The sequence below is a fragment of the Ureibacillus sp. FSL K6-0165 genome, from assembly GCF_038004285.1.
GTDB lineage: Bacteria > Bacillota > Bacilli > Bacillales_A > Planococcaceae > Ureibacillus > Ureibacillus thermosphaericus.
The window spans coordinates 1,499,462-1,587,500 of sequence record NZ_JBBOQS010000001.1 but is presented as its reverse complement, the minus strand read 5'-3'; the positions used below and the strand labels follow the sequence as shown (position 1 = coordinate 1,587,500).

Annotated in this window: 83 protein-coding genes, 2 rRNA genes, 1 pseudogene and 1 riboswitch (1 of these 87 only partly in view); of the genes and pseudogenes, 29 read left to right on the top strand and 57 right to left on the bottom strand. The window is 36.1% G+C overall.

All coding sequences use genetic code 11. The features are described 5' to 3' along the window. The 3 genes from NST00_RS07840 to NST00_RS07830 form a co-directional block, all read right to left on the bottom strand. Positions 1-345: ribosomal RNA gene (locus NST00_RS07840) — 23S ribosomal RNA — on the bottom strand (it extends 2,582 nt beyond the left edge of the window). Positions 346-649: 304 nt separating this feature from the next. Beyond that, positions 650-2,202, bottom strand: a 16S ribosomal RNA gene (locus NST00_RS07835). Together the 16S and 23S rRNA genes form the textbook arrangement of a ribosomal RNA operon. Before the next feature lie 260 nt (positions 2,203-2,462). Beyond that, positions 2,463-3,368, bottom strand: coding sequence for a DMT family transporter (locus tag NST00_RS07830; RefSeq protein ID WP_016839473.1), 906 nt, complete (start codon positions 3,366-3,368; stop codon positions 2,463-2,465). Between the two features lie 84 nt (positions 3,369-3,452). Here NST00_RS07830 and NST00_RS07825 point away from each other — a divergent pair, with 84 nt between their 5' ends. Both NST00_RS07825 and NST00_RS07820 read left to right on the top strand, forming a co-directional pair. Further along, complete coding sequence (locus NST00_RS07825) at positions 3,453-4,166, top strand: MgtC/SapB family protein (RefSeq protein ID WP_016839474.1); 714 nt, start codon at positions 3,453-3,455, stop codon at positions 4,164-4,166. Between the two features lie 14 nt (positions 4,167-4,180). After that, positions 4,181-5,155, top strand: coding sequence for a cation diffusion facilitator family transporter (locus tag NST00_RS07820; protein ID WP_016839475.1), 975 nt, complete (start codon positions 4,181-4,183; stop codon positions 5,153-5,155). Positions 5,156-5,254: 99 nt separating this feature from the next. On the opposite strand, the gene NST00_RS07815 is transcribed toward NST00_RS07820, so the two are convergent. The 4 genes from NST00_RS07815 to pruA form a co-directional block, all read right to left on the bottom strand. Continuing rightward, a complete protein-coding gene (locus NST00_RS07815; RefSeq protein WP_340709836.1) occupies positions 5,255-6,418 on the bottom strand; it encodes an iron-containing alcohol dehydrogenase in 1,164 nt (387 codons plus the stop codon). A 144-nt stretch (positions 6,419-6,562) separates the two neighbouring features. After that, the gene (locus NST00_RS07810) at positions 6,563-7,807 is read right to left on the bottom strand and encodes a Glu/Leu/Phe/Val family dehydrogenase (protein WP_016839477.1); all 1,245 of its coding nucleotides are present in this window, start codon (positions 7,805-7,807) and stop codon (positions 6,563-6,565) included. Between the two features lie 269 nt (positions 7,808-8,076). Next, positions 8,077-8,220, bottom strand: a complete 144-nt coding sequence (locus tag NST00_RS07805) for a hypothetical protein (RefSeq protein ID WP_172597779.1) — start codon at positions 8,218-8,220, stop codon at positions 8,077-8,079. Positions 8,221-8,679: 459 nt separating this feature from the next. Then, positions 8,680-10,236, bottom strand: coding sequence for an L-glutamate gamma-semialdehyde dehydrogenase (gene pruA, locus NST00_RS07800; RefSeq protein ID WP_026019155.1), 1,557 nt, complete (start codon positions 10,234-10,236; stop codon positions 8,680-8,682). A gap of 149 nt (positions 10,237-10,385) precedes the next feature. Here pruA and NST00_RS07795 point away from each other — a divergent pair, with 149 nt between their 5' ends. Further along, complete coding sequence (locus NST00_RS07795) at positions 10,386-11,687, top strand: PAS domain S-box protein (protein WP_016839479.1); 1,302 nt, start codon at positions 10,386-10,388, stop codon at positions 11,685-11,687. A gap of 35 nt (positions 11,688-11,722) precedes the next feature. On the opposite strand, the gene yugI is transcribed toward NST00_RS07795, so the two are convergent. Both yugI and NST00_RS07785 read right to left on the bottom strand, forming a co-directional pair. After that, positions 11,723-12,094: a S1 domain-containing post-transcriptional regulator GSP13 gene (yugI, locus tag NST00_RS07790; protein WP_016839480.1), complete on the bottom strand. Its 372-nt coding sequence runs from the start codon at positions 12,092-12,094 to the stop codon at positions 11,723-11,725. A gap of 204 nt (positions 12,095-12,298) precedes the next feature. Further along, complete coding sequence (locus NST00_RS07785; protein WP_016839481.1) at positions 12,299-12,559, bottom strand: DUF1871 family protein; 261 nt, start codon at positions 12,557-12,559, stop codon at positions 12,299-12,301. Between the two features lie 99 nt (positions 12,560-12,658). Between NST00_RS07785 and NST00_RS07780 the strand changes: the two genes are divergently transcribed. The 8 genes from NST00_RS07780 (at position 12,659) to NST00_RS07745 (ending at position 21,675) form a co-directional block, all read left to right on the top strand. Next, complete coding sequence (locus NST00_RS07780; protein ID WP_096551662.1) at positions 12,659-13,846, top strand: MalY/PatB family protein; 1,188 nt, start codon at positions 12,659-12,661, stop codon at positions 13,844-13,846. Positions 13,847-14,072: 226 nt separating this feature from the next. Next, complete coding sequence (locus tag NST00_RS07775; RefSeq protein WP_016839483.1) at positions 14,073-15,557, top strand: ATP-binding protein; 1,485 nt, start codon at positions 14,073-14,075, stop codon at positions 15,555-15,557. Continuing rightward, on the top strand, positions 15,554-16,222 hold the full coding sequence (locus NST00_RS07770; protein WP_168412848.1) for a response regulator: 669 nt from the start codon (positions 15,554-15,556) through the stop codon (positions 16,220-16,222). Before NST00_RS07775 ends, NST00_RS07770 begins: the two co-directional genes overlap by 4 nt. Before the next feature lie 182 nt (positions 16,223-16,404). Then, entirely contained in the window at positions 16,405-17,448 is a 1,044-nt protein-coding gene (locus NST00_RS07765) for a DctP family TRAP transporter solute-binding subunit (RefSeq protein ID WP_168412847.1), read from the top strand. A 65-nt stretch (positions 17,449-17,513) separates the two neighbouring features. Beyond that, positions 17,514-18,551, top strand: a complete 1,038-nt coding sequence (locus NST00_RS07760; protein ID WP_340709835.1) for a TRAP transporter substrate-binding protein — start codon at positions 17,514-17,516, stop codon at positions 18,549-18,551. Between the two features lie 108 nt (positions 18,552-18,659). Continuing rightward, positions 18,660-19,157 carry a TRAP transporter small permease gene (locus NST00_RS07755; protein WP_016839487.1) on the top strand — a complete coding sequence of 166 codons (498 nt, stop codon included), beginning with the start codon at positions 18,660-18,662 and terminating at the stop codon, positions 19,155-19,157. Then, the gene (locus tag NST00_RS07750) at positions 19,138-20,409 is read left to right on the top strand and encodes a TRAP transporter large permease (RefSeq protein ID WP_016839488.1); all 1,272 of its coding nucleotides are present in this window, start codon (positions 19,138-19,140) and stop codon (positions 20,407-20,409) included. The genes NST00_RS07755 and NST00_RS07750 overlap by 20 nt, the downstream gene beginning before the upstream one ends. A 63-nt stretch (positions 20,410-20,472) precedes the next feature. Next, positions 20,473-21,675, top strand: a complete 1,203-nt coding sequence (locus NST00_RS07745; protein WP_340709834.1) for an MFS transporter — start codon at positions 20,473-20,475, stop codon at positions 21,673-21,675. Positions 21,676-21,755: 80 nt separating this feature from the next. Here NST00_RS07745 and NST00_RS07740 read toward each other — a convergent pair whose 3' ends face one another. Together NST00_RS07740 and NST00_RS07735 are read right to left on the bottom strand one after the other, a co-directional pair. Next, the gene (locus tag NST00_RS07740) at positions 21,756-21,983 is read right to left on the bottom strand and encodes a hypothetical protein (protein ID WP_040764878.1); all 228 of its coding nucleotides are present in this window, start codon (positions 21,981-21,983) and stop codon (positions 21,756-21,758) included. A 17-nt stretch (positions 21,984-22,000) separates the two neighbouring features. Then, entirely contained in the window at positions 22,001-22,588 is a 588-nt protein-coding gene (locus NST00_RS07735) for a peptidylprolyl isomerase (RefSeq protein WP_016839493.1), read from the bottom strand. A 264-nt stretch (positions 22,589-22,852) separates the two neighbouring features. On the opposite strand from NST00_RS07735, the gene NST00_RS07730 reads away from it, so the two are divergent. Beyond that, complete coding sequence (locus tag NST00_RS07730) at positions 22,853-24,703, top strand: transglycosylase domain-containing protein (RefSeq protein WP_340709833.1); 1,851 nt, start codon at positions 22,853-22,855, stop codon at positions 24,701-24,703. A gap of 210 nt (positions 24,704-24,913) precedes the next feature. Here the strand turns inward: NST00_RS07730 and NST00_RS07725 are convergent, their stop codons facing one another. The 4 genes from NST00_RS07725 to NST00_RS07710 form a co-directional block, all read right to left on the bottom strand. After that, on the bottom strand, positions 24,914-25,477 hold the full coding sequence (locus tag NST00_RS07725; RefSeq protein ID WP_016839495.1) for a DUF5366 family protein: 564 nt from the start codon (positions 25,475-25,477) through the stop codon (positions 24,914-24,916). Between the two features lie 132 nt (positions 25,478-25,609). Continuing rightward, the gene (gene ltrA / locus NST00_RS07720; protein ID WP_340710165.1) at positions 25,610-26,872 is read right to left on the bottom strand and encodes a group II intron reverse transcriptase/maturase; all 1,263 of its coding nucleotides are present in this window, start codon (positions 26,870-26,872) and stop codon (positions 25,610-25,612) included. A 583-nt stretch (positions 26,873-27,455) separates the two neighbouring features. Then, positions 27,456-27,662 (bottom strand): hypothetical protein, encoded by a 207-nt coding sequence (locus NST00_RS07715; protein WP_016839303.1) that lies wholly within the window; start codon positions 27,660-27,662, stop codon positions 27,456-27,458. 77 nt (positions 27,663-27,739) lie between these two features. After that, positions 27,740-29,245, bottom strand: a complete 1,506-nt coding sequence (locus tag NST00_RS07710; protein ID WP_340709832.1) for a leucyl aminopeptidase — start codon at positions 29,243-29,245, stop codon at positions 27,740-27,742. 262 nt (positions 29,246-29,507) lie between these two features. Here NST00_RS07710 and NST00_RS07705 point away from each other — a divergent pair, with 262 nt between their 5' ends. After that, positions 29,508-29,984 carry a divergent PAP2 family protein gene (locus tag NST00_RS07705; RefSeq protein WP_340709831.1) on the top strand — a complete coding sequence of 159 codons (477 nt, stop codon included), beginning with the start codon at positions 29,508-29,510 and terminating at the stop codon, positions 29,982-29,984. A 46-nt stretch (positions 29,985-30,030) separates the two neighbouring features. Here the strand turns inward: NST00_RS07705 and NST00_RS07700 are convergent, their stop codons facing one another. From NST00_RS07700 to NST00_RS07685, 4 genes are all read right to left on the bottom strand, one after another. Beyond that, the gene (locus NST00_RS07700; RefSeq protein WP_016839300.1) at positions 30,031-30,360 is read right to left on the bottom strand and encodes a YuiB family protein; all 330 of its coding nucleotides are present in this window, start codon (positions 30,358-30,360) and stop codon (positions 30,031-30,033) included. A gap of 130 nt (positions 30,361-30,490) precedes the next feature. Beyond that, on the bottom strand, positions 30,491-32,293 hold the full coding sequence (locus tag NST00_RS07695; protein WP_340709830.1) for a carbon starvation CstA family protein: 1,803 nt from the start codon (positions 32,291-32,293) through the stop codon (positions 30,491-30,493). 275 nt (positions 32,294-32,568) lie between these two features. Beyond that, positions 32,569-33,066, bottom strand: coding sequence for an NUDIX domain-containing protein (locus NST00_RS07690; protein WP_016839298.1), 498 nt, complete (start codon positions 33,064-33,066; stop codon positions 32,569-32,571). Between the two features lie 181 nt (positions 33,067-33,247). Next, a complete protein-coding gene (locus tag NST00_RS07685) occupies positions 33,248-33,619 on the bottom strand; it encodes a HesB/IscA family protein (RefSeq protein WP_016839297.1) in 372 nt (123 codons plus the stop codon). Between the two features lie 145 nt (positions 33,620-33,764). Between NST00_RS07685 and NST00_RS07680 the strand changes: the two genes are divergently transcribed. Further along, on the top strand, positions 33,765-34,478 hold the full coding sequence (locus NST00_RS07680) for a DUF2225 domain-containing protein (RefSeq protein ID WP_340709829.1): 714 nt from the start codon (positions 33,765-33,767) through the stop codon (positions 34,476-34,478). Between the two features lie 72 nt (positions 34,479-34,550). On the opposite strand, the gene NST00_RS07675 is transcribed toward NST00_RS07680, so the two are convergent. After that, the gene (locus NST00_RS07675) at positions 34,551-34,787 is read right to left on the bottom strand and encodes a NifU family protein (RefSeq protein WP_016839295.1); all 237 of its coding nucleotides are present in this window, start codon (positions 34,785-34,787) and stop codon (positions 34,551-34,553) included. A gap of 83 nt (positions 34,788-34,870) precedes the next feature. Between NST00_RS07675 and NST00_RS07670 the strand changes: the two genes are divergently transcribed. Beyond that, positions 34,871-35,200 carry a YuzD family protein gene (locus NST00_RS07670; protein ID WP_016839294.1) on the top strand — a complete coding sequence of 110 codons (330 nt, stop codon included), beginning with the start codon at positions 34,871-34,873 and terminating at the stop codon, positions 35,198-35,200. A gap of 70 nt (positions 35,201-35,270) precedes the next feature. Here NST00_RS07670 and NST00_RS07665 read toward each other — a convergent pair whose 3' ends face one another. Further along, positions 35,271-36,341, bottom strand: a complete 1,071-nt coding sequence (locus NST00_RS07665; RefSeq protein ID WP_016839293.1) for an NAD(P)/FAD-dependent oxidoreductase — start codon at positions 36,339-36,341, stop codon at positions 35,271-35,273. A 174-nt stretch (positions 36,342-36,515) separates the two neighbouring features. Here NST00_RS07665 and NST00_RS07660 point away from each other — a divergent pair, with 174 nt between their 5' ends. Further along, complete coding sequence (locus tag NST00_RS07660) at positions 36,516-36,752, top strand: YuzB family protein (RefSeq protein ID WP_016839292.1); 237 nt, start codon at positions 36,516-36,518, stop codon at positions 36,750-36,752. Between the two features lie 246 nt (positions 36,753-36,998). Here the strand turns inward: NST00_RS07660 and NST00_RS07655 are convergent, their stop codons facing one another. Together NST00_RS07655 and NST00_RS07650 are read right to left on the bottom strand one after the other, a co-directional pair. Beyond that, the gene (locus NST00_RS07655; RefSeq protein ID WP_096551680.1) at positions 36,999-37,763 is read right to left on the bottom strand and encodes a TIGR01457 family HAD-type hydrolase; all 765 of its coding nucleotides are present in this window, start codon (positions 37,761-37,763) and stop codon (positions 36,999-37,001) included. After that, positions 37,763-38,212: a DUF86 domain-containing protein gene (locus tag NST00_RS07650; RefSeq protein WP_168411993.1), complete on the bottom strand. Its 450-nt coding sequence runs from the start codon at positions 38,210-38,212 to the stop codon at positions 37,763-37,765. The genes NST00_RS07655 and NST00_RS07650 overlap by 1 nt, the downstream gene beginning before the upstream one ends. Before the next feature lie 87 nt (positions 38,213-38,299). Here NST00_RS07650 and NST00_RS07645 point away from each other — a divergent pair, with 87 nt between their 5' ends. Further along, entirely contained in the window at positions 38,300-38,566 is a 267-nt protein-coding gene (locus NST00_RS07645) for a DUF3055 domain-containing protein (RefSeq protein ID WP_016839289.1), read from the top strand. Between the two features lie 41 nt (positions 38,567-38,607). Here NST00_RS07645 and NST00_RS07640 read toward each other — a convergent pair whose 3' ends face one another. From NST00_RS07640 to NST00_RS07590, 11 genes are all read right to left on the bottom strand, one after another. Beyond that, a complete protein-coding gene (locus NST00_RS07640; protein ID WP_016839288.1) occupies positions 38,608-38,940 on the bottom strand; it encodes a YutD family protein in 333 nt (110 codons plus the stop codon). A gap of 42 nt (positions 38,941-38,982) precedes the next feature. Next, complete coding sequence (lipA, locus tag NST00_RS07635) at positions 38,983-39,882, bottom strand: lipoyl synthase (RefSeq protein ID WP_016839287.1); 900 nt, start codon at positions 39,880-39,882, stop codon at positions 38,983-38,985. A 119-nt stretch (positions 39,883-40,001) separates the two neighbouring features. Continuing rightward, the gene (gene yunB, locus NST00_RS07630) at positions 40,002-40,757 is read right to left on the bottom strand and encodes a sporulation protein YunB (RefSeq protein WP_026019140.1); all 756 of its coding nucleotides are present in this window, start codon (positions 40,755-40,757) and stop codon (positions 40,002-40,004) included. Between the two features lie 69 nt (positions 40,758-40,826). Beyond that, on the bottom strand, positions 40,827-41,924 hold the full coding sequence (locus NST00_RS07625; RefSeq protein WP_016839285.1) for an HD-GYP domain-containing protein: 1,098 nt from the start codon (positions 41,922-41,924) through the stop codon (positions 40,827-40,829). A gap of 90 nt (positions 41,925-42,014) precedes the next feature. Next, entirely contained in the window at positions 42,015-43,379 is a 1,365-nt protein-coding gene (locus NST00_RS07620) for a bifunctional metallophosphatase/5'-nucleotidase (RefSeq protein ID WP_016839284.1), read from the bottom strand. Positions 43,380-43,401: 22 nt separating this feature from the next. Then, entirely contained in the window at positions 43,402-44,223 is an 822-nt protein-coding gene (locus NST00_RS07615; protein WP_016839283.1) for a sulfite exporter TauE/SafE family protein, read from the bottom strand. Beyond that, a complete protein-coding gene (locus NST00_RS07610; RefSeq protein ID WP_340709828.1) occupies positions 44,223-45,077 on the bottom strand; it encodes a DUF72 domain-containing protein in 855 nt (284 codons plus the stop codon). Before NST00_RS07610 ends, NST00_RS07615 begins: the two co-directional genes overlap by 1 nt. A gap of 333 nt (positions 45,078-45,410) precedes the next feature. Continuing rightward, positions 45,411-46,481, bottom strand: coding sequence for a sulfate/molybdate ABC transporter ATP-binding protein (locus tag NST00_RS07605; protein ID WP_016839281.1), 1,071 nt, complete (start codon positions 46,479-46,481; stop codon positions 45,411-45,413). Between the two features lie 14 nt (positions 46,482-46,495). Next, the gene (cysW, locus tag NST00_RS07600) at positions 46,496-47,371 is read right to left on the bottom strand and encodes a sulfate ABC transporter permease subunit CysW (protein ID WP_247595817.1); all 876 of its coding nucleotides are present in this window, start codon (positions 47,369-47,371) and stop codon (positions 46,496-46,498) included. A gap of 15 nt (positions 47,372-47,386) precedes the next feature. Next, positions 47,387-48,229 (bottom strand): sulfate ABC transporter permease subunit CysT, encoded by an 843-nt coding sequence (gene cysT, locus NST00_RS07595; protein ID WP_096552552.1) that lies wholly within the window; start codon positions 48,227-48,229, stop codon positions 47,387-47,389. Between the two features lie 180 nt (positions 48,230-48,409). Next, positions 48,410-49,462 (bottom strand): sulfate ABC transporter substrate-binding protein, encoded by a 1,053-nt coding sequence (locus tag NST00_RS07590; protein WP_339288157.1) that lies wholly within the window; start codon positions 49,460-49,462, stop codon positions 48,410-48,412. A 361-nt stretch (positions 49,463-49,823) separates the two neighbouring features. Between NST00_RS07590 and NST00_RS07585 the strand changes: the two genes are divergently transcribed. The 6 genes and pseudogenes from NST00_RS07585 (at position 49,824) to catA (ending at position 55,928) form a co-directional block, all read left to right on the top strand. Then, positions 49,824-50,528, top strand: coding sequence for a phosphoadenylyl-sulfate reductase (locus NST00_RS07585; RefSeq protein ID WP_016839276.1), 705 nt, complete (start codon positions 49,824-49,826; stop codon positions 50,526-50,528). 12 nt (positions 50,529-50,540) lie between these two features. Further along, the gene (sat, locus tag NST00_RS07580) at positions 50,541-51,680 is read left to right on the top strand and encodes a sulfate adenylyltransferase (RefSeq protein ID WP_096551686.1); all 1,140 of its coding nucleotides are present in this window, start codon (positions 50,541-50,543) and stop codon (positions 51,678-51,680) included. A 12-nt stretch (positions 51,681-51,692) separates the two neighbouring features. Next, entirely contained in the window at positions 51,693-52,289 is a 597-nt protein-coding gene (gene cysC / locus NST00_RS07575; protein ID WP_096551688.1) for an adenylyl-sulfate kinase, read from the top strand. A gap of 686 nt (positions 52,290-52,975) precedes the next feature. Next, positions 52,976-53,560 carry a helix-turn-helix domain-containing protein gene (locus NST00_RS07570; RefSeq protein ID WP_096551690.1) on the top strand — a complete coding sequence of 195 codons (585 nt, stop codon included), beginning with the start codon at positions 52,976-52,978 and terminating at the stop codon, positions 53,558-53,560. A gap of 103 nt (positions 53,561-53,663) precedes the next feature. Next, positions 53,664-55,034, top strand: coding sequence for an MATE family efflux transporter (locus NST00_RS07565; protein WP_340709827.1), 1,371 nt, complete (start codon positions 53,664-53,666; stop codon positions 55,032-55,034). Between the two features lie 139 nt (positions 55,035-55,173). After that, positions 55,174-55,928, top strand: a pseudogene (catA, locus tag NST00_RS07560) (type A chloramphenicol O-acetyltransferase). Between the two features lie 162 nt (positions 55,929-56,090). Here catA and sufB read toward each other — a convergent pair. From sufB to sufC, 5 genes are read right to left on the bottom strand one after another with little or no spacing between them, the layout of a single operon-like run. Continuing rightward, positions 56,091-57,488, bottom strand: coding sequence for a Fe-S cluster assembly protein SufB (gene sufB, locus NST00_RS07555; protein ID WP_016838671.1), 1,398 nt, complete (start codon positions 57,486-57,488; stop codon positions 56,091-56,093). Positions 57,489-57,508: 20 nt separating this feature from the next. Beyond that, a complete protein-coding gene (gene sufU, locus NST00_RS07550) occupies positions 57,509-57,952 on the bottom strand; it encodes a Fe-S cluster assembly sulfur transfer protein SufU (protein ID WP_016838670.1) in 444 nt (147 codons plus the stop codon). Then, complete coding sequence (locus NST00_RS07545) at positions 57,939-59,165, bottom strand: cysteine desulfurase (protein ID WP_016838669.1); 1,227 nt, start codon at positions 59,163-59,165, stop codon at positions 57,939-57,941. The genes sufU and NST00_RS07545 overlap by 14 nt, the downstream gene beginning before the upstream one ends. Next, positions 59,165-60,469: a Fe-S cluster assembly protein SufD gene (sufD, locus tag NST00_RS07540; RefSeq protein WP_168411988.1), complete on the bottom strand. Its 1,305-nt coding sequence runs from the start codon at positions 60,467-60,469 to the stop codon at positions 59,165-59,167. Before sufD ends, NST00_RS07545 begins: the two co-directional genes overlap by 1 nt. 19 nt (positions 60,470-60,488) lie before the next feature. Continuing rightward, positions 60,489-61,274, bottom strand: coding sequence for a Fe-S cluster assembly ATPase SufC (gene sufC / locus NST00_RS07535; RefSeq protein ID WP_016838667.1), 786 nt, complete (start codon positions 61,272-61,274; stop codon positions 60,489-60,491). 553 nt (positions 61,275-61,827) lie between these two features. Between sufC and NST00_RS07530 the strand changes: the two genes are divergently transcribed. Then, the gene (locus NST00_RS07530) at positions 61,828-62,730 is read left to right on the top strand and encodes a LysR family transcriptional regulator (protein WP_026019096.1); all 903 of its coding nucleotides are present in this window, start codon (positions 61,828-61,830) and stop codon (positions 62,728-62,730) included. A 145-nt stretch (positions 62,731-62,875) separates the two neighbouring features. On the opposite strand, the gene NST00_RS07525 is transcribed toward NST00_RS07530, so the two are convergent. The 7 genes from NST00_RS07525 to NST00_RS07495 all read right to left on the bottom strand — a co-directional run bounded on the left by NST00_RS07525 (position 62,876) and on the right by NST00_RS07495 (position 67,420). Continuing rightward, positions 62,876-63,730: a MetQ/NlpA family ABC transporter substrate-binding protein gene (locus NST00_RS07525; protein ID WP_016838665.1), complete on the bottom strand. Its 855-nt coding sequence runs from the start codon at positions 63,728-63,730 to the stop codon at positions 62,876-62,878. 62 nt (positions 63,731-63,792) lie between these two features. Then, positions 63,793-64,461, bottom strand: coding sequence for a methionine ABC transporter permease (locus tag NST00_RS07520; RefSeq protein WP_016838664.1), 669 nt, complete (start codon positions 64,459-64,461; stop codon positions 63,793-63,795). Next, a complete protein-coding gene (locus tag NST00_RS07515) occupies positions 64,454-65,479 on the bottom strand; it encodes a methionine ABC transporter ATP-binding protein (RefSeq protein WP_096551694.1) in 1,026 nt (341 codons plus the stop codon). The genes NST00_RS07520 and NST00_RS07515 overlap by 8 nt, the downstream gene beginning before the upstream one ends. A gap of 178 nt (positions 65,480-65,657) precedes the next feature. Next, a riboswitch (SAM riboswitch) is annotated at positions 65,658-65,770 on the bottom strand. Between the two features lie 62 nt (positions 65,771-65,832). Then, positions 65,833-66,135 carry a thioredoxin family protein gene (locus tag NST00_RS07510; RefSeq protein ID WP_016838662.1) on the bottom strand — a complete coding sequence of 101 codons (303 nt, stop codon included), beginning with the start codon at positions 66,133-66,135 and terminating at the stop codon, positions 65,833-65,835. Between the two features lie 12 nt (positions 66,136-66,147). Next, on the bottom strand, positions 66,148-66,489 hold the full coding sequence (locus NST00_RS07505) for a toprim domain-containing protein (protein WP_016838661.1): 342 nt from the start codon (positions 66,487-66,489) through the stop codon (positions 66,148-66,150). Between the two features lie 114 nt (positions 66,490-66,603). Next, positions 66,604-66,984, bottom strand: a complete 381-nt coding sequence (gene gcvH / locus NST00_RS07500; RefSeq protein WP_016838660.1) for a glycine cleavage system protein GcvH — start codon at positions 66,982-66,984, stop codon at positions 66,604-66,606. Between the two features lie 79 nt (positions 66,985-67,063). Next, positions 67,064-67,420: an arsenate reductase family protein gene (locus NST00_RS07495; RefSeq protein ID WP_016838659.1), complete on the bottom strand. Its 357-nt coding sequence runs from the start codon at positions 67,418-67,420 to the stop codon at positions 67,064-67,066. Positions 67,421-67,611: 191 nt separating this feature from the next. On the opposite strand from NST00_RS07495, the gene NST00_RS07490 reads away from it, so the two are divergent. Further along, positions 67,612-68,913: an SPFH domain-containing protein gene (locus NST00_RS07490; protein WP_016838658.1), complete on the top strand. Its 1,302-nt coding sequence runs from the start codon at positions 67,612-67,614 to the stop codon at positions 68,911-68,913. A gap of 11 nt (positions 68,914-68,924) precedes the next feature. Further along, a complete protein-coding gene (locus NST00_RS07485) occupies positions 68,925-70,031 on the top strand; it encodes a hypothetical protein (protein WP_016838657.1) in 1,107 nt (368 codons plus the stop codon). Here NST00_RS07485 and NST00_RS07480 read toward each other — a convergent pair. From NST00_RS07480 to NST00_RS07465, 4 genes are all read right to left on the bottom strand, one after another. After that, positions 70,012-70,539 carry a hypothetical protein gene (locus NST00_RS07480; protein ID WP_340709826.1) on the bottom strand — a complete coding sequence of 176 codons (528 nt, stop codon included), beginning with the start codon at positions 70,537-70,539 and terminating at the stop codon, positions 70,012-70,014. The two genes, NST00_RS07485 and NST00_RS07480, sit on opposite strands and share 20 nt — an antisense overlap. A gap of 83 nt (positions 70,540-70,622) precedes the next feature. Beyond that, positions 70,623-72,404, bottom strand: coding sequence for an acyl-CoA dehydrogenase family protein (locus NST00_RS07475; protein WP_016838656.1), 1,782 nt, complete (start codon positions 72,402-72,404; stop codon positions 70,623-70,625). A 38-nt stretch (positions 72,405-72,442) separates the two neighbouring features. Then, a complete protein-coding gene (locus NST00_RS07470; RefSeq protein WP_016838655.1) occupies positions 72,443-73,618 on the bottom strand; it encodes an acetyl-CoA C-acetyltransferase in 1,176 nt (391 codons plus the stop codon). A 30-nt stretch (positions 73,619-73,648) separates the two neighbouring features. Next, on the bottom strand, positions 73,649-76,033 hold the full coding sequence (locus NST00_RS07465) for a 3-hydroxyacyl-CoA dehydrogenase/enoyl-CoA hydratase family protein (protein ID WP_096551698.1): 2,385 nt from the start codon (positions 76,031-76,033) through the stop codon (positions 73,649-73,651). Positions 76,034-76,360: 327 nt separating this feature from the next. Here NST00_RS07465 and NST00_RS07460 point away from each other — a divergent pair, with 327 nt between their 5' ends. Further along, positions 76,361-76,681, top strand: coding sequence for a thioredoxin family protein (locus NST00_RS07460; protein WP_016838653.1), 321 nt, complete (start codon positions 76,361-76,363; stop codon positions 76,679-76,681). Between the two features lie 54 nt (positions 76,682-76,735). Here the strand turns inward: NST00_RS07460 and NST00_RS07455 are convergent, their stop codons facing one another. The 4 genes from NST00_RS07455 to NST00_RS07440 all read right to left on the bottom strand — a co-directional run bounded on the left by NST00_RS07455 (position 76,736) and on the right by NST00_RS07440 (position 82,326). Further along, on the bottom strand, positions 76,736-77,152 hold the full coding sequence (locus NST00_RS07455; RefSeq protein WP_016838652.1) for a hypothetical protein: 417 nt from the start codon (positions 77,150-77,152) through the stop codon (positions 76,736-76,738). A gap of 70 nt (positions 77,153-77,222) precedes the next feature. Next, complete coding sequence (locus NST00_RS07450) at positions 77,223-78,245, bottom strand: NAD(P)H-dependent flavin oxidoreductase (protein ID WP_016838651.1); 1,023 nt, start codon at positions 78,243-78,245, stop codon at positions 77,223-77,225. 328 nt (positions 78,246-78,573) lie between these two features. Continuing rightward, the gene (locus NST00_RS07445) at positions 78,574-80,673 is read right to left on the bottom strand and encodes an MMPL family transporter (protein ID WP_340709825.1); all 2,100 of its coding nucleotides are present in this window, start codon (positions 80,671-80,673) and stop codon (positions 78,574-78,576) included. Positions 80,674-80,847: 174 nt separating this feature from the next. Beyond that, positions 80,848-82,326 carry a methyl-accepting chemotaxis protein gene (locus NST00_RS07440; protein WP_016838650.1) on the bottom strand — a complete coding sequence of 493 codons (1,479 nt, stop codon included), beginning with the start codon at positions 82,324-82,326 and terminating at the stop codon, positions 80,848-80,850. A gap of 323 nt (positions 82,327-82,649) precedes the next feature. Here NST00_RS07440 and NST00_RS07435 point away from each other — a divergent pair, with 323 nt between their 5' ends. After that, on the top strand, positions 82,650-83,168 hold the full coding sequence (locus NST00_RS07435) for a C39 family peptidase (RefSeq protein ID WP_016838649.1): 519 nt from the start codon (positions 82,650-82,652) through the stop codon (positions 83,166-83,168). Positions 83,169-83,212: 44 nt separating this feature from the next. Here the strand turns inward: NST00_RS07435 and NST00_RS07430 are convergent, their stop codons facing one another. From NST00_RS07430 to NST00_RS07420, 3 genes are all read right to left on the bottom strand, one after another. After that, positions 83,213-84,100, bottom strand: a complete 888-nt coding sequence (locus NST00_RS07430; protein WP_016838648.1) for a 5'-3' exonuclease — start codon at positions 84,098-84,100, stop codon at positions 83,213-83,215. Positions 84,101-84,300: 200 nt separating this feature from the next. Then, on the bottom strand, positions 84,301-86,292 hold the full coding sequence (locus NST00_RS07425) for an ABC1 kinase family protein (RefSeq protein ID WP_016838647.1): 1,992 nt from the start codon (positions 86,290-86,292) through the stop codon (positions 84,301-84,303). 150 nt (positions 86,293-86,442) lie between these two features. Next, on the bottom strand, positions 86,443-87,213 hold the full coding sequence (locus NST00_RS07420) for a metallophosphoesterase family protein (RefSeq protein WP_016838646.1): 771 nt from the start codon (positions 87,211-87,213) through the stop codon (positions 86,443-86,445). A 265-nt stretch (positions 87,214-87,478) separates the two neighbouring features. On the opposite strand from NST00_RS07420, the gene NST00_RS07415 reads away from it, so the two are divergent. Next, a complete protein-coding gene (locus NST00_RS07415; protein ID WP_016838645.1) occupies positions 87,479-87,970 on the top strand; it encodes a hypothetical protein in 492 nt (163 codons plus the stop codon). The last annotated feature ends 69 nt before the right edge of the window (positions 87,971-88,039 follow it).

The following is an 88,039-nucleotide window of genomic DNA, read 5'->3' as shown; positions in this document are numbered from 1 at the left end:
CGGTTCGTCTAACCCATCCTTTTGTAACTCCGTATAGAGTGTCCTACAACCCCAAGAGGCAAGCCTCTTGGTTTGGGCTGTTCCCGTTTCGCTCGCCGCTACTCAGGGAATCGATTTTTCTTTCTTCTCCTCCAGGTACTTAGATGTTTCAGTTCCCTGGGTGTGCCTTCTTAACGCTATGGATTCACGTTAAGATACTGTTCCATTACGAACAGTGGGTTCCCCCATTCGGAAATCTCCGGATCAAAGCTTACTTACAGCTCCCCGAAGCATATCGGTGTTAGTCCCGTCCTTCATCGGCTCCTAGTGCCAAGGCATCCACCGTGCGCCCTTAACAACTTAACCTTTTCGGTTTTCGATACGCTGCGCAATACTTCGTCAATTTCGCTCGTTCGAATCCTCATGTACGCATATAGTACACTCCGGTTCTCACTCGCTCATTTCCTTGTCTTGCTTGCGTCTCGCAACCCTTACGGCTTTTAATCCACGTCGCATTTACGTCGTGTTAGCCTAGTTGTTTACGCTTTACAGTAAATATCTTGCTTTCAATGTCGTTTATCCAGTTTTCAAAGAACAACACTATAACTTTGAAGGTCATAAACCTTCAAAACTGAACACAAAACGCTAACGCTTCCGTAAATATCCTTAGAAAGGAGGTGATCCAGCCGCACCTTCCGATACGGCTACCTTGTTACGACTTCACCCCAATCATCTGTCCCACCTTCGGCGGCTGGCTCCCGAAAGGGTTACCTCACCGACTTCGGGTGTTACAGACTCTCGTGGTGTGACGGGCGGTGTGTACAAGGCCCGGGAACGTATTCACCGCGGCATGCTGATCCGCGATTACTAGCGATTCCGGCTTCATGCAGGCGAGTTGCAGCCTGCAATCCGAACTGAGAACGGTTTTTTCGGATTGGCTCCGTCTCGCGACTTCGCGACCGTTTGTACCGTCCATTGTAGCACGTGTGTAGCCCAGGTCATAAGGGGCATGATGATTTGACGTCATCCCCACCTTCCTCCGTATTTGTACGGCAGTCTCCTTAGAGTGCCCAACTGAATGATGGCAACTAAGGACAAGGGTTGCGCTCGTTGCGGGACTTAACCCAACATCTCACGACACGAGCTGACGACAACCATGCACCACCTGTCACCGCTGTCCCCGAAGGGAAGGCTATGTCTCCATAGCGGTCAGCGGGATGTCAAGACCTGGTAAGGTTCTTCGCGTTGCTTCGAATTAAACCACATGCTCCACCGCTTGTGCGGGCCCCCGTCAATTCCTTTGAGTTTCAGTCTTGCGACCGTACTCCCCAGGCGGAGTGCTTAATGCGTTAGCTGCAGCACTAAGGGGTGGAAACCCCCTAACACTTAGCACTCATCGTTTACGGCGTGGACTACCAGGGTATCTAATCCTGTTTGCTCCCCACGCTTTCGCGCCTCAGCGTCAGTTACAGGCCAGGAAGCCGCCTTCGCCACTGGTGTTCCTCCATATCTCTACGCATTTCACCGCTACACATGGAATTCCGCTTCCCTCTCCTGCACTCAAGTCTCCCAGTTTCCAATGACCCTCCCCGGTTAAGCCGGGGGCTTTCACATCAGACTTAAGAGACCGCCTGCGCGCGCTTTACGCCCAATAATTCCGGACAACGCTTGCCACCTACGTATTACCGCGGCTGCTGGCACGTAGTTAGCCGTGGCTTTCTAGTAAGGTACCGTCAAGGTGCAGCCAGTTACTACTGCACTTGTTCTTCCCTTACAACAGAGCTTTACGATCCGAAGACCTTCTTCGCTCACGCGGCGTTGCTCCATCAGGCTTTCGCCCATTGTGGAAGATTCCCTACTGCTGCCTCCCGTAGGAGTCTGGGCCGTGTCTCAGTCCCAGTGTGGCCGATCACCCTCTCAGGTCGGCTACGCATCGTCGCCTTGGTAGGCCGTTACCCCACCAACAAGCTAATGCGCCGCGGGCCCATCCTATAGTGATAGCAGAACCATCTTTCAACATCAAAGCATGCACTTTGATGTGTTATCCGGTATTAGCACGCGTTTCCGCGAGTTATCCCAGTCTATAGGGCAGGTTACCCACGTGTTACTCACCCGTCCGCCGCTAACCTCATGAAAGCTAGGCTTTCAATTGGTTCGCTCGACTTGCATGTATTAGGCACGCCGCCAGCGTTCGTCCTGAGCCAGGATCAAACTCTCCATAAAAGAAAATTTGATTTGCTCAAAAATTTAATGTCCGAATCTAGTTTGTCAACGAGGGTTAACAACTAGACAATTTATTGCATTAACGTTTTGTTGTTCAGTTTTCAAGGTTCATTTTTGTTTCATTATTTATCGGTCGAAACAACTTTTTCATTTTAACATCTTGTTTTGTTATTGTCAAGATGTTTTTTGTTATTTTTTGTTTTTTATTACAAAACTTATCTCGTCCGCTAAGGACATGATATATATTAAAACACATTTCATTAGGAGTCAATAGTTTTTTTGAAAAAAATTTTTAGCATTTTCAAATCTAGTACAAACAACAAAATTCCTGCAATTACTATAATTCCACCAACAATTTGTGTAACTATCAATTTTTCTCCAAAAATAAACAATGCTAAAATTGATGCACCAACTGGTTCAAATAATATTGCAATTGAAATAACTGTAGTGCTTATCCATTTAATAGCCCAGTTAAAAAGTGAATGGCCAAGTAAATTCGGAAGGATTGCAAGCAACAAAAACCATATCCATGTCATCATTGGATAAGGACCAAATGACTCTTCTCTTATTATGACATAACATAATAAACAAACTGTACTAATAGAATATACGACCATCGTATATGTAATTAAGGATAATCTCTTTCTTACATCTTGTCCAAATAAAAAATATGCTGTTACTAAGCCACAAGCAATAAGCGCTAGTATATCTCCAAATAAAGCATTGCCACTTACTTTAAAATCTCCCCAACTAATTAAAACACTACCGGATATAGCAATAATTCCAGACAATATTGTTTGCATTGTAATGCGTTCTTTAAAAAATAAATATGTTCCTACAAAAGCAAATAAGGGCTGCATTGTAACAAGAACCGTAGAACTTGCAACCGAAGTGTAGTTTAGTGATTCAAACCAAAGTATAAAATGAAATGCCAAAAAGATTCCGGCAATTGTAGAGAACAACCAATCTCTTTTATTTAACATTTTTAATTCGTGTACATGTTTTTTTAAAAATATCGGTGACAAGATTAACACCGTAAATAGCATACGGTAAAAAGCGATAACACCCGATTCAGCATCTGCTAGTTTTACCAAAATAGCAGAAAAAGAAATCGAAATGACACCAATAATGATTGCTATAGATGGATGAATCGGTGGTTTTTCCATTTTATTTACCCCTAACTTTACTTTATTCAATATCCATTTTTACATGATTAATGTTTTTGCACAATAAAAAAAGGGGGAAATGTCTTGGGGTACTTTCACATTTTTCATGAAACGATTCGCAGCGTCGTTTTATTTAAATTGGCCTTTGCTGCAATGTTAAGTTTAATTATCGGAATCGAAAGAGAATTAAAGAAAAAACCTGTGGGATTAAAAACTAGCTTAGTAATTTCTACATTTAGTTGTTTATTAACCATTATTTCGATTGATACTGCATATAGTACCCCTCCTAGAGGTGATATCAACATCACAATGGATCCACTAAGACTTGCAGCCCAAATTGTGAGCGGAGTCGGCTTCTTAGGTGCAGGTGTCATTTTAAGAAAAGGAAACGATAGTATTACAGGTTTAACCACAGCTGCTATCGTTTGGGGAGCGGCTGGAATTGGAATTGCTGTCGGTGCCGAGTTTTATATAGAAGCATTATTAACAGTTATCATTGTCGTTTTCGGTATTGAAATCGTAGCACCTTTTTTAACAAAAATTGGGCCAAAACGAATAAGGATGCGAGAACTTTCTCTTAAAGCAAAGATTGCACATAAAGAAAATATAGAGGAATTGCTAAAGTTCATGAAAAAAAACGGGATGGTTATCGATAATATTCGCATTACTGGCGAAAATCTGACTTATGAAGTTGATATTCGTTTTTCCACATTATTAAAAAATAACACTTATACAGTTTTTAACACCTTTCATGCACTTCCTTATATTCAAAAAATTGAAATTGAAATTTTATCTTAATTTGGAGGAAATCGATGTTAGAAATAATAAAATTACTAAAAGACGGAAATAAACCATCATTATCTGCAGCAATTGTGAATTTAACTTTAGGTATTATTAAAGGAGCAGCTTATTTTTTTACAGGGAATGTAGCCATGTTTGCCGAAATGATGCACTCATTAGGAGATGCAGCCAATCAATTTTTCGTCTATATTGGTTCTGCTTTATCAAAAAAGGCGCCTACAAAACGGTTTCCAAATGGATTTGGGCGGGTAGTGAATCTTGTTTGTTTAGGAGCAGTCATCATCGTTGCAATACTTTCTTACGAAACAGTAAAAGAAGGTCTCCATCATTTTTTACATCCTAAAGAACAATCAGATGGAATCCTATTCGCCCTTGGTGTTTTGTTATTAGGAACGATACTGGAAGCCATTGTTCTACAAAAAGCTGCAAAAGAAACTTTACATGAAGTAGGAATCGAAACTTCCGGTATAGGAGCAATTCCAAAATCAATTATTTATTTAAACCGAGCTAAACCAGCGACAAAATTAGTATGGATGGAAGATGCAGTTGCTACCGCGGGAAATGTACTAGCATTTTTAGCTATCATTATCGCTTATTTTACGAACTTTTACGCATTAGAAGGTTTAGTATCCATGATTATAGGTGTAATGATGTTTTATGTAGTGGGTCGAGTATTCCTTGACAACGCTCGTGGTGCAATCGGCGAAACAGATGAAGAAATGTTAATACACATTGGTAATTTAGTAATGGAAGATCCCCATGTAAAAGATATTGAACGGTTAGAAGTTGTAAAGGAAGGAGAGTTTCTCCATGTTGAAATCGTTGTAGAAACCAATCCTCATCAATCTCTTGATTATTTGGATAGTGTTCGAGATCACTTAGTTGAATTAATTTTGGCTCAAAAAGGCGTTACAAAAGTAACTCTTGCTTTTGACAAAGACGACGGAATAACAGAGTGGAAATATCATAAAAAGAATAATGGATAACTTAATTGTGAAATCGCTAAAATGATTTATCATGTTAATACAATGATATATTACACTGTTAAAGATAATAGGCTGTCTAATACTAGACAGCCTCCCCATTTATAAAGACATCCTCAAAATTTCTCTTACATCGTTCTTCTCAAGAACTTTAAAACGTCCAATTGGACCATTCGCCATTGCTTTTTCAACTAATAATTCCAACTTTGAATCATCAATAGAATAATCTTTAAGTGAACTTGGAGCTCCTAGAGATGTCCAAAACTCTCTTAAACGTTCAATTCCTTCAAATGCAACATCTTCTACAGTCTTATGAGACGGATTTACTCCAAACACTTTCGTAGCCAGCCGAGCAAAACGATGCGGATTTACATGAACAACATGTTTCATCCAGTTTGGAAATAGAATCGCAAGCCCCCCACCATGTGGAATATCATATACTGCTGATATGGCATGCTCGATTTCATGAGTTGCCCAATCACCCTCTGATCCCATTGATAACATTCCATTTAAAGCAATCGTTCCAGATAATAAAATTGTTTCCCGCAATTCATAGTTTTCCAGATTATCTACTAATTTTGGTGCTGTTTCGATAACTGTTCTCAGTAACCCTTCACACAATTCATCCATTACCAATGTATTTTCCGCATCATGGAAATATTGTTCAAATACATGGGACATCATATCGACAATACCGTATACCGTTTGATCCTTTGGTACTGTTATTGTGTATGTCGGATCAAGAATAGAAAACTTTGGAAACACCCTTCCGCTTGCCCAACCATATTTTTCTTTCGTTTTTTCGTTGGAAATAACAGAATTCGCATTCATTTCTGATCCAGTTGCAGCTAACGTTAAAACTGTTCCTAGAGGCAATGCATCTTTTACCTTCACTTTTTCCGTTACAATATCCCATGGATCTTCTTCCGTTTTTGCTCCAGCAACTATTAATTTAGAACAATCGATAACCGAACCGCCGCCAACCGCAAGTACAAAATCAATAGATTCTTTCTTACAAATATCAATTCCTTTTCTAGCCGTTTCAACTCTTGGATTTGGTTCTACACCACTTAATTCGAAAACATTCAAATCAAGATCTTTCAATATAGAAGTCACTTCATCATATAGCCCGTTTCTCTTAATGCTGCCTCCTCCAAAAACAAGCAGAATATTTCTCCCGTATTTCGGCAGCTCCTTTTTTAATTTACGTATTTCACCCTTCCCAAAATATAATCGAACAGGATTAGTAAAAACAAAATTATTCACTCAAACACTCTCCTTTATGAGCAAATTTACAATTCACACTATAAGTTAAAAATACGAATAAACAAATAACACCATTTTTCAATGCAGAAAAATGGTGTTATTCTTCTTCAAGAAGCAAACTCTAAATCAAGATTCAGTTGTATATTACACCCATCCGCGGAAGCGGGAAGCTTCAGCTGTACGGCGAACACCAACCATATACGCAGCAAGGCGCATATCGATATTTCGACTTTGCGCAGTTTGGTAAACATTTTCAAATGCATTGACCATTCTCTCGCGCAATTTTTCTTTCACTTCTTCAGCAGACCAATAGTAGCCTTGATTATTTTGAACCCATTCAAAATAAGAAACAGTTACCCCACCAGCAGAAGCAAGTACATCAGGTACTAATAAAATTCCACGTTCAGTAAGGATTTTTGTTGCTTCAGCAGTTGTTGGACCGTTCGCAGCTTCGACAACAATTTTAGCTTTAATATTAGGTGCGTTTTCAGCTGTAATTTGGTTTGAAATTGCTGCTGGAACTAAAATATCGCAGTCTAATTCTAACAATTCTTTATTTGTAATTGTATCTTCAAACAATGTTGTTACTGTTCCAAAACTATCTCGACGATCTAGTAAGTAATCGATATCTAAACCGTCTGGATCATATAAAGCACCATAAGCATCGGAAATACCAATCACTTTTGCACCTAAATCGCTCATAAATTTCGCCAAGAATCCACCAGCATTTCCAAAACCTTGAATAACTACTCGTGCACCTTTAATATCAATACCGCGTTTTTTCGCTGCTTCCTGGATAACAATTGTCACGCCTTCTGCAGTTGCACGGTCACGTCCTTGCGAACCGCCTAAAACAATTGGTTTTCCTGTAATAAATCCAGGTGAATTGAACTCGTCAATTCGACTATACTCATCCATCATCCATGCCATAATTTGGGCATTCGTAAATACGTCTGGAGCAGGAATGTCTTTTGTAGGTCCTACGATTTGGCTCACAGCACGAACATACCCACGGCTTAATCGCTCCAATTCTCCCATTGACATTTGACGAGGGTCACAAACAATACCACCCTTACCTCCGCCATATGGTAAATCAACAATACCGCATTTTAAAGTCATCCACATAGAAAGCGCTTTCACTTCATCCTCGGTCACATCTGGATGGAAGCGGATTCCTCCTTTAGTTGGACCAACCGCATCTGAGTGTTGAGCACGATAACCAGTAAATACTTTCGTTGTACCGTCATCCATTTTTACGGGGATGCGCACTTTTAACACACGAAGCGGTTCTTTTAATAATTCATACATCGCTTCATCATATCCAAGCCTATTTAATGCTTCTTTAATCACATCTTGTGTTGAAGTAAGAAGATTTACATTTTCAGACATATATTCTCGCCTCTTTTAACTCAATGATTTAATATTTTGTAGAAAGTTCCTCAACATCATATTAACATACTTTGTAAATAAATCGAGTTGATTGTATTGGTAATTTCCATTTTAATGATGTCCTACCATATGTACAACCATTTTTTCTCCCAATTTATATTATTAGCTCAACAAATTATTTATCATTCATTTTGAATCGAGTAGGAGGGAGCGATTAACTCCCGTCCTCTCACACCACCGTACGTACGGTTCCGTATACGGCGGTTCAATTAAGATGATTGACGCAAGTCTTTATAACTTCCGTGAATAGCTGTTCTCTTTATGCCAGTGGTCACTCCACCCTCCAAGAGGTCTCCCACGGGATTCACCGCTTCCTTCCTCAAGTGAGGTACTACGTTTTCTGTGTTCATCATGACTCACTGAATGCCAAGGGCTATTCTCTCTTAATTGTTCGGTCCTTCTTAGTAGTTCTAAACCAACTAATACTATGACCTCTGCTGACTTCTGACGGTTCAGCTACTTATCACTAAGTAGGTTATGAAGCGTACTTCACATATCCGCCAGACCTCCCCGGGTAAGAATGTAATCTTTCCTTCCATCTATCTGCTTCATTTACTCTGTACCACCTTTGGCAGAAAGGACTTTGTTTTGTTTAGCAAACTCATCCAATGATACCTAGCCTTATATGAAGTTCGTGTTCCTCAGACCGGAAGTTTGCCGCTCGCTTCCTTCAGATTCCGCGTCACCACGGACACCCTTGCGTTAAGCTAACTGTTACTTCTGCCTTCACAGTTCGGGACTTACACCCTATAGATTACACCCATGCCAGGCGCACTAAAAAAGCAGACGTATAAAAACGTCTGCTTTTTAAATTATAACGTTTCAGAAATAGTTTTTGCTTGCATATGAAGAATCAAGTAGTCAGGTCCACCTGCTTTTGAATCTGTACCAGACATGTTGAATCCACCAAATGGTTGATATCCAACAATTGCAGCAGTACATCCGCGGTTGAAGTATAAGTTACCTACATGGAAATCTTCTGCAGCTTTTTGTAAATGGAAGCGATTATTTGAAATGACAGCACCTGTTAAACCATACACTGTATTATTCGCAATTTCAAGTGCTTCATCAAAATCTTTTGCTTTTGTTATTGCAAGAACTGGACCAAAGATTTCTTCTTGCATAATTCGAGCATTAGGATCTACATCTGCAAATACTGTTGGATGGATGAAGTAACCTTTTGAATCATCATATTGTCCACCAGCAACTAAGCGGCCTTCTTTCTTCCCAATCTCGATATATTCAGCAATTTTCTTAAATGCACCTTCATCAATTACTGGGTTTACATATGTTTCCTCATTTGCAGGATCTCCTACAACAAGTTCATTTGTTAATTCAGCAACTCGTTCTACAACTTTATTGTAAGCTTCATCTCCTACAATGATTGCACGTGAACATGCTGAACATTTTTGACCACTGAATCCGAAAGCACTAGTTACAATAGATTGAGCTGCTAATTCTAAATCAGCATTTTCAGCATCGTCTACGATAATCGCATCTTTACCACCCATTTCAGCGATTACTCGTTTAAGCCAAATTTGTCCTTCATTAACAACGGCAGCACGCTCATTGATGCGAATACCAACATCACGAGAACCAGTGAAGCTGATAAAGCGTGTACGTGGATGATCTACTAAATAATCTCCTACTTCTGAACCTGGTCCTGGAATGTAGTTAACAACTCCTGGTGGCATTCCTGCTTCTTCTAAGATTTCCATGAATTTATAAGCAATAACTGGTGTTGTAGAAGCTGGTTTTAAAAGTACAGTATTACCTGTAACAGCAGCTGCTACAGTTGTCCCAACCATGATAGCAAATGGGAAGTTCCATGGTGAAATAACAACACCAACACCTAACGGAATATAAACATATTTGTTGATTGTTCCAGGATTTTCTTCAAGCGGTTTTCCTTTTGCAATTTCTAACATTTGACGACCGTAGTATTCTAAGAAATCGATCCCTTCAGCAATATCTCCATCCGCTTGTACCCATGGTTTACCTGCTTCTTTTGTTAACCATGCCGCTAATTCAAATTTACGGCGACGAACAATCGCTGCAGCTTTAAATAAAACTTCTGCACGGATAACTGGATCTACTTTTTTCCATGTATTGAACGTTTTATCTGCAATTTGCATTGCCTTTTCTGCAATTTCTTTATTTGCTTTTGAAACTCGACCTACAACTTCCGTTTTATTTGCAGGGTTATAAGAAGTAATTTTATCTTCCGTTGTAATTCTTTCTCCACCAACAATTAATGGATAATCCTTGCCTAATTCACTTTCAACTTTTTTTAATGCTTCAAGATACTTTTGACGATTTTCTTCAATTGAAAAATCAGTTAGGGGTTCATGTTTGTAGGGAATCATTATTACTCCTCCTTAAAATAAATTACATAAATAGTATGCAAAAAATATTTGCACCTATAGAATATTTATATATATAATAATGCAAAATATTATTGCATTTTTCAATACATATTATATAACATAATCAAAAAAATTTTTTGAGGGTGTTGACGATGTCTCTAAATAGTAAACAACTTCTAAAACTGTATGAATTTGCTGTAGAACATGTTTCAGTTGGCATTCATGCTGTTGATACGGAAGGAAGAACGATCTTATATAATAAAAAAATGAAAGAAATAGAAGGTTTTGATGTGGAAGACATTACCGATCGTTCTATTTTAGAACTTTTTGCATTTCGCTCCCATGACAGTACGTTGTTGCGCGTATTAAAAACTGGAATCAAAGAGATCAACGTAAAACAAACATATTTTAATAAATATGGTCATGAAATTACCACGATTAATGATACGTACCCCATTTACGAAGGGGAAAAACTTATCGGTGCCATAGAATTTGCCCGTGATATCACTTCTTTGGAAAAACTTATTTATCAACCTTTACGTCGATATGGGGAACCATTAACATTTGATGTCATTACTGCGATCTCTGAACCGATGCAAATCGTTAAAGAAAACGCAAAAAAAGCAGCTCGTGCCCGTATTCCTGTATTATTAATTGGAGAATCTGGAACAGGAAAAGATTTAATAGCAGAAGGAATCCATCACGAGCTTCAGCCGAAAAACGATGAATTTGTTACTCTTTTCAGCAGAAGGCCAAATCAATTAGAAAGATTAAAAACGTATTTAAAACAAGATAAATCATATACATTTTTCTTTGAACGAATTGAATTTTATTCCCTCTCCACTCAAAAAGAACTACATAAACTGTTAACAAGCCTACCGCCAGAAAAGCATATGGTTATTGGCAGTGTCGGTGGAGACCCAATTGATTTAATTGGCAATCATCAATTGCTGAAAGACCTATATTATTATTTTGCTTCAATGAGCATTTCTATACCCGCTTTGCGCACTAGAAAAGAAGACATTAAACCTTTCGTAAATGATTACTTTTCAAGACATCGCGAACGTTTTAATTCGAATATTCAAGGTTTGTCAAATGATGTAATGGAATTGTTTCTTGAATATGATTGGCCTGGAAATTTAAAGGAATTGGAACTATTGTTAGATGAAATCGCTTCGATGATTACAAATGAAAAATACGTTACATACGAAATGTTGCCATTACATTTCCGGTTTAAGTTACAACAACAAAACGAAAAAATGAGAAAACCGGATTTTTTCCTTCTTCAACAAAATCGGGAATTATTGCCATTAAACGAGTATTTAAAAGAAGTGGAAAAATATTATTTACAACATGCATTAGAAATGAACGAAGGAAATATTACAAAAACTGCCCAAGCATTAGGTATGACACGACAAAATTTACAATACAGACTAAGAAAATTAAACATATAAAAAATCCCAAAAGCATACTCGCTTTTGGGATTTTTTTAATGCCCTCTCTCAATCCAATCTTGAAGTTTTTCCTTTAGCGTCTGAAAACCGTTTGCATCCTGTTCATTTACACGTTCTTGTAATGTTTTTTTCGGATTCTTATCCATTTTCTTTTGTGGTGGTGGGTCTTGAAGAGCACGGGTAGATAAACTAATTTTTTCGTTACGTTCATCAATATCAAGTATTTTTACTTGTATTATGTCACCAACTTTAAAAAAATCTTCTACATTTCGAACGTAACCATAAGTAATTTCAGAAATATGAACAAGACCTTGTGTTGATTCATCTAATGCCACAAAAGCTCCATATGGTTGAATCCCGGTTACCTTCCCTGTTACAACTTCACCTACTTCATATTTTTTTTTCATAATTTTTTCCTACTTTCTTTCACTACGTAAATGTCATGTTAAATTATAACATAACGAGTAACGGCGAAACAAAAAATCACCTTTTTTTGAAAAAAGCTTCCAATTTTTTTTGATGAATTTATAAAAGTTTATCATAACATTAATTTTGAAAGTAAAATAAAAAGTGTCGACTTTTTTTAAAGGAGCGACACTTTTTATCACTTTTTATATAATACATTTAGCTTCAAATTTAATCGCAATTAATTGATAAGCCATTTCCACACAATTTTCGAAAGGAATCCAAATTTCAAAGGAGTGTTCGTATACTCTCTGAATTACTTTTGCTAATTCTGTGGGATCATCTATCGCTTGCAACGCTGCAACTACATCGCTGGCTTCAATTTCATAAGCACCTTCTCCCATTTGAAAGGGATCCCATTTCATTAAAGCTTGCTTCGCTTTTTTATTCATTAATACGTCTTCCACGAATTTCACCTAACACAAATTATTCTTTATTTTCCTTCTTATGATATCATATTATCATTAGATTTAAAGATAAAAAATAAATAGAAAAGAGTGATAATTGTGACAATCCAGTTCGATGAAATATATGAAAGAAGAAACACCAATAGTTTTAAATGGGACAAATTTAAAGAACGCTTCCGTGCAAAATACCGTGTCGAAGATGACTCTGATATTTTGCCAATGTGGGTTGCTGATATGGATTTTGCTGTTCCCCAAATTGTTATTGACGCAATAAAAGAACGATTAAATCATCCGATTTTCGGCTACTCCTACATCAGCGACGAATGCAAAGAGGCCATCCAACAATGGTACAAACGTCGCCACAATTGGCATATAAATAAAGATGCCCTGATCTTCCATAGCGGTGTTGTTCCTGCTATAGCTACGATTATTGAAACCTTCACAGAACCAGGAGACAAAATATGTATTTCAACACCGGTATATGCACCATTCTTCAGCATACCAAAAGCCCTTAATCGCCAAATAATCGAATGCGATTTAGTAGAAAGTAAAGAGCATATTTATGAATATGATTTTGAACAGTTGGAGGAAGCATTTAAAAAAGGTGTAAAAGCTTATATTTTATGTAGCCCACATAATCCAGCTGGAGTTGTTTGGTCAAAAGACACGCTGAAAAAACTCATCCAATTATGTATAAAATATGATGTTTTACTTATATCAGATGAAATTCATTCAGATATTGTCTTTGAAGGTCATAAACATATCCCGACTATGACTGTAGAAGGTGCCGAACAAGCAAAAATTGTCGCATGTATTGCCCCTACGAAAACATTTAATCTAGCTGGACTTCATGCAGCGATTATCGTAGCAGAAAATAAACAATTACGAAATGCATTAATTCAAAATAAAATGGCTCATGGTCTAGACGATTGGAACGTACTTGCAGCTAGCGGTGTACAAGCGGTATATGAAAAAGGTGACGAATGGCTCGATCGCATGATTCAATACGTCTCCAAAAACATTGACTATTTAGAGCAAGAATTAAATAAGTTGGATGGCATTCGAATCATTCGTCCTCATGCCACCTATCTCGTTTGGATTGATTATCGTGGAACTGGTCTTTCTGAAAACGAAATGATGGATCGTCTGATAAATAAAGGAAAAATCGCATTAGAACCAGGTACAAAATATAGTGAAGCTGGCCGAGGATTCCTTCGTATCAATTTAGCATGTCCATTTGAAACAGTAAAAGACGGTGTTGAACGATTCAAAAAAGCTTTATTATAAAAACATTTATTAAAGACTCTCAACCTATTAAAGGTTAGAGTCTTTTTATTTGTTACCTTTTTTCAATCTTCTATTTATTATATAATAAGAAAAAATAAATTCTTAATTATTTGAAAATGGGGTTGTTACAATCAATAAAGTGATGAAAAGATTTCCTCTTCGATTAACAATGTTTATTTTTTCCTTTGTTATCGTGTTATTTTCTATCTTAACCAGTGGAATTATTATGATTCATAATATTTCTGGCGCCTTTGAAAAAGAATTTGGATCTAGAGCAATCGCTATCGCCCGTACAGTTGCCCAACTAGAAGATGTACAAAAAACCGTTGGAAAAGAGGAAGGTTTTGAAGTTATTCAACCGATTGCAGAACGAATTCGATTGGCAACGGACGTCGATTATATTGTGATCTTCGATATGAAAGGTGTACGATATTCTCATCCGTCCGAAAGTAAAATTGGAACCATCAATGAAGAAATAAAAAACAATGAAGCTTTGTCACAACACGAATACATTTCAAAAGCAATCGGAGTTCAAGGATTCTCGATTCGTGCGTTTGTACCTATTATGAATCCAGATGCTACAAAACAAGTAGGTGTCATCACGGTCGGAATCATTACGCCAAAATGGTACCAATTAGTAGGAGAATATCAATTAGATATTTTTATCGCATTATTTTGGGGGTTACTGATTGGGTTGATAGGATCGATCTTGATTGCCAATCTAATTAAACGGCAAACGTTAAACTTAGAACCATATGAAATTGCTCGTATCGTGGAAGAACGTTCAGCAATTATGCAAGCAATGGATGTTGGAATTCTCGCCACAGATGGCCGAGGGAAAATTACATATATGAATCATTTAGCTAGAAAATATACTCATTTTTTTGCGAAGGAAGGAACATTAAAAGAGGTATTTAAAAATACTTGGTTAGCCGAAGAACGCCTTGAAAAACAAGAAAGTTATAAACCGCTATCTTTGTTAAATCAAATGTACTTAGTCCGAATTTTTCCACTAAAAATACATGATAAAAATGCTGGTTCCCTCATCGTCATTACTGACCATAAAGAAGCACACACCTTAGCTGAAGAATTAACTGGTGTAAAAACTTTAGTGGATACACTTAGGGCTCAGCACCATGAATTTTTAAACCGATTACATAGTATTGCGGGGCTTATTCAACTCAATCGAAATGAGGAAGCCATCAGTCTAATCTTAGATGAAATTACTGATGAAGAAAGTGTTTTTCAAAAAATTAAAGATAAAATACACGATTATTCCATTCAAGGACTATTAATTGGAAAATTCTCAAGAGCGAAAGAATTAGGTGTTGAGTTAACATTAAGCGACGATTCCTATTTGCTTGATTATGTCACAGGTTTTTCTAGTGGCGACTTAATCACTATTATTGGGAATTTGCTAGATAATGCAATGGAAGCATGTCTTTCTAAAGAAGAAAGATATGTAGATATTCTCATTCAAGGGGATCAAGATTATTTATATATTGAAGTACAAGATAATGGCGTTGGAATTCAAGAACCAGTGGAACAAATTTTTAATTATGGTTATACAACGAAAAATAAACAAGGCCATGGGATTGGATTAGCATTAGTGAAGCAAATTATCGAGTCCAATCATGGAACAATTCAAATTTTTTCAGAGGTTGGTGTTGGCACAACAATAATCGTACAAGTTGGGAGGAATGTACTGTGACCAATATAAATGTCTTAATTGTGGAAGACGATCCAATGGTATTGGAAGTAAATAAGAGTTTTTTAAAGAAAATTAATGGATTTAACTTAGTTGGGGAAGCCCAATCAGGTGAACAAGCCTATCGAGAAATTAAGAACAAAACGCCTGATTTAATCCTTTTAGATATGTATTTACCAGATATTTCTGGGTTAGAGTTGTTTTACAAAATTCGTCAAGAACGCCTCCCAGTTGATATTATTATGATTACTGCAGCTAGAGATGCAAAAACAGTTCAAGAATTGACACGCTTAGGAGCTTTCGACTATTTAGTGAAACCTTTCCGCTTAGAAAGATTCCAACAAGCGTTAGAAGATTATGCCCGCTCAAGAAAAAAATTAACAACGAAAACCGAACTTAAGCAAGATGACATCGATGATTATTATGGCATGTATTATGAGTCTCAAAAAGAATTACCAAAAGGACTCAATGAAATTACAATGAAACAAATCACCGACAAATTAAAAGAAATCAACGGTCCCGTCACAGCTGAACAACTAGCACAAAATACAGGCATGGCGAGAGTCACTGTAAGAAAATATTTAGACTATCTTGCGAGTATTAGTGAAGTCAAAATCGATTTAAAATACGGTACAGTGGGTCGTCCAACAAAATATTATTCCATTTAATAAGAGCTATCAAGGCTCTTATTTTTTTGCCTTCATCTATGTAATACAACAGTTATTATTTCAAAATAACTGTTGTATACCAAAAAGAACAAAACGTCCATTAATACCATAATATTGAGAATTTTCGTTTTTCATATAACATGAAACTATCTACATCAAACAGCAAGTTCAAGGGGAAAACGATGAGAGATTCAATAAAAGTAATTCTATTTTGTTTTCTATTAGTCATACCATTTTTAACTCTTGCGTGCTCTCAAATAAAAGATTATCCCACTGATTTAGAACAGTTAAGTGAAGATGAGCGACTTGTCATCCGATTTTCCCATGTCGTAGGTGAAGATACACCAAAAGGGATGGCAGCTAGAAAATTTGCTGAACTCATTAAAGAACGATCAAACGGTCGAATTGAAATACAAGTGTTTTCAAACGGAACTCTTTATAAAGATGTGGAAGAATTGGATGCCCTTTTAAGAGGAGATATCCAATTAATTGCTCCTGCTATTTCGAAGTTGACAGATTTGGTTCCTGAACTTTCTGTATACGATCTTCCCTATGCTTTTAATTCATTAGAAGAAGTTCATGAATTTACAGAAAGTGAAGCCGGGAATCGATTAAAAGATTTATTAAAAATGCATAATCTTATCGCTCTTAGTTTGTGGGATAGCGGTTTTAAACAAATTAGCAACGACATTAGACCGATCGAGCATTATCAAGATTTAAAAGGAATACGGATGCGCATTATGCAGAGCGATATTTTAGCACAACAATATTACATTGTTGACGCCTTTCCTAGAAAAATTGACTTTAATACCGTCTTTCAATCGCTGAAAAAAGGTGATATAGAAGGACAAGAAAATACGTTAACAAATATCACAAGTAAAAACTTTTATTCATTGCAAAAATACTTAACTATTTCAAATCATGGATATTTAGGTTATTTTCTACTATTTAATTTAGATTTTTGGGAAAGTTTATCTGATGAAGATCGGGAACTTATTACCGAGACGCTTCATGAAGTTCAAGAATGGCAATGGCAGCTTGCAGAAGATTTAAATGACAGAAGACTGCAAGAAATTGAAGAATGCCAATGCATACAAATCTATTATTTATCTGAGGAAGAGAAAAAAGAATGGGAAGAACATTTTACGCCCGTATATCACTACTACACCCAACATTACGGGGATTACTACATTCAAAATCTTCCGAAATATAAATATGTCAAATAGGTAAAAAAGAGACTTTGCGCTCTTTTTACAATAAAAACATTACTACATTTAAGGGGGATAATTACATGAAGAAATGGCTATTAGCCACTATTTTAGGGGTGCTAGCTCTTGCCCTTGCTGCATGTGGCGGCAGTTCAAGCAGTGAACCAAAATCCAGTGAAGATTACACTGCTGACAAACCACTTATTATCAAATTCTCACACGTAACTGCAGTTGATAGTGTAAAAGGTAAATCTGCTAACTACTTTGCTGAATTAGTAGATGAAAAAACAGAAGGTCGTGTAAAAGTTGAAGTTTATCCATCTTCACAATTATACGGCGATGCGGATGAGCTTGATGCATTAGTATCAGGGAACGTACATATGATCGCTCCATCCGTTACAAAAATGGTGAAAATCGACCCACGTTGGCAATATGTTGATATGCCATATTTATTCAAAGATGAAGAACATGTTCAAAAATTCTTTGATTCAGAAGTAGCGCAAGAATTATTCAACTCTCAGCAATTAGCACAAAACGATATTAAAGGTATGGCATTCTGGCCAAACGGTTTCAAACATTTCTCTAACAACAAACATCCATTAGTAAAACCTGAAGACTTCAAAGGTTTGAAATTCCGTACACAAGCTGGACAAGTATTAGAAAAACAATTTGAATCATTAGGTGCAGGTTCTGCAACAATTTCATTCGGTGAAACTTACGCAGCTCTTCAACAAGGAACTGTTGATGGTGCAGAAAACCCATTCAACAACTTTGATACAATGAAATTCTATGAAGTTCAAAAATATTTATCTACAACTCAACATGGTCGCCTTGACTATGCAATTTTCGTAAACAAATCGTTCTGGGAATCAATGCCTGAAGATTTACGTGTATTAGTGGAAGAAGCGCTTAGTGAAGCTACTGAATACGCTCAAAAATTAGCAGCTGAAGAAAACCAAAAATCCTTCGAAAAAATCAAAAGCTTAGGCACTGTTGAAGTTTATGAAATGACTGATGAAGAGCGCCAAGCTTTACGAGAAGCTTTACAACCTGTTTATGATGAATTTACTGATGTCATCACACAAGAATTAATCGATGGCATTACAGCATTAGCTGAATAATTCATCCTTATAACACAGTCTTTTCCCTATTTTTTTCGAGTGTCGAATTTATTTCGACACTCCATCTTTTTTCATATATGTATTCCATTATAAGGGAGTTGATAACAAGTGAAGGCATTATCGAAGCTTTGGACTTGGTTAGAAGAAATATTAGCCAGCATCTTTTTTGGCGTCGGTGTATTATTGATCTTCTACGGAGTTGTTATGCGTTACTTTTTAAATCATCCTCAAGCATGGGTAGAAGAAGTCGCAAGGTATTCAATAATTTGGGGAACATTTTTAGGATTTGGTATGGCGCTAAAACATAATCAACATATTCAAGTAGATATTTTATATGATCGTTTAGGAAATAAGGGAAAGTATTTCATCAATATACTAGCGACAGTGCTATCGATTGTTTTCTGCCTAATCTATACATATTACGGATGGAATTTAGTCACTGCTCGCATTAGTTCCGGAATGGTATCTCTAGATGTAGGAATCCCTATGTGGATTGTTTACCTAATACTACCAATCTCAGGAGTGCTTTTCCTGCTTCGTTTCATTGAAAGGTTGGTAAACATTCTGCGTAGAAAGGATGAAGACTATGCTAACCCTCTTAATTAGTTTCTTTGTATTGATTTTTTTACGTGTTCCAATTGCTATTAGCTTGGCTCTAGCTACCATATTAATGTTATTCATGGCTGATTTTAATATGAACATGATGCCGCAACGCATGTTTACGGCACTTGATTCCTTTCCTATGATGGCCATTCCTGGATTCGTATTAGCAGGTGCCATTATGGCTCGTGGGGGAATTTCAAAATATTTAATTGAGGCATTACGTGCCTGGGTTGGACACTTACCTGGTGGATTATCGGTCGTAACACTACTTGCATGCGGGATTTTCGCAGCAATTTCTGGTTCCTCTCCAGCAACAGCAGCTGCAATTGGTTCTATCATGATTCCTGCATTAGTTGCTGCTGGATATGAGAAAAAATACGCTCTCGGATTAGTGGCTGCTGGAGGAACTCTTGGTATTTTAATTCCTCCGAGTGTACCTCTCATTATTTACGGTATTACATCGGAAGAATCGATTGGAAAACTATTCATGGCCGGGGTTATCCCTGGATTAGGGTTACTTGCTGTATTAATTGTAGCAGCGATTGTATATGCAAAAATGCAGGGATATCAAGGCGATGAAAAAGCAAGTTGGGAAGAACGCGGTCGAAAATCGTTGAAAGCCATTTGGGGTGCATTTTTGCCGGTATTAATTTTAGGTACGATTTACTCAGGGGTTGTAACTCCGACTGAATCTGCTATTATTGCTGTTGTTTATGGCCTCATCGTTTCAATTTTTATTTACCGCGAACTAAGTTGGAAAGATTTCCGTCAAATCTTAGTTGAATCCATCAACGTAACAGCCATGATTTTCTTAATTATCGGGGCTGCTTCATTATTCGGATTATATCTCACAAACGAACAAGTTCCGCAAAAAGTTGGAGCGTGGATTGCGGAAAGCGGCATGAACAAATGGATTTTCATGCTCATTGTTAACTTGCTCTTCTTTATTTTAGGTATGTTCTTAGAAGCTGTATCCATCATATTAATTACATTACCAATTCTATTACCTATTTTAAAACATTTTGGCATCGACTTATATCACTTCGCTATTATCATGGTTATCAACTTAGAACTTGGAATGATTACACCACCAGTTGGATTAAACTTGTTCGTCGTTGCAGGTATAGCGAAGGAAAAACTTGGGATGGTTGTTCGAGGAGTTATTCCATTTATCGTATTAATGATTGCATACTTAGTTGTCGTCATTCTCTTCCCACAATTGTCACTTTGGTTACCATTTGGAATTGGAAAATAATTGACGTTATAACGGATCCTTCCTACTGTGTCCGTTATACTTCCATTAAGTAGGTGTTCACGTATGGAAACAAAGGGGTATCATATTAATGAAATTGGTTATTGGCGAGTTGTCGCGAGTCTCGGTTTAGCTTCAACTTTTATATTTGCAACTTTCTACGCCTTTCAACCACTCATTCCTGTATTTGAAAAAGAATTTGCAATATCCGTAACATATTCTAGTTTAACCATGTCGCTTGCAACCTTATCTTTGATTCTAGGGTTGATTGTTTTAGGTTTTTTATCGGATCGGAATGGAAGAGTATTATTTATTAAACTTTCTATTCTTTTATCTATCATTCCTTTTCTGGTTATGCTTTTTGTGGAAAAGTATTGGATGATTTCAATATTGCGATTAATTCAAGGCTTCACCCTTGCTGGAGTTCCGGCAGCATCTCTTGCGTATATCGGAGAGGAAATCGATTCGAAAGTAAGAAATTTAGCAACATCCATTTACATTTCTACCAATGCGCTTGGTGGAATGATTGGACGTTTTCTTGCAGGGTATCTTTCAGAAAACTACAGTTGGCAATTAGCAATTACGATTATTACCATTTTTGGGTTTGGTGTATTTCTTTTTGTTCTGATTGCATTACCAAGATCAAAACATTTCGTTCCCAGTTCTGTAAGTTTTTGGGAAGATATTAGAGGTTTTGGATTTCATTTAAAAAATCCAAATTTACTTGTTTTATTCGGATTAGGTATTGTATTACAAGTCACATTTACTGGAACGTGGACATACCTCCCTTTCCAATTGGCAGAACCGCCTTTTTCAATGTCGCTTGAATCCATTTCCTTTTTGTATTTTGCCTATGCCTTTGGAATATTAGGAGCTCCTATTGCGAGTTGGCTATCAAATAAATTTACTTTAGATAAAGTACGAACTACTGCAATCTGCTTATTATCATTCGGAGTATTATGCACATTGCACTCTTCACTCTTTATCGTATTGCTCGGTTTGTGTGTAATTTGTTTCGGTTTTTTCACCGCCCATTCGTTAACTGCAGCAAGTGTTGGCAAAACTGCAACCCATTTAAAAGGAAGTGCATCAAGTCTTTATTTAGTTTCCTATTATATTGGTGTTGCATCAGGAAGCACCTTGGTTGCCCCCATTTATAATTATTTAGGATGGAAAGGGTTCATACTGATTACTGTCACTACAACAATTTCTTATCTTATCTTTTTAAATTTTTCGTTAAAAAGATTCCACCAAAAACATAGTGTATAAGGTGAATAGTAAGTTGTTTAAAACAATCAAGGCTGTCTAAAAGCTTATGCTTATTAGACAGCCTTTTCATGTAGCTAATCCTACTCTTTTATTATTGTGTCTTTATTTTGTTTACGCTCACGCAACATTCGCTTTTCCAACTCTTTTGTCTTCATTTCTTGTATTTTTGATATTTTTTTTACAAGGAAAAAGACAGCAAAACAAAGTACAAATAGCAATATCAATTCAACTGCAGCTGGAATATATGCTTTTTTGTCTTCAGGAAAATATAAAAAATCGCCATATAATAATAGCAAGTGCACAATCATCACTTCTTTCTGTCGTCTTATTCAAGCACTGTAATTGATTCTATTTTAATATCTTCTAACGGCTTATCTCGGAAATCTGTTTCGACATTGGCAATTTTATCTACAACTTCCATACCCTCAACAACATGACCAAATACAGTATGCTTATAGTCTAACCAAGGTGTTCCTCCAATACGAGCATACTCCTCAATGATTTCTTTTGGAAAACCTGCTTGTTCCATTTGTCCAATCATATCACTTGGTACTTGCGGCATTTGTACAATAAAGAATTGAGAACCATTCGTATTTGGACCAGCATTCGCCATGGATAACGCTCCACGTAAATTAAACAGTTCAGGATGGAATTCATCTTCGAAAGGTTCTCCCCAAATGGATTCCCCTCCCATACCTGTACCAGTTGGATCTCCGCCTTGAATCATAAAATCAGCAATAACACGGTGGAAAATAATACCCTCATAATAACCTGACTTTGCATGACCTAAAAAGTTTTCAACCGCTTTAGGTGCATGTTCTGGGAACAACTTTATTTTCATTGACCCCATTGTCGTTTTCATTTCAACTAAGATTTCTCCAGGGTTTAATTCTTTCGTTAATTGTGGGTACATTTCTTCTTCTCCTTTATAAATAAAATCATAGTGATGACTACATTTTCTTATTTTCCTCGTTTCAGTTTACCATAAAACATGAATTTTTTCCGCTAATTAAGTTATTTCACTTCTATTTCTACTTATTTTAAGTTGTTATACTCCTCTTTCTTTCATTCATCTTTTTCGGAAATTTCTTTATAAACATGTTGTAATGATATGAAAAGTGAACTGTTCTAATGAAAAATATGGTATTCTTTCTTGTAGGCAATAGGAGGAATAAATGTGAGGCAATTGTTAGGGTATCTTATGATTCTTTGCCTCTTCCCTCTTCTTTTTGTTGTTGGAGACAAAATTTGGGAAGAAGCAGCCAAAGCACAAAATCATAAAGAACAAATTCAGGAACAAATCAAACTCCCAGAAATAAAAAAACAGCTTCCTGTTAAAATGTTAGATCGAAACGGAGATTTATTTAACGAAGATTACGTGGAATGGAGAAATCCTATTCCCATAGAAGAAATACCCGAAATCGTTAAACAAATTTTTATTTTAAGTGAAGATCGAGATTTTTATCAACATATCGGTTTTGACATAAGTGCTATAATGAGGGCTGTCATAACCAATGCGGAACAAAATTCTATTCAACAAGGGGGCAGTACAATTTCCCAGCAGCTTGTTCGAATGCTTTATTTATCGGAAGAGAAAACATATGAACGCAAACTAATGGAAGTGTTGTATGCTTACGAACTAGAAAAACTATATGATAAAGACACCATTTTTGAAATGTATTTAAATGAAATGTACTTCGGTCATCAAGTATATGGTATTAATTCAGCTGCAACCTATTATTTTCAAAAACCAATACAACATTTATCCGTTGCGGAAATCGCCTTTATTGCAGCTATACCAAATAACCCTTCTATTTATGATCCGTTAAAGCATTTTGACAATACGAAAGCACGTCAAGAACGTTTAATTGATCTTCTAGCAAAAGAAAATGTCATCTCCCTTGATGAAGCAAAACAATATAAAGAAGAACCCATTCGGTTGAACATAAAAGAAAAAACGCAAAACTTCCCTGCTTACAGCACGTATGTATTACATGAACTGAATCAATTAATTGCAGAAACTGAGGGATACAACGAAGCGCTGCAACAAGCTTCACCAGAGGAAAAATTGCTGCTTCAAAAAGAATTAGATAACAAAATCAATGAACTTCTTTATTCTGGCATCATCATACATACAGCATTAGATCCTGAAAAACAATCAAAAGATGATGTATCAATTAATTCTCTTTTAACCATTCAAAATTTGCAATCTAGCGCGGTTGTCATTGAAAATGAGACGCGGGAAATCGTGAGTATGTATGCTGGAAAAAACTACAATAAATTCGATTTTCATAGAGCTTATCAGGCTCCGAGACAGCCAGGTTCATCCTTTAAACCGTTAATTGTATATGCACCGCTATTTGAAAGAACAAATTATTCACCTTCCTCCATCGTGAATGGAGGAAAATATTGCATTGGGGCGTTTTGTCCACAAAACTACGGCGGAGCAATCTATGGCGATGTAACGATTTCAACTGCCTTTAAACATAGCTTGAATACGTCAGCTGTTCGTCTGCTTTCAAAAGTTGGTATAGAGACAGCCTTTCAATATTTACAACAATTCAATTTTAAATCGATTGTAGAACAAGATAAAAACTACGCAGCTGCATTAGGTGGACTAACATACGGTGTAACTACATTAGAATTGGCCGATGCATATACAAGCTTTATCGATGGAAGTTACGTTAAATCCCATGCAATTCGAAAAGTTACCGATCAACAAGGAAACATATTGTATCAGTGGCCATCGGAACGGAAACAAATATGGTCTAAACAAACTGTACAATACATGCGTTCATTATTAAACGAAGTAGTGCGAAGTGGAACAGGAAGAGGGATTCATGCAAATTCATCCTATATTGGGGTAAAAACAGGCACTACGAACGAATATCGAGATTTTTGGATCGCTGGATTATCCAATGAATATACCGCAGCCGTTTGGATTGGCTATGATCAACCAACATCTATGCTTCAATTAGAAGACGATCGAATTCATTTCAACATATTTAACCGTATTATTAACCAATAAAATGACTATTTGGATGATATTTTTCTATCATAGATTTTCGCTTCAGCTGGAAGCTTTCCGCGGGCATGGGCTTTCCTCTCTTATTCATGTCCATTCCCGCGGGAAAGCTTTACTTTAATATTGCTTTCATCGCAGATAAATTGCGACGAAGCGAACACGGCAGGAACTTTCCTTTCGCTTAAATCAGATTAGAATAAGAGTGTCTATCCCTTATTTAGCAAAAGGCAAGCTCGCCAAAATCCCGTTGTAAAGTTTCATACAAACAAAAATGACGACTGTTATAAAAAAAGACCAAAAGAGTATTTCAAAGGCGATTAATCCAATCATCCCAGATAAAGACATATATTGGCTCATTTTATAGATTGAATAGACGAAAAAACAAAATAGTGATAATGCAAAAATGATTATTAGTGCAGTAAAGGATTGGATAGCAAAGGCGCTAATAAGACTTCCGATAAAGAAAAGTACATATCCTCCGCGTGCTGCTTTAACAGCACCACCTTCTGAATCCTTTGAAAAAAACAACATCCCTATTTCGTGAATCGTTTCTCCAATCAATTTTAAAGCTGAAAACAGCATGAAAAAGCAAAGGAAGAATACAAACAATAATAGCATCCGAATTTCTACTTCTGTTAGAAATTCTCGCATGCCATTATAGATTCCAATAGATTGAAAAAGTTGAATAGACTTACTTACTGTAAAAATTCCAAAAGTTAGACTATACAGAATAATTGAAAATAATGGTAAATAACCATATAAGTATGGATTTTTCATTGTACTTTGCCTCGTTTATTGTATTTTCCTACCATATCATAACAAAAAATCTCAATCTATCAAGAAGGAGGGAGCGATTAACTCCCGTCCTCTCACACCACCGTACGTACGGTTCCGTATACGGCGGTTCAATTAAGATAATTGACGCAAGTTTTCATAACGAGCTTCAAGACTTTCCAACCCTTGGTTTCTCCAATAGGAGTTACCAAGGGTTCTGTGTAATATTGGACTATTTGAAATACGCCAATAACTCTTCCGAGTATTTCCCCATTCATACGCTTGCCATTGTGGTACGCCAAGCTGAATAAGGTTGCGTATCTTTGTTTTCGGTTTCTTCCAGTTCTTCCATAGACACATTCGAAGTCTTCTACGAATCCATTTATCTAATTCAAGGAATATAGATTTGGTGTCTGCTAACGCAAAATATCCACACCATCCCACTAGATATTGATTCAGTTTCTGAATGCGGTATTCCATCGGGTAGGGCATCTTGCGTGATGTGATTTCACGAACTTTATTCTTCATTCGTTTAAGGCTTTCTTTTGCGATACGAACCTTTGGCTCTTTATGATAGGTAAAGCTAAATCCTAGAAACTTACGTTTCCATGGACGGTCGACCGCTGATTTCTTTTCATTTACTTTCAGTCGTAGTTTTCCTTCAATGAATCGTTGAATGCTTGCCATTGTGCGAAGTCCTGCTCGTTTACTTTTCACGTAAATGTTACAGTCATCCGCATATCGAACGAATTTGTGTCCTCTTCTTTCCAATTCTTTATCTAGTTCATCTAGTACAATGTTAGATAGTAGCGGACTTAATGGTCCTCCTTGTGGAGTTCCTTCTAATGTGCTTGACACCACACCATTAATCATGACTCCCGATTGTAAATACTTACGAATCAATTTCAGTAATGGTTTATCTTGGATTCTCTTCGCGAGTGTACCCATTAATCTGTCATGGTTGACCTTATCAAAGAATTTCTCCAAGTCCATATCTACAACCCATCGATGTCCATCTCTTATATATTCTTTCGCTTTCCTCACCGCATCATGGGCACTTCGGTTTGGTCTAAATCCGTAGCTGTTTTCAGAGAATGTAGGGTCATACACTTTTGAAAGTACTTGGGCGATTGCTTGTTGAATCAAACGGTCTGTTACGGTAGGGATTCCTAGTAAACGAACACCGCCGTCAGGTTTCGGGATTTCGACTCTGCGGACTGGCATTGGTTCATAAGTTCCCTTGAGAATTGCCTCCTTAATAGATAGCCAGTTTTCGACTATGTGCTGTCGTAGGTTTTGTACGGGCATCATATCTACTCCGTGGCTTCCTTTATTCTGTTCTACACGTTTTAGTGCTTGAAGCATGTTCTCCCGTGACAGGATTTGATTCAAAAGCATCGTTATTCTCCTTCCGTGAATAGCTGTTCTCTTTATGCCAGTGGTCACTCCACCCTCCAAGAGGTCCCCCACGGGATTCACCGCTTCCTTCCTCAAGTGAGGTACTACGTTTTCTGTGTTCATCATGACTCACTGAATGCCAAGGGCTATTCTCTCTTAATTGTTCGGTCCTTCTTAGTAGTTCTAAACCAACTAATACTATGACCTCTGCTGACTTCTGACGGTTCAGCTACTTATCACTAAGTAGGTTATGAAGCGTACTTCACATATCCGCCAGACCTCCCCGGGTAAGTACATGCACTTTCACACCATCTATCCGCCTCATTTACTCGATATGACCTTCGACAGAAAGAGCTTTGTTTTGTTTTGCAAACTCACTCAATCATACCTAGCCTTATATGAGGTTCGTGTTCCTCGGACCGGTGTTTTGCCTCCAGCTTCCTTCAGATTCCGCGTCACCACGGACACCCTTGCTCTTGGCTAACCTCTACTTCTGTCTTCGGGGTTCGGGACTTACACCCTATAGTTCATGTACATGCCGGGCGCACAAACAAAAAGGAGTGCGATTAAACGCACCCCTTTTTTAATAACGGCGGAATGGCGGGTAAAACGGAGGGTAGTATGGATAGTAAGGATAATATGGATAGTTAGGTGGATAATAAAATTGCTGTGGATAAAAGACATTTCCTAATAATCCACCTAAAAATCCACCAATAAACGGATAGCCAAAGTTACTAAATCCATCACGATGATGGTATCCAGGACGTTGATAATGGCGATAACCAGTCATAGTAAACCTCCTTTTCTTTGATAACATATGTAAGAAAAAGAGGCGAAGCTATGTGAATTGCCTAATGTGAACATTTATCATATATGAAATGTAAAATCTTTGATAAATGTCGCAAGTGTTCTAACCATCACACCTGTTGCACCTTTTGGCCCCAACTCATGGGGTTTTGTAGTATCAGATGTCCCGGCAATATCTAAATGAATCCAAGGTGTATTTTCTACAAATTCTCCAACAAATCCACCTGCAAATATCATATGTCCATCGCTTCCAGGAGAGTTATTTAAATCTGCAATTTGTGAATCACGGATGCGTTTTTTATCCCTTTCAGTAAGCGGCATGCCCCAAACAAATTCTCCAGTTTTCACACTTGTTTCAATAAAAGCATCGAAAAACGCTTCGTTATTCGATAATGCGCCCGTTTTATCATATCCTAAAGCTGTGATGACCCCGCCTGTTAACGTAGCCACATCAATTAAATAATCGGCTCCTTGTTGTTTTGCATAAGTGACTGCATCGGCTAAAACGAGGCGGCCCTCTGCATCGGCATTTTTAATTTCCACCGTTTTTCCACTGTAAGTCGTGATGACATCATCAGGTTTAAAGGCATCTCCTGAAATCATGTTGTCAGTTGCTCCAATAACTGCGACAACATTCTTTTTTGGCTTCATTTCTCCAATAATTTTCATGGCTCCAAGTACCGATGCAGCTCCCCCCATATCTCCTTTCATGCCTACCATTCCAGTTTTCGATTTGATGGAGTAGCCTCCTGTATCATAAGTTACTCCTTTTCCAACTAATCCAATTACGTCTTTCCATTCTTCTGTTCCCTTATATTTTAATGTAATAACTCTCGGTTCATTCGTTGAGCCTCTATTTACCGCTAAAATGCCTCCCATTCCTAATTCTTCGAGTTGTTCCTTATTTAATATTTCTACTTCAAAGCCATAGTTGTTTGCCAAATTCACAGCATATTCCGCTAAATCAGTTGCTTTCAATATATTCGGTGGCAAATTCACCAACGTTCTTGCTTCATTCACTGCATCTGCATAAATCTTTCCGAGTTTGTAGCTTTCAACAATTTCATCAATATCTGCATTCGTAACGAATTGAACTTCATCCAAATAAACTTCCGGTTCATTAGAAGTTGTTTTATAATGGGGAACTTGATAAAAACCCATGCCACTCCCTTCAGCAAATAAAAACGCAATATCTTTTTCTTGAATAGGATCTGCTGTAAAAGATTCTAACCAAATCGTAAATCGATTCGCTTTCATCTCCCGAAGTTTTTTGCCCACTAATCCAAATGTGTCTCGCAATTCATTACGCGTTAATGTTTTCGTATCACCTAATCCTACAAATAATATTCGTTGTAAATGTTCATTAGCTCCCAAATAAGGAATCTTTGTTAATTTTTTGCGCTCCGTTTCGATATCTCCCGTACGAATCCATTTTTCAACATGTTCTCCGTAAAATGATACGAATTCTTTCCATCCTTTAATATGGTCGCAGTTTTTTTGAACTCCCACAATTAACAATTCAGTTGATATTTGTTCAAAGGATTTTCTCTCTTTTTGAATAATCATCTTTAACCTCCAAATAGAATTCATCGTATACGAGCTTCAATATATCTATCCACTATAAGTATAACCCAATTTTTATTAAGAAGTGGACTAGTATCATGAAGCCAAAATTGCTTTGAAGTTCCTTTTATTTGTCTCATATCCTAAACAATTTCGCTAACAAAAAAATTAAATAATTAAGAAATTTTTTACTTCAAAACGTTAATTGTTGTATATTAGTTATGCTATACTTATGGAAAGACGTGAAAGGAAGGGTTTTTACGGTTTGGCAATATTTCAAAACGCACCATTACTTCTAGCGATAATCTCAATTTTTTTTGCACAATTTATTAAAGTACCCATACATTTTTTGTTTACAAAAGAAATTAACTGGTCTCTTTTAACGTCTACAGGCGGCATGCCTAGTTCTCATTCAGCTGCAGTGACAAGTCTTGCTACTGCAATCGGATACGAGACCGGTTTTGACTCACCTGTATTTGCCATTGCTGCATTGTTTGCTGGAATCGTAATGTATGATGCTAGCGGCGTACGATATCAGGCAGGTCAACATGCAGCTATGTTAAACAAGATACGCCAAGAGTTAACCATATTCTTTAGGGATATGAAACATTGGACTGATAAACATGAACATGAAAAACACGAAGAATTAAAAACATTGTTAGGTCATAAGCCGAATGAAGTATTATCTGGTGCCATAACTGGTATTCTAATTTCCTTCATATTTTATTCTTTCATCATATAAAAAGGATATATCCAAAAGCGTCTTTCACTTTTGGATATATCCTTTTTTAAAACATTCGATAACCGTTCTTTCTTAATATAATCATAACAATACCCGCAACAATTGTACCTACAAATCCACCAGACAAAATGGCGATATCCACCACTTGAAGAGATAAAACTTTATCCCACAAAGCAGGCCATGCGACAGTAGGTTTGAATATATAATCTAAAAAACTCACTTCATCAATAATAAAAATAACGACAATCGGATATAAGATCGTCATTAACCATGTCATACGAAGAAGCATATTTAATAAGAAACCGATTCCAAAAAACATAACAAAAAATAGTACAATCGAGATCACTAATTGAACAATTGATACAGAACCACCCATGTATGTATAACCTCCATTTTCCTTTACCTAGTTTAACCTAATTAAGTTGTCCTTTCAAATGGAAAAACAAATCATTATTAAAATTAAAAGTCTAGCATTCCAACTATAGAATGCTAGACTTAAATTTATGTTATACCGCTTCTCCTACCGCTTTACCATTTACAAATCTTGGACTATTCCATAGATTAATCCATGATTTAATAGCCGTAATCACAACAACAACACCTAAAATCAACATTATGACGGATAATATGCCATTTAATACAGAATAACCAGATGCTGCTGGATTCCAGTACACGTTTTTGATCATCCAAATTCCTGCAACATTTACTGATATATATAAATATACTAATGGAATAATACAAGTTAAAACATAAATCCGTTTTGTTGCAATTTTTAATACAACCGTTGCACCAATAACTAATCCAATGGAAGCCATTAGCTGGTTAGATACACCGAATAACGCCCAAATTGGTCCAATTTCACCTGTGTACAGTAAATACCCCCACATGAAACACGCTAAAGCACTAGCAATGATTGTACCAGGCAACCAATCTGTCCGTTTTAACGGTTTGATGACATCTCCTAAGAAATCTTGAATTAAGTAGCGGGCTACACGAGTACCTGCGTCGATTGCAGTTAAGATGAACACCGCTTCAAACATGATGACAAATTGGTAGAAGTAACCGCTCATTTCTGTGAACCATGGCACTCCAGTAAAAATTTGTGTCATCCCTACTGCAAGGGATACGGCACCGCCCGTTCTTCCCTCTAAATCAATACCTATCGCTTGTGATAATTGAGGTAAGTTGACAACTTCCATTCCTAATGTGGTAAATACTGCTGGAGCTGCATTGATTGCGAAATAATCAGCAGGATGCAAAGAAGTAGCTGCAACAAGCGCCATTACCCCTACTAAACTTTCGACTAGCATAGCTCCAAATCCTACAACGCGAATATCTTCCCATTTATCTAACATCTTAGGCGTTGTTCCAGATCCAATGAATGCATGGAAACCAGAAATGGCACCACAAGCAATGGTAATTGAAACAAATGGCCATACAGGACCTGCAATGATTGGCCCTCCACCATGAATAAATTCTGTTACTGCTGGGAATTGAATAACAGGGTTAACGAAAAATACCCCAATAATTAAAGCTATAAATACCCCAATTTTCATAAAGCTTGATAAATAATCCCTTGGTGCAAGCAAAAACCATACCGGCAATGCCGCAGCAAAAAATGCATAAATCGGTAAGATCAACGCCAAAGTTTGGCGATCTAACGTCAACCAATCACCAAGCACTGTTCCTTGAATATACGGTCCAACAAAGACGCCGATCATTAATAAAATGAATCCAACCGTAGATGTTACAACTAAGTTACCAGTCTTTTTATAGGCAATCCCAACAAGCATAGCAATTGGGATTGTAATTCCTACTGCAAAAGTTCCCCACGGATTTCTTTCTAATGCACCAAGCACTACCATGGAAAGACCAGCCATTGTTATCGTAATGATGAATAACATAGCAAGACCTGTACAGAATCCTGCAACCGGCCCCAGCTCCTCTTTCATCACTTCAGAAAGGGATTTCCCTTTTTTGCGCATGGATGCAAATAATACAACGGCATCATGTACTGCTCCACCAATCACCGCACCAATTAACAACCATAGTAAACCTGGTAAATATCCAAATTGTGCAGCAAGTACAGGTCCAACAAGCGGCCCAGCTGCAGCGATTGCGGCGAAGTGATGTCCGAATGCTACCCATTTGTTCGTCGGCACATAGTCTTGCCCATCGTTTAATTCATGGGCAGGTGTTGGTGTTTTTTCATTGATTAACAAAACTTTTTTTGTAAAAAAATAACCATATAATCGGTATCCAATCACGAGTATACAGATGGCACCGATTACAATAGAAAGTCCATTCATAAAATTCCCCCATCCCTTAGTATTTATTTCTTGGAATAACTACTAACAGAATCGATTTCTATTTTAAAATAACCCCCTTGTCCAATCCCCCTTTAGAAATTGTTGAAAATGTAATAAACAATATGAAATTTCTTTTGTAATAGTATAAAAATTACAACTTTTACAAAAAAATATTTTTTTATCATTATTTTATATTTTTTCAAAAAAATCAATCTCTTTTTTTTTTTACTATACTATTATCCTATTCTTTGATTTATTCAATAAAGTTTCAAAGATTACTTGTTAAAAAACACACGATAGGATGTATATTGAAACCAATCTCCTGGATTAATCCCCTCATTTTTTGATAGCTGATGCTGAATTAAAGTATCACTTGCCATGTTTTGTAGCATGATGGAAGCTTCTCCGCCAGTTAATAATTCCTCGACAGAAAGCCATTTGGCGTCAATTAGTTCGCGTTCTTGAATACAAATCGGTTGCTCTTCATTAATTGGTTTACAAGCAAAAATGGCCATATTATCACTTACTTCTCCTCTTATAACCCCCGTTCTAAATCCAACCATGCCGGTTACGATACAATCAATCCCAGTCTCTTCTTTTACTTCCCGGAGTGCTGCTTCATCAGCAGTTTCACCTAGTTGCACAAATCCTGCTGGAATTGACCATACTCCTTTTAATCCACTATATCTCTTTTTTACAACGAGCCATTTTCCATCTGAATTGACAACAACAGCTCCTGCACCTAACCATACTTTTCCTCGTTCTTTTTTCATATATACTCACCCTTTGTTTAAACTTACCACTATTTTACAACGCTTATAGCTATTTGAATATATCTATAAAACTTTCAGCTATCTCCTTATTTGGTAGTAGCACCTAGTTCACTTAAAAAAATTCATAAAAATAGGCCGCCAGAAATTTCTCTTCTAGACAGCCCAATTAATATAAATCGTTTTAACATTCTTCCGGTGTGCCAGTAACTTTCGCTGTTCTGAAAGATGAACCGCAACCACAAGATGCAATGGCATTCGGATTGTCGATCGTAAATCCACCGCCCATTAACGACTGTTTATAATCAATTTTTGTCCCCATTAAAATAGGGGCATCTTGTTGTGATACTAAAATTTTAATTCCGTGCTGTTCATCGATATAATCATCTTCATTTACATTTTGATCAAAATTCATGCCATAAGTAAGACCACTACAACCACCACCATGAACAGCTAAACGTAAATAAGAACTTTCTTCCTCATTATGTTTTGCCATCTCTTTTACGCGAAATGCAGCTGCTTCTGTTAATTCAATAACTCTTTTTTCTGCACTCATCCGAATCACCTTCCTTAAACAATATAATAACAGTGCAATCATGAATATGACAATGAAACTGCTTTATACACATTATTGTTAAACTCATTTATTGAATCTGCCAGTATAATAGTCTTATAACCTACTGCTCAGGAGGTAGTATATTATGGAAAACCATACAGAAATCTCCCCTTTTTATGTAAAAAAAGTAGTTTGTATTTTTTGTGAAAAAAAATTTCCTACCCTAAAAGTTCGTTCCAAGTTCGTAAAAGTTGAAAATACTGAAACTGATTTTCGTCCCATTTATTCTGATTCGAATGTCAATCCTTTATACTACAATGTATTTGTTTGTCAACACTGCGGCTTTTCCTTCACCGAAGATTTTTCTAAATATTTTGCACCAGGTACACGGGAAAAAATTCAAGAGCAAATTACGAAAAAATGGGTTCCACACAGCTTTAGCGGTGAACGTACAATAGCCCAAGCAATACAATCATATAAACTCGCACTCGTTTGCGGTAATTTAAAAAATGAAAAATTCATTGCAAGAGCAGGTCTTGCTCTTCGAATTGGCTGGCTATATCGTACTCTTCAAAATAAAGAACAAGAAATACGTTTTTTAAAAATTGCCAGAGATTTATATATGGATTCTTACTCAACAGAAGACTATTTAAGCACTGGAATGAGCGGAATCCGTGTTATGTACTTGATTGCTGAACTTTCACGAAGAATCGGGGACATATCAAATGCAACGAGATTCTTCTCAAGAGTAATAGAAAATCAACGACATGGTGGAGAACCTAAAATAATAGAAATGGCTAAGGAACAATGGAAAATCATTCGCGAAGAGCGAAATCAAGGAAATGTAATTACTGAATAAAAAAACGGTGTACTCACTATTCATATTAAATAGAAGAGTACACCGTTTTCAATTAGTTTAGTCGTTTTTCAATTAGAAAACTTGCTCTACTTCAACAATACCAGGTACTTCTTCTAATAATGCGCGTTCGATGCCGGCTTTTAATGTAATTGTAGAGCTTGGGCATGAACCACATGCACCTAGTAAACGTAATTTTACAACGCCGTCTTCCACATCAATTAATTCGCAGTCTCCACCATCGCGTAGTAAGAACGGGCGTAATTTATCTAAAACTTCTTTTACTTGTTCAAATTGTTCAGTATTTGTCATATTCCTCGACTCCTTTCATTAAAATTATTATAATGTGAACAAGAGAAAAAATCCATTATTATCGTAACGAAAGGTGTAATAATATGAATAAAAATATGCCAATTATTGAAGTTTTTGGTGCCGACGTTCTTTGTGCAAGTTGCGTTAATGCACCTTCATCCAAAGACACTTACGAATGGTTAGAAGCAGCGATTAAACGGAAATATCCGAATCAACCATTTACAATTCGCTACATTGATATCAACGAACCGCTAACAGATAAACGGGATCAAGAATATGCTGAACGCATTCATAATGATGAATATTTTTATCCTCTAGTACTTATTAACAATGAAGTTGTCGGAGAAGGATATATCCAAATACAGCCGGTTTTTAAAGCTTTAGAAAAATTAGGTTTTGAGCCTAGCGAGTAATATTAACATACGTTTTCTTCACGTTAAAAATTCGCAAGTATTACAAGGAAAATACTTGCGAATTTTTCATTTAGTTATCGTTTTGACGTTTGTACATCCAAAGCAATCCTGACTTAAGTAAACGTGCAATTCTACCTGTTACCGTTGTATCCGCAATATAAACAAATCCTTGTTTCTTCCCTAAAGATCCCATAAATCCTTTTAATTTGATATCTGGCATTTTTTCTGGTAACGCTTCACCTTTCCAGCGATGTTTTAACACACGAACAATTCGTTCAGCTTGTTCTTCAGCAAGTTGTGCACTGGCTGGCAAATCAGATGAAGCACAGTCTCCTACAACGAAAACATGCTCATCATCAACGAGATGGAAATATTGGTTGACAAGTGGTCGACCTTTATTATCTTTTTCAGCATCCATTTCTCGAACAATTTTCACCGGACGCACACCAGCTGTCCAAACAATGGCATCTGCTTCAATTACTTCATCATGATTATAGATTTTTCCAGGTTCCACTTTTGTAATGTTAGATTCTGCAACGATTTCTACATTATTTTTTTCAAACCACTCTTTTACATACTTACTTAGTTTTTCAGGGAATGAACGTAAAATACGAGAAGATCGGTCAAACAATTTAATTTGTAAATCTGAGCGACTTTCTCTTAATTCACTAGCAATCTCAATACCACTCAATCCTGCTCCTACGATTGCAACGATAGAACCTGGAGGTAAGCCGCATAACATTTCAAACGTTTTGCGAGAGTTTGCTATCGTTTGAATGCTCAATGTATACTCCTCTGCTCCAGGTACACCATGATAATCATCTTCACAGCCTAGACCGATTACTAAATCATCATATGGGATAACCGTTCCATCTTGTAAATGAACCGTTTTTTCCTTACGATCAATTTTTGTAATTTCTCCGTACACCTTTTCTAATCTTGGATGTTCAGGAAAATCAACTCGTACTTTTTTGTCAGTTGTTGTCCCCGCTGCAAGTGCGTAAAACTCTGTTTTTAAACTATGGAACGGATTGCGATCAATTAATGTAATCATCGTATCTTCTGGAATTTGGTTAGGTAGCAATCGAAGCAAAATACGCATGTTGCCATAACCGCCGCCTAGTAATACAAGTTTTTTCATAGAAAACTCCCCTATTTTTTTATTGCTTGCAGTTCACTAAATTTACACAAACATTAGTATATTACATTGTGAGAGATTTCACAATAGTTTTTTGTGAAAGGATTCACATAAAGTTTATTTCATTGACGAATGTAAAATTTAAGAGTAGGATTTTTTTGAGTGAGGTGAACCTTTGTGAATCCGTTAGTAGAATTTTGTATTTCGAATTTAGCAATGGGCTCTCAAGAAACATATGATGTATTGGAAAATGATCCAAATATAGATGTTCTTGAATACGGTTGTTTAAGTTATTGTACAATGTGTTCAGAGAAGTTATATGCTCTCGTCAATGGAGACATGGTTGAAGCTGATACTCCTGAAGAATTGACGAAAAAGATTTATGAATATATTAAAGACAACCCTCTTTTTTAATCATGTCATCATTTCGTTTAGATACAGATTGAAAAATGGCCTGACCAAAAGTACAAACTTTTTGGTCAGGCTCAAATATTTACTATGAATATTTTTAAGCTGTCTCTACGGTAGTCAGGTGGCCACATCAAATGCCCCCTCTCGTCGCATTTTATATGTGATAAATGCAAGTTATAAAGGAGTACCGCAGAAGACAACTAGCTATAACGTATATCTATCATTTATTATGACAAATTTTTGTTACGCTTATAATTCAAATTCACTTAAATCATTAATGCAGTAAGTTGGTTGTACCCCTTTTTCTTTAACTTTCTCCGTATTCACGACACCCGTATTGACATGAACAGTATCGCAGCCAAAGCGAATACCACATAAAATATCCGTATCGTAATTATCTCCAATCATTAGCATCTCATTTTTGTTATAGCCATATTCTTGCTGTATCATTTCTAGCATAACTGGCGACGGTTTCCCCATAAACATTGGTTCCACATTAGAAACTTGACTAACGAGTTTAACAAAAGAACCGTTCCCTGGATGGAACCCTTTTTCTGTTGGGAATTTAATATCTTCGTTCGTTCCAATTAAGGTTGCTCCATTTTGAACAGCAATACAAGCTTTCGTTAATTTTTCATAATCAATTTTTCGATCAATTCCCATTACAACTACATCAGGATTTTCTTCCACTATGTCAATTCCTTCTTGTTGAAGTGCATAACGGATTCCATCCTGGCCAATAACAAATACTTTAGCTTGTCCAAAATGCTTTTTCACATATTTTGCAGTCACTAATGAACTTGAGTAAATTTGTTTTTCAGAAACGTTCAATCCGAACTGCTGAAGTGTTTGTTTAATTTGGGAAGGAGGTTTCGACGAATTATTTGTTACAAAAAAGTAATCTAACTGTTTATCTTCTAATTGATGGATGAATTGGATGGCAGTAGGAATAACTTCTTTTCCACGATATACTGTGCCATCTAAATCAAAACAGTACGCTCGATAGTGCTTCATCAACGATCCTCCGGTAAAAATGCGGACACTGGTCCTAATTCATTTTCCAAATATTGCGTTACTTCTTTTGAAAATGTTTTTAACGCTGGTAATGTATTTTTTAACACTTCATAAACCTTTTCAATTTCTACTTGTGTAAATTCACGGACGATATTTTTGCGTAAACTGATTAATTCTTTGAATGGCTTTTCTTTTTCACTTGCGATAACTTTTTCATCAATCAAAATGTCAATAATATCGTCATAGCTGCCAGGATCTCTCATAATAAAACCGTCAATCATCAAGTTTCCAACGTCGATGACTGATTCAATTGCATTATGTGTAATGCGTTCCAATGCTAATTTTGTTATATCATCTTTTAACCAATCTTCTTTCTGTTCAAAAATGGAGATGATTTCATCTAAATATGATAAAGTTCTCGTAATTTTATTTCTGTCAACAAAATACATGACAAATGCCTCCAATTCAAAAAGTTGATAGTTTTCCCGCTTCTATAGTAACATATTCTGTAGTATTGGAAGGAGACCAAAACAGCGATGGAACGATTTTTCTTATATGATGATATAGAAGATACAAAGACAAGATTTGTCAGCTTTACTGGAAAAAAACTTCGCTATGATTTAGCGATTATGCAATCGACACGTTTTTATGGAAAAGTTCTTGTTTTAGATATGCAATTTGGCCGATTTGCGATTATCGGACCAGATGATTTAGAAGAACCTGGCTATTTAGAACATGTTTTTAATAAAACAGAAGAAGAGGCTGAAGATTTAAGAGAATATTTAATGGAATTATTGTCATAATCAATAAGCCATCTCCAACAAGGGAGATGGCCTTCATTTTCTTATTTTATTTTGTCGTGAGAATACCCCTGCGGAGCTGATACAAGCTTTTCTTGTGGGACTCGGCCAATTTTTCTTAAAATAAAATATGCACACCCAAAATTACAATACTCAAATAAATAATCTTGAACGGTGCTAATTTTATTATCAAAGGTAGATTTTTGATTACGATCATCAAAAAATCCTTTTAATCTAAGTTGACCATATCCCCAATCTCCGACGATATAATCATACTTCGCTAATACGTCCGTATATCGATTTATAAATGCCTCGTCTTGAAAACCGTCACGATAATTTTCAATTAACTCATAGCCAATTCCTTCGACTACAATCACCCAAACCCCTCCAATTCTACGACTAGATCACTTTTTATTTCATTACATCTCTGCTTGGAGTTGTCTAGTTTTCGTTGCTTCATTCACTTGTTCATCCGCATGATAACTACTACGAACTAAAGGACCTGCTTCACAATGTTTGAAACCTTTTTCCATCGCAATTTTTCGAAGTTTTCCAAATTCTAGAGGTGAATAATACTTTTTAACTGGTAAGTGTTTTTTCGTTGGTTGTAAATATTGTCCGATTGTCATGATATCAACATTGTTAGCAAGGAGATCATCCATTACTTCTAAAATTTCATCCCATGTTTCACCGAGTCCGATCATTAAAGAAGATTTTGTCGGAATATCCGGTTGCATTTCTTTTGCTCGGCGCAAAAACTCTAGTGAACGGTCATACGTTGCTTTAGCACGGACTCTCGGAGTAAGTCTTCGAACAGTTTCGATATTATGATTCAAAATATCTGGTCTTGCATCCATGACAATGCGTAAATTGTCCTCTACCCCGCCTAAATCAGAAGGTAGGACTTCAATAGAAGTTTGCGGTGATTTACGTCGAATGGCGCGAATTGTTTCAGCTAATATGCTTGCTCCGCCATCTTTTAAATCATCACGCGCAACCATTGTGATTACGACATGTTTTAAATTCATAATTTTTACTGAATCAGCAACACGTTCTGGTTCTTGTAAGTCCAGCTCATTTGGAAGTCCCGTTTTAACCGCACAGAATCTGCATGCTCGGGTACAAACAGCCCCCAAAATCATCATCGTTGCCGTTCTTCTCTCTCCCCAACATTCATGAATGTTTGGACAACGTGCTTCTTCACAAACAGTATGCAAGTTATTTTCTCGCATTAATTTTTTTAAATCTCGATATTCTTCGTTCGTATTTAACTTTATTTTTAACCATTCGGGTTTCCTTAAAATTTCTTTATTGCTCATTTCGTATCAGCCCCTATCAATTAAGAAAAAATAGTATAACCTACTTGTCAATATATCATGTTAATGCTTTTGCAACAACTAACAATATCGATAAAGTTCATTAATATTATTTTCTATTATTATTCATATGGAACAGGGACTTCAATAGAAGGTTGTGCACCATCTCCACCGTTTGTATAAATATTTGGAACTTGGCTTCTAGTTAGTCCAATTGCGACTGGAATCGTTTGTTCTACAGTAGCAGTTTTACTAGCAAATGGCACGATGATTTGGACATTTACTTTTAAGCGAATGTTCACTTCTACAAGTGCATTATTGATTCCAAACTCTGTTATGGTTGTCGCAACATCACTCGAAACATTTCCAATGATGTGAAAACGTATTGGCACTTTAGGTCCTAAGTTACCTAATAGGGGCAGATTTAACGCTTGAGCAAGTGGAACAAAAAAGACAATGCCGTCCCCTCTTTGAATTTCCGAAACATCATATTCTACATTTTCTAATTCAGGAAGCTGGGACAAGTCTCCCCTTTCCGCCATTTCTAGATGTTCTTTTACGAGGGCTGTCGTTTCCGCGCGGACTTGGTTAATAATTTCAGTATTAAATTTCGTTGTCAACATGTAGTCTGATTCCGTAGGCAAGTCCTCAATTATTTCATTCACATCTAGCACGCTTGAAGTTCTTGCATTGATTGCCTTACTTACTACATGCGAGGCGATTTTATATGTTTGTACTTCAGCATAATCTAAATAGGTTGGCATCAATCGAGAGTTTAAAAAATATAAAAATAATATCACAGTGAATACAAAGCTCATAAGAAATAATGCAAAACGATTTGCTCTTTTTTTTCGTCTATTCGGTGACCGAATCATCATTCTACGAGGTTTTCGTGAAAACAAAAAATCTCCTCCTAGCTAATTTTATGAACAGGAGGAGATGACTATTCAAGGCTGTAAATATTCAGTATCTACTCTTAATATCTCAACTTGCGGAAATTCTTCTAAATTTAAAAGATACGTAGACTTTAATAACATACCGTTTTCCTCAAAAATGCGAACATAGGGACGGGAGGATTGTTTAGTATTTTGTTTTGCAACGATTCCCCTTCTTCCATCCGATAAACAAAGAACCGTTCCATTTGGATAGTGTACAACACTTTTAATCAAAGCATCTACCACTCGTTTTTCAAAAAGTGTGCCACTATCAGATTCAATTAGGTCAATTCCTTCCGAAGGCAACATTTTATCGCGATAAACCCGATTAGATGTCACCGCGTCAAAAACATCGGCCACGGCAATAATCTTTGCATATGGATGAATTTCATTGTCTACTAATCCTCTTGGATATCCACTGCCATCCAAACGTTCATGATGTTGCAGGGCACAATGAGCAACTAATAAAGAAACCGTATGTAAATTTCGTAAAATATTGAACCCGTAACGGGTATGTAGTTTCATAATGGCAAATTCTTCATCAGTTAATTGTCCAGGTTTATGTAAAATTTCGAGTGGCAGCACCATTTTACCTACATCGTGTAATAATGCGCCAATTCCAATTGTACGTAAATCTTCATACGGGTATCCGAGTTCTTTCGCTATTGCAAGAGAATAAAGGGTTACATTAAAGGAATGTTGGAACAACGCTTCATCATAAAGATAAGTATCCGTTATTATCGTTAACATTTCATTATTGCTAAATATCGTTTTTAACAAATCATCTACTAAAAAATTCAACTTTTTTGATTGCTTATCTAAAACAAAAGCCGCATCACGACTATTTAATCCTTTCATTTGACGGAAAGAACGCTCAATATTCGATACAGCTTTTGCTCTGAGTTCTAGGGGTACCGTCTCTTCCACTACAATGTCCTTGGAAATTTCATCTTCAATATATATATATTGAATGTTCATTTGCTTTAATCTTCGTATAATGCCCTCGGTCATTTTTACATGTCGCTGCACTAATGGGTGTCCTGATTCGTTAAAAATTGCTCTCCCCATTATCATTCCTGGTTTTGCTGCATTAATAGAAATGAGTCGCATAATAATGTTTACCCCATTCTGCCGATTTCAGTATTCCAAATTATATTATATAGCCAGTAATATCATTTAGGAACATTTTAGTAAAAATTTTCAATTTAAATACCGTTTACAATAATCTATTAAAACGTCCCTCAAAAAATATGGTAAAAAATATTTCTTTTTCGCATATTTAAAATTAGGGAAAAAATATCCAAAAGTAAACATATCAAGCGTCGCTAATTGATATGTTCGATTTAAGTCACTGACTTCTCCTTTTACAATTAATTCCCGATTTTTGTTTACCGAAAAATCATACGTTAATATTTTTCCAAAAATTAATCCTCTAAAACCTAATCCTTTTAACTCAAGTTGTGACCACTCATCATTCTTCGCTTGAAGAAACACTTCCTTCAATTGTCTACCAGTTATTTCTACAACACATAAGTTAATGGGATGGGGTAAAATTCGATGAATATCATATTTACTAATATTACCTTTTTTCAAGCCATCTAAAAATATTCCTGCATTAAACATCGCACAATCGGCACCCGTATGTTCCAATACTGCTTTTGCAAAAAGCCTAGAAATTTGGGAATGATGAAACCATTCTTTATTATAACTTTTCGTTGTTTGGAAAATCGTTTCGCTCATTAACTCCTTGCCAGTGCTCGATAACTGTTCTAGAAACTCCACTTCCCCGTCAATTTCAGGTAACAATGCATTATCAATAATCTTTTCTTCTTTCCGAATAATTTTTCGCTCGCGGTGATCAAATTGAATCGTTAAGTGTCCAGTATATGCCCCGAATTTACCACAACCAGTGAGCAAAACACCATTTACCATTTTACCTGTTTCAAGAAAGTGGTGAGTGTGAGAACCAAAAATTACATCTAAATCTGGACAATCTTGAGCCAATAATTCATCTTCCGTAATTCCTAAATGAGATAAACATAGTAAGATATCGACTTGCTCCCTAAGCTGTTTAACAATAGAAATTATCTTTTTTCTCGGCTCTACAATATCCCATTGAAGTTCTTTATAAAACAATTCATAAAAAGCTGTAGCACCAATTACACCTATTTTTGTTCCGTATTTAGTCTCTAAGATTGTATATGGTTTTAGCCATTTCGGATTTTCTCTATTTGCTGCCTTTAAATTAGCGACAACTACTTCAAAATTTGCTTCATCATACAAATGATAAAGTTCGTCAAAATCTAACGTAATTCCTTCATTATTTCCGATTGTAACGACATCATATTGAGCTTCATTTAATAGTTTGACGTTCCCTAAACCGAGCGTTGCTTCGGTATATATATTCGAACGATCTAAATGGTCGCCAATGTCAAATAAAAAACTAGGTTCTCCACGTTCTGCGTAGGCAAGGCGTTCTTTTCGAATGAAAAATTGAGAACGCAACCAATATTCGAAATGGCTATGTAAATCATTTGTATGATAAAAATGAATCGTTTCTAGCAAACTATTCACCATCTCTCAATATTTAAAATAGCCCCTCTAAAATCGATTGGATACCGATTAATACCATAACGATTTGCAATACAAGAACAACCGTTTTTGATTTCAATCGTTTGTTTAAAGCTGAACCTAATTTCGCACCTACATAAGCCCCAACAATTACGGGAATTGTATAGTGCCAAGGGATATTTCCTAAATATATATGACTCATCGAGTTGACTAATGATGTTAAAAACACCATAAACATCGAAGTAGCAACTGCAACATGTGGTGGAAAACGGAACAATAACACCATTGCAGGAACAAGTAATGAACCTCCACCTATGCCAAATAATCCTGAAATCATGCCGACAAAGAAGGAAAAGAGAACAGCAAACCATATAGGATAGCCATATTCGAAACTTTGGCCTTGGCGATCTGTAAAACTTCTTTTTAATCCGTGATCAATAAACCAGTTAATGGGCTTTAACTTATCTCGTACAAACAATATTGTTGACAAAACGATTAGTAAAAAACCGAAATATAAATTAAATGAATCAATATCCAACCCTTTGTTTAACCAAGCGCCCAATATTGTACCTGGTGCACTACCTATAAAAAAAATTAATCCGCTTATGAAATCCACTTGTTTTGATCTCATATATGAAATCGTTGAAGACAAGCCTATGAAAATCATCATGATTACAGATAAACCAACGACTCGCTGCGGAGTAATGTCAGGAAAAAAGCCTAAATTAATACCGAAAAAAAGCGTTGCTGGTATTAAAATAACCCCTCCCCCTAATCCAACTAACGAACCTAATATTCCAGCACAAAGTGCGATGATGGAAAGAAGTAAATATCCCATTAAAATTCCCCTTCAAAAAGATTTAATTGCTTCGGTGCAAGACCTTCAAAATTGATATTTAAAATTTCTTGAAACATTTTTGCGTTACTTGCTGCATGATGCCCTGAATTGTTGTTAAAAAGTACAAAAACTTCTTCCGCATTGGATTCCAAATCTTTTATTTTGTTTGCTAAATCTTCTAGCTCCTCTTTTGCATAGTCGTATAAAAAACGAACCTCTCTCCAATTAGGAGCACCCGAATTACGCCATCCAAAAACATTTCTTCCATGCAAACGGACAAGTACTTTCTTATTTGTTACTTTCGGAACGAAGGGCACTGAACCAATACCGGCTTGTGGTTCATCGCAAACGGTATGAATTAGTCCATTTTCTCTTAAAAATTGAATCGTTGCTTCCTCTCTATCACTTTGAAACCAAGTTTGGTTACGAAATTCAATAGCAATTGGAAACTCTTCTAATTGTTGTTTAACATATAAAATATACTTTACATTTTGAGAGGTACAATCAAACCATGGTGGGAATTGGACTAGTACCATAGCTAATTTATTGGACTTGTGAAAGGCATTGGCACATTGGCGAAATGCTTCAAACATTTCTTGTCGGTTTTGATACGGAATATTATCTCTACCATGACCGGTCATTCCTTGATATGCCTTCACGATAAATTGGAAATTTTCTGGCGTTTCCTCTATCCACTTTTCAACATTTTTCACTGATGGAATTGCATAAAAGGATGTATCTACTTCCACTATTGGGAAATGACCACTGTAATCAAAAAGCCTATCTCTTTTTGTGGAGTTTTCACGATATATTGAAGGATGGTCACCCCATCCAGTAAGACCAATTTTTATCATTTCTTTCTCTCCATTTTACCTCATTATGTTGTATATAAAAAAGTATAAACGATTATACAAAAAAAGTTCGATTAAGCAATACGCAAATCGAACTCTTTCCAACTTGATTACTTTGGTCATGTCTCAAGAAATTTGGGAACGAATGATTACACTCATTAAATAGGATGATTTAATAAGCGTATTTTTTACTCTTAACTATAATTTAATTTGACGCATTCCAACTAAAGCGTATTTAGCAAAAATAAAAGACCATAAAATAGCAATTGCTACTTAGATGGCCTCTAGTTTTCTCGTCGGATAGAAATTATTAATTGCTCTATAAAAATATAACTATTATATTGAGAAATCTTCCGGTATGAACACTTTTAATTGTTTTGGGCGAACATACACGATATCCCCTTTTTGAATTTCTAGATTTTTATAATGTTCCTTTGTTAATTCAGCCTCTAAAAATTCACCATTATCTTCCCTTTTTAATTCTATTTGTACAGTTGGGCCAACGATATGAATAAACGTGATTTTTGCGGCAACTGTTTCGTTGTCAACTTTTTCTTTTTCAATTTGAATGTCATGAGGACGAACATATCCAACTGCCTCATCATGGGAATCAAGATAATTTGGAGCACTGATTTCAAATTGCCCCTGTCTTAGCTTTCCATTTTGTAAACGTCCACGAAAAATATTTACGTTTCCTAAGAAGTCATAAACAAAAGGACTTTTTGGGTTCTCATATACTTCATCTGGTGTACCAATTTGCTCGATTTTTCCATTATTCATGACAATAATGCGATCTGCCACATCAAGTGCTTCTTCCTGATCATGGGTAACAAAAATGCTTGTCACGTGAAACTCATTATGCAGTTGGCGCAGCCACCTTCGCAACTCTTTTCTCACTTTTGCGTCTAAAGCGCCAAACGGTTCGTCGAGCAATAATACTTTCGGTTCGACTGCAAGTGCTCTCGCTAATGCAACTCGTTGACGCTGACCACCAGAAAGTTGTGAAGGATATCGATCTTGAAAGTTTTGAAGTTTAACAAGCTCCAATAATTCATTAACTTTTTTTGCAATTTCTTGCTTGGAAGGTCTCGTTTTTCTCGGACGCACTTTTAATCCGTATGCAACATTTTCAAACACAGTCATATGACGGAATAACGCATAATGTTGGAAAACAAAACCGACTTTTCTCTCCTTTGGACTTACATTTGTAATATTTTCGCCATCAAAATAGATTGCTCCTTCATCAAGCCCTTCTAACCCTGCAAGAATACGTAATAGCGTGGTTTTCCCAGATCCAGAGGGGCCTAGTAGTGCAATTAATTCACCAGATTCGATATCAACTGAAATATCTTTCAGCGCTTGAAATGAGCCGAAAGATTTTGATACATTTTTTACTTGAATGCTCATAAGCTCTCCCTACTTTACACATCTTTAGCTTTCCATGAAACAATATTTTTAATAATGATTGTAATAATCGCTAACACTGACATGATGGAAGCGACAGCAAAAGCCGCTGTAAATTGATATTCGTTATATAAAATTTCAATATGCAACGGCATTGTATTAGTTAATCCTCGAATATGTCCCGATACAACAGAAACAGCGCCAAACTCACCAATTGCACGGGCATTACATAATATTAAGCCGTACAATAATCCCCATTTAATATTTGGCAACGTGACATAGAGAAATGTTTTCAACCCGCTTGCTCCCAGCGAAATAGAAGCTTCTTCCTCAGTTACTCCTTGTGTTTGCATTAAAGGAATCAGCTCCCTTGCAATGAAGGGAAATGTCACGAACAATGTAGCAAGGATGATGCCCGGTAATGCAAATACAATTTTTATATCATGTTCAAAGAGCCATTCACCAAACAATCCTTGAGCACCGAAAAGTAAAATAAAAATTAAACCTGCAATTACTGGGGAGACGGCAAATGGCAAGTCAATAAGTGTTATTAATAAATTTTTTCCCTTAAAAGAAAACTTCGTAATCAACCAAGCAGCTACAATTCCGAAAATCGCATTCAATGGTACGACAATCAGTGCAACGGTAATAGTTAGTTTAATTGCTGCTAGTGCATCTGGATGAACAATCGATGCAACATACGTTTCCCAACCTTTTTCGAAGGCAGTGACAAATATCGAAATCAACGGAAGTATTAAAAATAGGCTAATATAAAGGAATGAAATCGTAATCAATGACCACTTTACAGTTGCTGATTCTTTCAAAGAATAAGAGTTACTGGTTGTTCTTGTAACAACGGGCACTTCTTGTTTTACCTCCAATGGTTTGGTCATTACTTGCCCTCCTCATTAATGATAAAATTTCCTATTCATTCGCCATTGAATGAAATTAATAAATAGCAGGATGATAAACGAACCCGATAACATGACAATTGCGATTGCTGTTGCACCAACATAATCGTATTGTTCAAGCTTTGTCATAATAATAAGCGGAGTAATTTCCGTTTTCATCGGCATATTCCCAGCAATAAATACGACGGATCCGTACTCACCAAGAGCTCGAGAAAATGCTAACGAAAAACCTGTAATCATTGCTGGATATAGTTCAGGTAAAATTATTTTCACAAATGTTTGGAATCTAGTTGCCCCTAAACTGGCTGAAGCTTCTTCTACTTCTTTACTTAAATTTTGCAAGACTGGCTGCACCGTTCGAACGACAAATGGCAACCCAATAAATGTGAGGGCAATAATAATCCCAAGCGGCGTATAAGAAATTTTAAAATCAAAAAATTGCCCAATCCAACCATTCGGTGCATACAGTGTTGTAAGCGCAATCCCTGCAACCGCCGTTGGTAATGCAAAAGGCAAATCAACAAGACCGTCAATGATTTTCCTTCCTGGAAACTCATATCGAATAAGCACCCATGCAATCATCGTTCCAAAGAAAACATTGATTAATCCAGCAACGAAAGCCGTTCCAAAACTTAATTTATAAGAGGCTACTGCCCGAGGATGGGTAATCGTTTCGTAAAATTCACTCCAACTCATTGATAGCGTATTTACAATAATCATCGATAAAGGCAATAGGACAATCATGCTTAAATAAAGCATCGTATATCCAAAGGTCAAAGAAAAACCAGGAATAATAGTAGTTTTTTTCCTTCTTTTTAATGATAATTCCACTCTCACCATCTCCATAATGAAGATTCAGCATAAAGGAGGAGTCATACTTCTCCTTTATGCTTTTATTTCGAAAAATTCAGTTTTCTCAAATGATGCTTCCCGTTCAGATGTTGATGGTGGTTTATTCAAAGTTAATTTATTTCATTCCATCCCAAAATTAACACTTTACGTAGAAGCATATATTTTGTATTATTGATAAATTTCATCAAATGTTCCGCCATCTGCGAAATGGGTTTTCTGGGCTTCTTGCCACCCGCCAAATTCATCAATAGTAATTAACTCTAAAGTTTGGAATTGATTTTTAAATTTTTCCAACACTTTTTCATCACGAGGGCGATAGAAGTTTTTCGCTGCAATTTCTTGCCCTTTTTCGCTGTATAAATAGTTCAAGTAAGCTTCTGCTACTTCGCGAGTTCCTTTTTTATCAACGATTTTGTCGACAATTGCCACTGGTGGTTCAGCTAAAATACTTAAAGAAGGTGTCACAATTTCAAATTCATCTTCCCCGAATTCTGCAAGAGAAAGATATGCTTCATTTTCCCATGCGATTAACACATCACCAATACCACGTTCTACGAAAGTCGTTGTAGATCCACGTGCACCCGAGTCTAATACTTCAACATTGCTATATAAATCTTTCATGAATTGTTTTATTTTTGTTTCGTCACCATTAAACTTTTTATTTGCAAACGCCCATGCTGCTAAGTAGTTCCATCGTGCACCACCGCTTGTTTTTGGATTAGGTGTAATGACCGAAATGCCTTCTTTCGTTAAGTCATCCCAATCTTGAATGTTTTTCGGATTTCCTTTTCTAACTAAAAAAACGATTGTTGATGTATATGGTGAAGAATTGTTTTCAAATTCTGTTTGCCAATCTTCATTTAATAATTGTCGAGTTTGTGCTATTTCATCAATATCATAAGCTAATGCAAGCGTCACAACATCCGCTTCAATTCCATCAATTACTGATCTTGCTTGTTTTCCTGAACCTCCATGAGATTGCTGAATTGTTACTTCCTGACCTGTTTGTTCTTTCCAATAAGCCGCAAATTCTTTATTAAATTCTTCATATAATTCACGTGTTGGGTCATAAGAAACATTTAGCAACTCAACTGGTTTAGAAGTATTGTTTTCGCTCGCATTGTTGTTTGTAGATGCATTATCATTTGACTGTTCTTGTTTGCCACATGCTGCTAACAATAAAATAAGTAAGGCAATTCCTAATAAAAGTTTTTTTCTCATCTCATTCTCCCCTTTTCTTTTCATAAAATAATAGAAGGTTGCTTACATTCCCCTTTTAATCCAAGGAATAAATAAGCAACCTTCAGTTTGTCTGATCGGTTTTCGAATGAAACCATTATTCTTTTTCTTTGAAACATACAATAATCCAATTTTTCCGATTAGTCAACATGGTTTTATAAATTTTTAAAAAATCATTTTTAATATTGATAAATTCAATAAAAATAGTATACTTTAAATAAAATTACATTTCTAAAATTTTTTATAACTTGATACGCTGACTAGAACACTAGAGGCGTTTTAATGTAAATTCTCTTTTTTGTTTACATTAAAACGCCTCTTTTTTATTGAAAGGAGGAATCGCATGCTAACGTATCACACATGGCAAGATTCATTGATAGATTTTGAAGTGGATGAAACTTATAAAGGGGCATTGAATGTTTTACATTGGACCTATGACCATTACGGAGATGATGTGATTTATGCATGTAGCTTTGGCATCGAAGGCATTGTGTTAATTGATCTAATCTCAAAAGTAAAGCCTGATGCGAACATTGTGTTTTTAGACACGGATGTTCATTTTAAAGAAACATATGAAACAATTGAAAAAGTTAAAGAAAAATATCCCCAATTAAATATTGAGTTAAAGAGGCCTTCTATTTCCTTAGAAGAACAAGCGAAATTATATGGGGATGAACTTTGGAAAACTAACCCGAATAAATGTTGTGAAATACGAAAAATAATCCCTCTCCATGAAACGTTAACAGGAGCAAAAGCATGGATATCTGGTTTACGCCGTGAACAATCTGAAACGAGAAGACATGTGGAGTTTATTAACAAAGATAATAAATTTCAATCGATAAAAATATGCCCACTCATTCATTGGACATGGAAAGATGTATGGCGTTACGTAAGCAAACATCAACTAACATACAACCCTCTTCACGACCAGGGGTATCCGAGTATTGGTTGCGCTCATTGCACAAAACCAGCTTATACAATGGATGACTTGCGTTCAGGAAGATGGGCAGGTCTCAATAAAACAGAATGCGGATTACATGTTGATTAGGAGGATGGAACAATGACAATTCAACCCCACGGTGGAGAATTAATTAATCGATTTAACCCAAATGAAAAATACGAGCATCTGCAATTAGAAATTCCTCTAGATGGAATTGCATTAAGTGATTTGGAGTTAATCGGAGTAGGCGCTTACAGTCCATTAGATGGATTTTTATCACAAGAAGATTATAAAAGTGTTGTCGAAAACATGCGATTGGCTAGCGGCATTGTTTGGAGCATTCCGATCACATTACCTGTCACAGAAGAAGTTGCTGCTACATTAAAAGTTGGTGAAAAAGCGAAATTAGTATTTAATGGAGAAGTATACGGTACGATTGAAGTTCATGAAATTTACACACCCGATAAATCAATTGAAGCAAAAAATGTATATGGAACAGATGATTTAAACCACCCTGGCGTGAAAAAACTATTTGAACGTCCAAATGTATATGTTGGCGGAAAAGTAACGCTTGTGAAGAAAACAAAAAAATTATTCCCTGACTACACGTTCGACCCGAAAGAAACACGCGCTTTATTTGAAGAAAAAGGATGGAAATCGGTTGTTGGCTTCCAAACAAGAAATCCAGTGCATCGCGCGCATGAGTATATTCAAAAAGTAGCTCTTGAAATCGTGGATGGCCTTTTCTTAAATCCTTTAGTAGGAGAAACAAAGTCAGACGATATTCCAGCAAAAATTCGTATGGAAAGTTATGAAGTATTGCTCGATAAATATTATCCAAAAGACCGTGTGCAGTTAGGCGTATTCCTTGCAGCAATGCGCTATGCAGGACCAAGAGAAGCCATTTTCCATGCGCTTGTTCGAAAAAATTATGGCTGCACTCACTTTATTGTTGGTCGAGATCATGCAGGTGTCGGAAATTATTACGGAACATATGACGCACAAAAAATGTTTGACAACTTCACTCCAGAAGAAATCGGCATCACACCATTAAAATTTGAACATAGTTTCTATTGTACAGAATGCGACGGCATGGCAACAACTAAAACATGTCCACATGATGCTTCTTCTCGTATCATTTTATCCGGAACTAAAGTACGAGAAATGTTGCGTAATGGAGAGATCCCTCCAAGCACATTCAGCCGCAAAGAAGTAGTAGAAGTATTAATTCGCGGGCTTCGTGAAGAAGTTCATTCATAAGGAGTTGTTACAATGAGTTCAAACATCGTATGGCATAATACATCGATTACGAAAGCTGATTACCGAAAGAAAAATGGCCACCACAGCTTCATTCTTTGGTTTACCGGTTTATCTGCATCCGGAAAATCTTCCATTGCCAACGCATTGGCAAAAGAATTGTTTGACCGTGGAAATCAAGCCTTTGTACTGGATGGCGATAATATTCGCCACGGTTTAAATAAGGATTTAGGATTCGATGAACAATCAAGAAAAGAAAACATCCGTCGAATCGGTGAAGTTTCAAAACTATTTGTGGAAAGCGGACAAATCGTGTTGACGGCTTTTATTTCACCATATAAAGAAGACCGTGCTTTAGTGAGATCCCTTGTTGATGAGGGTGAATTCATCGAAGTATATGTGAAATGTTCTATTGAAGAATGTGAACGAAGAGATCCAAAAGGGTTGTATAAAAAAGCGCGAAATCATGAAATTCCGAACTTTACGGGCATTTCTGCTCCTTATGAAGCACCAGATCATCCTGAAATTGTTGTAGATAGCGAAAAATATTCTATTGAGGAATGCACAGCTCAATTGATTGATTTTTTAATTGAAAAAGGATATATCAAATAATAAAAATTGTATAGAAAACTCCCCCTCAATATAGAGTAAAGAAGCAGGGCTTATTTTCCCCTGCTTCTTTTTATGTTAAATTTTCTTAAAATATAAATTTTGAGATTCCAGCCTGCGGATATTAGTCATTCTCGGAAACTTATTAGCCATTCGAAGCAGGATATTAGTCAACTTCTTCCATATATTAGTCAACGAGAAAATTTTGTGCTTCCAGGCTGCAGATATTAGTCATTCTCAGGAACTTATTAGCCATTCGTAATACGATATTAGTCAACTTCTTCCCTTTATTTGCCAATGGAAAAAATTTGAGCTTTCAGTCTGCAGATATTAGTCATTCTCGGAAACTTATTAGCCATTCGTAATACGATATTAGTCAACTTCATCCCTTTATTTGCCAATGGAAAAAATTTGAGCTTTCAGGCTGCAGATATTAGTCATTCTCGGGAACTTATTAGCCATTCGTAGCACGATATTAGTCAACTTCTTCCTAATATTAGCCAATGAAATAAATTTGAGCTTTCAGTCTGCGGATATTAGTCATTCTCGGGAACTTATTAGTCAATCGGAGCACGATATTAGTCAACTTCTTCCTAATATTAGCCAACGAAAAATTTTAACTCTACGGAGCGTTTGTTGATACTAAACATATAACCCCCTAAGATGGAAATAGGTCAGGAGGAGAAAAGATGGATAATCGTAAAGTTGGAGAATTAATTTATAACTTGCGGAAAGAAAAAGGGTTGACGCAGAAACAATTAGCTGAACAAATGAACATTTCCGATCGAACAGTTTCAAAATGGGAACGTGGACATGGTTGTCCAGATATCTCACTATTACCAAGTTTATCTACCTTATTGGGAGTCAATATAGAAAATATCTTAGAAGGTGAATTAACTTCTAATCAATTTGTAGGAGGAAATATGAAAAATTCGAATTTTTTTGTCTGTCCAACATGCAATAATATTGTATTAGCAACTGGAGATATAACCCTGTCTTGCTGTGGGAGAAAATTAGAACAATTAGTAGCAAAGGAAGCAACAGACGAAGAAAAGCTATCAATTACAGAAATTGAAAATGAATGGTTTATTTCAAGCAATCATTCTATGAAAAAAGATCATTATATATCCTTTATTGCTATTGCTACTGATGATCAAATTCAAATTATTAAACAGTACCCTGAATGGGGTATACAAATACGTATCCCGAAACATAAACATAGCAAACTATTATGGTATGATACTCAATTTGGTTTATATTACCAAATTTTATAATTACTTGCTAAACTTCATACTGGTTATTTTTCTCCCTCACTTTGTTCATATATTTCAAAAGTGAGGTCTTCTTTTGAATGAAACCTAATAGGAGTTGCATGAAATGAATGAACCTTTAAATAAATCGATTGACTTAGCAAAACCAATGATTTCCTTCCTCATACCTGTCATTTTTGCAAGTGCTTTTCAATCATTAGGTCAAGTATTTGGAATGATGTTCATTGGGCAAATACTTGGAGTAAATTCTTTGGCAGCTTTTTCTGCATTCTTCCCTCTATTCTTTTTTTTAATGTCCTTTGCAATAGGAATTGGATCTGGTAGTTCCATTCTAATTGGGCAAACGTACGGTGGAGGAAATATCTTAAAAATGAAGGAAGTTGTTGGAGTCACTTTGGCATTTACGATGATTATATCCTTTGCAGTCGCCGTAATCGGAGGGCTCTTTACAGAAGAAATTTTAAAATGGATGGGAACACCTGCGAATATTTTGATTGCAAGTGCAGAATATGCACGTATTTTATTTGTAACATTACCTATTACTTTCTTATATATGTGCTATACAACTTTTATGAGAGGTGTTGGCGATTCAAAAACACCTTTTTATTTCTTATTAATTAGTATCTTTTTAAATATGGCCTTGATTCCAACTCTTGTTCTAGGGTGGTTAAGTTTACCGGAATTCGGATTAAACGGTGCTGCTTATGCTTCTGTATTATCCAATTTCATTACATTCGTGATTCTATTAGTGTATTTACACAAAAAAAATCATGTACTCAAATTAGATTCTTATACTTTGAAACATCTTCACTTGAAAGGCCCGATATTGAAAACTTTACTGAAATTAGCCATTCCTACAAGCATAAGTATGGTTACAATCGCATTGTCAGAAATTGCAGTCATCACTTTTGTCAATGATTATGGATCCAATGCAACGGCTGCATATGGAATCGTGAATCAAATTGCAAGTTACGTTCAAATACCAGCAATGAGTATATCCATTGCCATTTCAGTATTTGTTGCACAAGCCTTAGGTTCAGGTAACATTTCAAATATAAAACACATTACAAAAATATCAATAACTCTTAATTATGTTCTTGGCAGTATTCCAATTATTATTCTTTACCTGTTACCAATACCTATTTTAAGAATCTTTGTAGACAATTCTGATACGATTAATATAGCAAAAGGTCTGATTATCATCTCATTTTGGAGTTATTTAATTTTGGGTCACACACAGGCAATCTCAGCAACAATGAGGGCAACAGGTACTGTTCTTTGGCCAACAATTTTTACGATTACAAGTATTTTATTGATTGGAGTCCCAGTAGCATACTCCCTATCACATTTTACAGGACTTGGGATAGCAGGAATATGGCTCGCATATCCTGTTGCGTTCATATTCAATTTCTTGGCGCAATCTATTTACTACAAAGTTTATTGGAAAAAGAAATCTCTTAATGTATTAATTAATTAAAACCTACTATAAAAGAAGCTATTTTACAATTTTATGATACAATAAAATTGACTTTAAAAAAGGATTGATTCTTATGAAGAAAGCAGACAAGTCAGCCTCCTAAATTTACTTTATATTAAAAATTTAGGAGGCATAGCAAATGAACTTTCATAAAATTGATTTAGACAATTGGAAAAGAAAAGAGATATTTAATCATTTTTTGAACCAACAAACAACTTTTAGTATAACAACAGAAATTGAGATTACTGAGTTATACCGAAACATAAAAGAGAAAAAATATAAATTCTATCCTGCATTTATTTTCTTAGTGACAAAGGTGATAAACTCAAATGTAGCTTTTCGAACTGGTTATAATAGCAATGGAGAGTTAGGTTATTGGGATAGATTAGACCCAATTTATACAATTTTTGATAATGATTCTAAAACATTCTCAGGTATATGGACTCCTGTAAAAGATGACTTTAGAGAGTTTTACAATCTATACCTTTCTGATTTAGATCAATATAATGGTACAGGGAAATTGTTTCCCAAAACTCCTATACCCGAAAATACTTTTTCTATTTCCATTATTCCGTGGACTTCATTCACTGGGTTTAACTTAAATATCAATAATAATAGCAATTACCTTCTCCCCATTATTACAGCAGGAAAATTCATTCATAAAGGTAATTCCATCTATTTACCACTATCTTTACAAGTACATCATTCTGTTTGTGATGGCTATCATGCAGGATTGTTTATGAATACTATTCAGGAATTAGCAGATATACCTAATGACTGGCTTTTATAATTTGAGAAAAAACCGACTGTACTTTTACAGTCGGTTTTCTAATGCCACTAACCTTATTTTTTTCGTTCGAATATTTCCTGAAAAACGGTTCCAGTCTAGTTTAATTTGAACGAGCGAAAAATTGCTACGTCATAATATTACCGAAAAAGAAGAAGACGAACTTATAAAGTTCGCCTCCTACAGTAAACGATAATTCAAATCGGCAAAATAACTATTTATTAAATACCTTCCTCATAGCCCCTTGACATACAAAGGTTTTCCTCACATTAACCGATTGAACCTTCCATTTCAAACTTGATCAAGCGGTTCATCTCTACTGCGTATTCCATTGGAAGTTCGCGAGTGAATGGTTCAATGAATCCCATAACGATCATTTCTGTAGCTTCTTGCTCAGAAATACCGCGGCTCATGAGATAGAATAATTGTTCTTCTGATACTTTAGAAACTTTCGCTTCATGCTCAAGGGATACATTGTCATTAAATATTTCGTTATATGGAATTGTATCTGAAGCAGATTCATTGTCTAAAATTAATGTGTCACATTCAATATTTGCACGAGCACCGCTTGCTTTTGGACCGAAGCGGACAATACCACGATACGTTACTTTACCGCCTTGTTTTGAAATGGATTTTGACACGATTGTAGATGAAGTATTTGGTGCTAAGTGAATCATTTTTGCACCTGCATCTTGGTGTTGACCTTTACCCGCTAATGCGATGGATAACGTCATACCACGAGCACCTTCACCTTTTAAGATACAAGCAGGGTATTTCATTGTTAATTTTGAACCGATATTACCGTCAATCCATTCCATCGTACCATTTTCTTCAACGATTGTACGTTTTGTTACTAAGTTATATACGTTGTTAGACCAGTTTTGGATTGTTGTATAACGGCAATAAGCATTTTTCTTTACGATGATTTCAACAACCGCTGAGTGAAGTGAGCTTGTTGAATAAACTGGTGCTGTACAACCTTCAACATAATGCACATGGGCACCTTCATCAACGATAATTAATGTACGTTCGAATTGACCCATATTTTCAGAGTTAATTCGGAAGTATGCTTGAAGCGGTGTCTCCACTTTCACACCAGGTGGAACGTAAATGAATGAACCACCTGACCAAACTGCTGTATTTAGAGCAGCAAACTTGTTATCAGATGCTGGTACGACTGTTCCCCAATATTTTTTGAACAGTTCTTCGTTTTCTTGAAGAGCAGAATCTGTATCTTTAAAGATGATTCCCATTTCTTCAAGATCTTTTTTCATATTGTGGTAAACCACTTCTGATTCGTATTGTGCTGAAACTCCGGCTAAATATTTTTGTTCAGCTTCCGGAATACCTAATCGGTCGAAAGTTCGCTTAATTTCCTCAGGCACTTCATCCCAAGAGCGTTGTGTTGCTTCAGTTGGTTTTACATAGTAAGTAATTTCATCGAAGTCTAAAGCTGATAGGTCGCCACCCCATTGTGGCATTGGTTTTGAATAGAATATTTCAAGAGCCTTTAAGCGAGACTCGAGCATCCATTCTGGTTCATTTTTCATTTTTGAAATTTCACGGACGATTTCTTCGGTTAATCCACGTTTTGAACGGAATACAGAAACGTCCTTATCACGGAAACCGTATTTGTAATCGCCAATATCCGGCATTTGTTTTGCCATGTTCTCTCCTCCGTTCAAAGTTATTCTATCTCTTTGCTTACACCTTTTTCCATCGCTTTCCAAGCAAGAGTTGCACATTTTATGCGAGCTGGAAATTTTGATACGCCTTGTAGTGCAGCAATATCTCCTAATTCATCTAAAATTTCTTCATCAATTTCTTCTCCAAGCATCATTTTTGAGAAGATATCAGCTAATTTTAATGCCTCTTCCACTTTTTTCCCTTTAATTATTTCTGTCATCATAGAGGCAGATGACATGGAAATCGAACAGCCTTCACCATCAAATTTGGCATCTTCCACGATTCCATCATTGATTTTTAACGTAAGATGTATGCGGTCTCCACAAGTTGGGTTATTCATATCCACTGTTACATTATTTTCATCTAAGTACCCTTTATTGCGAGGTTTTTTGTAGTGCTCCATAATTACAGCACGATAAAGTTGATCTAAATTATTCAAAGACATTGTTAAAATACTCCTTCGCTGCGCGCAATCCTTCAACGAGAGCGTCGACATCTTCCTTATTGTTATAAATATAGAAGCTCGCTCTTGCAGTTGCAGAAACTTTCAACCATTTCATTAACGGTTGAGCACAATGATGTCCTGCACGAATTGCAATTCCTCTCATATCAAGTACAGTGGCAAGGTCATGAGGATGCACGCCATCTAAATTGAAAGTAATAAGACCGCAACGTTTTTTTGGATCTCTTGGACCGTAAATATGAAGGCCTTCAATTTTATCCATTTCAGATAAAGCATACTCGATTAATTCATGTTCATGATTAGCAATTTTATCTAATCCAATATTCGTTAAATAATCAATTGCAGCTCCCAATCCAATCGCCCCAGCGATATTTGGTGTACCGCCTTCAAACTTCCAAGGAAGCTCTTTCCAAGTAGAATCATATAAATCAACGAAGTCAATCATTTCACCGCCAAATTCAATTGGCTCTATATTTTCTAAAAGTTCCTGCTTACCGTATAGTACTCCGATACCTGTTGGCCCACACATTTTATGGCCAGAAAATGCTAAAAAGTCGCAATCTAAATCTTGAACATCAATTGGCATATGAGGTGCTGCCTGGGCTCCGTCAACCACCATTACCGCACCATTTTCATGCGCAATTTTAGCAACTTCTTTAATCGGGTTAATGGTGCCTAACACATTAGAAGCCATCGTCATTGCAACAATCTTTGTTTTTGGAGTAATCGTTTCTTTCACAGTATCTAAAGAGATTGTCCCGTCTTCTTCTAAATCAATGTACTTTAATACTGCATTTTTTTCCTTCGCTAGTTGTTGCCATGGAATTAGATTGGAATGATGTTCCATATATGTGATGACAATCTCGTCACCTTCTTGAACATTTTGTCTTCCATAAGCACTAGCAACCGTGTTTAAAGATGTTGTTGTTCCTCGAGTATAAATGATTTCTTTTGTTGATTTAGCATTAATAAATTTGCGGATTTTCTCGCGCGCCCCTTCATAAGAATCCGTTGCACGGTTTCCTAGCGTATGAACACCACGATGCACATTGGAATTATCAAAATCGTAATATTTACGAACAACTTCCAACACTTGAACAGGTTTTTGTGATGTTGCAGCGCTGTCAAGGTAAACGAGCGGATGACCGTTTACTTCTTGATTTAAGATAGGAAAATCTTTTCGAAATTCATTCATTAGCGAACTTTCCCTTCAATAACCTTCGTTAATTGATTCTTAACTCCTTCAATTGGCAATGAGCTTACAACCGGTGCAAGGAATCCATGGATGATTAAACGCTCTGCTTCTTCTTTTGAAATACCACGGCTCATCATATAGTACAGTTGAGTTGGATCAACTCGTCCAACAGATGCCGCGTGTCCTGCCATTACATCATCTTCATCGATTAATAAAATTGGGTTTGCATCACCGCGAGCTTTACTTGAAAGCATGAGTACACGGGATTCTTGTTGAGCATTTGATTTGGAAGCACCATGCTCGATTTTACCAATTCCGTTAAAGACAGATTGAGCAGCATCTTTCATTACTCCGTGAGTTAAAATGAAGCCTTCAGAGTTTTTACCCCAGTGACGAACTTCTGTTGTAAAGTTTTGCTTTTGACTTCCAGTACCAACAACAACTGTTTTTGTATCAGCACTTGAACCATCACCAACAAGATGAGTGATATTTTCAGAAATAGTATCTGAGTTGTTCATTAATCCTAATGCCCAGTTGATTTTTGCATCACGATACAAATGTCCACGGCGATTTACATATGTTGTATAGCCTTTTGCTAACACATCAACTGCACCGAAAGAAACTTGTGCATTGTCTAATGCAATAACTTCTTCAATTAAGTTCGCTTGTCCTTTTGCACTGTCAACTGTTGATAAGTAGTTTTCTACATAAGTGACAGAAGAATTTTTATCTGCAACCACTAATACATGATTAAATAATGAAGCTTCTTCATCATCATTTAGGAACACAACTTGAATCGGCTTTTCAATTACAACATTTTTTGGAACATATAAGAATACGCCGCCGTTTACTAATGCTGCATGGTAAGCAGTTAATTTATGTTCATCTAATTTAACAGCTGTTGTCATAAAATATTTTTGTACTAAATCACCATGTTCACGAACTGCTGTTAAGAAGTCTGTGAAAATCACACCTTGTGCTTTTAATTCTTCTGAAAGCTTTATAACTACCGGTGTGTTGTTTCTTTGAATATAAAGATTTTCTTGTTGTTCAATGTCAATTAAATCTTTTACTGCTTCAGGCAATTGCTCAATCGTGAAAGATTCACTTTTCACCGTATGTTTAGGGAAATTGATAAAATCCCACTTTTCAATATTTGTTTTATCTGGTTTAGGCATTGGTAAATCAGTAGCTTTTTCAATCGCAGCCGCACGTAAATCAGTAAACCATTTCGGTTCATTATTTAACTCAGAGAACGAGCGGACTTCACTAGCTGATAACGCCAATTTTGTTTCAACCGTCATCGATAATCGTCCTCCTAAATTAAGCTTCTTTTTCCGTTACTGCATCTGTGTCTTCGATACCTAATTCTTGTTTAATCCATTCATAACCTTCAGCTTCTAATTTCTTAGCTAGCTCAGGTCCGCCAGATTTCACCACTTTACCTTGCATCATTACGTGTACGTAATCTGGAGTGATATAGTTAAGCAAGCGTTGATAGTGAGTAATCACTAAGCAACCGAAGTTTTCACCGCGCATTTCATTAACGCCTTTAGATACAACTTTCAATGCGTCGATATCAAGACCTGAGTCAATTTCGTCTAAAATAGCAAATGTAGGTTTAATCATCATCATTTGAAGAATTTCATTGCGTTTCTTTTCCCCACCGGAGAAACCTTCATTTAAGTAACGTTGAGCCATTTCTGGATCCATTTCTAAGAATTCCATCGTTTTATCTAGCTCACGGATAAATTTCATAATGGAAATTTCATTACCTTCACCACGGCGTGCGTTGATTGCTGAACGGATGAAGTCAGCGTTTGTTACTCCGGAGATTTCTGATGGATATTGCATTGCTAAGAATAAACCTGCTTTAGCACGCTCGTCTACTTCCATTTCTAATACGTTTTGTCCATCTATTTCAATTGTTCCTTGAGTAACCTCGTATTTTGGGTGACCCATAATAGCAGATGCTAAAGTAGATTTACCTGTACCGTTAGGACCCATGATTGCGTGTACTTCATTTGTGTTAATTGTTAAGTTTACACCTTTTAAAATCTCTTTACCTTCAATTGAAACGTGAAGATCCTTAATAACTAATGTTGACATCTATATACCTCCATTTTTGCTATAAATGGTAATACCATTTCTAATTTATTATCATTCTAATCTTAACCGAAAACAAGTGAGCATGCAAAACATTTAATCATTTATTCCCATCATTGAGTAAAATCCTCATCAATATTAGAATTTCCGAACATTAAATTCTTAACAACAAATCAAGACAATGTAAAAAGAAGGAATGTTTATTTTCAATAAATAAATCGTAATTGAGAACAGTTATTAATGAAAGAATTTTTTGAATAGAAAGCTATTATCAACCAACATCTTTCGATATATTTTTTTAATTGCATTCAGTCTATGCTTCTTTTCAGAGTTCTTAAATTCATCCTTTGAAATAATTGTTATTTAAGAAATTTCTAAAGTAGTAGTAAATCAAATTTCTGCCCTTTCATGCCCCTTGACTTTGACTGATATATACAATCTATGCAACAATGTTCCTTTTCCTAAACGTTTACATTATTGGCATTTTCCATTAATATAAATTGTATATATTTTTTTATCAACCCATCTATTTTTTAGATGATTAGGAGGGAGAACACTGGAATTACGTCAATTACGATATTTTGTTGAAGTTGCAGAACGGGAACATATCTCCGAGGCAGCTGAACACCTTCATGTTGCCCAATCAGCTGTAAGCAGACAAATTGCCAATCTAGAAGAAGAGCTTGGCACAGCACTTTTTGAACGTGTAGGGAGAAACGTGAAACTAACACCGATTGGTAAAATTTTTTTAGAGCATGCAATTACCGCTCTGAATGCTATTGATTATGCTGTTAAGCAAGTGGAAGAATATTTAGATCCTGAAAAGGGGTCCATTAAAATTGGCTTCCCTACTAGTTTAGCAAGTTACGTCCTCCCAACAGTTATTTCTGCCTTTAAAAAAGAATATCCTGACGTTTCTTTCCATCTACGCCAAGGATCCTATCGCTATTTAATTGAGGCAGTCAAAAACCGTGAATTAAACCTTGCATTTTTAGGACCGGTACCAAAGAAAGATGAAACAATCGATTCAATGATTTTATTCAATGAAAACATTTGTGCATTGCTTCCTGCCAATCACCGGCTGGCGAAGCGGGATAAAATTCATTTAGATGAACTACGTCATGATCACTTTGTCCTTTTCCCTGAAGGATATATTTTACATAAAGTCGTAGTCGATGCTTGCAAATCAGCAGGCTTTTCTCCTATAGCCACTTCGGTGGGAGAAGATATGGATGCTTTAAAGGGGCTTGTAGCAGCAGGAATTGGCGTAACATTATTGCCAGAAAGTTCTTTCTACGATTCTACACCACGGTTAACTATCAAAATGAAAATCGATAATCCAAATATCACCCGCAATGTAGGAATTATTTATCCAACAAACAGAGAATTAGCTCCTTCAGAACAAGTATTTATCAAATTTGTTCAAACATTCTTCTCCAGATTAAATCAATTTCAATAGAGGATATAACATAATTTCATTGTTAAAGAACTGTTTCGTAATGGCCAACATACTCAAAATCAAGAAGGCAAAGGTCACCTTATTTAATTCTCTTAAACATGCAAAACCTCCCAATCGTTTTCGATTAGGAGGTTATTTCGTTTTATTATTCGCTCACTGGTACTACAGAGCCGCCCCATTCTTCAAGAATGAAGTCTTGAATTTCTTTTGTACGCAATACTTCCACTAACTTTTTAATTTCTTCTCTATTTTCATCGCCAGAACGTACAGCAATTACGTTTACATATGGTGATTCTGAACCTTCAATTGCGATTGAATCTTCCACTGGGTTAATTCCAGCATCGATTGCGAAGTTAGAGTTAATAACAACCGCATCTCCTTCTTTGTTTTCATAATAAGTAACCATCATCTCAGGAGCATCGCTTGCTTCGATTTTTAAGTTCTTCGGATTTTCAACAATATCTTCTAAAGTTGCTTTTGTTTTATCGATACCTTCTTTTAATGTGATTAAGCCATTTGCTTCAAGTAGTGATAAAATACGACCATGGTCTGGGATAGAATTTGAAATTAAAATTGTTGCACCATCAGGAAGTTCATCTAAAGATTGATATTTTTTAGAGTAAATCCCCATTGGCTCAATGTGGATTCCACCAGCATTTACTAAATCATAACCCTCTTCAGCAACTTTTTGTTCAAGATACGGAATGTGTTGGAAATAGTTTGCATCAAGATCGCCATTATTTAAATCTTGATTTGGTAAAACATAATCTTGATATGGTACAATCTCTAACTCGATTCCTTCTTCAGCAAGGATTGGTTTTGCTTTCTCTAAAATTACTGCGTGAGGTGTGTGTGAAGCACCTACTTTTAATGTTACTTTTTCTGTTGCTTGTTGATCGTCGTTTGTTCCTTCATCAGTTGAAGAATTTGAACTTGTACCGCATGCAGCTAATACTAGCACAAGCACTGATAGGAATAAAAATGATAATACTTTCTTCATCCTTCCATTACTCCTTCTCCATTAAATTTTATGTGAAAGGCAAATCGCCTCCATCACCTGAATTAGCGCTTGTCCGTTTTGGCAGTAATCGTATCACCAATCCATTGAATGACAAATACAATGACAAGTATTAAAATCGTTGCCATTAACGTGACATCTTCTCTACTTCTTTGGAAACCTTCTAAGAAAGCTAAGTTCCCTAAACCGCCTGCACCTATGATTCCTGCCATCGCTGTATAACCAACAAGAGCAACAGCTGTGACAGTAATTCCAGAAATGAGCGCAGGTTTGGATTCAGGAATTAATACTTTCCATATAATTGTGAAAGTATTCGCACCCATCGATCTTGCTGCTTCAATAACACCTTTATCTACTTCGCGTAAAGCGATTAATACTAAACGCGCATAAAACGGCGCTGAACCGATAATTAACGCTGGTAAAGCCGCATTTACACCACGAATAGTTCCGAGTAAAAATTTTGTAAACGGAATTAATAAAATAATTAATATAATAAACGGAATCGAACGGAAGATATTCACAAGGGACCCCGTCAAGAAATGAACAATTTTGTTAGCCCAAAGTTGGTGTGGACTTGTTAAGAATAACAGTATACCTATGATTATGCCGAGAACGAAGGTAACTGCTGTAGAAATAGCTGTCATGTAGAGTGTGTCATAGGTTGCTTCCCACATTTTTGTCCAATCTACATTCGGAAATAATGCCTCAATCATTCGTAATCACCTCCGTTTTAATATTCATCGATTTCAGTTTTTCCAAAGCCTTCTCGACATTTTCAGAATCACCGTCAAGTTGAACAATTAACGTTCCATAAGAGCCATTCACCGTTTGTGAAATATTGCCGTGAAGGATGTTGATATCCAACTGGAACTCTTTAATTAAATATGAAATAATCGGTCTTTCTGTTGTATTTCCAACAAAAATTAATTTTACTAATTTTCCAGAAGGATAATTTTTCAAAATGTGTTCAATGGATTCTTTTGATTCTCTTGAATCCGAAACTTGCATCACAAAGTTTTTCGTTATTTCAGCTTGAGGATTTTGGAACACTTCAAGAACATCACCTTGTTCAACGACACGTCCAGCTTCCATCACCGCAACGCGATGGCAAATTTTTCGAATCACGTGCATTTCATGGGTAATTAAAACAATTGTCAACCCAAGACGCTGATTAATATCTGATAATAATCGCAAAATTGAATCAGTTGTTTCTGGGTCTAGAGCACTTGTGGCTTCATCACAAAGCAATACTTCTGGATTGTTAGCTAATGCTCTTGCTATACCAACCCGTTGTTTTTGTCCACCGGAAAGCTGGGATGGATAAGCATCCGCTCTTCCACTTAAACCTACAAGTTCAATTAATTCGTGAACTCTTTTTTCTCTTTCTTCTTTTGGTACCCCTGCAATTTCTAAAGGAAAAGCAATATTTTCTGCGACTGTTCTTGACCATAAAAGATTGAAATGTTGGAAGATCATGCTGATTTTTTGGCGAGCAAGCCGTAACTCTTTTCCTTTAATTGAAGAAATTTCAAGACCATTCACTATGACAGAACCGCTCGTTGGTTTCTCGAGTCCATTCAATAGGCGAATCAATGTACTTTTTCCGGCACCGCTATATCCGATGATTCCGAAAATTTCACCCTTTTGAATAGACAAATTTACATGATCAACTGCGGTTAATTCCCCATTTTTCGTTTTAAAGATTTTTGTGACATTTTTTACTTCAATCATGTTTGAGTACTCCTTTATAAACCGCAATATGTATTGATATTACAATTGTGCATTTTACACTTTTTATTACCCTTTGACTATAGCGTTATGTATACAATCTTTCATTTCAATAAAAAAACCTTCTACTTTGATAAGTAGAAGGGAAGTTGAACAACCTACTTAGATATCGTAAAACTTCCTCTTATCTTTCAAAGTAATAAATACTTTGCGTGATTTGGCACCTTATCATATCAATGATATGATGGTTGCCGGGTTTCATAGGGCACTTCCCTCCACCACTCTTAATAAGAGTTTTTTGCTATTCGGTTATTTAATTATGGAAACAATGTAACACGTAATCTATCATCTGTCAACTATAAAATCAACTTTTCATATAAGTTTTGTACGGATTTAAATGCATAGACTTTTTCATGCACTTTTCCGTCCTTTGTTATAAGTAGACAAGGAACACTTTCGATTTGTTGTTCGTATGCAAATTCTTCCAAAAAATTAATATTTCCTTTCCCAATCGGAATGTGTGGAAGAAGTTCTTCAATAACTTCCATCATTTTTGATGCAATTTTACATGTTCCGCAAATAGGTGTATATAAATAAAATGCTGTGATATCATTTTCGTTTACTTTTTCTTCCCAATTCTCTATTGTCCATTCTTCCATATCAATCATTTCCTATGCTAAATATTCTTTATGAACTAAAAATCTCGCTTCTTTCAGTAATTGAGCTAACACTTTTCGTGGTGCGTTTGCAACTTCCATATATGTTCTTGGAACATTTAGGTGAGTAGCCTCCGAATAAATTCTCTTCATTAATTTTCTTAGTTTTTCTCCGGATTGATCGGCATCAAAAAAAGTATATAGCTGACATTCTTCATAGGGCTCAATAAGCTCGAGTAACGCCTCTTCACTTATAGTACCATTTGTACAGACAATCTTCACATCTTCCGCTAAAATTGGGGCCAATTTCAACATATCTGAACGACCTTCTACAATGATACATTTTTCGTAATGCATTTTTACTCACCCCACGTATTATATAAGAACTGAAGAAACGATGAATAGTGTTGTCTACATATTATATTTTGATTTTAAAAAAACGCCAGTTCTTTCCCTGGCGTTTTAGACAGATTATTCAGAAATAATTTCTTCGTATTGTTCTGCAGTAAGTAATTCATCAAGTTGAGAAGAATCTGCAGGTTCAACAACAATCATCCAAGCATTTTCGTAAGGAGACTCATTTACTAATTCTGGGCTATCTTCAAGCTCAGTATTCACCTCAACAACTTTACCAGAAATAGGCGCATATAATTCAGAAACCGTTTTCACTGATTCCACACTTCCGAAAGGTTCATTCATTTGAATTTCGTCTCCAACTTGAGGAAGTTCAACGAATACGATATCACCAAGTTCAGATTGTGCGAAATCAGTTATTCCAACACGTACTTTACCGTCTTCTAATTTTACCCACTCATGTTCTTTCGTATAACGTAATTCCTTTGGTATTGACATACTTTTACCCTCCATCTGATATGTAATCTTTTTTTCAGTTTGACATATTTCAATTTCAAAAACAAGCTATTTTAGATGATTACTTCCATGTCTGTTCAAACTCTTCTTCTTTAAACCCAAGAGTCACTTTTTCACCATCTGTAACAATTGGTCGTTTAATTAACATGCCATCTGAAGCTAATAATTCTAGTTGTTCTTCTTCAGACATCGAACCTAGTTTATCCTTTAGACCAAGGGATCTATACTTTTGTCCAGATGTGTTAAAAAACTTTTTTAATGGTAGTCCACTTTTTTCCCAATACGATTTTAATTCTTCTTTCGTTGGGGTTTGTTCTACAATATGAATAGCATCATATTTTATTCCATTATCATCCAACCATTTTTGCGCCTTTTTACAAGTTGTACATCTAGGATAATGAATAAATTTCAACGACATTTCATTGGCTCCTTATTTTTAAATAATTTTTCAAATCTTTCTTATTTTTATCATGCACGATTGAAATCATGTGTTCAAGTATGAATTTTCATAAATTTTAGTGATATTTAACATCAATAAAAATAATGCATTCATAAGAGAATCAAAGTAGAATGAATTATATGTAAATTTTGATTATTGGAGGGAATGGTATGGGCTTATTAAAAGCGGGTGTCGGTGCATTAGCCGGCGTTTTATCTGACCAATGGAGAGAGTATTTTTACTGTGACTCTATTCCTGCAGATGTATTAATAACCAAAGGAAAAAAACGAGGCGGTAAAAGAAGTTTTAACCGTAAAGGAAGCGACAATATCATTAGCAACGGTTCGATAATAGCAGTCAATGAAGGGCAATGCATGATTATTGTCGATCAGGGAAAAATAGTTGAATTTTGCTCTGAACCTGGAGAATACGTATATGACTTTTCTACAGAACCAAGCATCTTTTATGGAGACTTAAACGAATCAATTAAAGCAAGTTTTGAGTCTTTTGGAAAGCGTTTAAGTTTCGGTGGAGAGCCTGGAAAAGATCAGCGAGTATACTTTTTTAACATGAAGGAGATTTCAGGTAATAAATATGGTACTCCCACACCGATTCCATTCCGGATTATTGATCGAAATATCGGGTTAGATATCGATATTTCCATCCGATGTCACGGGGAATATTCCTATAAAATTGTGGATCCAATTCTTTTTTATTCTAACGTCTCTGGCAATGTTCAAAATGAATTTAAACGTTCTGAAATCGACGGTCAACTTCGCTCAGAACTATTAACAGCATTACAACCTGCTTTTGCTAAAATTTCTGCAATGGGGATACGCTATAGCGAACTTCCACAACATACGTTAGAAATTGCAAAAGCATTAAATGAAGTATTATCTGATAAATGGATGAAAAAGCGAGGCATCGAAATCGTTTCGTTTGGTATTAGTGCGGTCAATGCTTCAGAAGAAGATGAAAAAATGATTAAACAACTCCAAAGAAGTGCAGTGTTCAGAAATCCATCTATGGCTGGAGCAACAATAATTGACGCTCAAAGTGAAGCAATGAGAAAAGCTGCAGAAAATCAAGGAGGAGCCTTTGTCGGTTTTGCAGGACTGCAAATGGCTCAGCAAGCAGGTGGTGTCAATGCAAAAGATTTATTTGAAATGGGTGAAAAACAACAACCCGTCGATCAAAATCCTCAAAATGTTGTTTGGCAATGTAGTTGTGGTGCGAAAAATCAAGGAAAATTCTGTACCGAATGCGGAAACAAACGACCAACATCAAATACTTGGATTTGTCAATGCGGCACAGAAAATAAGGGGAAGTTTTGTTATGAATGCGGTTCGCCAAAGCCAGCGAACTTTGCACTGACATGCGATAAATGTGGATGGCAACCAAAAGATCCATCCTTTACACCGAAATTCTGCCCTGAATGCGGAGATGTGATTGATGAAAACGATCGCAAATAAGGAGGATTGGTATGAGTACCAATGAAAAACAAGAGTTCATTGAAGTAGATGAGTATGATGCGAAGTGTCCATCCTGTGGTGCTTCCATCAAGTTTCATCCTGCTTCAGGCAAGTTAGTTTGTCCCTATTGTCATCATACAGAAGAGATTCCAAATGCAGAATTAGAGGCTGATTTAGAAATAGATGAGCTAGATTTCCATCAAGCAGAGGCTAGAAGTAGCTTCCGTTGGGGAGCCGAAAAAAAGATAGTGATTTGTGATGCCTGCGCTGCTGAATTAGTCTATGATGCGTTGGAAGTAGCCAACGTATGTCCTTATTGCGGATCAAATCATGTGATGGAAATTAAAGACGATCACTCTATCGCTCCTAACGGAATTATTCCATTTCAATTAACATTGGAACAAGCAAACGAAAACTTTCAAAAATGGATAAAAGGGAGATGGTTTGCTCCTAATGAGGCTAGACAATCAGCTAAAGCCGAAGCATTTACAGGCATCTATTTGCCTTACTGGACTTTTGATACAAAGACCGCTTCACAGTATACAGCAACATATGGTAGAAGAAGAACGGTATACGATAAGGATGGAAAACCTCAAACCGTTACTGACTGGTATCGTACAAGAGGATTTTATCAAGAATTTATTGATGATCACCTTGTTCTCGCTTCTACTCGCTACGATGCTCATATTTTAAGCAAAGTGGAACCTTTTTATTTAACAAATGCTCGCCCATACCAAAAAGAGTATTTGCATGGTTTTGTAGCTGAACGATACAGTATTGGTCTTGATGACGGCTGGAAAATCGCCAAAAATGAAATTCATCATTATCTAGAATCTCAAATTACACAACATATTTTATGGAAACATCGCGCCCATGTAGTTAAAAATTTACGATTTTCAACAGTCCATTCTGATATTACATATAAACATTTGATGTTGCCTTTGTGGCTATCGACTTTTCGATACAGAGATAAAGTCTATCAATTTATGGTGAATGGCCAAACGGGCAAAGTCGGTGGAGAATATCCAATCTCTCCTATTAAAGTTACAATCACAATCTTCATCCTTCTTCTATTTGTCCTATTAGGTTATTTCTTTTTTATGGAGAATTCATATTAGAATGAAGAGCGGCTTGAGAAAATGTATATGTTTGCAAGTCGCTCTTTTTTCGTAACGTTTTTCTTTGATAATCCTTTACCTTGTGCGGATAGTGCTCTTGCTTGTGCGGTTGGCTCCCTTGTTCGTACGGATTCATTCTAGCTTGTGCGGATAACTCCTCCACTTGTGCAGATAGCTCCTCCACTCGTGCGGATAATTCCATCACTTGTGCAGAAACAATCTCTACTCGTGCAGATACCCCCTTCACTTGTGCAGATACAATCTCTACTCGTGCAGATACCCCCTTCACTTGTGCAGATACAATCTCTACTCGTGCAGATACCCCCTTCACTTGTGCAGATACAATCTCTACTCGTGCAGATACCCCCTTCACTTGTGCAGATACAATCTCTACTCGTGCAGATACCCCCTTCACTTGTGCAGATACAATCTCTACTCGTGCAGATACCCCCTTCACTTGTGCAGATAGCTCCCTTGCTCGTGCAGATAACCCATTCTGCAGATACAACCCTTGCTTGTGCAGTTATTCTTCACTCTATAAAGACAAAAAAGCTACCCACAAGTGATTCACTTGTGAGCAGCTCTCTACCATTACACGATATATTTTTCTGCTGCAATTAGTCGTTCAGCAGCTTCACGTTTTTTCAAGATTAAATTATAAGGATTGTGACGAGTTAATTTACGTAAAGCAGAAAGTGTTATACGTGCATTATCTCCCTCAACAGAAGCAATGACAATTTCTTTTGCCTCTTTTTCAATTTCAGCAAAGGCTTCTTGGCAATAAATTTGAGTATATAGTAATTTTTGCTTCGCTTTTTCAAGTCCGTCGCGTTCAATTGCTTTTGCAGTGCGTAATACTGCTGATTCCATTGCATATACAAAGTTTGCGATATTCGCAATATTTACCAATACCTCTTGTTCCTGTTCAAGTTTTGTACCGAAGCGTTGAGCAGCAACACCAGCAGCTAAGATACCAATTTTCTTCGCATTTTTCACAAGATATTTTTCTTGTGCTAATGGCTCATCGCTAACCTCTTCAGGCATGAGCATGAGAAGTTCTTGTTGCAAGTTTTGAGCAACTTGTAATAAAGGAAGTTCTCCTTTCAATGCTTTTTTCATGAATGTACCAGGTACTATTAAACGGTTAATTTCATTTGTTCCTTCGAAAATACGGTTGATACGGGAGTCGCGGTAAATGCGTTCCACTTCATATTCAGACATAAAACCATATCCACCATGAAGCTGTACTGCTTCATCCGCAATGTAATCTAATGTTTCAGAACCAACAACTTTTGCAATCGAGCATTCAATTGCATATTCCGCAACAGCTTTTGCTACCGCTTTACCATCTTTTAATTCTTCAGAAGAAAGTTTGCTAAAACGATCTTCGAAATATCCTACTGTACGGTAATTCAACGATTCAGAAGCATATAGTTCAGATGCCATTGTCGCAATTTTTTCTTTTGTTAAATTGAAGCTAGAAATCGGTGTGTTAAATTGTTTGCGTTGATTTGTATATTGGATTGCTAGCTCCAATGCTCTTTTTGATGCACCCACTGTACCAATACCTAATTTATAACGACCGATATTTAAAATGTTGAATGCCACAACATGTCCTCGACCAATTTCCCCTAATACATTTTCCACTGGAACTGGTACATCTTCTAAAATCAATGTACGAGTAGATGAAGATTTAATACCCATTTTCTTCTCTTCTGCACCAACAGAAACGCCAGGGAATGAACGTTCAACGATGAATGCTGTAAAATGCTCACCATCTACCTTCGCATACACAACGAATACATCTGCAAAGCCTGAGTTCGTAATCCATTGTTTTTCACCGTTAAGAATATAATGAGTTCCTGCCTCATTTAATTTCGCAGTTGTTTTTGCACCTAACGCATCGGAACCGGATCCTGGCTCTGTTAATGCGTATGCAGCAATCCATTCACCGCTAGCCAATTTCGGTAAATATTTTTTCTTTTGATCGTCATTTCCAAACAGGACAATCGGTAATGATCCAATTCCTACATGAGCACCGTGCGTTAAGCTAAAGCCTCCTGCGCGAGACATTTTTTCGCCGATAAGAGCTGATGTAATTTTATCTAATCCAAGACCTTCATATTCTTCAGGAATGTCTGCAGCAAGTAGCCCTAGTTCACCTGCTTGTTTCATTAATTTTACGGAGTGTTCAAATTCATGATTTTCCAATTTATCTATTAACGGCAATACTTCATTTTCTACAAACTCTTCCGTCGTTTTAGCAATCATTAAATGTTCTTCAGTAAAATCTTCAGGTGTAAATACTTTTTCTAAATCTACATCTTCAATTAAAAAACTTCCACCCTTTACAAAATCTGTTGTTTGAACCATGTTAATTCCTCCCTATCGATTTATTGCTAACAAATTGATTAATATAAAACTTCCAACACGCCAGCAGCTCCCATACCGCCACCGATACACATCGTAACAACGCCATATTTCTTTTCTTGTCGTCTTAATTCATGGATTAGCTTTAACGTCAATATTGCTCCCGTCGCTCCAAGCGGGTGTCCTAACGCAATCGCACCGCCATTTACATTAACTTTATTAAGATCGAGACCAAGATGACGAATAACTTGAATAGATTGAGAAGCAAATGCTTCATTTAGTTCCCATAAGTCGATATCCTCTTGTTTTAACCCTGCAAGTTTTAACGCTTTTGGCACTGCTTCAATTGGTCCAATTCCCATCACTTCAGGTGGAACGCCGCCCACTGCAAAGCTTAAGAATTTTGCCATCGGTTTTAATCCCTGCTTTTCAGCTTCTTCTCGATCCATCACAAGAAGTGCTGCAGCCCCGTCAGAAGTTTGTGAAGCATTACCCGCTGTTACCGTTCCATTTATACTGAATGCTGGACGCAGTTTACTTAAAACTTCTTTCGATGTATCTGGTCGTACCCCTTCATCCATAGAAAATGTAAAGCGTTTTTCTTTTAACGTGTTATTCTCATCAACGTAATGCTGTACAACATCAATTGGAACAATCTCATCGTTGAATTTTCCTTCTTGAATCGCCTTATAAGCCAATTCGTGAGAACGCACCGCAAAATCGTCTTGATCTTCACGGCTAACACCATAACGTTTTGCAACTTCTTCCGCCGTATGGCCCATGCTCATGTAGTATTGTGGCGCTTCTTCTGCCAATTTTGGATTTGGTCGAACAACGTGTCCCATCATTGGCACCATGCTCATTGACTCTACTCCACCAGCAACAATAGCCTTCGCATGACCAAGCATAATTCTTTCAGCTGCATATGCAATGGATTGTAAACCTGAAGAACAGAAACGATTAATTGTAATCGCAGGAGTTGTATCTGGTAGTCCTGCTAATGCTCCAATATTTCTTGCTACGTTCATGCCTTGCTCCGCTTCAGGCATTGCACATCCTAAAATTAAATCATCTATTTCTCCCTCATAGCCTGCACGCTGAATGGCTTCTTTTACTACGATTGCGCCGAAATCATCTGGTCGCATTTGAGCGAGTGACCCTTTTTTTGCTTTACCAATTGGCGTTCTCGCTCCTGACACTATAACTGCTTCACGCATATTACATCCCCCTTTGTTTCTTTTTCCGAATTAATTGCGCAACGGCTTACCAGTTACGAGCATATGTTGCATACGCTCTTGAGATTTACGGTCAGCCACAAGCTCTAAAAACGCTTGGCGTTCTAAATTTAACAAATATTCTTCATCTACTTCCGTTCCATATGGTACAAGGCCTCCAGCCAGTACATAAGCAAGTTTTTTCGCAATTTTTAAATCGTGTTCTGAAATATAACCTGCTGTGTACATGTTCTGTGCTCCTAACAACATCGTTGCATAACCAGGTGCACCAACCACTTTGATTTTCTTTTTCACTGGTGGCTTATAACCAGATTCATATAAGGAAAGTGCTACTTGCTTCGCATCGTAAATAAGATGATCCGGATTTACGGAAATGCCATCTTGATTGCTTAAGAAGTTATTTTCTCGAGCTTCTTCCGCAGAAGTGGACACTTTCGCCATCGCAATTGTTTCAAATACTTTATTCGCAACGGCTTGATAATCAATTTCCACACCTTTTGGAAGACCTTCCAATGCCTTTTCATAGAGAGCTAAGTTTCCGCCGCCTCCTGGAATTAATCCAACACCAACTTCCACTAGTCCCATATACGTTTCTGCTGAAGCTTGAATGCGTGCTGCTGGCAAGCAAACTTCCGCTCCACCTCCGAGTGTCATGCCAAACGGAGCTGCCACAACTGGTTTTCTCGAATATTTAATGCGACGCATCGTTTTTTGGAATGCACGCACAACATAATCAAGTTCAAATATGTTGTCATCTTGCGCTTCCATTAAAATCATGCCAAGGTTTGCACCAACGCAGAAATTCTTTCCTTGGTTTCCGATGACAAGCCCTTTGTAATTTGCTTCTACTTCATCGATTGCATAGTTAATCATTTGAATGATGTCTAATCCAATGGCATTTGATTTCGAATGGAATTCAAGAAGTAAAATGCCGTCCCCGATATCAATCAAACTAGCACCAGAGTTTGATTTAAGAACGCCGTGCTGTTTTTTGTAACGTTTTAAATCAATTGCTTTTTCATTGACAGGAATAATTTCATAATCTTCTCCATTAAAGAATGCTAATTGGCCATCTATTTCTTGATAGAATGATTTATAGCCTTTCGCTAATAGTTTTTTCACAAATTCAGGAACATTGCGACCCTCTTCTTCCATTTTCGCAACGGATTTTTCTACGCCGATTGCATCCCACATTTCAAACGGACCTTGGCTCCAACCGAATCCCCATTTCATGGCATTGTCGATTTCCACAATGTTGTCTGCAATAATGCCGTTTAATTCTGCAGAATAGATCAATGTTGGAGCAAAAATATTCCACAGTAGTTCACCAGCTCGGTCATTTGCGTATACTAATGTTTTTAACTTGTTATCTAACCCTTTTGTTTGTTTTGCCATTTCGATGGAAGGAGCTTTTAATTTCTTTTGTGGAACATACTCTAGCGTGTTTGGATCGATTTCGTAAATGTCTTTTCCTTTCTTCACATAGAAACCTTGACCAGATTTTGCACCGAGGGCTCCTCTTTCCACTAACTTATGAATCAGTTCTGGAACTTCAAAAACTTTTTGTTCTTCACCAGTAGTTTGGTCATACACTGTTTTTGCCACATGAATAAACGTATCCAACCCTACCACATCAAGTGTCCGGAAAGTTGCAGATTTCGGTCTGCCAATTAAAGGTCCTGTTACTGAATCTACTTCTCCAACTGAATATCCTCGTTTTAGCATTTCATGGAGTGTAATATGCAAGCCATACGTACCAATTCGGTTGGCCACGAAATTTGGTGTATCCTTACCTATTACAACTCCTTTGCCTAACACATCTTCCGCAAAATTTTTCATAAAGGTTACAACGTCTGGCGATGTATGTTCAGTAGGAATAATTTCAAGCAATTTTAGATAGCGTGGCGGATTGAAAAAATGCGTTCCTAAAAAATGTTTTTGGAATTCTTCCGTTCTGCCTTCCACCATCTTATTTACACTGATTCCGGAAGTGTTTGAGCTAACGATGGCACCAGGCTTTCGCACCTGTTCTATTTTTTCGAATAAGTTTCGCTTCACATCAAGATTTTCGACAACTACTTCAATAATCCAATCTACTTCTTTTAACTTATCTAAATCGTCCTCTAAATTCCCAACTGTTAACAGTGCTAAATTTTTTGGTGAAGTTAGCGGAGCTGGTTTTTGTTTCAACAATTTTTGTACAGCATTATTCACAATGCGGTTTCTCACTGTTGGATGTTCAAGTGTCAATCCTTTTTCTTGTTCTTCTTTCGTTAGTTCTTTTGGAACAATATCCAACATATATGTTGGTATACCGATATTTACTAAATGAGCTGCAATACCGGAACCCATAACCCCAGATCCAATTACTGCTACTTTTTCAATTTTATACGTCACAAACAATTCCCCCTTCACTCTTTTGAATGAACAATCATTCATTTTCGCTATAAGTTTCCCCTTTGTTCATTCATAGTTTATTCAATTCCTCATTTGAAGATGTTTTTTTCAAGAAAATGAATGGCTATTCATTTCTAGTTTAAAAAAAATACATGAAGCAACTATTCTTGTATTTAGTGTAGATGATTTTACAGAATTTCGCAATCCTTTTATTAAAATTTTCGAAAAATTAATTGATATTTTAATAGTTTGTTATTTACACTCCAAACATATTTCTTTCCGACATTCGCTAAAATGTGTAAACTACTAGGTAAGGAGGCGAAAAAATTGAAAGAAATTACGTCAATTGAACAATTTAATGAAATTATTAGCAAGGACGAGCCAGTGATAGTTAAATTTTATGCAGGTTGGTGCCCTGATTGTGTACGCATGAACATGTTTATTGATCCGATTATTGAAAAGTACAATCAGTATGAATGGTTCGAAATCAATCGCGATGATTTCCCAGAACTGGCTGAAAAATATCAAGTATTGGGAATTCCAAGTTTATTAATTTATAAAAACGGTGAAAAATTAGCTCACCTTCATAGTGCCAACGCCAAAACACCGGAAGATGTAACGCAATTTTTGGATGCGCAAACGGTGTAACTTTGAAAAATTTAGGACATAACTTCTATCAAAAAAGTTATGTCCTTTCAATTTCTATAAAAATATGTTTTCTTTTTCATTTTTCGCAGGATAAAATAAGCTAACCATTAACGATAAACCGGCTACTATTTCAATCAATCCTGAAGAGTAAACTTTAGCAAACCACATACCTACAGGGATGTTAATGATTGACACCGAAGTTAAAGGAAGATAAAGCGATAACACAAAACTAGGAATAAATACGCAAATGAATAATGGAAAGTTGAACTGAATCTTCCATCTATTAATACAAATAAGCGATAAATAAATCCCCCAAATAAAATGAATGATAAAATGACTCCAATTTAATGGAGTTACGTTATAAAGAACTTTATTTGATAAATGTTGTTCAATATTATAACTAATAATTGTTAAAATAATTAACCCAACAAACCAAATTATTTTCCATACATATGGCCAAATTTTCTTCACAAATGTCCCCCTTGCCTACAAATTGAAAGAATTTTCAATCATTATATGTCACAACAAATTTCCCCTATGTCTAAATACATGAAGAGCGACATAGCTCCAATTCTTTAATAAGTCGGTCAAATATCTCTTTTACTGTACCTGACTGAATCTCTTTAAAACGTGTACTTGCCCAAAGTGACATGGCTTGAGGGTTTTGATCTTTCAATGCTTTTGCACGAATCGGCTGCGTTAATGTATTGACAGCGGGATAAATGGCTGGTGCAATGCTTTCATACTTCACCATAAATTCATTTTTCAATCCCCGCGCAAGTCGACCTGAAAATGTACGTGTAAGGGCTGTTTCTGTAAACTCTCCAGATTGAAGAGCCTGTTTATAAACTGGGTTAGCTCCGCTTTCTTCTGTACAAAGGAAAGCCGTACCTAGCTGCACCACATCAGCTCCAGCATTTAATGCGAGGTGAATGTCCTTACCATTAATAATGCCTCCAGCAGCAATTATTGGAACTGCCATTTCTTTTCGAACCGTAGATATGAATTCCATCAGTGGTACATAAGATTCTTCATCCACATTTTGAAAAGTTGCTCGATGCCCTCCAGCTTCTATCCCCTGTAAACAAATTGCATCTGCTCCTTGTTGTACAGCAATTTTTGCTTCCTCTAAATTGGTCACCGTAACGATTACATAGCTGCCATTCTCTTTAATTTGTTCAATGATTTCATTGGTTGGACAACCAAATGTAAACGAAACATAAGGGACTTTATACGTCTTGACTAACTCCAATTTTTCCGTCCAATAATCGTCATCGGGTTTTGGAATTGTTAATGGAATTTGGAAATCTTCTTCAAGGCGCTCCTTATACAAATACAATGACTCATCAAGGGAGTCGTTTTGAGGAACAAAAATATTCACCCCAAAAGGCAAAGCGGCTTCTTTGCATTTGATGATTTCCTGCTCGATTGCTTCTGGAGTTTTATAACCCGCTGCTAGAAACCCAAGTCCACCATTTTGTGAAACTGCAAGAGCTAAATCGACCGTTGCAATCCCCCCTGCCATCGGCGCTTGAATTATTGGATATTTTAAGTTGCTGAACATGTAATATCTACTCCTTTCAATCAATATATAGTCTTTTAGACATTCACAAAAATTTATAGGAGTTACTTCAAACTACAACCTTTTAAACGACCGAACAGCTCTTTAAAATGAAAATGCTTCAAGTGGTTGTATTTTAAGGAAATCGCGATATTGTTTCTGCACATCCATTGTCGAGCCGCTTCTTTGATAACAATAAAACTTAACGATTTGTCTTTTCTTCTTTATCAACTATCTTTACATCTTACAAATATTTTGTCAATTTATGGGTATACAAATATTCTCATCATTCATTTGTGCAAATTGAAAAAGGACATCTGAAAATGACTTTTCAGACGCCCTTCTGATCTCGTTCAAAGAATAAAATGAGAGAAGGCAATAACATTCCTCGCACTAAAAATGTATCAATAATGATGCCGACAGCGACAATGAAGCCAAAAACAAATAAATCGATTACTGGCATTGTCGTTAAAGCTGCGAAGGTTGCTGCTAATATCACACCTGCTGATGATATCACTCCACCTGTGTTTCGAACAGCAATTTCTAAAGCATTCTTTACACTTTTATATTTCCGCTCTTCGATGAAACGGCTGACCATGATGATATTATAATCAATTCCCAATGCAACTAAGAAGATAAACGCATATACCGGTGCACGAGTTGACACTGCATCATATCCAAAGAATAAATCTAACAAAAATAATCCTAAACCTAACGCAGAAGCATAGGAAATTAAAATCGTTGCCAACATATAAATCGGCATTTTAATAGAACGTGTAAGAATGAGCAATAGTACTAGAATAAGGAATGTTTCTAAAATAAAAATAATCTTAATATCACGATTATTGACTTCTTCTTCATCAACTAATTTTGCCGTTGTACCAGCAAACTCTAATTCCACTTTTTTGTCATTGGATAAACGATATGTTGCATTGGCTTCACGGAACTCTTGAATAAAATCAATGGCTTCAACACTATACGGATCTTCATTTAACGAGATGGTTATTTTCCCGTGTTTCCCATCATCGGTAATTCCTGAAGCTCTAGCAGAACCAATCTGTTCAACTTCAGAAAAATCTTGGGCAATTTCCTGTATTTTTTCAAATGTTAAGTCTTCACCGGTAACAAGTACAGTTGTTTGAGCTAAATCCCCTTTATTAAACTTCTCTTCCACGATTTCAAAACCAACACGAGAAGGTAAATCTTCAGGAAAATTTTTTACCATATTAAATTCATATTTAATATTCATAATGTTAGCTGCTGTAATTAACAAAAACAGCATGACTGCTACCCCAACTAGTGCTGGTTTTGATGTGACAAACTTTGCAATAGGACCCCAAATGCTATGTTTTACTTCACTTTCCTCACCATACTTTGGAATTTTCGGCCAAAATGCTTTTCGACCAAATAAAGCAAATAATGCTGGGACAAAAGTAATAGCAGCAATCATAATAATAATCATGGCAGTTGCAAAAATTGGAGCAAAGTTTTGATATTCTCGGAAGTCTGCAAAAATTAAAATAACCATTGCAGCGAGCACAGTACCTGCTGCAAATAGCACCGGTTTTGCTGTTGACTGCATTGCAATTTTCATTGCTTCAAATTGATTTTCATGCTTATTCAATTCTTCTCGATAGCGGGAAAATACAAATAATGAATAATCAATAAGTGCTGCAAACAGCAAAATACTCATGATGGAAGTTGTCGAGTTATTAATTTCTAGCCCTGCAGCACCTAGCAATGCAACGGTTTGATTGACAATTTGATACACGACTACCGTTGCCAAAAGCGGTATAAGAGCAAGTAGAGGAGAACGATAAATGACAATTAATAAAACTAAAATAATGATGATTGTTGCAAATAAAAGTTTGAAGTCTGCAGATTCGAACAGTTTAACTGTGTCACCCGAAATACCTGCAGGTCCTGTAATATAAAAATCTACCCCTAAATCCTCTGCAATTTTCGTACCTACCTCAGTTGTTTTATCATTAATTTCAGCATAATCGGAACTTCCTAAGCCATTCTTTAAATTCATTGGAACAATCATTGTCGTTTTATCTTCAGATATGAATGCCGATAATGCTTGAGGAGGTAATTTCGAAACGTCTACAATTGTTTCTATTCCTTCAATATCGGCCTTTTTAATACCATCAATAATTTCTCCAACTTCTTCAACGGTTATCTCTCCATCTGATTTATGAAATACATATATACCTGGTGTTCCTTGATCATTAGGAAAAAACTCATCTAACTTATTTTGGGCAATAATGGATTCTGCATTATTTGGTAATGCTTGAAAGTTGGTTGTTTTATAGTCGCTTAATTTAGGTCCTGCACTAATAACAATCATGATTAATAACCAAATGGCAATAGTAATCCAAGCCCCTTTTTTTGTAGCGACTTTATCCGTTAGTGCCTGTATAAATTTCATATTGTCCTCCTATTTTTTCGCCAAATAAATCTGGATTTTCAAATCTATTATTTGGGCCTTAAAGTAAAATTATACCTATTGAGAATCTAAAAGAAATTAACAGGAGGACAATAATAATTTTAATCGTAAACATTCCCATTCATCGCGATGAACTAATCCAGAGAACTGATAATACTAACTTTTTGTCAAGTCTCTCAACTGTTTAATTAATACATTTATTTCGTTTATTGATGAATGTATAGAAGCGATTAAATCATGTGTATTTTCTAATGTAGAGATTATTTCTTCCGTTGACGCAGCATTTTCTTCAGATATAGCAGATACGTTTTCAATTTGATTTCGAATTGTAAAGAAATTATGATTTGCCAATTCGATTTCTGACATTTCCATTGATAGTCCATTATGAATTTCTGTAAATGTACTTTTTATTTCTTCAAAGAAATGAGAAATTTCCTTAAGCAATAATCTACCTTCCGTAATCGCACTTTCTCCTTGAGCTGATTTTTCTTGAGCTATTTTGGATTTGTTGAATAATTCATCCGTCACCAATTTAATATTCTCTGTCATTTGGGCACTTTGTTCAGCTAGTTTTCTTACTTCTTCCGCTACTACTGCGAATCCCTTTCCATGCTCACCAGCACGAGCCGATTCAATGGCAGCATTCAGTGCAAGCAAGTTCGTTTGATCTGCAATTTCTTTTATACTTTCGAGTAATGTATTTACCCTTTCTAAACTAGTTTGCAAATCAGAAACCGTTATAACTGTATTGCTAATCGTTGTACCAACTGAATCCATATAATCAGTTACTTGATTGATTTTATTCCAACCTTCTTGTACTTTTCTATTCATATTTTCCGATTTTTTTACAATATCTTCAGCAACGATAACGATTTGTCCCATTTTTTCTGATGATTGAACCATTGAATCATTGATGATATTTACACTATTCGCCTCTTCTTGTATACTAGTACCCATTTGTTCTGCTGATTGTACAATGTCTTTACTTGAACTAAAGATCGTATTTAATTCTGTATTAAATTTTGTAATATGGTTATCAAGCAAATCAGATACAGATTCGATGGATGCAAAAGTGGATGTTAACTTATTCATTCCCTCTTTCGCTTCAAGTTCTTTTTGAAATGCATCAACAATCAGTTGTCTTCCCCATTTCATCAGCAAATATAAAAGAACCATAAATGCATTTATGATAAAGAAGACAGTCAAGAACCCAGAAAAATTGTTATTCAGTCCTAATAAGTTTTCTGGCAAAAGGAAAAATAATACGAGATATACTACATCTAGCAAAAGACCTAACGCTAAAATCAGTTCTTTCTTAAAATAGAGTGTAACCATCGCAATTGTAAGAATAATAATATAGTGTTTAATAATAGAAAATCCATCCAAAATTAAGAGTGCTAATACCACTATACTTGGAATTAATGATATGGTTAAGCCTTTTACATATGTATTGATTGGTAAAAAGAAAGTGATTATCGACATCACAAGAACAATCAAGCCCGCTACAATAATAATTGCTCCCTCTTCAAATCCCCTAGATGAAACAATCGGTACACAAATAAGAAATACTAAAATAATAGTTAGTAGAAGATTGACTTTATGAACTCTGTGAGTGTTGTATTGATCTTGATACATTCAATTCTTCCCCTTTCTTTTTGTGGTAAGGACTATTTGATTATTCACGCAAATAAAAACATCAAAAAATCACTATAACTGATGATTTTATGCAAGATTCGAACTATTTAAGTTGAGTATATTTCCTAGGAAATACAACTCTGCTTTATTATTCGATATACTTACCAAAAATTCCTTCATTTTTCTAATTTTTCTTATTAATTCTGAAAATTATATCAATAAAACTTGCAGTAAGACTTAGTGCAATCATCATTTTATGTTCATTACTGCCCTAGTCTTTCAAAAAAATTTATATTACTTATAATATTGAACAAGGTGATGCTATGAAAAAGTTCATACCTTTAGAAGGAATGTCTCAGTTCAGCCCTGAAGTTTATCCATCCTACCAAAACTCTGCCTGTGGACCTACTACAATATTCGTTATGTTGAAATTTATGTTTGGAAAACATGTTGCACAGAATGTAAATATTCTTTATCGAATGCTAGGTACAACGAAAATCGGTTTATTTCGCTGGAGGCTTATTAAAAATTTACAAAACTATTTAGGAACGGACTGGGTTGTAAAAAACTGTTCATTAAAGGAAGCGATGAAACAAATCGATGAGGGCAGGCCAGTAGCAATAAAATTTGATAAATACTTTACTCTACAATGGAAATCAAAACCTACTTTTACCTATCATTGGGTTCCTTTCATTGGCTATGAAATTGAGCAAAATGAGTTATTATTAATTGTGCATGATAATGGGGGAATAAATCGTGATAGTCAAATACGAAAAGTTCCCTATTCTCAAAACTATAAAGTGATTAGCTTCGTAAAAATTGAGCCAAGAAAGAAAAAATAAAGGGACTCAAACATTCAAACAAGTTTGTGTCCCTTCTCAATACTTTATATACATGTATATAGTGAATAGGCATGTTTTGCAATGGATGTAAAGCCCTTGTTTGCTAGTTGATTGAAAGTGTTAGCGGAATATTCAGGTACAGAGAGATCTTCTAAACGTTCTTTGATTGGTATGTTTTTTTCTATGGATGCTAATCGATAAGAAAGCTTTAACATTTCCAGATTATCTGCAATTTTATTTCGTTGACCTGGTTTTAATTCATCTAAATTTTGTAATACTCCTTCAACAGTACCGTATTTTTGAATCAATTGCAGCGCTGTTTTCGGTCCAATGCCTTTGACCCCTGGATAGCCGTCGCTCGAATCTCCCATGAATGCTTTCACATCTACAAATTGATGAGGTTCAATCGCATATTCCTCTTTAAATCGTTCCATTGTATAGACATCATACTCAGAATAGCCTTTTTTTGTAAAAGCGATGTTCGTCGAAGGATTCAATAATTGCAATAAATCTTTATCGCCACTAATTATTGTAATTTGGGCTTCTTCCTTCCATTTTTCAACGATGGAACCAATGCAATCATCCGCTTCCATTCCTGCTTCTCCAATGTTTTTCCAGCCAATCCACTCAGAAACTTCCTTTGCCATGTCAAATTGTGGAATCATTTCTTCCGGTGGCTCGCTTCGATTCGTTTTGTATCCTTCAAATAGTTCATTGCGAAATGTGTTAGCTCCCATATCCCAACAAATTGCAATATGGCTAGGCTTAATAATTGATTGGGCTGTTAAAACATGTCGTGCAAAACCTTGCACCCCATTTGATGGTCTGCCATCCGGTAAATATTGAAAATGTCCTATTACACTCGTGGCATAAAAAGAACGGAATAATAGAGCCATTCCGTCAATGACTAAAATATGTGGTTGATTATTCATTCAAAAATCCTCACTTTCTACTTCATTCATTATAACATGTTGAGACAGCCCATTTGCGACGGAAAAATTCTCCTTCCCTATTACAATTCTAAGTGACGCTACTGCTGACAAACAAAAGAAGAGGATAATACGTTCATAAAATAGAACATATTATCCTCCTATCAGTTTAGACTTCATTGCATATGGGAAAAGTGCTTTCATTAATCTCTCCGTTTCATATCGCGAATTGCTTGAATCGATAATCGTACAAGTAAAATGGAACATAAAAATAATCCGAGATATGCTGCTGTATTTAAATAAATCGCATAGGCAGTTTCAATAAATTGGGAAATGGCTAGAAGTGCTGTTGAAATAATTCCAAATGTAATGCCCACCATCAATAAGACAAATTTTGAAAACAATTGCGTCACAAATTTGGAGTTGGTTTTATCCGAAAAGATGTCGTGATGCAAGATCACTTTTCCATCTTCAACTTTTCGAATTAATTGGTCAATCCGCCTTGGAATTTTTCGTAAATTCGGTATTAGTATTGCCAATTCTTCTTGCATTTTCTCCATCGTTTCAATTGGCTCTGTAATCGGTTTTCTTAACGAAGATTTCATATAATCATTTGTAAATTTCTTCGCTTCTTCAAAAATATTAAAAGTAGGATCGATCATATTGATTGTGCCGTCTAATGTAATGATTACCCTGAGAGCCAAGCTGACGGATGAATAAAACTGTAACCCCGATTCTCTAATGACTGTAAAAATGGAATAAATCGTTTCATCTGTTGGAACTTTATTAACATATGTTATTTTTAATAAAATTTGGCCAATCGCTTGTTCCAATTCTTGACGGTTAATTTCATTTTTATTTTTGATTAGCAAGGAAATTGCATCGTATAATAACGACGAATCTCCCTGCTGAATACCCATGAAAAATAGTTTTAATCCTTCTTGTTGTTGCCCTGATAATCGACAAACTGCTCCAAAGTCAAGAATCGCTACTTCCCCTGTTTCTGGATTAACAGAAATATTTCCTGGATGCGGGTCAGCATGAAAAATTCCTGATATTAACGCTTGTTCTAAATAAGAATAAACAATCGTTCGCGCAAGCTCTTTTCGATCAAAGGAAAGATCCTCTATTTTATCTAAATCCGAAATGCTTACACCTTTTACATATTCCATTACTAAAATATTTTCATTACTTAATTCTTCATAAACTTGTGGAATTTTGACATTCAGTTTACTCCGTTTTAATATATTTCGAATTTGGATCATATTGCGGGCTTCTATTTCGAAATCCGTTTCCTCTTTCATTGAATTGGCAAATCCTTCTGCTAACGATTTGAACCCAAAACTTTCAGCCCACTGGGATTTCGTCGTAATCCAATCTGCAAATTCCAATAATATACTTAAATCTTCCCTCATAATTGTTTTTACTTGCGGTCTTAAAATTTTTACAACCACTTCTTCATGAGAATTTTTTAAAACCGCTCGATGAACTTGTCCAATGGAAGCTGCTGCTAATGGTTTCTCGTCAAAAAAAGAAAAGACCTCATCGATTTCGCATGAAAAATTTTCTTTTAATATCCTTTTTACTTCATCAAAGGTCATTGGCGATACTTTTTGCTGCAATTTTTTTAGTTCTTCAATGAAGATTGGGGAAAACAATTCTTTTCTAGTTGATAACACTTGTCCAAACTTTATAAAAATGCCACCGCTCTCTTCAAGAGTAGAACGCAATGCAATTGCTAACTGTCTATCTGTATCGCGACTTCGCGCATATTTTACCGTTCTTGTAATGCCGTTCGTTACAGCTACTTTTAATACCGTTCGTAGACGCTTTTGATAACGCCAATAATTCAATGCTTTCCTAAAAATCGTCTTCTTTTCCGAATAACGCCCAGTATTTTCATCTAATGCAATCGGATCAAATAGCTCAAAGAATAAATAAATCAGCATGGAAATAAGCAACATGCTTCCGATCCATAATAACGTTGCAACACTTACAACGCCATCTTCAGTATGATATTGTGCATTTTCCCGAACAAACGTATACCAAAACACAAAAGTAGTGAATGAGACGCTGATGATGACGGACAATACTCTTCTAAATAAGTTCACATTGGAACCAATAAGCCTTCCGCTAATAAAAAATATAATGATTGACACAATTAATATTTGCAAAAGTGCGCTAATTGTACTCATTCACTTCACCACTTCCAATCGAATATCCATTAAAATTAGTATGGCTAAAGTTTCATTCTTGTCATTCCTAAGCGTTGTTATTAAATTGATTTCTTCTATTTTCCAAACGAAATTCATACAAAAAAGGATTCACTTGGAGGTGAATCCTATCTATAATGTAAAATAATTCGTAATACTCTCCCTTTCATTTACAGAATATATTTCAATATCTGTTGATTTTTTGTGGAAACGAACCCCATGGATATTTCCACCCTCATAAATATTTCCCCCTCCATCAATACCGATTTTTTTACGGCAAGGTGAAATCCATACTTTGCTCGAACCATCTTCATTTAATAATAATGTTGGTGTATGGCCAAATACGACATATTCTTTTGCTTTATGGGGGACTTTCGTAAATTCTTCACGTATCCACAGAAATTCATCCGTACTTGTTTCTAAAAAATCTTCTACTTTTGCATTGATCCCTGCGTGAACAAAAACAAACGGATTCCAATAATAATACAAACGAAGATTTTTTATAAATTCAATTTCATCTTCAAAATGCGTTTTGATAAATTCGACTATTTGTTCAACATTCATTTCATCTACAGTTTGTTCGTGTTCGCTGGAATATTCGGAATAAAAACTTTGGATGGTGCTTGCACCTCCAACTTTCGGATGGAAATAAAATTCTGCCATTTCTTTCGGCTTTTTTAACCAGTTCAAGAAGATTTGTTCATGGTTTCCACTTAACGTAATCACCTTATAATCTTTTGATAGCTCCATCACTTTGCGCAATACTTTTAAGCTATCCTTTCCCCTGTCAATATAGTCACCTAAAAAAATAAGCATCTCTTCATCGGGTTTCCAGTACTGCAATACTTTCTCTAATAAATGAAAACTTCCATGTATATCTCCAATGGCAAATACTTTATCCATTTATACACCTCTTTATTCAACACTCAAAAGAGAAAGTTGAATGTTTTCTAAAATTTTCAATCCGTTCAATTTTTATTCAATTATACTACAGAATTATATGAATATTCCGCGAAATTCTATACAATTTAAGAATTTCATATTGACTAATAGTTTATTATTTTAATTATTCTATAAATGTTTATTCATACGAATCGAATCACGTATAGTTTATACGACATTATTTCATAATGAAAATTAATCTATTTCTTTGGTAAAGGAGATTCTTATGAGGAAGTTGTTTCTAATTTTCTTATTCTTGCCTATCTTCATATTGTATGCTTGTGGTGTACCCTCAGAAGCAAACTTAGGTACGCCAGAAAACGATAGAAAAAAATCTAATCACGAATTTAGAGAAATCAACCAATTAGTCGTTGATAATGAAAATGTAAAAATCACCATATTAAACATGAAGAAAAACAAAGAACAATCGAAACAAACTGTCACGATTACGTTTGACATTTTAAATAAACGAAAAGATACAATGAAAATACAAGCACAAAGACTATCAGTAGATGATCGGATGGTAGATGAAGCGATTTATCAATTGGAACAGGAAATCTCACCACAAAAAGCAGCCACTGCAAAACTAGTCATCCAACAATTAGAAGACATCGAATTTCCCGAATTTAAAAATGATTTAGAAATGGAATTATATATTTTGTCTTTAGATGATCCAAATTATGTTGAAAATCACCACGTGAAAATCATTTATGAATAGATGAAAGTGACTGATTTTTTTTAATACAAGATAGTCTAGAGTTATCAGTGTATAATAGTGATGGTAATC

Bases quoted from the DNA above. Each gene is read 5' to 3' on its own strand.
- NST00_RS07830 (WP_016839473.1), bottom strand. From the start codon at position 3,368: ATGGAAAAACCACCGATTCATCCATCTATAGCAATCATTATTGGTGTC.
- NST00_RS07820 (WP_016839475.1), top strand. From the start codon at position 4,181: ATGTTAGAAATAATAAAATTACTAAAAGACGGAAATAAACCATCATTA.
- NST00_RS07810 (WP_016839477.1), bottom strand. From the start codon at position 7,807: ATGTCTGAAAATGTAAATCTTCTTACTTCAACACAAGATGTGATTAAA.
- NST00_RS07805 (WP_172597779.1), bottom strand. From the start codon at position 8,220: ATGATGAACACAGAAAACGTAGTACCTCACTTGAGGAAGGAAGCGGTG.
- NST00_RS07795 (WP_016839479.1), top strand. From the start codon at position 10,386: ATGTCTCTAAATAGTAAACAACTTCTAAAACTGTATGAATTTGCTGTA.
- yugI (WP_016839480.1), bottom strand. From the start codon at position 12,094: ATGAAAAAAAAATATGAAGTAGGTGAAGTTGTAACAGGGAAGGTAACC.
- NST00_RS07775 (WP_016839483.1), top strand. From the start codon at position 14,073: ATGATTCATAATATTTCTGGCGCCTTTGAAAAAGAATTTGGATCTAGA.
- NST00_RS07765 (WP_168412847.1), top strand. From the start codon at position 16,405: ATGAGAGATTCAATAAAAGTAATTCTATTTTGTTTTCTATTAGTCATA.
- NST00_RS07760 (WP_340709835.1), top strand. From the start codon at position 17,514: ATGAAGAAATGGCTATTAGCCACTATTTTAGGGGTGCTAGCTCTTGCC.
- NST00_RS07750 (WP_016839488.1), top strand. From the start codon at position 19,138: ATGCTAACCCTCTTAATTAGTTTCTTTGTATTGATTTTTTTACGTGTT.
- NST00_RS07745 (WP_340709834.1), top strand. From the start codon at position 20,473: ATGGAAACAAAGGGGTATCATATTAATGAAATTGGTTATTGGCGAGTT.
- NST00_RS07740 (WP_040764878.1), bottom strand. From the start codon at position 21,983: ATGATTGTGCACTTGCTATTATTATATGGCGATTTTTTATATTTTCCT.
- NST00_RS07735 (WP_016839493.1), bottom strand. From the start codon at position 22,588: ATGTACCCACAATTAACGAAAGAATTAAACCCTGGAGAAATCTTAGTT.
- NST00_RS07725 (WP_016839495.1), bottom strand. From the start codon at position 25,477: ATGAAAAATCCATACTTATATGGTTATTTACCATTATTTTCAATTATT.
- ltrA (WP_340710165.1), bottom strand. From the start codon at position 26,872: ATGCTTTTGAATCAAATCCTGTCACGGGAGAACATGCTTCAAGCACTA.
- NST00_RS07715 (WP_016839303.1), bottom strand. From the start codon at position 27,662: ATGACTGGTTATCGCCATTATCAACGTCCTGGATACCATCATCGTGAT.
- NST00_RS07710 (WP_340709832.1), bottom strand. From the start codon at position 29,245: ATGATTATTCAAAAAGAGAGAAAATCCTTTGAACAAATATCAACTGAA.
- NST00_RS07700 (WP_016839300.1), bottom strand. From the start codon at position 30,360: ATGGGTGGTTCTGTATCAATTGTTCAATTAGTGATCTCGATTGTACTA.
- NST00_RS07695 (WP_340709830.1), bottom strand. From the start codon at position 32,293: ATGAATGGACTTTCTATTGTAATCGGTGCCATCTGTATACTCGTGATT.
- NST00_RS07690 (WP_016839298.1), bottom strand. From the start codon at position 33,066: ATGAAAAAAGAACGAGGAAAAGTATGGTTAGGTGCAGGAGCTGTTGTT.
- NST00_RS07685 (WP_016839297.1), bottom strand. From the start codon at position 33,619: ATGAGTGCAGAAAAAAGAGTTATTGAATTAACAGAAGCAGCTGCATTT.
- NST00_RS07680 (WP_340709829.1), top strand. From the start codon at position 33,765: ATGGAAAACCATACAGAAATCTCCCCTTTTTATGTAAAAAAAGTAGTT.
- NST00_RS07675 (WP_016839295.1), bottom strand. From the start codon at position 34,787: ATGACAAATACTGAACAATTTGAACAAGTAAAAGAAGTTTTAGATAAA.
- NST00_RS07670 (WP_016839294.1), top strand. From the start codon at position 34,871: ATGAATAAAAATATGCCAATTATTGAAGTTTTTGGTGCCGACGTTCTT.
- NST00_RS07665 (WP_016839293.1), bottom strand. From the start codon at position 36,341: ATGAAAAAACTTGTATTACTAGGCGGCGGTTATGGCAACATGCGTATT.
- NST00_RS07655 (WP_096551680.1), bottom strand. From the start codon at position 37,763: ATGAAGCACTATCGAGCGTACTGTTTTGATTTAGATGGCACAGTATAT.
- NST00_RS07650 (WP_168411993.1), bottom strand. From the start codon at position 38,212: ATGTATTTTGTTGACAGAAATAAAATTACGAGAACTTTATCATATTTA.
- NST00_RS07645 (WP_016839289.1), top strand. From the start codon at position 38,300: ATGGAACGATTTTTCTTATATGATGATATAGAAGATACAAAGACAAGA.
- lipA (WP_016839287.1), bottom strand. From the start codon at position 39,882: ATGAGCAATAAAGAAATTTTAAGGAAACCCGAATGGTTAAAAATAAAG.
- yunB (WP_026019140.1), bottom strand. From the start codon at position 40,757: ATGATGATTCGGTCACCGAATAGACGAAAAAAAAGAGCAAATCGTTTT.
- NST00_RS07625 (WP_016839285.1), bottom strand. From the start codon at position 41,924: ATGCGACTCATTTCTATTAATGCAGCAAAACCAGGAATGATAATGGGG.
- NST00_RS07615 (WP_016839283.1), bottom strand. From the start codon at position 44,223: ATGGGATATTTACTTCTTTCCATCATCGCACTTTGTGCTGGAATATTA.
- NST00_RS07610 (WP_340709828.1), bottom strand. From the start codon at position 45,077: ATGATAAAAATTGGTCTTACTGGATGGGGTGACCATCCTTCAATATAT.
- NST00_RS07605 (WP_016839281.1), bottom strand. From the start codon at position 46,481: ATGAGCATTCAAGTAAAAAATGTATCAAAATCTTTCGGCTCATTTCAA.
- cysW (WP_247595817.1), bottom strand. From the start codon at position 47,371: ATGACCAAACCATTGGAGGTAAAACAAGAAGTGCCCGTTGTTACAAGA.
- cysT (WP_096552552.1), bottom strand. From the start codon at position 48,229: ATGGTGAGAGTGGAATTATCATTAAAAAGAAGGAAAAAAACTACTATT.
- NST00_RS07590 (WP_339288157.1), bottom strand. From the start codon at position 49,462: ATGAGAAAAAAACTTTTATTAGGAATTGCCTTACTTATTTTATTGTTA.
- NST00_RS07585 (WP_016839276.1), top strand. From the start codon at position 49,824: ATGCTAACGTATCACACATGGCAAGATTCATTGATAGATTTTGAAGTG.
- sat (WP_096551686.1), top strand. From the start codon at position 50,541: ATGACAATTCAACCCCACGGTGGAGAATTAATTAATCGATTTAACCCA.
- cysC (WP_096551688.1), top strand. From the start codon at position 51,693: ATGAGTTCAAACATCGTATGGCATAATACATCGATTACGAAAGCTGAT.
- NST00_RS07570 (WP_096551690.1), top strand. From the start codon at position 52,976: ATGGATAATCGTAAAGTTGGAGAATTAATTTATAACTTGCGGAAAGAA.
- NST00_RS07565 (WP_340709827.1), top strand. From the start codon at position 53,664: ATGAATGAACCTTTAAATAAATCGATTGACTTAGCAAAACCAATGATT.
- sufB (WP_016838671.1), bottom strand. From the start codon at position 57,488: ATGGCAAAACAAATGCCGGATATTGGCGATTACAAATACGGTTTCCGT.
- sufU (WP_016838670.1), bottom strand. From the start codon at position 57,952: ATGTCTTTGAATAATTTAGATCAACTTTATCGTGCTGTAATTATGGAG.
- NST00_RS07545 (WP_016838669.1), bottom strand. From the start codon at position 59,165: ATGAATGAATTTCGAAAAGATTTTCCTATCTTAAATCAAGAAGTAAAC.
- sufD (WP_168411988.1), bottom strand. From the start codon at position 60,469: ATGACGGTTGAAACAAAATTGGCGTTATCAGCTAGTGAAGTCCGCTCG.
- sufC (WP_016838667.1), bottom strand. From the start codon at position 61,274: ATGTCAACATTAGTTATTAAGGATCTTCACGTTTCAATTGAAGGTAAA.
- NST00_RS07525 (WP_016838665.1), bottom strand. From the start codon at position 63,730: ATGAAGAAAGTATTATCATTTTTATTCCTATCAGTGCTTGTGCTAGTA.
- NST00_RS07520 (WP_016838664.1), bottom strand. From the start codon at position 64,461: ATGATTGAGGCATTATTTCCGAATGTAGATTGGACAAAAATGTGGGAA.
- NST00_RS07515 (WP_096551694.1), bottom strand. From the start codon at position 65,479: ATGATTGAAGTAAAAAATGTCACAAAAATCTTTAAAACGAAAAATGGG.
- NST00_RS07510 (WP_016838662.1), bottom strand. From the start codon at position 66,135: ATGGAAGAATGGACAATAGAGAATTGGGAAGAAAAAGTAAACGAAAAT.
- NST00_RS07505 (WP_016838661.1), bottom strand. From the start codon at position 66,489: ATGCATTACGAAAAATGTATCATTGTAGAAGGTCGTTCAGATATGTTG.
- gcvH (WP_016838660.1), bottom strand. From the start codon at position 66,984: ATGTCAATACCAAAGGAATTACGTTATACGAAAGAACATGAGTGGGTA.
- NST00_RS07495 (WP_016838659.1), bottom strand. From the start codon at position 67,420: ATGTCGTTGAAATTTATTCATTATCCTAGATGTACAACTTGTAAAAAG.
- NST00_RS07490 (WP_016838658.1), top strand. From the start codon at position 67,612: ATGGGCTTATTAAAAGCGGGTGTCGGTGCATTAGCCGGCGTTTTATCT.
- NST00_RS07485 (WP_016838657.1), top strand. From the start codon at position 68,925: ATGAGTACCAATGAAAAACAAGAGTTCATTGAAGTAGATGAGTATGAT.
- NST00_RS07475 (WP_016838656.1), bottom strand. From the start codon at position 72,404: ATGGTTCAAACAACAGATTTTGTAAAGGGTGGAAGTTTTTTAATTGAA.
- NST00_RS07470 (WP_016838655.1), bottom strand. From the start codon at position 73,618: ATGCGTGAAGCAGTTATAGTGTCAGGAGCGAGAACGCCAATTGGTAAA.
- NST00_RS07450 (WP_016838651.1), bottom strand. From the start codon at position 78,245: ATGTTCAGCAACTTAAAATATCCAATAATTCAAGCGCCGATGGCAGGG.
- NST00_RS07445 (WP_340709825.1), bottom strand. From the start codon at position 80,673: ATGAAATTTATACAGGCACTAACGGATAAAGTCGCTACAAAAAAAGGG.
- NST00_RS07440 (WP_016838650.1), bottom strand. From the start codon at position 82,326: ATGTATCAAGATCAATACAACACTCACAGAGTTCATAAAGTCAATCTT.
- NST00_RS07435 (WP_016838649.1), top strand. From the start codon at position 82,650: ATGAAAAAGTTCATACCTTTAGAAGGAATGTCTCAGTTCAGCCCTGAA.
- NST00_RS07430 (WP_016838648.1), bottom strand. From the start codon at position 84,100: ATGAATAATCAACCACATATTTTAGTCATTGACGGAATGGCTCTATTA.
- NST00_RS07425 (WP_016838647.1), bottom strand. From the start codon at position 86,292: ATGAGTACAATTAGCGCACTTTTGCAAATATTAATTGTGTCAATCATT.
- NST00_RS07420 (WP_016838646.1), bottom strand. From the start codon at position 87,213: ATGGATAAAGTATTTGCCATTGGAGATATACATGGAAGTTTTCATTTA.
- NST00_RS07415 (WP_016838645.1), top strand. From the start codon at position 87,479: ATGAGGAAGTTGTTTCTAATTTTCTTATTCTTGCCTATCTTCATATTG.